This is a genomic window from Mesorhizobium sp. M0136 (assembly GCF_040322515.1).
Taxonomy (GTDB): domain Bacteria; phylum Pseudomonadota; class Alphaproteobacteria; order Rhizobiales; family Rhizobiaceae; genus Mesorhizobium.
In genome coordinates, this window is record NZ_JAMYTP010000006.1 from 112,880 (window position 1) to 221,762 (window position 108,883).

Consider the following 108,883-nt stretch of genomic DNA (forward strand, 5'->3'; position numbering starts at 1 on the left):
CCGACTTAGAGCACCGCACGCTTGATTCAACGCGCAAGCACGTCCTTACATTTCAGTCTTCTGGAGGCTTCGATCTAAACGCGCCCAGCTCTGCCCGACGATACGCCAAACCCTTCGATCAGCGCTTCCGTTGCCTGCACATCACGAAATTGCGCCTGGATTTCGACCAGGTGCCGGTAATTTTCGTCCGTGGGATCGCTGGCGAGCGCTGCTTCCGCCTGCTTCAGCTCCTTATGTAAGGTGCGCGCGCTGCGCTGCAAGTGGAGAGCTTGGCTGAACGCATCACGAGCATCGTCGAGTGCTGCCGTTTCCAGCGCCGGCCATTGCCGCGCACGTTTGATCAGCGCCACCGCGCGCCGCCAGATCTCACCGCAGCCGGCCCGCTCGATCGTCGCGATTACAGCCTCGCGGTTGTTGGCCATATCGTGCGCCATGGCGTCGAGGATGGCCGCATGCAGCCGCTTCAGATCGGAATTGGCGAGATCGAGGAACTCGACATGGGCGAAATTCTCGTCGATCAGCACGGGATGGTTGACGAGGGCCGCAATGATCGTCGCCTCGCGCACCGACATGCCCTCGCCGCCGCGTTTGACCAGCGCCGAGCGGCCGAGGCTTTCGGTGATCGCGGTGCGCCCACCGGCACCGCCGCCACGTGCAAACTGTCCGCCGGGTGCTGAGACCCTGCCCGGGAAGCGCTCACCGGGCCGTCCGTCCTGACGTCCCTGGCGTCCGCGCTGGGCACCGAAGAAGCTCTGCACGCGCTCGCGCATTTCCTGTTGGTAGTGATAGCGAAGGCTCTCGTCGCGGATGCGGCTGGTCAGTTCGCGGAGCGTCTTTTCGAGCTCCGCCCGCCGTTCCGGCGTATCGAAGATGCCGCCGGCGGTCTCGCGCATCCACAAGAGGTCGGCCAGCGGCCGCGCCTCGGAAAGCACGGCGCGGAACGCATCCGGTCCGTCACCCTTGACCAGATCGTCGGGATCCTTGCCCTCCGGCAGCAGGGCGAACCGCACGGAGCGGCCCGCCTGGACCGCCGGCAGCGCCATGTCGGCGGCGCGCCATGCTGCCTTCAGCCCGGCCTGGTCGCCGTCGAAGCACAGCACCGGCTCGCCGGCCATGCGCCACAGAAGTTCGAGCTGGTTTTCAGTCAATGCGGTGCCGAGCGGCGCCACCACGTTCTCGAAGCCGGCCTGCGCCAGCGCGATCACATCCATGTAGCCCTCTACGGCAATGACCGTGCCGCCCTTGGCCAGCGCTCCCTTTCCGAGCGCTTGGCGCGCACGGGCGAAATTGTAGAGCACGTTGCCCTTGTGGAAGAGCTCCGTGTCGGGCGAGTTCATGTATTTGGCCAGCGCATCCGGCGCCAGTGCCCGCCCGCCGAAGGCGATGATCTTGCCCCTGGAATCCGGGATCGGGAACATGATGCGGTCGCGAAACCAATCATAGGAGACCGGCACGTCGTCGCCATGTCGCACCAGCCCGCACGCCTCTATGTCGGCCTTGGGGACGCCCTTGGCGGCAAGGTGCTCCTTCAGCGCGTTGCGGCTGTCAGGGGCATAGCCGAGGCGGAAAGACTGCTGCGTCGCCGGTGTCAGCCCCCGGTCGCGCAGGTAGGCGCGGGCCTTTGCCCCTTCCGGTCCCTGCAGCCGTTCCTGGAAGAACACCGTCGCCATCTCCATGACATCGGTCAGGCTGGCGCGTTCCTTTTCGCGCCGTTCCTCATCGGCATCGCGAACCGGCATCGGCACGCCGGCCATGTCGGCGATCTTCTCGACGGCCTCGGGAAAGCTCATCCCATCGAGTTCGGTCAAAAACTTGAAATGGTCGCCCGAAACCGAGCAGCCGAAACAGTGATAACGGCCCTTCTTGTCCTCGCAATGGAAGGACGGGCTCTTCTCGCCATGGAACGGACAGCACGCCCAATAATCGCCACGCGGCGCGTTGGTCTTCTTCCTGTCCCACGCGACGCGCTGGCCGATCACCGAAGAAATCGGTACGCGGTCGCGTATCTCGTCGAGGAAAGCAGGCGGAAAGCGCATGGGGACAGCTCGTTTGGCCTTCATATAATCACACGGGCGAAGCCCGACGACTCCTAATGGCGACCATACCCGGTTTTCACAGGTCAAAAAGAGAAGGCGGCCCGCGGACCGCCTTCGTGGTCTAAACCGGCGCAGCGCCGATCAGCCGTTCCGCGCTCACTGCGCGGCGATGGCACCGAAGATCAGGCCGGAGAGAACGCTGACCAGCAGATAGTCGTTACCGACCCGGATCCACTCCTGGCCGGGACCCGGACGGCGCAGGCCATAGTGGCGATAATCGCGAATCGGCTGATGACGCTTCCAGCTCGAATATCTCTGGCCGTTGCGCCAATGGCTGCGCCTCACCACGATCTTCGTCTTCTTCACTACAACGCGCTTGGTCACGTCGACATGCTTGTTCACATGCCTGCCGGGCTTCTGCCAGTCGACCTGGCTGTAGTTCGACTGCGGCGCGTTTGGTGTGTTCAGGGGTGCAGCCTGGCCCTGCAAGGCGGTTGCAGCCAGCATCGAGAAGGCAATGGCGGAAAGAATGATACGTTTCATGGCGGGTAGTCCTTGGTTGTCGATGCCTCCGGAATAGAGCCGGAAGGATGAACCGAAACTGAATGCATAGATTACGTTTTTGTAATGATTTCTTACATTTAGAACGACTAATTCAGCGATACCTTTAAAGTGACCGTTCGAGAATGGACGCATGACCCTCCGCAACCCCGCAGGCTATGCAACCATTTTGTCAGCCATCCATTTCCGACACGCCCCGTCGTGTGGCAACACGCGTCCGAACCGGGCAAAATTTATTATTCGGCTAAAATAAGTCGGAGTAGTATCAACCCCTGCAATGTCCACGATTCGCGCCCACTTTTGCCCCTTTGACTTCACCGCGCCCGCGTCGCTGGCACTTGTCGCGTTGCGGGGCCTGGCATGAGTGGCTCGGTCGTCTTGCTGCACCTTGCCGGTGCGGTGGCACTGATGCTGTTTGCCACCCGTCTGGTGAAAACCGGCGTCGAGCGCGCCTACGGCGATGTGCTGCGCCACAAACTGCGCGCCACCATGCGCAATCCGTTCATGGCGGTTCTGGCCGGCTGCGGCCTGGCGGTCGCACTGCAAAGCTCGACCGCCGTCACCTTGCTGGTCGGCTCATTCGCCGGCTCCGGCATCGTCAGCGGCATGTCGGGCCAGCTTGCGGTGCGCGGCGCCGAGATCGGCTCGGCGCTGGTGGTCAAGCTGCTTACCTTTGATCTGTCGCTGCTGGTGCCGGTCTGCCTGGTCGCCGGCACCGTCATGTTCATGGCCACCGAGCGGCGCGACTGGCGCCAGTTCGGCCGCATCCTGGTCGGCATCGGCCTGCTGCTTCTGTCGCTGGAGATGATCGGCCAGGCGTCGGAGCCGCTCCGCCAGAGCACGCTGATGCCGCTCATCGTCGATTACTTCTCCGGCGATCCGGTCACCGCCTATCTTCTGGCAGCGTTGGTCACCTGGCTGTTCCATTCCTCGATTGCCGCGGTGCTGCTGATGGTGACGCTCGCCGGCCGCGGTTTCATCCCGCCCGAACTCGGCATCGTGCTGGTGCTCGGCGTCAATCTCGGCTCTTCGATCATCGCGCCGCTTCTAACCCGCAACGCAGAGCCCGGCGTTCGCATCGTGCCGATCGGGAATCTCCTGATGCGCGGCATGGGTTCGCTGATCATGCTGATCCTGTTCCTGACGTTCAAGCCGCCGGTCGCCTTCTTGGGCAGCACCGTGCCCGAGCAGATCGTCAATGCCCACATCGCCTTCAACATCTTGATCCTGATCGCCGGCGTGCCGCTGGCGCGCCTGGTCTATCGCGCCTCGGAAAAGATCGTGGCGCTGGGCACCAAGCCGCAGCCCGCCAACGCGCTCGACGTCGTTGAGCTTTCCGCGCTCAACGAAAGTGCGCTCGACGTGCCGAGCCAGGCATTAGCCAACGCCACCCGCGAGGTGGTGCGGGTCTGCGAGACGGTCGAGATCATGCTGAAACGGATCATTGAGCTCTATGAGAGCGCCGATGCCGACAAGATTGGCGCGCTGGCCGCACTCGACGACCGTGTCGACAGAAAGCACGCGGCAATCAAGCTCTATCTGGCCAGGGTCACCAAGAACCCGCTGAGCGAGGACGAGGCCCTGCGTTGCCAGGAGCTGATCGGCGCCTGCGTCAAGCTGGAGCAGGTCGGCGACATCATTGTGCGCAACATGCTGGTCCACGTGAAGAAGAAATTCGAGCGCGGGCTGGAGTTCACGCCGGAAGGATGGCGTGAGCTTTGCGCCTTCCATGCCTTGGTGCTTGCCAACGCCAGGCTTGCCTTCAACGTGCTGGTGTCCCGCGATCCGGAGACCGCTCGCCAGTTGGTGCTGGAAAAGGACCGGCTGCGCGACCGCGAGAAGGAAACCAGCCAGAGCCATTTCGTGCGGCTGCGCGACGGCACCGCCAAGAGCGTCGAGACCAGTTCCATCCATCTCGACACCATTCGCGACCTCAAGCAGATCAACTCGCTGCTCGCCTCGATGGCCTATCCCGTGCTTGAGGAGCGCGGTCTGCTCACCGGTTCGCGGCTGAAGGCTGGATAGATTGCGTCCACAGGCCAGGTAGCTTCAGAACATCGCCTATAAAAATTGCTGTGGGCTAATGCGCAAAAATTATCTTTGCGCGTTTTCCCGTCTGTCGGCTAAAGGATCGTCCCATATCTACCGGGAGGAAAGTCGATGGACACCCATTCTCGCAGCTTCGCCAAGGCGCTTTCCTGGCGCGTCACCGGCACCATCGACACGATGATCATCTCGCTCGTCGTGACCGGAAGCATCAAGCTCGCCGCGGCCATCGGCCTGACCGAGGTCGTCACCAAGTCGCTGCTCTATTATCTTCACGAACGGGCGTGGCTGAAAATTCCTTACGGGAGGAAGGCAGCCGCCTAGCTCTTGCCTCCGTGGCGGGCGCCAGACCGGCGATCAAGAAAAGCTAAAGCGGCGTCGCCAATTTCTGGATTGCCCGCTGCCCGCATCCGTGGTTTGAGGCCAGCTTGTCCGAGGATCTCCTTCGCGCCATGCTGCCCCTCATTGCCCTGTTCATAGCTGCCTTCGCCTTCGGCACCACCGAATTCGTCATCGCCGGCGTGCTGCCGCAGGTGGCGGATGGCCTTGCCGTCGCGATTCCGACCGCCGGCTATCTCGTTTCCGGCTATGCCGGCGGCATTGCAGTCGGCGGCCCGCTGCTGGCGCTCGCCACCAAAAGGTTCTCCCGCAAGGCCCTGCTGCTTGGACTGACTGCAGCCTTCACCATCGGCCAGGCCGCCTGCGCGCTGGCGCCCGACTTCGCCTCTATGCTGCTGTTGCGGATAGCGGTGGCCGTGGCGCATGGCGCCTATTTCGGCGTTGCCATGGTGGTGGCCGTCGGCCTCGTGCGCGAAGACCAGCGCGGCATGGCGGTGGCGCTGATCCTGTCCGGCCTCACCGTATCGAACGTCATCGGCGTTCCGGCCGGCACGGCAATCGGCAACATCTGGGGATGGCGTGCAACATTCTGGGTGATGTGCGCGCTCGGTGTGGTGGCCTTCGCGGCAATCGGCGCCCTGCTGCCGCGCAAGACGGGATCGTCGAGCCCGTCAGTGAGCCTTGGAAGCGAGGTCCGCGTGCTCGCACGTCAGCAGGTCTGGACCTCGCTCATTATCATGCTGATGCTGATGATCGGCCAGTTCGGCCTGTTCACCTATATCACGCCGACGCTGCTTGAGGTCACAGGCCTCGACGAGAAATGGATACCTTGGGTGCTCTTGCTGAACGGGGTCGGCGCAACGATCGGCGTCTTCGTCGGCGGGCGGCTCGCCGACTGGAAGCTGATGCCGTCGCTCATCGCCATGCTTTTCCTGCAGGCGGTGATGCTCGCCTTGATCTATGCCGTCAGTTCTTACCCACTGCCGATGGTGATAGCGATCTTCGTCTGGGGCGGCCTCAACTTCGCCATCGGCACGCCGATCCAGACCCGGATACTGACCTGGACCGCGGATGCCTCCAATCTTGCCTCGTCGCTCATTCCGTCGGGCTTCAATGTCGGCATCGCGCTCGCCGCATCGCTCGGCGCGGCCATGCTCAATGCCGGCTATGGCTATCGCAGCCTGCCGGTGGTTGGCGCGGTCGCCATGCTGGTCGCGGTCGCGGTTGCGCTTGCCTCGCATGTCTGGGAATGGCGAAGCCGGCTGCGCCGCCGCTGCCGGCTGCCGCCGAATAGGGCTACAGATCGATCCGGTAGCGCAGGCTTTCCGCGCCGCCATAGGCGGCGTCCTCGAAGAAACGCCCGACGAGCCGGCCGCCATTGGCCAGAACGACCTTCTGCGAGGGCACATTGTGAGGCTTGCAGGTGATTTCGACGAAGGGCAGGCCAACAGCCCTCGCCTCCACCAGCATCAGCCGCAGCGCCTCGGTCGCATAGCCGCGTCCCCGTTTCCGCGGCACCACCGCATAGCCGATGTGGCCGAGCACATGCGACGGCAGCGCCGCGGTGCCGTGTTGCCAGCGCAAGCCGATTGAGCCTGCGACTTCCCCGTCCCAGATCCAGCGCCGGAATCCGGGCAGCCGCGGCACCGTCGAACCGTCGGGCAAGGTGATCGGCGGTCCCTTGCCATCGGAATCGTCGAGATCGCCAAGGAAAGTCGCTGGATCCTTTTCGATAGCCGCAAGCTGCTCGCGCGTCGCGTCGAGCAGCCGCACATTGTCCGGCGACCAGCCGCGCTCGAGAGCCGCCTTGTAGGACGGCAGGTGTTCAAGCGCCGGTTTGACGAGTTCGATCACGGGCGCGAGCTTTTGGCTGCCGGATTGCGGGCGCGACGGCAAGGGCCTTCGGCAGCTTACTGAAGCAGACTCTTGACGATGCCGCTCGCCTTGGAGAAATCCATCTGACCGGCGTATCTCTCCTTGAGCGCCGCCATCACCTTGCCCATGTCCTTGACGCCGCTGGCGCCGGTCTCGGCAATCGCGGAACGGACGGCGCTTTCCGTCTCAACCTGGCCCAGTTGCGTCGGCAGGAAGTCGCGGATGATGGCCATCTCGTCGCGCTCCTGCGCCGCAAGCTCCGGCCGCTTGCCGTCATCGAACGCCTTGGCCGATTCCTCGCGCTGCTTCACCATCTTGGCCAGGATCTGCAGGATCTCGTCGTCGCTGGCCGGCTCCTTGCCGGCGCCGCGATTGGCGATGTCGCGGTCGTGAATGGCCGCCTGGATCAGCCGCAATGTCGGCAGCCGGCGCTTGTCCTGCGCCTTCATCGCGCTCTTCAGGGATTCGGCGATTTTGCCTCGCATAGTGCTTTCTCCTTCGAATGCGGCGGACAATAGCCGTGCCGAAAGCCCAACGCAAATGCGACACTACCGGCAAATCCCTGATATTGTTCGACGAAATAAATCCGGGCTCGCACTTCCTGGCCTCATTGACCGCCTTGGCGCCTTCCCCTATGTACTGGGCCTTGCATGAACTGAATTCTAGTGCACGTCGCCCAAAAGTGCGTAGCTGTTTTGGGGCAACGACATGCACACGTGAAAACTTGGCGCGCCGAGGCTGTGAGATCGCCGCTTCGCGCTTTTTGTTGCGCCGACTGAGGGCGCACCTTTAGGAGTGCCGCCGTGGCAACGATGACCGCCGCATCGCCCCCCCCTTGGGCCACCGACAAGCCGACTGCTCTGCTGGTGCTGGCCGACGGCACCGTCATCGAGGGTCGCGGTCTGGGCGCCGCCGGCTCCGCCGTCGCCGAGGTCTGCTTCAACACTGCGCTGACCGGCTATCAGGAGATCCTCACCGACCCATCCTATGCCGGCCAGATCGTCACTTTCACCTTTCCGCATATCGGCAATATCGGCACAAACGACGAAGATATCGAGGACCTCAACCCGCTGGCCCGCGCCGGTGCCGTCGGCGCCGTGTTCAAGGCCGACGTCACCAACCCGTCGAATTATCGCGCCGGAACCGGTCTCGACCAGTGGCTGAAGAAGCGCGGCATCGTCGCACTTTCAGGCATCGACACGCGGGCGCTGACCGCGTTGATCCGCGAAAAGGGCATGCCAAATGCCGTCATCGCGCACGCGCCCGACGGTATCTTCGACGTCGATGATCTCAAGCGCCGCGCCGCCGCATGGTCGGGGCTTATCGGGCTTGATCTGGCCAAGGAGGTCACCTCCGGTCAATCCTCGGTCTGGCGCGAGACGCCCTGGGCCTGGAACGAGGGCTTTGGCGAACAGGCTGACCCGTCGATGCACGTCGTTGCCGTCGACTACGGGGTCAAGCGCAACATATTGCGCCTGCTGGCCGGCCTCGGCGCCAAGGTAACTGTGGTGCCGGCAAAAACCGGCGCCGAGGAGATCCTGGCGATGCGGCCCGACGGCATTTTTCTATCCAACGGCCCTGGCGATCCGGAAGCAACCGGCGACTACGCCGTGCCGGTCATTCAGGATCTTTTGAAGACCGATATCCCACTGTTCGGCATCTGCCTCGGCCACCAGATGCTGGCGCTGGCGCTGGGCGGCAAGACTGCAAAAATGCATCAGGGCCACCACGGCGCAAATCATCCGGTCAAGGACCACACCACCGGCAAGGTCGAGATCGTCTCGATGAACCATGGCTTTGCCGTCGACGCCGACTCGTTGCCGAGCGGCGTCGAGGAAACCCATGTCTCGCTGTTCGACGGTTCGAATTGCGGCATTGCGCTCACCGGCAGACCGGTCTTCTCGGTCCAGCATCATCCCGAAGCCTCGCCCGGGCCGCAAGATTCGCACTATCTGTTTCGCCGCTTCGTCAACCTGATCCGCGAAAAGCGCGGCGAGCCGGCACTGGCCGAGCGTGTTTAGCGCATTGCGTAAAAACGGATTTGACTAACGGCGCCGGCCGGGCTCCCGGCGCCGATCAAGCCCCGTCCGTCACCGCTTCCTGCGCGTGCATGCGTTTGACTTCCTTCGGCGTCGGCTTGACCACCCTGGTGACGAAGACGACGAGCGCCAGCGTGAGGAAAATCGCGCCGAGCAGATACGGGGCACCGCCGAAAGCTACGGGCGCGTTCGGGCCCGTGAACCAGGAAAAGATCGCCGTATAAAGCAGCGGTGTGATGATCGAGGTGATCGAGAAGATCGAGGTCATTGCGCCCTGGAGTTCGCCCTGGGCGGAAGGTGGCACTTTGGCGGCCGCAAGGCTTCTGAGCGGCGGGTCGGCCAACGCCTCGAGACATCCAACGACGATCACTGCATAGATCATCCAGCCTTGTGACGCGAAGGCGTAGCCGAAGGCGCTGAGTGCGGTAAATGCCAGACCGATTACCGCCGTCTTCCACTCGCCAAGCTTGGGGATCACGCGCGGCAGGACTGTCGCCATGACGATCGCTCCGCACAGGCCGAAAGCGCCGAGCGAGAAGCCGATCTGTTGTTCGCTCCAGCCATAGCGATAACTGGAGACGAACGACCAGACCGCAGGATACATCATGTGCCCCAGCGTCATCAGAAAGAAGACAAGTCCGATCCAGCCGATACCTTCGTAGTTGCGCATCTGGACGAGCGTGCCGACCGGGTTGGCGCGTTTCCACTCGAAGCGGCGACGGTGCTTGTTATCAAGTGTTTCCGGCAACAGAAACAGCGCGATCAGAAAGTTTGCGAACGCAAGCCCGGCAGCGAAATAGAACGGCACACGCGGCCCGAACGTGCCGAGCAACCCGCCCAGAACCGGCCCGATGACGAAGCCGACGCCGAAAGCAATGCCGAGCAGCCCAAAATTCTTCGCACGATTTTCGTCGGTCGAGATATCGGCGATGAATGCCGATGTCGTGGAATAACTGGCGCCGGAAATGCCGGCCAGCACGCGGCCGATGAACAGCATCGGATAGGACCAGGCGATAGCGCAGATCAGATTGTCGATAGCGAACGTCAGCACCGAGGCGAGCAGGATAGGCCGCCGTCCGAACCGGTCGCTCAACCCGCCCATCACCGGTGCGAAAACGAACTGCATCGCCGCATAGACGAAGAACAGCCAGCCGCCCTCGATAGCCGCCTCGCTGATGCCGACGCCGGTCAATTCCCTGAGATAGGCCGGCAGCACCGGCATAATGATGCCGAAGCCGATGACGTCGAGCAGCAGGGTGGTGAAAACAAGCGCAAGGCCCCGCCTGGCGGTTTTGGGGTCTATCATGATGGTATCTCCTCGGGCCGCCCGAGCGAACGGGGACACACTTTATAGGCGAGCACATCGCTGGGAACAATGAGGGAACGGGCAGAGTGCTTTCATCCTGACATCCCCTGACTGCGATCCAGTCTCTCGGATTACGAGAAAACCGTCGGCTCAGATCGGGTTGTTGAACGTGTCACAGTCTGAAAGCTTGCCGTTCTGGAAACCTCGCGCCAGCCAGGTCTGCCGCTGCTGCGACGTGCCGTGGTTGAAGCTTTCCGGCACGACGTAGCCCTGCATCTTCTTCTGCAGCGTGTCGTCGCCGATCTGTTTGGCGGCGTTCAGTGCCTCCGCCATGTCGCCCTGTTCCAAGATGCCCTTCTGACCGGTGAAATGCGCCCAGATGCCGGCAAAGCAGTCGGCCTGCAACTCGACCTGCACCGACATGTGGTTGGCGTCGGCTTCGCTCATATTCTGCCGCATCTGGTTGAATTTGGGCAGGATGCCGACGAGGTTCTGCACGTGATGGCCGACCTCATGCGCGATCACATAGGCCTGTGCGAAATCGCCGGAGGCACCGAACTGCTGATCGAGTTGCTGGAAGAAGGTGGTGTCGAGATAGACCTTGCGGTCGTTGGGACAGTAGAATGGTCCGGCCGCTGACGAGGCAGAGCCGCAGGCGGAGCGAATCCGGCCGCTGAACAGGACCAGCTTTGGATCCTGATAGGTCAGGCCCTCGGACTGGAAAATACCGGTCCAGGTATCCTCAGTCTCGGCCAGCACGGTCGACACGAACTGCTTCATCTCGTCGGACGCGGGCGCACCGGTGCCGCCGCCCTGGCTGCCACTATTGTCGGTGATCTGGCCGCCGCCACCGGGCTGCAAGCCGCTGTCATCGAGGATCTGGCTCGGGTCGAAGCCGAAATACCACCCTGCCAGGAAAATCAACCCTACGATAATGATGCCCGACATGCCGCCGCCGCCGGCGCGACCGCCGATCGGGATGCGAAACTGGCCCGGCCCACCGCCAAGCCCGCCGCTCTGGCCGCGCTCGTCCTCGACATTGTCACTCTGACGACGGCCCTTCCAGAGCATGGCAACCCCCGTGACGCAATTTCTTCCGGCCGATCGGGCCGTGTCCCGGTTCGATCGGACACGACCACAATTATCTCAACGGTTACGCCAAGTCACAGTATTTTTCGTGCGAACAAGCAATGCTTGCTGACGCTTGTTTGCTCTGGCCGAAACATCGCAAGGTCTGTGGCGTTCGCCCTGCTCATGGGAGCGAGTCGCGCCACGTGCTTTTCAGCGGGCGGCGATTATTGCCTTGCGAAAGGCTTCGAGCGTCTCGGCGCTGACATGATGCTCGATGCCTTCGGCGTCGATGCGCGCCGTCTCGGCACTGACGCCGAGCGAGCGCAGGAAGGCCTCGACCGTCTGGTGGCGAATGCGGCTCTCTTCCGCAACCTTGCGGCCGGCCTCGGTCAGGAACACGCCGCGATAAGGCTTCCGGGAGACCAGCCCGTCGGCGCACAGCCGCGTCAGCATTTTCGCCACCGTCGGCTGAGCAACGCCGAGCCGTGCCGCGATATCGACCTGGCGCGCCTCGTTGCCATCCTCGATCAGGTCGGCGATGAGCTCGACATAATCCTCGACCAGCGCGCTGCGGCGCGCTTCACGCGTCTGCCTGAAGCCTTCCGAGTGGATTTCTGCATCAGGCAGCGGCTTTTCGCGAGGAACCGGTCTTTTCTTCAGCGCCAATACGCGCTCCTCCCGGCAGTTTGAATCGACATTGCAGTCATAACACGGAACCCTATTTGTTCTGGCCGTTTATTTCCATTCGGTGGCCGGCGCAACCGGCGGTCATTGCGGTCCGGTCGCACGGCCAAGCGGCTACACGAAAAAGCTCCGACAATGAAATATAGCATATTGCATAATGTTCAGCCGTGGCATAGATAAGGAGACAACATCGATCGTTCCAGTGGAAAGCCATTTCATGTCGGAAGCCGAAGCCACCTCAGCCCCCCGGTCCATGTGGCGATTTGCCCGCCCGGAGGACGACGAGCAGCTCAGCCTGCGCGAAGTCAACGCAACGATCGCGGTGCCGCACTCGGGGATCTGGCTTCGCCGGCTGTTCGCCTTCATGGGGCCGGGCTACATGGTTTCGGTCGGCTATATGGATCCGGGCAATTGGGCGACCGACCTCGCCGGCGGAGCCCAATTCGGCTACACGCTGCTTTTCATCATCATGTTGTCGAACCTGATGGCGATCCTGCTGCAGGCGCTCGCCGCCCGGCTCGGCATCGCCACCGGCCGCGACCTTGCGCAGGCGTGCCGCGCCTATTATCCGCGACCGGTCAATTTCATGCTGTGGGTCGCTTGCGAATTGGCCATCATCGCCTGCGACCTGGCCGAGGTCATTGGCACGGCAATCGCCTTGCAACTGCTGTTCGGGATTCCGCTGATCGGCGGCGCCATTATCACCGCGCTCGATGCCTTCCTGCTGCTGCTGCTGATGAACAAGGGCTTCCGTTTCCTCGAGGCCTTCATCATAGCACTTTTGATTGTCATCTTCGGCTGCTTCGCCATTCAGATCTTTGCCGCCGCGCCGCCGGTCGGCTCCATCCTGCACGCCATGTTCGTGCCGTCGTCCGAGATCGTCACCAATCCGGCGATGCTTTACATTGCCATCGGCATCATCGGCGCCACGGTGATGCCGCACAATCTCTATCTGCACTCCTCGATCGTGCAGACCCGCGCCTACGAGCGCACCGATCGCGGCAAGCGCGACGCCATCAAATGGGCGACGACCGACTCGACCATCGCGCTGATACTGGCGCTGTTCGTCAATGCCTCCATCCTGATCGTGTCGGCGGTGGCTTTCCACGGCACCGGCCATCATGACGTGGGTGAGATCGGCCAGGCGTTCGAGCTTCTGTCGCCGCTGCTTGGCCTCGGCATCGCTTCCATCCTGTTTGCGGTGGCGCTGCTTGCCTCCGGCCTGAACTCGACGGTGACGGCGACGCTGGCCGGCCAGATCGTGATGGAAGGCTTCTTGCGGCTGCGCATCCCGCAATGGGCGCGCCGCCTGCTGACGCGCGGCATCGCCATCATCCCGGTGGTGGTCGTCACCGCCCTCTATGGCGAGAAGGGCACCGGCCAGTTGCTGGTCTTCAGCCAGGTGATCCTGTCGATGCAGCTTCCCTTCGCGGTCGTCCCGCTGGTGCAGTTCGTCTCGGACAAGCGCAAAATGGGCAATTTCGCCATTTCCCGCGCCGTTGCCGTGCTGGCCTGGGTGGTTGCCGCCCTCATCCTGGTGCTCAACTTCAAGCTGCTCTACGACACGGTCGTCGGTTTAGGCTGAGCGTCTGCTCCAAACTGACCCAACAACGTCGGCAATCATCCGTCCTTCCAGCCCTGGAAATTTGCCGGCCGCTGTCGGACAAATGTCTGTCTGCCCGTCCTTGGCTCGAAGTCCGGCCATGACGGCACGGATCAGCGAAAGGGAGCTCCAATGAGGAAGATCATCGCCGCAACATTCGTCAGCCTCGACGGCGTCATGCAGGCGCCCGGCGGCCCGCAAGAGGACCCTGTCGGCGGCTTCAAATTTGGCGGCTGGACGTTCCACTACTGGGACGACGTGATGGGTGCCGCCATGGGCGAGACGTTTTCAAAACCGTTCGCGCTGCTTCTCGGCCGCAAGACCTACGACATCTTCGCCGCCCATTGGCCCTACCAGAAGAATGACCCGATCGCCGACAGCTTCAACGCCGTCACCAAATATGTGGCTACGCACAGGCCAGATACGCTGTCCTGGCAAAACAGCCAGCCGCTCGGCAGCGATGTCGTGGCGACGTTGCGCCGGATGAAGCAGGAGGACGGCCCCGACCTGCTCATTCAGGGATCGAGCGAGCTGATCCAGACCTTGCTCGCCAATGACCTGATCGACGAGATCAGCCTGCTGATTTTCCCGCTGGTGCTGGGCAAGGGCAAAAAACTGTTCGGCAGCGGCGCGATGCCTGCCGCCTTCAAGCTGACCCGTTCGCAGGCATCGACCACCGGCGTCCTCATGGCGAGCTATGAGCGCTCCGGCGAGATCAAGACCGGGTCCTTTGCCCCGGAACAGCCTTCCGAAGCCGAGATCGAGCGGCGCAAGAACTGGAAGTAGATGCCGCAGGGCGATCAAGGACGGCTGAACACTGGCCGTCCTTTTTGCTGTTTTAAGCCGCCTCTCGTCGCCGTGCCAATCCATCGCGGAGGTGGCCCGCGAATGCCAGTACGGCAGGCGCAACGCTGTGCTTCGGCAAATGCAGATTGATTGCAAAATTCGGCAATGACGGCAAATCCGGATCGTTGGCCAAAATATCGAGGTCCGCAGGTACGGTCGACGCCAACCAGGTGGTGACGGCCAAGTCCGAACGCACTGTCGCCGTCGTCGCGTCGATGCTGCCGTTTTCGAATACGGTGCGCCATGCCAGCCCGTGCTCGTTAAGCGCCTCCAGTACAACCGGACGGAACGCGCAGGTCTCGGCGACCATCGAAACCGGCAAGGGGCGTTTGCTGCGGGCGCCGCCGCCTTTGGCGCCGACCCAGACCAGCCGGTCGACAACAAGGCATTCGCCGGCCGACCGACCGACCGGCTCCTCGATCACCGCGAGCTCTATCGTGCCGGCCGCCAAGGCCGCAGCCAGCTCCGGCGACGAGGCGCAGACAAGCGAGATCTCGACCTGCGGATACGCCTCGGCATAGGCCTTGAGCACCGGCGCAAGCAAGGTGCCGACAAGGTCGTACGGCACGCCAAGCCGCACCTGACCGGCAACTGCATCGCCCGCCATCTCCGCCAGGATCTCGTCATTGAGCGAAAGCAGGCGCTTGCCCTTGCCGAACAGCCGCTCGCCGGAGCGGGTCAGCCGCAATCCGCTCCGATCGCGGTCGAACAGCCTACAGCCGAGAACCTCTTCCAAACGCTTGACCTGCTGGCTGACGGCACCTTGCGTCAAATGCAGCGCGTTGGCCGCCGCCGTCATGCTGGCCCTGTCGGCAACGGTGACAAAGGTTCGGATCAGGGCAGTGTCGAGGTTGCGGAGCATCAAGCCATTATATTTGCTAATGCATGTCATAGCAAACATTGCATTTACTGATGAGCAAAACAGCTTACCGTGCAGGCTTCAAAGGAAGCAGCATGTTTGAAACCGTCCTTCCCCTCGTCCTGTTCGCGCTGGTCTCTACCTCAACGCCCGGCATCGCCACGACCTTGTCGACGGCGTCCGGCGCGCAGTTCGGCTTCCGCCGCTCTATCCCGCTGGTGGCCGGAAGTGCGGCCGGCCTGGCCACAGTGGCTGCGGCAGGTGCTGCCGGGCTCGCTGGTCTGCTGGCCGCCGCTCCTTCGCTGCAACTGGCAATGAAAATGGCCGGTACCCTCTATCTGGTATGGCTTGCGCTCAAGATCGGCCGCAGCGGTCCGCCCAATCTGGACGTGGCCATGGCAAAGCCGAACAGCTTTTTGGGCGGCGCCGGCCTGCAATGGATGAACCCAAAGGGCTGGGCCATGGGGCTGGGAGCGGCGGCATCTTTTGCCGCGCTTGCCAAAGGGCCGCTGCAGCTCGCCTTGCTGCTCGGCACGGTCTTCGGCCTTGCAGCGGCTCTATCCCTGGCGGCATGGTGCGTGGCGGGCACGCTGCTCGCCCGGTTGCTGCGAACCGAGCGGCAGTGGCGCATGCTCAACGCCGTGCTTGGCCTGCTGCTGGCCGCCTCGATCATTCCGATGTGGCGGACAGCGTAAGGTTAGTCTTTAGCTATGTCAGGCAGTGTAACGCGCCGCCGGCTTGCCGGCCAGAAGACTGCCGAAAAAGCCTTGCCGAACGCCAAGAAAGGCATCCACCCCGGCAACGTCGGCAAGACCCGGTGCCGTGAACGCTTCACCCTTTGCCAGGCCAACCAGCGCTGCATCGACCAGATCGTCGGCCGTCATCACGATCTCTTGCGGCACATTGGCAATATCGCTTCCCGCAACTTCCCAGAATTCTGTCCGCGTGGCCCCCGGCAAGACCACCTGCACGGCGACCTTCGTGCCGGCGACTTCCCGCTGCAAGGCCTCGGTGAAGTTGACGACGTAGGCTTTGGTGCCGCTGTAGATGCCGCCGAACGAGGTATCGAAGGCAAGGACCGAGGCGATGTTGACGATGGCGCCGCGGTTGCGCGACAGCAGCCCCGGCAGCACCGCGCGCGTCAGCCGAGTCAGCGCCACGACATTGACCTTGATCATGCGCTCGGCGACATCGGCTTCAGCCGTTGCCACCACCTGCGCGCCGCCAAGGCCGGCATTGTTGACCAGCAGCGTCACGCTGTCGTCGGTTGATATCGCCTGCTCGACCCGTCGCAGATCGCCGTCGTCGGACAAGTCGGCGCCGATGACGCTGACCTTTATGCCATACGCGAAGCGGAGCCTCTCTGCCAATTCCTCCAACCGATCGGCGCGCCGCGCCACCAGCACCAGATCGTAACCTTGGCCGGCGAGCCGGTCGGCATAGATCGCACCGATGCCGGACGAGGCGCCGGTGACGACCGCTGTACCCTTATCCTGATTGCTCATTGTCTTGTTCCTTCTGGTTCGATTCCAAATGCCAGTGCCGTGGGGCAACGCCCTGCTTCGACTGGCAGACCAATTAAAGGCATATGCCACTATCGGTACGTAGGCATATGCCACCATCTTGTCAATCCGGGGAGCAAGGACTATTTCTGGTTAGCATCGAGGGCCTCCCAGTCCCCCTCATCGGAAATCCGCCAATGTCCCAAACCACCCTGCCCGGCCTGGCGCTTTGCAACAACGCCATGCTGCGCCGCGCGACGCGGAAACTGGGCCAGTTCTATGACGATGTGCTGGCCCCATCGGGTCTGAAGGCCACGCAGCAGGGCCTGCTCTACCAGATCCACATCGGCGACGAACCGACGATGGGTGCCATTGCCGCGGCTCTCGTCATGGACCTGTCGGCCCTCGGTCATACGCTGAAGCCGCTGATCAGGGATGGTTACATCGAGACCTTCGCCGACCCTGCCGACCGCCGCATCAGGCGCGTCAGGCTGACATCGCAGGGCCGGATCAAGCTCGAAGAAGCTCTGAAGCTGTGGCAAGTCGCTCAGCAGCGCTTCGAGGAGATGTTTGGAAAAGAACAGGCGGCAAGCCTGCGAGCGGCGCTGGACGAAATCGCCGCGCTTGATTTCGACGTACCGCCGGCCGCGAGTTGAATTATCGGCGGCCGGCAGCCAAGCTCCGCCAACAGCCCTATTCGGCCGGCATCGCCACCGGTCGCGCCGCCAGGTGGCCCGCCATCACTACGCCCAGACCGATGATCGGGAATGCCGCCGCGACCACGCCGAGGTCGGCCGGTGCGCCATAGCGCAGCACCGCGGCGCCGACCACGGCACCCAGTGCGACGCCGAGATAGAGTGCCGAAGCGTTCAGCGATAGCACGATGGGCGCGGCATCGGGCGCCAACTTGATGATACGGCTGGCCTGCGCCGGCGGGAACGCCCAGCCGACGATGCCCCACGGCACCATCATAGCCATGAGCGCCGGCCCGGCGATCTCGCGCGGCAGGAACATGGGGATCAGCGAAAACGTGACCAGCATGGCGGCACTCAGCGCCAGCGACCAGCAGACGGTGCGCGTCGCGCCGAAACGATCGGCGGCTTGACCGCCGCCGATATTGCCGATGACCGCGCCAACTCCGAAAGCAAGCAGCATTCCGGGAAGCGCGATCGGGTTCAGTCCGCCGCCTTCGATGGCGAGCGGCGCGACAAAGGCAAAGACGGTGAAGGCGCCGATCAGCGCCAGGATGGTCGTTACCAGGATAGGCATGACGCCGGGGCGAAGTGCCGCGGCCAACCGCATCCGGAGCGGCAGCCTAGTGCCGACGATGCCGCGCGGCAGCCGATACCACAAAATCGCGCCGGCGAGCGCGCCAAGGCCGGCAATGGCAAAGAAGGTGCCGCGCCAGCCGGCAACCGTCGCAACGAGCGCGCCGAGCGGTGCGCCGACCGCGACCGCAACCGTAGTGCCGCCGACGACCACGGCGATGGCGCGGGCGCGGTGATGATCGTCGACAAGCGCAACGGCCGTTCCCTGTGCGGTCGCCGCAAACAGGCCTGACGACAGCGCCATGACGATGCGCGCGATCAACAGCAATTCGAAGGAGGAGCTCAGCGCCGCGGCGACGTTGCCCAACACGAAGAACACCAGCGTCCACAGGATGACGCGGCGACGGTCCCATTCGCCGGTCAGCGTTGCCAGGATCGGCGTGCCGATCGCATAGGCGAGCGCAAACGCGGTGATCAGCGTGCCGGCGAGCGGGACGGAGATGGCGGCATCCTTTGCAATATCGGGCAAAAGGCTGGAGATAACGAAACCTTCGGTCGAAATCGTGAACGATCCGAGCGCAAGCCAGATGAGGCGCTTATCCATAGCAATTTCCTTAGTTCAAGCAATTTCCTTAGTTCAAAGGTTATTGAACAATTGGACATAATAGGGCATGATGTCAATAAAGCCGGTGCAAAATAGCCGAACCATCCTGACAGCCCGGTGTCAGGACGGGGCGGCGGGACGAAACTATGTGTCCATTGGCCACGAGAGGAGATGCGTTGAAATCGGCTCCAAATGTGCTTAATTCCTGGGCATGACCTTGCCCCATCCCACCGCCGACCAGATCAGCCTGGCGAACGTGCTTGCCGTGCTCGGCGACCCGACGCGACTGGCCATAGTGCGCTATCTCGCCAGCAAAGAGGGCGTGCCGCTGAATTGCAGCCGGTTCCTCGACTTCGCCTCGAAGACCAATCTGAGTTACCATTTGGCCAAGCTTCGTGAGGCCGGCGTCACCCGCACCGAGGCGGTTGGCACCAGCCGGCTGATCACGCTGCGCCGTGACGATCTCGACCGCCGCTTCCCGGGCCTGCTCGACAGCGTTATTGCCGCGGCCGGCGACGACGCATCGTTGCCGGCGGTCGGCGGCCACGAGATCGAAGTCCGCGCCTGACCGGCGCGAAGCTGGGTTCCGCTCTCGCCCGCTTCGCGAGACGAGCAAAGTAGCTTCACCTGCCCTCCAGCCATTCCAATTAACAGAGCCTGCCATGCGCATTGCCGTCGTCGCCGACATCCACGGCAATGTCCTCGCGCTCGACGCCGTGCTCGACGATCTGCGGCAGCGCGGCGGCGCCGACCTCATCGTCAATCTCGGCGATTGCGTTTCCGGCCCGCTGTGGCCGCGCGAGACCATGGAGCGGCTCGAGGCGCTCGACCTGCCGACGGTACGCGGCAATCACGACCGCCGCGTTGCCCGCGACACTGCCGACGAGACCATGTGGCCGTCCGACCGCTACGCTCAGGAACGGCTGACGGCAGGCCAGCGCGAGGCGCTGTTCGCGCTGCCCGTCACGCTGGAGGTGGCGCCAGGCGTGATCGCCTTCCATGCCCGGCCCGACCACGACGAAAAATACCTGACTGACGCGATCGTCGAGGGCCGGCTGGTGCGCGCGCCGCTGGCCGCAATCGAGCGGCGCCTCGGCGCGGTCGATCCCACCTGCCGCATCATGCTTTGCGGCCATAGCCATCGCAGCGATTTGATCCGCATTCCCGGCGGTCCGGTCATTTTCAATCCGGGCAGCATCGGCTGCCCGGCCTATGACGATTCGACCCCACCGGCGCATGTCTCCGAGCAAGGCTCACCGCACGCCCGCTATGGTATCGTCGACTTGCACCGCGATCGCTTCGAATCCATCGCCGTCGACTATGACCATGAGGCGGCGGCGCGTCAGGCCGAGCAGGCGGGGCGGCCCGAATGGGCTCACGCGCTGCGCACCGGATTTATGTCCAGCTGAACGCGGAACGCGTTCATGCCGCCGGACTGAGCTTGGTCATGCCGGGCTGAACCGATGACCGCCTTCGAGCGGCAGAAGCCGCAATCTTCAGTTGTCGGACGCGGATCGCTTCGATCGGTTGGCAGGACGTCGGGCGCCGGCCGCCGAAGTCTTGGCCGCCGAAGTCTTGGGCGTCGAAGTCTTGGTCTCCGAAGCCTTGGGCGGTGAAGCCTTTGGCCGTGACGTACTGGGCGTTAGATGCCTTGGGTTGAAAGTCTGTGCTGGAGCCGATTCGGAACCGGCCCGAATGTCGGCGTCGCGCACCTGCTGGCCAAAGTTCAGGCCGGTCAGCTCTTCGATCTCGGCCACCGTCGAAAGAAACTCCGATACCCTGGCAATTTCAAGCGGGTCATCGAATGCCTCGGCACGCTCGCCGAACGCTTCGGGCATCACTTCCAAAACCGGCTTCTGGTCCGCCAGCAGCGCGATGGCGCGCAGGCCAGCTTGATCGGACCACAGCGCGATCTTCCAGAACTTCAGCGGAACATGGCTGTCGAAGCGGTAGGGAGGATCGTCCTCGCGGAACGCTGGCCCGGCAAACACCGTGACCCGGCCTCGCGTCGTATAGGCGTTGCGCAGCACATAGGTTTCCACCGCGCGCCATCTCAGCTTCCCCTTGGAGCCGGGATGGTCAAGCGAGCTTCCCTGATTGAAGAAGCCGACTTGCGGCGCAGCATTGGTATAAAAGAACGTGTCGCGTTCTGCCGCGACCGCCTCCTGATCGACGCCCCATGCGGGGTCGCCGCGAAGTGTAATATGGCCCTTCTGGAACATTCGAGCGATTCGTTCCTTGGATTTTGCGACGGGAAATCCGGGCACATTCTGGCTCGAATAGAATTCCCGGGTCATCTGCTCGCCAAGGTCGATGCGGCGATCGGGCCGGAAAGCATCGCTGGCTTCCGACCCGGAAATCGACTCCACCCCCAAGTCGACAAGCGACGGGTTGTCGATGACCGTCTTGTCCTCACGATTGACCGCCTTGGTACGGGATCCATCGATATTGCAGGCGGTGACGAAGGCAAGCCTGCGATCGGCGTTCATCAAGATCGAAAAATGATGGTAGCGCAATTCGTGTGGGTCCTCGCCGGGTTTGGCAAGAAGGTTTTTGGCCAACCGGTAGGGTGAATTGGCGACCGTCGGCATTGGCAGGACAAAGCCCGGTATGAAGCCGGGCTCATACCCTCCACGATCGTCGAAATCCTCTGTTTTCCAACCCGCGGCCTCGGCGATGGCCACGACCTTGGCGGGTTCGCTTGCTGGACCGTCGTTTCGTCTCGCATCGCCTCCGTCGCGGTCGATCAACGGCGCCCGGACATTTATCTCGACGGGAAAAGTCCACGTGACCGAGCCATCGGCATTATGTCTCGTCGCCGGCGGGCCGCGATCCGGTTCAGGCCGCTGCACCGGCTTGTCCGGCACGTCTCCGCGAATGTCGGCGTTCAGCCGAACTGTCTCATCCATCATGCGCGGCGTGCCGGACCAAATCGCCAGAGCTTCCGAAACCGCCGATGCCGATGAGCCCGGCAGCCTGGACTTTCTAGCGCCCAGATCGTCAACGATGGCGCTGATCCGTATGCCTTCGTTGATCTCGCGCGCAAGCGCGTAGCCAGCTATGCCCGTCACCTCGTGGAACGGGCCGGCCCAATGGTGCAGGGCAATAGGCTCCCATTCGTTGTTGAAGACCGGTGAACCGGACGAACCCTGTTCGGTATCGGCAACATAGTGCAGCACTTGAACCGTCTCGTCGCGGGCCACCAGCCGGTTTTCACGCAGCACCAGTTCCTTGAAGCGGCCATCGGGATGCTGGACGATGTTGGCGATTTCGCCGAGCATATGCTTGTCGCGCGCGTCCGACAGCGCGATAAAACCGAACTCCCCCAGTTCCTTTGGGCCGGAACGCCGCTCGCCGACCCCGATCAGCGTGTAATCCAGACCTTCTATGCTATCGGTCACGAAACAGGATTCAGGATCGAACAGGAAAGTCGTCGGCGTGCGCACGGCATTTGCACCGTCCTGCTCATAATCGAACTGGACCTGGAAGCGCCGGGAATCCGCCGGCGACGAAATCACATGGTTGTTTGTGAGGAACAGCCTAGGCCCGACCAGAAAACCCGATCCTTGCGGATTGCCGTTGAGAAAGGCAACGCGGCCGACCGCATCGGCAGCACGGCGCCCACGCTCCAGAAATGCGACCCCGATGAAATCGAGCGTTGGGCCGAGAATTGCCTCCGGTCCTGGCTGTTTGGCGGCGGCCTTTCTCTCCCCGGCAGATCTCATGTCGATTGCTGCCGATATCATCTCCGCTTCGGTGCGGCTGAGCGACGCCTTTACCTGCAACCTGTCGAGGCGCCTGGAGAGGGTCTGTTCGGCGGCCAGCGGATTGCCGTTGGCGATGTGACCAAGTGAAGCCTCAATTTCGGCGCGCGTTTTCTTGATACGCTGGCGAACTATGTTTTCCACTTGCGCGAATATTTCAAGGTCGACCATATTGCCCTCCTCAACCTTACTTGAGAGAGTGCATATTTACATGAAATGTGCAATATTTTGCCGGCTGTTAGTTCACGGAAGTGGCCTGGTCGCGATTCAACACGCGGCACCTTTTCGGGCTTACACAGCGCCGCCTCGTCGCCTATAAAAACCGGCTGGCGTGCGATGGCGCTTTCGTGCCTGGCCACCCTTCGGCAATTGAACCTACCGCCCATGGCAGATGATTAGGCGCACAGTAACACTCCCGACGACGCTGCTTGCGGTGGTTGCCGCTCCGCTGATGCTGACGGAGTTGCCGGCCAACGGCCAGGAGCCGGAGCCCATCATCTCGATTGTGACGGGTCTCGCTCCCGATGACCTCCTGAACGTGCGCGCCACGGCGTCGGCCATGGGCAAGATCGAGGCACGGCTGCCGAGTGGTTCGAGCGTGAAAAATCTCGGCTGCGGCGACGTCAGCGGCTACAAGTGGTGCAAGGTCGAAGACATTGACGACCCGAAGCTGAGCGGATGGGCACCTGCACGCTACCTCGACCCCATCAATCCCCGGCAAGTGACACCCCAGGCAGCGGCCAATGCGGAGAGCCCTGCCTCTCAACCGCTGCCCGATCTGACAACGCGCCTCGGCGCAACCGCTCCCGAAACGTCGCTGAACACCGCTGACGCAATCGGCAGGGTGGCTATCGAGGACGCTTACCGCCTGGCCCTGGCCGCTGGCAATCCCTCGACTGGACAGGTTGATGGATCGGCGCCCGCGGCAGTGGGTCCCGTCCAGAATTTCGGCGCGACCAATGCGGCGCCTCCGGCCGACGCACAGACCGTTGCACGGCTGCAGCCGCCGGGGACACCATTCCCAGGTGCCGGCAACGTCATTCCTTGCGCGCGCTATCTCGGCCAGCCGATGACCAGCTGCAAGGCAGGCGTCGCGCGCACCGGCGACAAAACCGACGTGACCGTGACCTGGCCCGACGGCGGCATGCGCATCATCAGCTTCCAGGCCGGCAAGCCGGCCGGTTCGAATGGGCCGGGCGAATTCCGCTTCACGCGCGAAGGCAGCCTCAACATGATCCGCGTCGGCGTTGCCGAACGCTTCGAGATTACGGATCAACTGGCGCTGGGGGATAGTGGTAAGGGGAATAAGGCAGTAGGGCAGTAGGGCAATATGTTTAAAGGCCGCTCGAACCTCTGCCCTACTGCCCTCCTGCCTACTGCCTCATTTTCGGGGTTACATCCGGCAAAACTCTTCCCTATAAGGCCCTCCTAGCCTGATACCAGAATCGCGAGCACAACCGGCCGGGTCTTCCCGTCCGGTTTTTCGTGCAAGCCGCCTGCCGAACGGACCTTCGATATGCCAAGACGCACCGACATCAAGTCGATCCTGATCATCGGGGCCGGCCCCATCGTCATCGGCCAGGCCTGCGAGTTCGACTATTCCGGCACCCAGGCCTGCAAGGCGCTGAAGGAAGAGGGTTTTCGTGTCATCCTGGTCAACTCCAATCCGGCCACCATCATGACCGATCCGGAGCTGGCCGATGCCACCTATATTGAGCCGATCACGCCGGAAGTGGTTGCCAAGATCATCGCCAAGGAGCGGCCCGACGCGCTGCTGCCGACCATGGGCGGCCAGACCGCCCTCAACACCGCTCTGTCGCTGCGCCGCATGGGCGTGCTCGACCGCTACAATGTCGAGATGATCGGCGCCGACGCCACCGCAATAGACAAGGCCGAGGACCGTGCACTGTTTCGCGAGGCGATGAGCAAGATCGGCCTGGAAACGCCGAAGTCGATGCTGGCCAACGCCACCGACGTCAAGAATGCCGACCGCAAGAGGCACGAGGCCGAACGCGCCGCGCTGAAAGCCGAGAAGCCGGAAAACCTCGACGCCGCGCTCGACGCGCTGGAAACCCGCTGGAACCTCGGCGAAGGTGACCGCAAGCAGCGCTACATCAGCCATGCCATGGCGATTGCAGCACAAGCGCTCGACCATGTCGGCCTGCCCGCAATTATCCGCCCCTCCTTCACCATGGGCGGCACCGGCGGCGGCATTGCCTACAACCGCGCTGAATTCTTCGAGATCGTCCAGTCTGGTCTCGATGCCTCGCCGACCACCGAAGTGCTGATCGAGGAGAGTGTGCTCGGCTGGAAGGAATATGAGATGGAGGTCGTCCGCGACAAGGCGGACAATTGCATCATCGTCTGCTCGATCGAGAACATCGATCCGATGGGCGTGCATACGGGTGACTCGATCACCGTCGCCCCTGCCCTGACCTTGACCGACAAAGAATACCAGATGATGCGCAACGCCTCGATCGCGGTGCTGCGCGAAATCGGCGTCGAGACCGGCGGCTCCAACGTGCAGTTCGCCGTCAACCCGGCCGATGGCCGTCTGGTGGTCATCGAGATGAACCCGCGCGTCTCGCGTTCGTCCGCGCTGGCCTCCAAGGCGACCGGCTTCCCGATCGCCAAGATCGCCGCCAAGCTCGCCGTCGGCTACACGCTGGACGAGCTGGAGAACGACATCACCGGCGGCGCCACGCCGGCGTCGTTCGAGCCGAGCATCGATTATGTCGTCACCAAGATCCCGCGCTTTGCCTTCGAGAAATTCCCCGGCGCCGAGCCGGTGCTGACCACCTCGATGAAGTCGGTCGGCGAGGTTATGGCCATCGGCCGCACCTTCCAGGAATCGCTGCAGAAGGCGCTGCGCGGGCTCGAGACCGGCCTGACGGGTCTGGACGAGATCGAGATCCCCGGTATCGGCCACGGCAGCGCGCCGGCCAGCCATGTCGACGACCGCAACGCCATTCGCGCCGCGCTCGGCACGCCGACGCCGGACCGGCTGCGCATGGTGGCGCAGGCGATCCGCATGGGCACCTCGCTGGAAGACGTGCACGCAATGTGCAAGATCGATCCGTGGTTCCTTGAGCAGATCGCCGGCATCCTCGCCATGGAGGATCGCATCCGCGAGCACGGCATTCCTGAGGACGCCGCCAATCTGCGCATGCTGAAGGCGATGGGTTTCTCCGACGCCCGCCTCGCCTCCCTGGTCAGGAAAGACGTCGAAGAAATCGAGAAGATTAGGCGTACGCTCGACGTTCATCCGGTCTACAAGCGCATCGACACCTGCGCCGCCGAGTTCGCTTCGCCCACCGCCTACATGTATTCGACCTATGAGGTTCCCTTTGCCGGCGCATTGGCCAACGAGGCACAGGTCTCATCGCGGAAAAAGGTCGTCATCCTCGGCGGCGGCCCCAACCGCATAGGCCAGGGCATCGAGTTCGACTATTGCTGCTGCCATGCGGCGTTTGCGCTGCGCGACGCCGGCTTCGAGGCGATCATGGTCAACTGCAATCCGGAGACCGTCTCGACCGACTACGACACCTCCGACCGGCTCTATTTCGAGCCGCTGACGCCGGAGGACGTGCTGGAGATCCTGCGCACCGAACAGGCCTCGGGCGAGCTGGTCGGCGTCATCGTCCAGTTCGGCGGCCAGACGCCGCTGAAGCTCGCCGACGCGCTTGAGAAGGCCGGCATCCCGATCCTCGGCACTTCGCCCGACATGATCGATCTGGCCGAGGACCGCGACCGCTTCCAGAAGCTCTTGCACAAGCTCGGCCTCAGCCAGCCGAAGAACGGCATCGCCTATTCCGTCGAGCAGGCCCGCCTCGTCGCCGGCGAGCTCGGCTTCCCGCTGGTCGTGCGCCCGTCCTATGTGCTGGGTGGCCGCGCCATGCAGATCATCCACGATGAGAGCATGCTGCAATCCTACCTGCTCGACACCGTGCCCGGCCTGGTGCCGGAGGACATCAAGCAGAAATACCCCAACGACAAGACCGGCCAGATCAACACGCTTCTCGGCAAGAACCCGCTTCTGTTCGACACCTATCTCTCAGGCGCCATCGAGGTCGACGTCGATTGCCTTTGCGACGGCAAGTCGACCTACGTCTCCGGCATATTGGAGCACATAGAGGAAGCCGGCATCCATTCGGGCGACAGTGCCTGCTCGCTGCCGGTGCACTCGCTGCCCTCGGAGCTTGTCGACGAGCTGGAGCGCCAGACTGCAGCACTTGCCCGCGCGCTCAATGTCGGCGGTCTGATGAACGTGCAATATGCGATCAAGGACGGCACGGTTTATGTGCTCGAGGTCAACCCGCGCGCGTCGCGCACCGTGCCCTTCGTCGCCAAGACCATCGGCTGGCCTATCGCAAAGATTGCCGCCCGCATCATGGCCGGCGAAAGCCTGGAAGACGCCTTCGCCCATTACGGCGCCATGCCCGACCCACGCAATCCCGGCCACATCGCGGTCAAGGAAGCGGTGTTCCCGTTCGCCCGTTTCCCCGGCGTCGACATATTGCTCGGCCCGGAAATGCGCTCGACCGGCGAGGTCATGGGCCTCGACCGCGACTTCGCGCTCGCCTTCGCCAAGAGCCAGCTCGGGGCGGGTGTTGATCTCCCCCGCGCGGGCACGCTGTTCGTCTCGGTGCGCGACGAGGACAAGAAAGGCATCCTGCCGGCGGTCAAGCGCCTCGCCGGTCAGGGTTTCAAAGTGCTCGCCACCTCCGGCACCGCCCGCTTCCTCGCTGAGAACGGCGTCGCCGCGGAGAAGATAAACAAGGTACTGGAAGGCCGCCCCCACATCGAGGACGCCATCCGCAACCGCCAGGTGCAGATCGTCTTCAACACCACGGACGGCCAGAAGGCGGTCTCGGACTCGAAGTCGCTCCGCCGCGCCACGCTGATGCAGAAGGTGCCGTATTACACGACGCTATCAGGCGCGGCAGCTGTGGCGGAGGCGATCGCGGCGCTGAGGGCGGGGAGTTTGGAAGTGCGGCCGCTGCAGGAGTATTTTTCATAAGCCTTCACAGCACCAACGGCGAGCGGGACGCTACTATGGCGACAGGACGGCTCCGCACTAGCACCAACCTTGAGGTAATCTTATGTGGACTAATTTCTAGGTTTAATCGGTTGCCGAAATGGCCTCGGACGTACACTGATGTCTATACCCGCCATATCTCCCAATTCTGCGCCAAAATTGATCTCGAGGTGAATGCCATGACAAAGGACAACCGTGAGCTCGTGTTTAATTACACTAATTGGAGGGGAGACCAGTCGGTGCGCCGAATCGTACCGGTGAAAATTTGGTACGGGACAACTGATTGGCATCCTGAAGCGCAATGGTTTCTACAAGGAACAGACCTAGACAAGAGTGAATTGCGAGATTTTGCACTAAAAGATATAGTTTTTAGACAAAGCTGACGACATTCTACGATAGAAAGGCAGCTAATGAAAGTATTAGGCTTCCTATACTAGCGACTGACGTGCCCGCATCAGACACGCTTTCAAGCCCGTCCTTCACCTTTGTTAGCGTTCCAACAACCGCCTCAAGTCGCTCTTTTGAGGGATTTGCTTTTGCCTCATCAATCATTTTGCTAGCTGATTCAGTTAGCTCCTTCGAGATAGGCAACTTCGCGATTTCATCCGAAGCTTGCTTAAGTACATTGATCGCCTGTTGTCGTTGATCGTCATTCAACGTTAGATTAACGCTACCTTCATTAACAGCATTTCCACCAAACGAGGTCACTCCACTCTGAAATTTATCAATATTGTACGTTGTCATATGTCCACCTCCAAAAAGCGAGCCAAGTTCATCTTTATATGATTGCGTGCGGAAGTCTTTGTAGATTTCTCTCGTGACCGCCATGGCCTCCATTCTTTCCCGATTTCGCTCGTCGCTATTCGAGTAAATTTCGAGAGCCAAGCTCCTGTATCCTGGCACGTGAGCGGCTTGGCGTACAAAATGATCTACTATGAGTTGATGAACCTCTTCATCAGGTTCATTAGACCACCAATTCAGCGTAACACCATCCAGACCTTCATAGAAAGCATCTCTTAGGCCTTTTGCCAATCCAGCTCTAGCTTCCTGGCTTTGATCATCGACACCTTGAAGAATTATGTCATGCCGCAAGGTGGAATAGTTCGCTTCTGAGCCAAATAGACGGTAGATATAAGAACGCACATTGTCCGGGTGGGCATCGAGCGCTCTCACGTCGATTCCCAAGTCGGATGGTCCTAAATTGGCGTTCTCAGCGATGGCCCATACCGAATATTGGGATACAATGGGTTCGTCATGCCCCCCCTAGCACTCGAACGATCTCAGAGTTTGAATAGCGCGGATCGAGTATATTCTCTGGGGCTCTATCTATTCCGACCAATACTAGAGCAAGCTTCAAAATTGTTGGAGGCGCTGTCTCGATATCAATCTTGGCACTGCCCAACTGCAGTGATTTGGAATCAACAGATTGGAGCGCGGACAAGTGAATTAACTCCGGTGTAACAGCACCATTTTTTCGCAGATATTGATACGCGCCCCTCTTTGTCTAGCTTGAATATCGCAGAGATCGAGGATGCGACAACCTGCGGTTCATCCAAGAAAGTTTCAAGCGAACGTTTAACAGACTCTAAGCACGCCTCTTTTCTACCGAAGAGAGCGATCGCATTTAAAGCCCATCGCCGCACTTTCTCATCCGACGAACCGGAGTTTAGCGCGCCAAGGACGACGTTCTCAACAGAAGGCACATCTCGCAAGGGCAGAACCCTGCCACGCCGGTATTCTTGAGCAAGCATCTGAAGCGCGGCCTTGGCACGCGCATTCGATCCGGAGCCTATCTCGTTTTTGAGATAAGAAACCTCCGCACGTTGAAATATACGCGGGGCCATTCAGATATACTGCTCGAACCATCAGCTTATGAGTACAGTTCTAATATTTTTCGGGACCAGGGATCAAAATCTTCTATGTTATTTTGCGGTGCAGACAAGTCGATCCAATGAAGATGGTTTAGCGACAACTTCCTAGTAGTTGGCTCAAACCAATCAGGTGCGACTATCTCTACCACAGCCAGTAGAGAATCTCTTTCGACGACTCCGTCCGCCCAAACAAAAAATTTCAGGGAGTGCTGAAAATCTCCGTGTTCTGGCGAACACAGCATGGGAGAAATGTCCAAGTCAACAGCCACAGCTGTGAGTGCACTGTTTGCTATGCCAAGTCCACCGAGATCAAAAAGCGTTCGAGCATCCTCACTCACCAAAGTCGAAAAGAATATTGACCTCTTTGACGCGAATTGGTCGCGATCATCGCGGTATCTTCCTATTCGATAGCCGAGAACGTACTGGTCCCTTACGACTGTAGCAAGTGACCAGACCAGTACTTTATCATCAGAGTTGCGTTTAGGGTCCACATACTCAAATTGGCCCTTTTCGAACGCCCTTGTTAACACTCTTGGAGCAATTCTGCCTCCTCGACCAATTATCGACGCGAGGTTCTCTGATTGCATTGCCAATGCAGAGTGTCCGAGAAGCTCACGCGTTCGACGACGCGCCGCCATGGGCGTCCGGAAATCTATCGGAAGCGATGGGTCGGTCAAAAATTTTCTTAGGAAAAATTGCCCCGGCCTGGTTCTGAAAAATGCGCTTTGATCTCGCCGATGAAGTATGTCTTCACTTAGGCGCGCTTGCAGAGTTTTGTGCTGAGTCCTTCCGTAAAGATGTTGTGGCACAAGCCCTTGCAAATAGCCAAGGCGCAGAATGGCTCGCGCACTGAGGGGCCGCTTTGCGGCGTCCAGAATTTCCGCAGCTATCTGCAAATATGCGCTCAATTGACATCCTAAGTGCGCAGAGCTTTACAAGCGCGATCGGTGAACGACCTGCAATTATCTATCTTTTGGGGGCGAGGACTGAAAGCAGTTTTTTTCTTTTCCCCTTGATACGGCGCAACGCGCGCCAGTGAGGCGTCGCCGAGATAAACACGAAGCCGTTTGCCCTGCCCGCTGTCGAGCATGGCAGGCCGAGCGCCCGCATCTTGGCGGACATCTGGATGCATTTGCCGGGAGTCCCGCCTTGGGAGTGCCGTCGCTCGCCTCAGTTGAGAAACCCAATAAACCGTCCGGTGAACAGCACCGACGTCCACAGAGCCATCGACAGCACCGCCAGGATGGTGGCAGTCCCGTCGGCCGGCTCATCACCGCCTTTTGCCCGGCGCATAAAGATCAGGAAGTTGGCGCCGGCAAGCAGGATGAGCGCCATCTTGGCGAGGAAAACCGGCATCGCCACATATTCGCTCGCCCTGACTGAAAACAGCAGCGAGCCCGTGACCAGCGCACCGCCGAACGCGGCAAATGCAGTGCGGCGCAGCAACGCGATGAACGCCGCCTGCGGCAGCGAGCGAAAGGCGCCCAGGATCCTGAGGTCCATGAGCCAGACGCTGGTCAGCAGTGCACCGATCGACATGATGTGCAGCGCGTTGACGATGGGGTAGGCGAAAAAGGAGGCCTTCAGTCCCCGCACCAAAGCAAGTTGCTCGATGCCGGCGAAAAACCCGTCCATTCAGGCCAGCGGAACGCGGTCGGGATAGACGTCATAGGTCTTGCCGCCGACGATGATGCGGACTGCCTTCATGCGCTTTTCGGTCTCGTCGCGCGAGCGGTGGCCGATCGCGGTCACCTCGTCGCCGACCTTGGCAACCTCCTCGGTGAAGCCGGCGGCGATCGTGCGCGACGGCGGCGCCATCTCCACCCGCCAGGCCTCTCCCTCGGCATCGACGTCCAGCGTGGCGTGCGGATTGCCGATATAGATGGCTGTGATTCTGCCCTTGAGTTCGAAAAACCCGTCCTGCGTCCACGACCAGCCGTGATGGGCATAGGCTGCGGTGGCGGTGGCAAGGATCACCGCCGCTGCCAGCGCGACGCTCCGGTTGAAAGGTGACAGCATCGCTCGTCTCCTCGGTTCCGGCATTAGAGGGTAGGTCAGCGCGCCGCAGCGTCAAATCACATAGGGTCTGCGCCGCCCCTCATTGCCCTGCCGGGCATTTCTCCCCGTATAGTGACGGGGAGAAAGGTTGCCTTCGCCAAGGATTTCGCCAATCTCCAGAGTTGAAGAAAGGGAGCTGAGTTTGCCGCCAGCCCCCTTCTCCCGTCCCTCTGCGAGGAGAAGATGCCGGCAGGCAATAGGGGCGGCGCCGAGCTACGCTAGTGGCAGCAAGCCTCTCTGTACTGCAGTTGCTCCTGCCAGCTCCGCGCCCTGCCCTCCGGGGTAAAATCCATGAGGTTCCACAGGATCTCGCAGGTGCCTATGGCGCGCGGGTCCTGGCCGGGTTCGGGCGGCGCGAAGCCGAGTTCGGAGCTCCAGAAGTGGCGGATGCCGTCGCCGTCGCGGTGGAACACCGACAGCACGGGGAGCTGCGCGCCATCCTCGGCCTCGGCGTGATAGTCGCGCTTGAAGCTGTTGCCGGCCGAGGAGACCAGCCGCATATTTTTCCAGCCGCGATCGCGGCCGAGCGTCAGCAGGTTTTCCAGCGCGGTCTTGGCCACGACAGCGAAATTGTAGCCGGCGGCCTCGAGGTGGCCAATGGCGCCGTCGAACTGGTCGAGCAGCGCCGTGCAGGACGGGCAAGGCTGGTCCGGTCTGGGCAGCTTCGCCGTGCCGCCGCTCGTCGCCACGTCGCGCGTCTCCTGCGGATGGCGCGGAAACATCATCGAATAGACGATCAGCGTGTCCTTGCCCGGCGCAAACAGTTCCGAAAGCCTGATCCTGGCGGGCTTGCCGTCCGGCCCCAGCCCGTCGAAGGCATAGTCCTGCGGCACCAGCCCGCCCGGCGGCAGCGCGCGCCGCGCGACGGCGACATCCTCCATGGCGCGGCGCAGCTCGATTTCCTTCCGCAGCAGCTTTTCGCGGGCGGTGCGGTATTCCTGGGACTCGTTGGGAAAGGTGATCATCGTCATCTCCATCTGCCGTGCCTTTTGGCGGCGCGCCGTTCGTGGCAACGCGCCTTGCCTCCCAAGGACGCATCGCGCGAAACGGTTCCGACATTTTTGCACGGGCGCCGTGGCGACGAGAACCCGGGCTGCCGCCTTCAAAAAGGACGAACGGCGCTCCTCACCCCGCCCAATCCACCTCGATCATTCCCAGCCGCTGATAGAGCCTGACGGCGGCCGCGTTCTCGACGGTGCTGGTCTTGAGATCAACATACGCCGCGCCCCTTGCCTGAAACACCGCGAAGGCGTGGCGCATCAGCGCCTCGGCTATGCCCTTGCCGCGCGCCTCGGGATGAACGGCAAGATCCTTGACGAACCCCGTCGCCCAGCAGAGCGCCGCGCCCGCCAGCCGCCCCTTGCCGTCGATGACCAGGAAACACAAAGCGGGATCGAATTCCGCGTCGCCAGCAATGCGCGGCCACCATTCGTCGAACGGCCCATCGGCGCCGTCGTCGAACACCGCGGTCAAAAGTGCATGCAAAGCAAGCGCATCGGCGGCTTCGAAGCCGCGCATGAAAAAACCTTCTGGCCAGCGCGGCGTCAGAAGCGTGTCGTCAAGGATCTTGCGCAGTCTTATATCGTTTGGCGCCGGTGGGCGCGGCTCAGGCATCGGGCTGCATGCGGCGGCGCAGGCTGTCGCTGCCGAGGCCGGTTTCGCCCAGCATCCCCTTGCGCTTGGCGTCGTAATAATAGCCGCTCTGGTAGAGCCGGTCGGCGCGCTTGGGATTGCCGCCCGACACCAGCCAGGCGCCGCGCAGATATTTCACTGCATATTTCAAATTGGTCTCGGCGTCGAACAGGCCGCTCGCCGGTCCGTCATAGCCCATGCCGCGCGCCGTCGCGTGCTTGATCTGCATCAGCCCCCAATGCCCGTGATTGTAGGCTTTCGGGTTGAAGGTGCTCTCGCGGTTGACGACGCTGCGCACCAGATCGACCGGCACCTGATAAAGCGCGGAATATTTCTCGATCAGCCGCTCGATCTCGCTGCGGGCGCCGGCGTTCGACTGGCCCTCCGCCGGGTCGGTCGCGGCCAGAACGGCCGGGTTTTGCGGCACCGTGTAGGCAACCGGCTGAACGCCGGGCATGGCGGCAGTCTGGCCGGTGACCGGCATGGCGACGGCAGCCACCGCGGTGGCTGGCTGGGCACTGGTGGTCATGACGGCGGGAGCAGTTGCCGCCAGCGGTGTCGGCCCGGCAAAGGCGGCCGCCGGCGCGACCGTCAGTGCTGCTGTCTGGGCGAGGCCGGACGGTTCCGGCAGCACCGAAACAGTGTCGGGCAGCGCCAGCGTGAAGCCGGCATCGGTATTGGCAGAGTTTTCCGTGAAGGCGGGCGCCGGGGTCGCCGGCGAAGTCGAGGTGCAGCCACTGAGAGCGGCCACGGCCAACACCGCCGCTAGGACGGGAAAGAGGAATTTTGCTGGCAAGCGGCGCTCGGGTCCGGTTCGTCGGGTGTTAAGAAGTCCTTACACCAGCATCTTTCCTCGGGCAATCCGCGGTACCCGGTGGTTTTCGGGTGGCGAGCCGGGCCGGGAAATGCGATATTGTTCTGGATTTGTACTTCGAAGGATTCCGGAAAGGAGCACGCCATGGACGCCTCTCATGCCACCGCCGGCCACGCGGTCTTCGAAACCGTGCTCGGCTACATGGGTATCGCCTGGAGCGAAGCCGGGCTGACCCGGCTCTGCCTGCCGCAGCGCAACCGCGACGCGGTAGAGCGCCGGCTGCTGCGCCATGCCTCCGACGTCGAACAAGCCGTGAAGCCCGAGCCGCAATGGGTTGCCGAGCTGATCGCGTCGATCAAGGCCTATGCCGCTGGCGAGGATATCGATTTCTCCGGCGTGCCGGTCGATCTCAGCGGCGTCGACGAGTTCCGCCTGGCGATCTATGACGCGGCGCGAAAGCTCGCCTTCGGCGAAACCACCACCTATGGCGAACTGGCCAAACGCGCCGGCCACGCCGGGCTGGCGCGTGAGACGGGCGCGGCGCTCGGCGCCAACCCGGTGCCGCTGGTCATACCCTGTCACCGCATCCTTGCCGCCGGCGGCAAGATCGGCGGCTTTTCCGCCCCCGGCGGCTCGGCTACCAAGGAAAAGATGCTGGCAATGGAAGGCGTACGCGTCGGTCCGCCGCCGCCCGCGCAGGTGTCGTTCGGGTTTTAGGTGTGCTGATATTCAGGTGAGGCCGGCACCCCCGCGCACCATCTCGACCAGCCTAATCCGGAAGCAGGCGCCGGCGGAAGCGCCGGTCGATCTCCACCCGCTTGCACTTGTAGACGGTGCAGGAATTCGTATCGGCGCTCGGCACCGAGGCCCGCGCCCTGACCTCGCCGATGTCGCAGAATTGCTGGCTCCGCACATAGCGGTCGTAGAGCGCCAGGCCTGGCACGCGCGCTGATCTGTAGCGCAGGATGACCGCGCCCTCGCGCGCGATCGTCGCCTGCACCTTGTCGCAGCTCATGCGGGTAGGGTCATAGCGCGAGACCGCCTGCGCCTCGGCGGCCACTAGCGTCAGGCAAGCGGCAAGCAGAACGATTTTCATATCCCTCCCCCCAAAACCCGGTCGCGCCCGAAGCCGGCGCGATCCTCCCGCGTCAGGCGCGCAACGACGACGCTCTCACGCGATTGGGGCGGCCGTTGGGCAGCATTGCCGCCGAGCCATTTTCCGCCCCGTCTTGTTTTTTGCGCGAAGGCATACTATATCCGGTCCATTGATATTTCGGCCGATCGATCCGGGCCTCGCGATATTCGCGTTTGCTGACGTTCTATCTCCAAAATCTCGATACAAACCGGCTGGGTTTCGGTCCAGTCAAACTAAAGCAAACGTAAAGGACTATCGAAATGGCAACAGGTACGGTCAAGTGGTTTAATTCCACCAAGGGTTTCGGCTTCATTCAGCCTGACAGCGGCGGCGCGGACGTTTTCGTCCACATCTCCGCAGTCGAGCGTGCTGGACTGTCGACCCTGGTCGAAGGCCAGAAGATCAACTTCGAGATCGAGCAGGACCGCCGCACTGGCAAGTCGTCCGCTGGATCTCTGAGCAAGGCAGCCTGATTTTGCGAATGGCGTGCGCCGGGCGATAGCCCGGGGCGCGCGGCAAGTCACGGATGTACTGGCGGTCGCGCGAGAAGCGCGCCGGAGCGAAAGACCCCGACAAGCCGAAGCAGCAGATTGCTGCCGGCCCGGCCAAAACGCTCCCGATCAGGCTACCAAGCATGGGAAGGCGGGATTTTGTCCCGCCTTTTTGCTGACTGGATTCCAGTGAACCGCCGCCTTGGGCCTATAGTCCCACTTTGTGGTGTTTTGGCCCAATGTGGTACTATTAATTCATGAGCAAGCTTGAACAGATTGAGAAATCCGTTGCCGAACTAAGCCCCGAAGAGCTGAGAGCGTTTGCCGCATGGTTCGAGGCTGCAGGCCGACATGTGGGACCGGCAGATCGAAGCCGACGCCAAGGGCGGCAGGCTGGACAAGCTTGCCGCGCAGGCATTGGCTGATCATCGCGCCGGCCGGACCCGGCTTCTGTGAATCATTTTTGCCGCTCCCTCGTTTTGGGAGGCCTACGCAAAACTGCCCTCGTTGAGCAAAGGCGAACAGACGTTTCGCCAAACTGAGTTCCGACCCGTTCCACCCATCGCTGCATTTCAAACAGGTCGGCCGCTACTGGTGGTCGGCGCGGGTTGATCTGTTCGCGACCACGACGACGTGGTCTGGTTCTGGATCGGCCCCCATTCCGAATATGACCGCCTGCTGAAATAGTACTATCCGGATTTCACGCCACCGGCCGAAGGCCGCAAGCCCGACCGGGCGTCGCGCCTTTTGGCGCGCCCCGTCCGGAGCGAGCCGCGAAGCGACGGCAGCGTGAGGACAGAACTAAGGCAGCCACTCCAGCGGCACGTGCCCCGGATCGGCCTCGACCCTTTTCAGCCAGGCGGCAACCGCCGGATAGGCGTCGAGCTGAAACCCACCCGTCTCGGCGGTATGCGTATAGGCATAGAGCGCAATGTCGGCGACGCTGAGCGCATTGCCGGCGAAGAAGCTGCTCCCGGCCAGGTGCTTGTCCATGACGCCGAGCGCCTTGTTGCCGCGCTCCAGCGTCAGCGCCAGCCGCTCGGGCGTCGCATCCTTGGCTCTTTCAGGGAAGGTTAGCAGCGCCCTGCGCACGGCGATATAGGGCTCATGGCTGTATTGCTCGAAGAACAGCCACTGATAGGCCAGCGCGCGTTCGTATCTGTCCGCCGGCAAAAACCGCGTGCCTTCGGCGAGGTAAAGCAGGATGGCGTTGGATTCGGCCAGCCGCCGGCCGTCGTCGAGTTCGAGCAGCGGCACCATGGCGTTCGGGTTCTTGGCGACATAGTCGGGTTTGCGCGTGTCGCCGGTGTGCGAGCTGACCTCGACATTGGTGAAGGCGATGCCGAGCTTGGCCATCAACAGGCGCGGCTTGTAGCAATTGCCGCTGTCGATCATTCCATAGAGTATCATCGGCGCTCCCCTTGCTCGCAACCACCCGTCTCAAGGCTTGATCCAGCCTCTATCGCGGCAGCGGCGGTTTCATCCAGTGATTTGTTTTGGCGTAACCATCAGCGCCGCTGATGCATTTCAGGATATGTCGAGATTCAAGTCAGGCCGAGCCGAGAAGGGCGGGTTCCGAGAACCGGAGCGGAGCGTACTTTTTGGGTACGTGAGCACCGGAAGCGCAGGACCCCCCGTTCGCAGGCCGGCATCACTTGAATATCGGCATATCCTAGCCGAACAAGGGGATGACGTTGCTATCCCTGCCAAGCAGCCTGTCGATCGACAGCGGCTCCTCGTCGAACAGCGTACCGGCCAGCGCCGGCCGGGCAAGGTAAAAGCCCTGCAGCAGGTCGACGCCGCCATCCAGCGCGACGCGCAGATGCGTGGCGTTCTCGATGCCTTCGACCAGCACCTTGGCGCCGCGATCGTGCAGCGTCGAAACCAGTGGCCGGAAAAACCGCTCGGCGGCGGCATGGCGGCAGAATTCGGCGAACCAGGTGCCGTCGATCTTGACGATGTCGGGCTGCACGAGGGCGACCCTTTCTTCGGTAGAATGCCCGGTGCCGAAATCGTCGATGGCGATGCGGACGCCGTCGCGCCGCATCTCGCGCGCCAGGCTGACAAGCACCTTGTCGCCGGCAGCCTGCTCGGTGATCTCGCAGACCAGCATGCCGGGATGCAGGCCGAAATCCGCCAGATGCCTGGTCATCAGCCTGATTTCGGCCAGCGCCCGTGCGGGGTCATCGTTGATCAGCGGATTGTAGTTGAAGAACAGGTCGAGCCCGTCGACGCCGATGTTGCGGAAGTTGCGCAAATGCAGCACCCGGCACATGGTTTCGACAAACAGCCGATCCGCTGCCGGCACACCTTCGAAGAAGATTTGAGGCGCCACCGGCCTGCCTGCACGATGCGGCTCGATCAGTCCCTCGACCGCGACGGCGGCGAGAAACCTGCCGCGCGGCGCGAAGACCGGCTGGTAGGCGCTCCTCAGCCGGAATGCGCCGTAGACGCCATATTCGATGCCGACCTCGTCGGCAAAGATCGCCTCGCCGACCTTGCGCCGCATGTCGGCCCGCCCGGTCACGATGCCACCCTGCGGCCAAAGGCCCGCATCGGCCGCCGCGATGGCGAAACGGCCGCAGAAATCTTCTCCGTATCGGCCGGCACCGCGGCCGCCTGCCCGCTCTTGTCGAAGACGCGAAAGCTGGTCGGCGCAAGCTCGGGGCGCGCCAGCACATAGCCCTGCACCATCGAGGCGCCCGACTTTTCGGCAAGCTCGAGCTGCCAGCCCGTCTCGATGCCCTCGAATACCGTTCGGATGCCTTGCTCTTCGAAGCTTGTCACCATGGCGGTCAGCAAGGCGAAGCCGGCACCGGACTCCATCAGCGTCATGATCCAGTCGGCGTCGAACTTGACGATGTCTGGCCTGAGTTCCTTGATGCGATTGATGTCGGATTCGTCGGCGCCGTAATCGTCGACCGCAATGCGCAAACCATTACCCCTGAGCGCCTCGACGAAATTGTAGAGCGTTTCCTGCGACGCCGATTTCTGCTCGGTGACCTCGCAGACGACGCGGCGCGGATCGATGTCGGCCTCGTGCAGCACCAGCCGCATGTCGCGCAGCGCCTTGTCGGCGATGCCGCGATCGGTGAACACCGATGGATCGAAGTTGATGAAGATGGAGGCGTCTCGCGGCAGGCAGGCGCCGGCGTTCAGCAGGTGCAGCGTTCGTGTCAGCGCCTCGATATGCAGGCGGTCGACCGCCGGACAGCTGTTGAAGAAACTCATTGGCGGCTGCGGCTCGCCGTCGCGGAACGGCCGGATCAGCCCCTCGAACGCGACGACGGACAGCTTGCCCTTGTTGAAGGCGAAGATCGGCTGGAACGCGCTTTGCAGCGTATAAAGCCCCCAGACACCGCTGGCGGTGCCGTCATCATGGCGGATGATATGGGCAAGCTCGATGCTGCGCGTCACGGTTCCTCGCTATGCGAGACTGGCGGACCGGCTATGGTCCCTGCCGTTCAAGCTTTTACCGATCGTTGATGAATTTATTGTTGCCAGCATTGCGCGCTGGCTCATTCGACAATGCCTGCGCTGGGCTTGCGCTTGACCAGATGATGCGACATGAGAGGCGCCGCGGCGCCTTCGCCGCGCCGGTCCTTCCTGGAGATATCTGTCATGGCCTTTCTTGCCGACGCCCTTTCCCGCGTAAAGCCTTCCGCGACCATCGCGGTGACGCAGAAGGCGCGCGAGCTAAAAAACGCCGGCCGCGACGTGATCGGGCTGGGCGCCGGCGAGCCGGACTTCGACACCCCCGACAACATCAAGAGCGCCGCGATCGAGGCCATCCGCCGCGGCGAGACGAAATATCCGCCGGTCTCCGGCATCGTGCCGCTGCGCGAGGCGATCGCGAAAAAATTCAAGCGCGAGAACAATCTCGACTACCGGCCGGAGCAGACCATCGTCGGCACCGGCGGCAAACAGATCCTGTTCAACGCCTTCATGGCGACGCTGAATCCCGGCGACGAGGTGATCATCCCGCGGCCTTACTGGGTGAGCTATCCCGAAATGGTGGCGATCTGCGGCGGCACCTCGACCTTTGCCGACACCTTGATCGACAACGGCTTCAAGCTGACGGCGGCCGTGCTGGAAAAGGCGATCACGCCGCGCACCAAATGGCTGTTGATGAACTCGCCGTCGAACCCCTCGGGCGCCGCCTATACCGAAGCGGAGCTCAAGAGCCTGGCCGACGTACTGTTGAAGCATCCCCACGTCTGGGTGCTGACCGACGACATGTACGAGCACCTGACCTATGGCGACTTCGTCTTCAAGACCATCGCCGAGGTCGAGCCTAAGCTCTATGAGCGCACGCTGACCATGAACGGCGTGTCGAAAGCCTATGCCATGACCGGCTGGCGCATCGGCTATGCGGCAGGCCCGGTGCCGCTGATCAAGGCGATGGACATGATCCAGGGCCAGCAGACCTCAGGCGCCTGCACCATCGCCCAATGGGCGGCGGTTGAAGCGCTGAACGGGCCGCAGGATTTCATCCCGAAGAACAAGGCGATCTTCCAGGGCCGGCGCGATCTCGTCGTCTCGATGCTCAACCAGGCGCGCGGCATCACCTGCCCATCGCCGGAGGGTGCGTTCTACGTCTATCCCTCCTGTGCCCAGCTGATCGGCAAGACGACCAAGAGCGGCAAGGTGATCGACAGTGACGAAACCTTTTGCTCGGAACTGCTCGAGACCGAGGGCGTGGCGGTTGTTTTCGGCTCGGCCTTTGGCCTCGGCCCGAACTTCCGCATCTCCTACGCCACGTCGGAGGCTCTGCTCGAAGAAGCCTGCACGCGCATCCAGCGCTTCACCGCCGCGCTGGTCTGAGACGTTTCAGCCGCCATACTGCTCGTCGCTGACCTTCTCCAGCCAGTCGGCATGCACGCCCTCCAGCGCCTCCTGCATGGCGATGTGCGTCATCGCCGATTTCGGGCCGGCGCCGTGCCAGTGCTTTTCGCCGGCCGCAAAGGAGACGACGTCGCCGGCCCTGATCTCCTGGATCGGCCCGCCCCAGCTTTGCGCGAGACCGGCACCGGACGTGACGTAGAGCGTCTGGCCGAGCGGATGCATATGCCAGTGGGTCCGGGCGCCGGGCTCGAAACTGACCAGTGTGGCGCGTAGCCGCGCCGGTGCCTCCTTCTCGATGATCGGCGTCTGCAAAACCCGGCCAGTGAAGTATTTTTCCGGCGCAACAATCGTCGGCACGCTGCCACAGCCAATAATCTTCATCGTCGCAAATCCTCGATCCAATCCAGTGTCTTAGAGACTACCACTTTCGTCCGATGCCGGCTGCATCTCCTGCCGGCTGCGGGCAAAACGCGGCCAGAACAGGCCGGCACGTCCGCTATAGGCCTGGTAGGCACCGGCCAACCTTGTACGCGAAAATTTTCGCTCTTCGTCTAAGGCCGCGATCACATAGATCGCAACGATGCCGGCGACCGGCACGACCGCCCACACCGACCACGTCGCGATACCCCATCCGATCCAGAAGACGATGTAGGATGTGTAGAACGGATGACGGACATGGCTATAAGGGCCTTCGGTCACCAGGCTGTCGGGATTGTCCGGATCAAACGCGAAACGCAGCCGCGCCTTGCGCGAGACCGAGATCGCCCACCAGAACAGCGCCGAGCTTGCCAGTTCGACGGCAAACCCGCCGATCTTCGCTGCAACCGGTTGCCGCTCGATCCACAGCAGCGCCAGAAAGAACAGCGCCGTGCCGACCACGACGGCCGAAATGATCATGGCGCCTTGAGACATGCTCGGCGACTGGAAATGCCCGCGCATCGACCAGGCATATTGGCCGAGCGTCGCGATGCTGCTGATCGAGAGGAGAAGGTCGAGCGTGGATTCCATCATCAGGCTCCGAGGGTTAGCTGTGGTGGATTCGGTCATCATACCCGGCAGAAACCGAGAAATCATTTCTTAACCACCGTTCTAAACAACATGGTGACCTCGGCATGCGATGTTGACCTCGAGACAATTCGAAGGGTCCAACCGGATATGGCCGTTTCCCACCGCACGATCCGCACGCCGCAAGCGGATTTGCGCCTCAGCCAGTCGTCGGGACCCGGCATCCCGCTTGTCCTGATCCACGGCTCGGGCAGTTCGCGCGCCGTATTCGCCCGCCAGTTCGACAGCCCGTTGGCTGCCGCCCATCGGCTGATTGCCTTCGACCTGCCCGGCCATGGCGACTCGTCGGACGCCCGCGATCCGGCGACGGACTACACCATCGCCGGCCTTGCCCAATCGGCGGCTCAGCTCCTCGATGCCTTGGGCATCGGTCGCGCCATTGTCTTCGGCTGGTCGCTTGGCGGGCACGTGGCAATCGAGCTCGCGAGTTTTCACCGCGCCGTCGGCGGGCTGATGCTGACCGGCGCGCCGCCGGTATCGAAGGGCCCTTTCGGCATGCTGCGCGGCTTCCATGCGCATTGGGACATGCTGCTGGCGTCCAAAAAGACGTATTCCGAACGCGACGCCGAGCGCTTCGAAACGCTCTGCTTCGGCGACACCGCCGACCCGTCCTTTCGCAAAACCATCCTGCGCACCGACGGCCGGCTGCGCGCCGCGGTGACGCGCGGCATGCTCACCGGCAAGGGCGCCGACCAGAGACAGGTGATAGAGCAGGCGGCGTTTCCGGTCGCTATCGTCAATGGCGAGAACGACCCGTTCGTCCGGCTCGGCTATTTTGAAACGCTCGCCCACGGCTCGCTGTGGGAGCATTGCCACATCATTCCCGGTGCCGGGCATGCGCCTTTCTGGGAGCGTGCGGACCTGTTCAACCCGTTGCTCGCGCGCTTTGCCGAGACGGTGGCAGTGCAGCGCGTCGAGGCAACGCCACTGGCGTCGCGCCGAACCGGCACCGGCTGAACCGGCCGCAACTTCAAATCCCTTCAACCTCAAATCCCTTGCCCTCCCGGCCTGCCCGTGGGACGATGCCGTTTGGGTAGGTGGCAAATTGAAAAAAGCCTCGCCCGCGACGGCCGACAGGCCGGCCGCCGCTCACAGGGAAACGCCTGAGTGGAGGTCAGCCATGGGTACTCGCGCCGGAGGACGACGCACGGGACCGAAATGCATCGCCATAGTCGGTCCCTTCGCAAGCGGTAAGACGACACTTCTCGAAGCCATACTCGCCCGTACAGGCGCCATTCCCCGCCAGAATCCCGTTTCGTCCGGAAATACCGTTTCCGATCATTCGCCCGAAGCGCGCGCTCACGGCATGAGCGTCGAGGCGACCTTCGCCACAACCGATTTCATGGGCGAGCCGTTCACCTTCGTCGATTGTCCCGGCTCCATCGAATTCTCCTTCGAAGCCGAGCCGGTGCTGGCTGCCTGCGACGTCGCCGTGGTCGTCGCCGAGGCTGACGAGAAGAAGATCCCTGCCCTGCAGCTGATCATGCGCAAGCTCGACGATCTCGGCGTGCCGCGTATGCTGTTCCTGAACAAGGTCGACAAGGCGATATCAGGCGTGCGCGACACGCTGAAGATGCTGCAGCCGGCAAGCTCGGTGCCATTGCTGCTGCGCCAGATCCCGCTGCGCAAGGACGGCGTCGTCATCGGCTCGATCGACCTCGCTCTGGAGCGTGCCTACATCTATCGCGAATATGCCGAGAGCGAGGTCGCCCAGATCCCGAGCGACGACAAGGCGCGCGAGCTCGATGCGCGCTTTTCCATGCTGGAGACGCTCGCCGACCATGACGACCGCCTGATGGAGCAATTGCTGGACGAGATCGAACCGCCAAAGGACGCGATCTTCGATGACCTCGCCGCGGATCTGCGCGACGGCACGGTGACACCGGTGCTGATCGGCACCGCCGAGAAGGGCAACGGTGTGCTGCGCCTGTTGAAGGCGATCCGACACGACGCACCCGATATCGCGGCGACGCGCCAGCGTCTCGGCGCTCCCGACGGCAATGCCACCGTGGTCCAGGTGATGAAGACCATCCACACCGCGCATGGCGGCAAGCTGTCGGTCTCGCGCATCCTGTCCGGTCAGGTCGCCGACGCCGCCGAGCTGTTCCTTCCCAGCGGCGAGACGGCAAAGGTCTCCGGCATCTACAAGATGCTCGGCAAGGACCAGGTCAAGCTGACTTCGGCCAAGGCCGGCGACACGGTGGCGCTCGGTAAGCTGGACGCCGTCAGGACCGGCCAGACGCTGAGCTCGACCAAGGGCGGCATCAAGCCGCTGGTCACGCTGACCCCGCCGCAACCGGTCTTCGCTTTCGCGCTGCGACCGAAGGAGCGCAAGGACGAGGTCAAGATGTCGGCGGCCATTCAGCGCCTGGCCGAGGAAGATCCCTCGCTCAGTCTGCATCACAACCAGGATTCAGCCGAAACCGTACTGTCCGGTCATGGCGAGATGCATCTGCGCGTCGTGCGCGAGCGGCTGGAAGGCAAGAACCAGATCCCGGTCGAAGGCCATGTGCCGGCCGTGCCCTATCGCGAGACGATCCGCAAAGCGACGCAGCAGCGCGGCCGCCACAAGAAACAATCGGGCGGCCACGGCCAGTTCGGCGACGTAGTGCTGGAGATCAAGCCGCTGCCGCGCGGGTCAGGTTTCCAGTTCACCGATACGATCACCGGCGGCGTCGTGCCGAAGACCTACATCCAGTCGGTCGAGACCGGCGTGCGCGATTACCTGAAATCCGGCCCGCTCGGCTTTCCGGTCGTCGATGTTGCCGTCAACCTTTCCGACGGCTCCTACCATGCGGTGGATTCCTCCGACATGGCCTTCCAGATGGCGGCGAAGCTGGCGATGAAGGAAGGCATGGCCGCCTGCTCGCCGGTGCTGCTCGAACCGGTGATGAAGGTCGAGATCGTCACGCCGTCCGATGCGACGTCGAAGATCATCGCGCTGATCCCGCAGCGGCGCGGCCAGATCCTCGGCTACGACGCGCGGCCCGACTGGCCGGGATGGGACGTGGTTGAGGCGACCATGCCGCAGGCCGAGATCGGCGACCTCATCATCGAGCTGCGCTCGGCCACGGCTGGTGTCGCCAGCTATCGGGCCGTCTTCGACCACATGGCCGAACTCACCGGGCGGTTGGCCGACGAAGCGCTGAACGCCAACGGCAAGGCCGCCTGAACAGCAGCTTGCGGCGGCCAGAACACAAGGAAGCACACAAGGAAACGGCGCCCGGATCATTCGGGCGCCGTTTCGTTGCGGACCGTCTTCGTGGGAGGCGAAACGGCAGGTCCGCCGCATGCTTGCCGCCGGTATCTGGCGGCGGAGGATGGTTCGGACGCGGTAGCTGCCTGAGCCCGGGTCGTCCGAGTGATGCCCCCATCCCCCGGACGAGCCACACCGCGTCCTATGCTCTGCTTACCCGATTTGGCGTGCCAACGCATGTTACCCGAGGTTACATGTCACTGTTACGCGCCAGTTCCGGCCGATTTTCCGGCGATGTGTTGGTTTCGGGCAACAAAAAAGCCGGATCAATGAAGACCCGGCTGAGTTTGATTGGAAGTGCCTGTTAAGGCTAACCTCCAGAGGGGAACACTCGAGAGCGCTAATGGGAGGAGAACGCGCTCAGGAGATGATCTATATATGTGCTCTTCATGCCCAAGAAACAAGCATCTATTTTGCAACACTCACATGCAAAAAGGCGCCGGCTGTGGTCTAATCCGTCCCGAAGCGCAATAGGACCAGTTGAATCGCTGAAATACAGCCTGCGGCAAGGCAAAAATCGATCCGCAGCCGCGAATCAGCAGCGATTCCTGCTCGGAAAGTCGAAAAGCGCAGGATGACGTGGAATCGTGCAGCACGCGTTTGTTTTTTCGGCAGCCAGACCTTGCTGGTGCATGCCGCCCAAAAAGCCCGCCATCGAGCTTGACCTGAGGGTGTAGCGGTTTGGGTTACATGCCGGACAAGACCTGAAGCGCTTTGCAGGAGACCGTTCAAGGCCGCGCCCGTAAGGAGAGCTATATGCGAGCCACTTCGGCGATCGCCGGCAGCGTCATCTTCCTTGCGGCAGCGCCCGGCGTCGTCGCCGGACTGCTGCCTTGGCTGCTGACCGACCGCTATCGCCTGCCCTGGTCGAGACTGCCCGGTTTCGTTCCTGTGGGCTGGCTGCTGATTGTTGCCGGCACAGTCGTGCTGCTGCACGCCTTTGCTCGTTTTGCTCTGGAGGGCCTGGGTACGCCAGCCCCGGTAGCGCCGACCGAGAGGCTGGTCGTCGGCGGCATTTATCGCCATGTCCGCAACCCGATGTACGTCGCCGTGCTGTCGATCGTCCTCGGCCAGGCGCTGCTGTTTTCGAGCGGGACGGTCGCCGCCTATCTAGTCATCGCCGCGGCCGCCATGATCTCCTTCGTAAAACTATATGAGGAACCGACGCTTGCCCGCCGCTACGGCGCCGAATACGAAGCCTACCGCCGGGCCGTACCAGGCTGGCTGCCCCGGCTGACGCCTTGGCGCGGCTAATTTCTGGACGCCGACAATTGGCGAAACCGGTGAGACAGCTCCTTTCTCCCCGTCACCATACGGGGAGAAATGGCAGGGCGTGAGGGCGGCGCGACACATCAGGACCACCAACCGCGGAGCCCAAGTACGACATCCCAGACAAAAAGGCTGGTGCTGCCCATCTGGCTGCCGCTGTCTTCTCCGTTATAGTGACGGGGAGAGGACGCCTTTGCCGATCGCTGTTTGGGGTGTTGGGAGGTCGACATAAATGAGCTTTTCAGAATTTCAGCCACGCCATGTGCTCTGCATGCTGGGAAGGCAGGGTGGATATTCTGAGCTGTGTCGCTCAATTCAGTCGGCAATCGACAATTTCGCCCCGGGGTTTGAAATTGATACGCACTTATCGCAGGACGCGCCGGATGATCGCATGGTTGAGTCGTTCGATGTGTCTTGGGATCGGGTACATAAGGGGGTACGGACTAAAGAGGACGAAGCGGCCGTCCATGAGCACGGTTGCGTGATTTATGTACTTGGTCCGCATATGGATATCGAAAGTACCGTTGAGACGTCGGCAATCGCCCTTCGCTTAATCGTGCATGCACTGAACAGTGATGCTATTGCCGCAAAAGGCGAGAGTGCTGGCATTGCACGCGGTGCGGCTCGATGGAAACAACTTGGCCGTGATGCGGAAGACGCGGAGGACGGCCCGAGTTTGGCACGTACTTGCCGCCTTGCCTTCAGCAAGCGGCCGTTAAGTGACGGAAAGTTCCTCTGTAGCGTCGGTTTCCATCTCGTCGGTCTGCCAGAGGTCTTCGCGCCAAGGAGTCTTTCCGACGATGAGCTGGTGCTCAGCTCGATAATCGACCGTGTTGCCGATGAGATGTTTACCGAAGGCGTCGGGCTAAGTTTAGTCCGTAACAATGGGATACTGCTACCCATCGAAGCGTACGAAGAAGACGACTTCAAATTCAACCCGTATGGTGCCGTCTACTTGGGCGATCACGGCAAAAAGGGTACCTTGTCGACAGGATTTAGAAACTAAAACGACCAGCTGCGCGCCTTGGCGATGATGAAATCGCGGAAGACATGCAGCTTCGCCTGGTTCTTCATCGCGTCGGGATAGGCGAAATAGGTATCGAAGGACGGCACTTCGGTTTCGGGCAACAACTGCACCAGCCCGGAATCCTTGCTGACCACATAATCCGGCAGCATGGCGATGCCGGCGCCGCCCTGCACCGCCCGCTTGATCGACAGGATGTCGTTGATCTGCAGCGTCGGCACCCTTTGCCCGCCTTCGAAATCGCCGACCGTCTCCAGCCAGTTCAGTTCCGACAGATGCGCCGGCACCGGCACGCCGAAGGTGACGATGCGATGGGCCTTCAGCTCGGCGATCGAATTCGGCTTGCCGTATTTATTCACATAGGAGGGCGCCGCGTAGAGATGGAAATGCACGGTGAACAGGCGGCGCTGGATGAGGTCCGGCTGCTGCGGCTGGCGCAGCCTGATGGCGCAGTCGGCCTGGCGCATGGTGAGATCGAGCTCCTCATTGGCCAGGATGAGCTGCAGGCTGACCTCGGGATAGAGCTCGATGAATTCCTGCACGCGCTCGGTCAGCCAGCCGGCGCCGAGGCCGACCGTGGTCGTCACCCTGAGCACGCCGGAGGGCCGGTCCTTGGTTTCGGTCAGTCGCGATTTGATGGTTTCAAGCTTCATCAGCACGTCGTGTGCCGTGCGGAACAGCATCTCGCCCTGCTCGGTCAGCACCAGGCCGCGGGCGTGGCGATTGAACAGCGGCACGCCGACGTCATGCTCAAGCGCGCTGACCTGCCGCGAGATCGCCGATTGCGACAAATGCAGTGTTTCCGCGGCATGGGTGAACGACCCCGCTTCCGCTGCGGCGTGAAACACGCGTAGCTTGTCCCAATCCAACGCCATGATTTCCCCTCGTCCTGTTTTCTGGCGTCCGCCTGTTTTGGCGTCTGAATGAAAAATCAGGCTTTTGCACGGCTTGTCTCAGCCGCTTGTTCAACAATCACTCCGCCGCTTCGCGGTGAACCTCGATCCCCGCCAGATATTTTTCCGCCTCGAGCGCGGCCATGCAGCCGAGACCGGCCGCCGTCACCGCCTGGCGGTAGATGTCGTCGGTCACGTCGCCGGCGGCAAACACACCCGGCATATCCGTGCGGGTCGAATCCGGCGCCGTCCACAGATAGCCGTTCGGCTTCTGCTTCAGCTTGCCGGCAAACAGCTCGACCGCCGGCGCGTGGCCGATCGCCACGAACACGCCGTCGACCATCAGATGCATCTCCTGCCCGGTCACCACGTTGCGCAGCTTCAGCCCTTCGACCGACGGCGGCAGCGGCGCCTTGCCGGGCCTGCCGGTGATCTCGTCGACCACCGTGTCCCAGATGATGCGGACATTGTCTTTCTGCAGCAGCCGCTCGCGCAGGATGCGCTCGGCGCGGAAATCGCTGCGCCTGTGGATAACGGTGACGCTCTTGGCCAGGTTGGAGAGATAGAGCGCTTCCTCCACAGCCGAATTGCCGCCGCCGATCACCGCGACATCCTTGCCGCGATAGAAGAAGCCGTCGCAGGTGGCGCAGGCGGAGACGCCAAAACCCATGAAGGTCTGTTCGCTCGGGATGCCCAGCCATTTCGCCTGCGCGCCGGTGGCGATGATCAGCGCGTCGGCGGTATAGATCGTGCCGGAATCGCCCTTGGCGCGGAACGGCCGCACGTTGAGGTCGACCTCGGTGATGATGTCGTTGACGATGTCGGTGCCGACATGCTCGGCCTGCCTGAGCATTTCGCTCATCAGCCATGGACCCTGGATCGGTTCCGCGAAGCCCGGATAGTTTTCGACGTCGGTGGTGATCATCAGTTGCCCGCCCTGCTGCAGGCCGGCGACCAGCATTGGCTTGAGCATGGCGCGGGCGGCATAGATTGCCGCCGTATAGCCGGCGGGGCCGGAGCCGATGATGAGAACAGGCGCGTGCTTGGTGATCATGAAAAGCCTCTGCGGGGAGCAGCCATGGATTGTGGCATGAACTCTCGTCGATTGTTGCGCGTAATGTAAGTGTTGCCTGCGACGCCAGCAAGGCAAGTTGCCGTTCGTCCCCGGAAAGCTTGGGCGCCGGCGACGGCGACAAGCAACCGCAGCAAGATGATGCGAAAATCCTCGATCCAGCGGATGGAATAGACAGCAAAGTCGTTTAACTACAAAGTCGCGAAAGATTCTTTCGCGTCACCACGGAAGCCGCCATGCCGATCAAGGCCGATCTCGATGCCATCGACTGGAAGATCCTGCGCGAGCTTCAGCAGGACGGACGCATGACCAATGTCGAACTGTCGAGCCGCGTCGGCATTTCGGCGCCGCCGTGCCTGCGCCGCGTCCGGCGGCTGGAAGAGGCCGGCATCATCCGCGGCTACCGTGCCCTGCTCAACGCTCCGGCACTCGGCCTCGACGTCGTCGCCTTCTGCCTGATCGGCCTACATCACCAGGCCGACGCCGAGCTCAAGACCTTCGCCGAGCGCACCCGCGGCTGGCCGATCGTGCGCGATGCCTGGATGGTGTCGGGCGAATCCGATTTCCTGCTGCATTGCGTGGCGAGCGATCTCGGCACCTTCCAGACCTTCGTCATCGAGGAACTGGCCTCGGCCCCCAATGTCGATACGGTGCGAACCGCGCTGACCATCCGCCGGGTCAAGGACGAAGGGCTGGTGGCGTTTTCGGCTTGAGACCAGGCAAAGCGCCCGAGAAACAAAACCCGGAAACAAAAAACCCGCCTCGGCGGGCGGATCGTCGGTGGGAATCATCACCGTAGGTAAATTAGTAGCATAGCTGCCGGCACAAAGCAAGAACAAAATGTGGCTATGCGTCAAATAATACAGACTGGCGCTGCCCTCACCTTACCCTCCCCGTGAAGGACGGGGAGAGGGGTCGCCAGCGTTGCGGCTACCTCTCCCCGTTGACAGACGGCCTCTACCCGGCCTGGCGCAATCACCCTGCGTCGCAGAGGCGCGTTTCGACCATTTCGCAGAGATGGTGGTAAAGGCACAAATGCCCCTGCTGGATGATCGGCGTCGAGGTCGAGGGTACGTTGAGCAGGATGTCGGAGAGCGGCTTCAGCTTGCCGCCGGTGTCGCCGGTCAGGCTGACCACCGTCATGCCCATCATGCGCGCTTGCTGGGCGGCGGCGAGGATGCTTGGCGAATTGCCGCTGGTCGAGATGGCGAGCAGCACGGCGCCCGCCGAACCATGCGCCTCGACCTGGCGCGCAAACACCGTGTCGAAGCCGTAGTCATTGCCCCAGGCGGTCAGCACCGCCGCGTTGGCCGGCAGCGCGATGACGTTGTAGGCCTTGCGCTCCCTTAGGAAGCGGCCGACCAGCTCGCCGGCGATATGGATGGCGTCGCTGGCCGAACCACCATTGCCGGCTATCAGCAGCGCCTTGCCCTGCGAAAGCGCGGCGACGACGGCGCTGACCGCCCGCTCCATCTCGCTGGTCAGGTCGCGCTCGACCATCGCCGAAATCGCGGCCGCCGAGCGGGCCAGGTAATCGTTCAGTTCGGACATGAAACCCTCAGTTCCCGGCGCGCAATCTGCCGATGGTGCCGGTCGTGCTCTTGCCGGCGACGAGATCGACCAGCACGACGCGCCCGCCGGCCTTCTGCACGACATCGGCGCCAACCACCTGATCGACCGTATAGTCGGCGCCCTTGACCAGTATGTCCGGGCTCAGCGCCTCGATCAGTGAAAGCGGCGTATCCTCCTCGAAGATGACGACGGCGTCGACCGAGGCAAGTGCTGCAAGCACGCAGGCCCGGTCATGCTGGTCGTTGACCGGGCGTCCAGGGCCTTTCAGCCGGCGCACCGAGGCATCGCTGTTGAGGCCGAGCACCAGCCGGTCGCACTGGCTGCGCGCCGCATGCAACAGGCTGACATGGCCGGCATGCAGGATATCGAAACAGCCATTGGTGAAACCGACGCTCAAGCCCTCGTCCTTCCACGCAGCCACCAGCCGCGCCGCGGCCGCGGCATCGAGGATGGCATCCTTGTGGGCGACCGGACCATGCGAGCGAAACAGCGCACCGGTGAGTTCCTCGATCGTCAGCCGCGCGGTGCCGCGTTTGCCGACGACGACGCCGCCGGCGGCGTTGGCGATCGATCCGGCCATGACACGATCAGCCCCTGCTGCAAGAGCCAGCGCGAAGGTCGCGATTACCGTGTCGCCGGCGCCCGAAACGTCGAACACTTCGCGCGCCTGCGTGGCGATATGACGGGCGTCGTCCGCACCGACGACGCTCATGCCCTTTTCGCTGCGCGTCGCGACGACGAAATCGAAACCGTGCGCCGAAATCAGCTGGCGCGCCGCCGCCTCGATCTCGTCATCGGCAAACACTGCGCGGCCGACCGCCTCGCCGAGTTCCTTGCGGTTGGGCGTGATTGCCGTCGCGCCGGCATAACGCGCATAGTCGCTGCCCTTCGGATCGACCAGCACCGGCTTGCCCGCTTCCCGGCAGATCGAGATCAGCTCGCCGGCGACGCCGTCGAGCAGCACGCCCTTGCCATAGTCGGACAGGATGACGATATCGGCGCGCGCCAGCGCTTCGCGAAAATGCCCGACCAATGTCGCGCGCTCGGCATCGCCCAGCGGCTTGATTTCCTCTTCGTCGAAACGCAGCACCTGCTGGTTGAGCGCGCTGAAGCGGCTTTTGGACGACGTCATGCGATCGGCATCCTGCGCCAGCCCGCCGGTGTCGACGCCAAATTCGCCGAGCATGCGCATGAGGTTCTTGCCGGCCTCGTCAGCGCCGATCACCGAGACCGGTATGACGGAAGCGCCAAGCGAAACGATATTGGCGACGACATTGCCGGCGCCGCCCATCGCCAGCGTTTCGCCGCGCCCGTGCAGCACGGGGATCGGCGCTTCCGGCGAAATGCGCTCGATCACGCCGTTGACGAAACGGTCCAGGATGAAATCGCCGACCACCAGCACGGTGGCGCTGCCGAAGCGCGAAATGGCGCGGTGAAGAGGTTCGGGAGAGGGCAGCTTGATCATGTCAACGCGTGGGAGAGCCGATTTTCGGTGACGAGGAATTCGATTGGCAGGGCCGGCCGTTCATGGCGATGCCGATATACCGCAATTTCAGCCGACGCAACGGCAGGCCTTCGACCGATTGCGGCGGCGAGGCAATGCGTCAGCTTTTCTGCAACGCGACATGCACGCCCAGTCCGACAAGCACCGCACCGCCGGCCCGCCGCATCAGGCGCTGCGCCCGGCTCGACTGCCGCAGCCTGGCGATCACTGCGCCGGCCAGCACCACGCAAACAATGTCGGCTGACGAGAACATCAAATTAACGATCGTTCCAAGCACGACGAACTGCAGCCACACCGCAAACGCTGCCGAGGCATCGATGAACTGCGGCAGGAACGCCATGAAGAAAATCGCCGTCTTGGGGTTGAGCACCTCGACGGCAACGCTCTCGAAAAAGGCGCGGCGGGCGGATTTCGGCTGAATTCCCGGCAAGACAACGTCGCCTTGCGCCTTGGCGCGAAACAGCGAAACACCGAGCCAGATCAGATACAGCGCACCGACCAGCTTGACCGCCATGTAAAGCACCGGCACGGCATGGAAAAGCACCGACAGGCCGACAGCGGCGGCGAAGACATGAACGTAGCCGCCAAGATGGATGCCGAGAGCCGCCATCAGGCCGGACCAGCGGCCGCGCGCCATGGTTTGCGCAGCGGCATAGAGCATGGCGGGGCCGGGGATATAGGCGAAGATCGCCGTGGTGGCGAAAAAGGCGACAAGCAGTTCGGTTGACGGCATTACCTTGCTCCTGTCGCCGGTTGGCCGGCAGGCCGACTGAAACGTGACGTTTGCGGCGGCACTGTGGCGCTCATCCAACCGCCCCGCCACCTGCTTTATCGACAGGCCTGCCGGCCTCCCCTATAAGGGCCGGAATCGGCAAGCAACGGCGAGTCAGGGCGTACTAATATGATCATCGTCACGGGCGGCGCCGGCATGATCGGTTCCAACATCGTCGCTGCGCTCAACGCCGACGGTTTCAGCGACATCCTCGTCGTCGACGACCTCACCGACGGCCACAAAATCGCCAATCTCGCCGACCTCGAGATCGCCGACTATCTCGACAAGGACGACTTTCTGGCGCGGATGGAGGCCGGTGACCTCGGCCGCATTGAGGCGGTTTTCCACCAGGGTGCCTGCTCGACCACCACCGAATGGAACGGCAAGTTCATGATGGAGGTCAACTACAGCTATTCGAAGCACCTGCTGCACGCCTGCCTGGCCCTGCGTGTACCCTTCCTCTATGCCTCGTCCGCTTCGGTCTATGGCGGCGGCGCCGAGTTCCGCGAGGAGCCGGAATGCGAGCGGCCGCTGAACGTCTATGCCTATTCGAAAAAGCTGTTCGACGACTATGTCCGCCGCACCGTTTTCGATACCGACCATTCGCCGGTCGCGGGCCTGCGTTATTTCAACGTCTACGGACCGCGCGAGGCACATAAGGGCGCCATGGCCTCTGTCGCCTTCCATTTGTTCAACCAGGTCGAACGCGGCGAAAACCCCAAGCTGTTCGGCGCCTATGGCGGTTTCGGGCCCGGCGAGCAGAGCCGCGACTTCATCCATGTAGGCGATGTCGCCGACGTCAATCTGTGGCTGTGGAAACGCGGTTCCAGCGGCATCTTCAACTGCGGTACCGGCAAGGCCCAGCCGTTTCGCGCCATTGCCGAAACGGTGATCGATACGCTCGGCAAGGGCCAGATCGAATTCATCGAGTTTCCCGACCACCTCAAGGGCAGCTACCAGAGCTTTACGCAAGCTGATATGTCCCGCTTGCGCGCAGCCGGTTACAATGGCCAGTTCCGCACAGTGGAAACCGGCGTCAGAGACTATGTCGAATGGCTGAAAGCCCAACGATCCTCGTGATCGGCCCACGCTGGGTGGGCGACATGGTGATGGCGCAGTGCCTGTTCCAGGCGCTGAGGGAGCTTCATCCGAACGCCGCCATCGACGTGCTGGCACCGGCGTGGGCAGCACCGCTGGTCAAGCGCATGCCCGAAATCCGCCAGCAGATCGACCTGCCGCTGCAATCCGGCGCGTTCGAATTCCGCGTCCGAAGGCGCTTCGGCCGCCTGCTGCGCGGCCGCTACGACATGGCCTTTGTCCTGCCGGGAAGCTGGAAGTCGGCGCTGATCCCGTTCTTTGCCGGCATTCCGCGCCGTGTCGGCCATCTCAAGGAAATGCGCTACGGGCTGCTGACCGACATCGTGCCCTTGCCCGATCGCCTCAAACGGCGCACCGCGCAGGCCTATTTCAGCCTTGCCCGTGGTGGCGCCTTCCAGGCGCCGAAGCTCGCCGTCGATCAAGCCAGCCAGGCGGCACTGCTCAGCCGTTTCGGGCTGACAGCGGGAAAATTCGTGGCACTGATGCCCGGCGCAGAATTCGGCCCGGCCAAGCGCTGGCCAAGCGAACACTATGCCGGCCTTGCCCGCGAGATGATGGCGAAAGGGTTTGGCGTCGCGCTGTTCGGATCGAAGAACGACGCTGAGGTGACGGCTGAAATCGCGGCGCTGGCGCCGGGCGCCTCAGACCTTGCCGGCCAGACGCGGCTGGAGGATGCCATCGACCTGATCGCCGCCGCGAGGCTCGCCGTCTCCAACGACAGCGGGCTGATGCATGTCGCCGCCGCCGTCGGCACGCCGGTCGTCGCCGTCTACGGCTCGACCTCGCCCGACAACACGCCGCCGCTCGCCGAGCGCCGCGAACTGGTCTGGCTCGGCCTGTCCTGTTCGCCCTGCCACAAAAAAATCTGCCCGCTCGGTCATCTCAACTGCCTGAAGACGTTGGAGGTCGAACGCGTCGTGGCGGCGGCGGAGCGGCTGCTGGAAATGCCGGCCGCCGCATGAAGGTGCTGATCGTCAAGACGTCGTCGATGGGCGACGTCATCCACACCTTTCCGGCGGTCGAGGACGCGCACCGCGCCCGCCCAGATATTTCCTTCCACTGGTGCGTGGAAGAGGCCTTTGCCGGCATCGTAGCGCTGCATCCAGCCATCCAAACCATCCACAGCGTGGCGATCCGGCGCTGGCGCAGGAAGCTGCTCGAGCCCGGCACATGGCGGGAAGTGGTCGGCCTGCGCAGCGCCTTGCGCGCGTCCCGCTACAATCTCGTCCTCGATGCACAAGGCTTGCTGAAATCGGCGCTGGTGGCGCGGCTGGCGGCAGCACCGATCGCCGGCTTCGACCGCTCGAGCGCCCGCGAGCCTTCGGCGAGCCTGTTTTATGGCCATCGCTACGCCGTGCCGGTCGACCTGCATGCCATCGAGCGCACGAGACGCCTGTTCGGGCTGGCGCTCGGCTACGAGCCGGATTTTTCCCGGCTTGAATCGGGAATCGTGCCGCCAGCCGGAAAATCGACTTTTGTCGGCGAAAAGACAGCCTTCCTGCTGCACGGCACCAGCCGCGAGGACAAGAAATGGCCGGTCGCGGACTGGATCGAAATCGCCAGGCTTCTCGTGGCACGAGAGATGACCCCGGTCACCACCTGGTCGAACGACCGGGAACAGGCGGTTGCCGAAGCGATCGCCCGCGCCGTTTCGCAAACCGTGGTGGTTCCCAGATCGCCGCTTGCCGAGATCGCCGCCGTCATCGGCGGCTCGGCGCTGGTCATCGGCGCCGACACCGGCCTGACCCATCTCGCCAGCGCCTTCGGCGTACCGACGGTGGCGGTATTCCTGGCGACGGAGCCCGGCCTGACCGGCCCGCGCGGCCCATTCTCATCGACGCTGCTGGCCAAGCCCGGCCGCAGCGTCACGCCGCCGGCGGTGATGGCGGAAGCTGAGAGATTGCTGGCGCTTAAATTACAAGGCGCTGCATAGGACCTTTTCAGAATTCGCTCTGGCGAGTCGAATAGCGTGGTTTTCGAGAACCGGAGCGGAGCGTACTTAAAGTACGTGAGCACCGGAAGCGCAGAAAACCGCGCTAGTCGGCCGCCAGAGTGGAATTATCAAAAGGTTCTAAATGAATTGCACCTGGACGATCTCGTAGCCCCTGGCGCCGCCCGGTGCGTTGACCTCGATGGCATCGCCCACTTCCTTGCCGATCAGGGCGCGCGCGATCGGCGAGGAGATCGAGATGCGGCCGGACTTCACGTCCGCTTCCTGGTCACCGACGATCTGGTAGGTCTTTTTCTCCTCGGTATCCTCGTCGACCAGCACCACGGTGGCACCGAACTTGACCTTGTCGCCGCTGAGCTTGGTGACGTCGATCACCTCGGCCCGCGCGATCAGGTCCTCGAGTTCGTTGACCCGGCCCTCATTGAGGCTCTGTGCCTCTTTTGCCGCGTGATATTCGGCATTTTCGGAGAGGTCGCCATGCGAGCGCGCTTCGGAAATCGCCTCGATGATACGCGGCCGCTCCTGTTGCTGGCGCCAGCGCAGTTCTTCCTTCAATGACGCGAACCCCTCGCCTGTCATCGGGACCTTGTTCATAATGCCTGACCTTTCCTGCCGCCACCCCCGCAATCGGGAGCGACCTTGTCGATGGTACAAAAAGAAAACGGTCCGGCAGCCTCGCTAACGGAACCGTCTCACCACAATCTTTGCAAGATATAGCAATCTTCGCGGGTTTTTCACGTCCAAAAAGTCGGATTTTGAAAAATCATCCACCGATTGCGCGCCTGACCTTACGTCAAGGAGCGCATCACGTGTACCGTGATGCCAAATTCCAGTTCGGAGCAGCATGTGAGCACAGCAAAAAACCGGCTGCGATCGCCGCAGCCGGTATGAGCAGCGTCCGGGGGTCGGATCAGCTCCTCATGAAATGATCGATCTGCTCCGACAGCATGCCGTATTCGCGAGATCCCTTGCCCGTGCGCTTCTCGATTTCGCGGAGCTGTTCCTGGGCGCCGGCAAGATCGCCGATCTGCAGGTGCGCCTCGCCGAGATATTCGCGCACCAGCGTGTAGTTCGGGTCGATGCGCAGCGCTTCCTCGTAATAGCCGAGGCCGACGGTGACGCGGCCGGAATGGCGGTGCGAATAGCCGAGATAGTTGAGGATGCGCGGGTCCTGCTTGTTGGCGGCGAGGCTGAGGACGGCGATCGCCTCGTCATAGCGTCCATCCATCGCCAGCGCGCGACCGGCATCATAGATGCTGTCGTCATCCAGCATACCTTGCTTGGGCGAGACACATTTCTTCTGCTTCTTGTCCCAGGCCTCCCCCTTCTTGCACTGGCTCTGGCCGCCGCCGCCATTGCCGCCGCCGCCGCCACCACCTCCCCCGCCTTCACCAGCCGAAAACGCCGGAGCCGCAATCAGCGGCAGGGCGGCAATGGCCATGGCGTAAATCAGCAATCGTCTGCGCATTACACTCTCCTTTGAACCTGACAATGCAACACTAACGCCGGGCCAAAGCCGTTTCGTCCCGGAAAATGTCATCCTATCTCAAAACCGCGATCTCTCCCAGCAAGGCCATCTTATTCCGGGAAGAGAGGGCATCATAAATCATGGTTCACGATTAACGCCCACGCGCAAGAGAACGTGACGAGCGCTGCAAATCCGCTATCATCGGGCCGACCGAGCACGAAGCAGGGAGACGGCCGGTGCAGCAACGCGTTGAACGAGACTGGGAGCTTTCGATCGGTCCCGACACCGTGCGCCTGTTCATCCTGAAGGCGAAGGCGCTCAGCGCCGCCGTCAACGAAGACTATACCGACGGCGCCGAGCACGAGGTAGAGCTTGACGGCAACGCGCACGACAACCACCATCATGACGGCCTTGCCGAGGAAAGCTCCGAAGATCTCACCGAGGAAGAACTGCGCGAGCTGATCGACGATCTCAATGTCGACGAAGCGGCCGAACTGATTGCGTTGGCCTGGGTCGGCCGCGGCGACTATGACGCGACGGAATGGACGGACGCGCTGACCGCCGCCCGCGAGCGCGCCAACAAGCGCACGGCAAAATATCTGCTCGGCATGCCGCTGCTGGCGGACTGGCTCGAGGAAGGCCTGGAAGCGATCGGCGCGTAACAGTGCGGTTACCGATTGTGATCGCCAGCCCCCTCGCCCAAGGCAACTTCCCTGCATTCTGGCCGTTGCGATACAATGGCGGCGTTTGGCTTTTTCAGATTGGGCAGAGTGCTGCTGGCCGTTGCGGCTACGCCGCTGGCGGGACCCGTTTCAGCCAAGGCGCCCGAGCTGCCGCCAACCGCACCGGTTCCGCAACTCAACCAGCAAGTCACTCCGCCAGCACCAACCGAGATCCCGGTCCCCGAACCACGCCCCGCTCCGGAGGCTGAGCGGCCCAAAAACGGTCAGCCTCAAAACGATCAGCCCCAAAATGGCCAGTCCAGGACCGAGCAGCCGAAGCCGCCGGCGATCGCGCCACAGCCGCCTGAAAAGCCGGCGCAGGCCGAGCCGCCGGCAAACTCACCGGTCGCGCCACCAAACCCGGCCGAGGCAGACAAAAAGGCGGAGCAAGAAATCCTTCCCGATCCTCGATCGGTCGCCATTGCCGAGAAAGAAATGCCGGCCGAGGAATTGGCCTGCCGCAGGCGGCTGAAATCGATGGGCGTCGATTTCGAGGAGCGCAAGCCCGAGCATGATACGGCGGTCGGTTGCTCGATCCCCTACCCGATCGTGCTGAAGACGCTCGGCAAATCCATCGCCATCGGTCCGGAGCCCGAGCTCAATTGCCAGATGGCCGAGGCCGCCGCACGCTTTGCTGCTTCGGTCATCCAGCCTGCTGCAAAGGCCGAGTTCGGCACGGATATCAAATCGATCGGCCAGGCCTCCGCCTTTGTCTGCCGGTCGCGCAATGGTGGCGGCAAATTGTCGGAGCACGCCTTCGGCAACGCGCTCGACATCGCCAGCTTCACGCTTTCGGACGGGAAGGAGATCGATGTCGGCCCGGCGCCGCCGGAAAAGGACGCGAAATTCCTGGACGCAGTGCGCAAGGCAGCCTGCGGACCGTTCAAGACCGTGCTTGGCCCCGGCAGCGACGCCGATCATTCGCAGCATCTCCACTTCGACCTCGAACCGCGCCGCAATGGCAGCACGTTTTGCGAATGACGCCGGCCGCCGATAATGGGCGCCGCAATTTGGACGCAGGCGTGAACGGCGTCGCTGATTTTTCCTTTACTCTTCAGGTTTAGAGTCTGTGCCATCTGGGGACAGGAACCCTTCCGATGGCCGGGCTAATTCGCGCTGCGCTTGTCGCTGCGCGGCACACAGGACGCGCGCGCATGGCCGGCAGGCTTGCCGTCGTGATTGCCATTGCGGCGGTCTCCGCCTGCAACACCGGCAGCGTGCTGTCGCTGCAGCCGGCCGTCGACGTCGGCAGCCAGACCGCTGCCGTTCCGCCCTATTCCGGCCAGCAAGATTCCGGCCCAGAATATTCCGGCATGCAGCGCCTCGTCCCATCCAACCCCTATATGACGGCCGCCTATCCGCGCATGGACAATCCGATGTCGCCGGCCGAACAGATGCCGGCCGCAGAGATCGATTGCCGCAAGGAGCTGAAACGCCTCGGCGTCGTCTACACCGACGTCGCGCCGATCCATGAAGGCCAATGCGGCATCGATTATCCGGTCAGGGTCTCGGCCATCGGCAGCGTCGCGATGAAGCCGGCCGCGACGCTGACCTGCGACATGGCCGCCAGCTTTGCCGGCTGGACCAGGAATGAACTCGTCCCGTCGGCCCGCTGGCGCTATTTTTCAGGCGTCAAGACCATCCACCAGGGCTCGAGCTATTCCTGCCGCAGGATCGCCGGCGAAGGTGTTTTGTCGGAACACGGCAAGGGCAATGCGCTCGACGTGATGAGCATCGAGCTTAACAATGGCGACGACATCGACGTCCGCAAGCCCGGCCTGTTCGCCTTCCGCACGCGCGGCTTCCTCAACAATGTGCGGGCCGACGGCTGCCAGTATTTCACCACCGTGCTCGGCCCCGGCTACAACTACGACCACCGCAACCATTTCCATTTCGACATCAAGAACCGCAAGAACGGCTATCGCGCCTGCCGCTGACCATTCCGGTTTTCAGATGAAATGCGACAAGTCATTTCGTGCAAAAAGCGCCTGGATCAGCTGCGTTGTGTGCCGCCGGTGGAAGCCATGATGATGTGCTGCGCCACCAGATCCTGGACGTTTCTGTCGCGGATTCCGCTTTCCTCGAGCATGCTGACGGTGCGGAACAGATACTGCGCGGACGAACCCCAATGTCCGGCTGCCCGCGCCAGCGTCTTCGCCACCTGATCGAGCGGCAGCCGCCCGGCATAAGCCTTGCCGTCGGGCGCCGCGACGAAGGCCAGGGCGCGTAGCGGACCGTCGCTGGTCTTGACCCAGATCCAGCGCGGCACGTTGGTAGGCGGGTTGGCGTCGATCTCCCGTCGCATCAGCCGACCCAGTTGCCCGAAATGATCTTCTGCCGGAAGTCTGTAGACAACGCCTTTGCAGCTGCCGCCCCGGTCCAAAGCCAGCATCAAGGCCGGAAGATCACGCGTTCCGCGCTTCGGGCCGGTATTCCAGAAGCAGCTGCTCGACAAGATCATCGAACTCCGCGTCGCTATGCTCGGTCGTCCCCGGCTCGGGGCCGGGATCCGGCTCGACCCGTTCGACCAGCGCGATAAGGTCGGCGGTCAACGCCATGGCAGTGCCGTGCGCCGGTTTACCCTCCATCACTCCCTCATTCGTGCTAGCCGGTTCTACGCCATTTCATGCTAAAATATGAGGATAGACCGGCTGCGCGCCGCTTGCCAAGGATTTCGACGGCCTGACGGGCCTGCCAGTTCGAGCGCCAATGCATGAGCCAACGAAGCCTTCGACGACGTGCAACGACCTGGCTGGTGGCATGTTGTGCCGCTTATCTTTCGCTCGCCTATTTCGCCGCGCCTGAGTTCTGGACGTTACGCGACCGCAATTTTCGCAATCAGCAATTCGAGATGGTGACGCACACGCCGCAAGGCATTCCGGGCGATCCGATCAATGTCGGCCTTGTCGGCACCAAGAAGGAGCTTGTCCATGCTTTTGCCGTCGCCGGCTGGGATACGGCAGACGCGGTCTCGCTGAAGACGGCGATCGAGATCGGCGAAAGCGTGCTGTTTGACCGCCCCTATCCCGACGCGCCGGTCAGCCGGCTGCTGTTCGAAGGCCGCGCCCAGGACCTAGCCTTCGAAAAGCCGGTCGGCGACAGCGCTGACCGGCGCCACCACGTCCGCTTCTGGCAGACCGCTGCGACCGGAGACGACGGCCGGCCGCTTTGGCTTGGCTCGGCAAGCTTTGACCGCGGCGTCGGCCTCAGCCATGACACCGGCGCGATCACTCATCACATCGGCCCCGACATCGACGCCGAGCGCGATGGGCTGATGCACGACCTCTCCGCCGCCGGCATGCTGATCTCGACCAGCGAGATACCAGGCGTCGGCGCCACAAAGACCGGACGCAACGGCGAAGGCGATCCCTATTTCACCGACGGCAAGGCCATCATCGGCGTACTGCTGCAACTGCCGTAGGCGCGCAATCGGCCCGTCTGACAGCCATTTCGTCCCGATGGGCTCAGGGGACGGTGATCACGATCTTGCCGAACGGTCCGGTCTCCAGACGCTCGAATGCCTGCGGCACCTCGTCGAAGCCAAACACCCTGTCGATCACCGGCCTGATCGCGAGCGTCTCGATCGCCTGGTTCATTCGTTCGAAGGCGCGGCGGTGGCCGATCGATATGCCCTGCACGACGATCCGGTTGCGCAGGAACGGAATGATCGGGAAACTGAGCTCCATGCTGCCGAGAAGGCCGATGAGCGACAGCCTGCCGTCGGCGCCCAGCGCATTGAGCGAGCGCCGCGCATTGTCGCCGCCGACCATCTCCAGCACGTGCCTGACGCCGGCGCCGTCTGTCAGCTCGCGGGCGACCTCGTCCCATGCCGGATGGCTGCGATAATTGATCCCCTTCCAGGCGCCGAGCGCTTCTGCCCGCTCGAGCTTCTCGTCGCTGCTCGAGGTGACGATGGCGCGCAGGCCGAAAGCGGCGGCGAACTGCAGCGCAAACAGCGACACGCCGCCGGTGCCCTGGATGAGAACGGTCTCACCTGGGATAGGCTTGGCCGCCTCGACCAGCGCGAACCACGCCGTCAGCGCCGCGATCGGCAGCGTCGATGCCTCGACATCGCTGAGCGACGGCGGCGCCGCCACGGCGGCATCCTCGTGAAAGAGCACATGCTCGGACAGCATGCCGGGCAGTGACGAACCAAGCGTATGCTTGTGCAGCACCGGCGGGGCGTTGCCGTCCGGCCAGTCGGCGATCACCTGGCCGAGCACCCGCTGCCCGATTCCGAAGCGGCTGACTTCGCTGCCGGTGGCGACAACTTCGCCAACCGCGTCCGATGTCGGCACGAACGGCAAGCTGAGGTCCGGTATCAGCACGCCATCGACGATCATCCTGTCCTTGTAATTCAGCGATACCGCTGTGACGCGTACCAGAAGATCATGCGGCCCGGGTCGGGGCAGCTTTCCCTCGGCCGGCTTCAAACTGGACAGGCCGAAACCGGTCATCTGCCAGGATCTGTTTTGGGTGCTCATTGGTTCGCGCTCCGTGGTTGATGGTGCGCGAGACATTTATGCCGTTTCACTATGGAGAAAAGTGCTTCCATGTGGCATATTCTGCGACAGATTAAGGAGCAAAACTCTACAATAGGAGCGCTTCATTGGAATCGGCCAATTTGCAAGGCATCGTCGCATTCGTTCACGCGGTGGAGGCCGGCAGCTTCACCGGCGCCGGCGCGCGGCTGCATGTCACGAAATCGGCGGTCGGCAAGTCGATCGCGCAGCTGGAACAGCGATTGGGCGTTCGCCTGCTCAACCGCACCACCCGCAGCCTGAGCCCGACCAGTGAGGGCCTGAGCTATTACGAAGCCTGCGTCAGGGCACTGGCCGAGATCGAAGCCGCGCAGTCACTGCTGGCTTCGCGCAAGCAGGTGCCTTCCGGGCGGCTGCGTGTCGACCTGCCTTTGGCCTTCGGCCGGCGGTGCGTCGCCCCGGTTCTGTTCGACATTTCCAAAAAATTCCCGGATCTGACGATGGAAATCTCGTTCAACGACCGGCGCGTCGACCTGATCGAGGAAGGCATCGACCTGGCGGTGCGCATGGGCGACCTCGACGACAGCTTGTCGCTCGCCGCGCGCCGCATCTATGCCCAGCGTTCGGCCATCGTCGCCGCCCCCGCCTATCTCGACGCCCATGGCAGGCCGCACTCGATCGAGGACCTGCCCAGGCACAGCCTCATCGGCTACGGCCGCGACGGCACGGTCCATCCCTGGACCGTCAGGCATGCCGACGGCCGTCTCGAAAAATTCGCGCCCAAGGCGCGGCTGGTGCTCGGCCACGGCGAACCGATGCTCGATGCGGTACTGGCCGGCTGCGGTATCGTCTATCTGCCGACATGGCTGACGGCCGGCAGCATCAGGCGCGGCGAGCTCGAAATGGTTCTGTCGGACTGCCTTGTCGAAAACACCGTGGTGCATGCCATCTGGCCGGTAACACGCAATCTCGCACCAAAGGTGCGCGTCGTCGTCGACGCCCTGATCGAGCATTTTTCCGCGCCGCCCTGGGATGCGGCATGGGGTGCCGCCTGATTTGCCCCGCTCGCTAAATTTAAAAAGCGCGACCGTCCTATTTTCGAAAACCGCGCGGCAATGCTATGGACCCGGCATGCTTTATGCTGAAATTGCCATCGTGGTCGTCCTCATCTGCGTGAACGGCCTTCTGTCGATGTCCGAGCTCGCCATCGTCTCGTCGCGGCCGGCGCGCCTCAAGACGATGATCGACCGCAACGTCAAGGGTGCCGGCCGGGCTCTGGCGCTCGGCGCCAATCCGGGAAAGTTCCTGTCCTCGGTGCAGATCGGCATCACTTTGGTCGGCGTCTTGTCCGGCGCCTTTTCCGGCGCCACGCTCGGCGAGCGGCTGGCCACCTTCCTGGCATCGGCCGGCGTCCGCGAAAGCCTCGCCGACCCGCTCGGTGTCGGCATTGTCGTCGCCATCATCACCTATGGCTCGTTGATCATCGGCGAACTGGTGCCCAAGCAGATCGCATTACGCGACCCCGAACGGGTCGCCGTCAGGGTCGCTCCGGCAATGACCATCCTCGCCAGCGTTTCGGCGCCGCTGGTCTTCCTGCTCGATTTTTCCGGCCGCGCCCTGCTGTGGCTGCTTGGCCAGCACGGCCAGAGCGAGGAGAGGGTCACCGACGAGGAGATCAAGATGCTGGTCGCCGAAGCCGAGCACCACGGCACCATCGAATCCGACGAACGGCGCATGATCGCCGGCGTGATGCGGCTCGGCGACCGCGCCGTGCGCGCGGTGATGACGCCGCGCACCGAGGTCGACTGGATCAATCTGCAATCCGACGAGGCGGCCATCAGAAAGCTGCTGATGGACACCCAGCATTCGCGCCTGCCGGCCGGCGACGGCGGCGTCGACGCCATGATCGGCGTCGTCCAGACCCGCGACGTGCTGGCGGCGATGCTCGGCGGCCGCGCTCTCGACCCGCGCCGGCACGTGCGCACGGCCCCAATCGTGCATGACCAGGCCGATGCGCTGGACGTGCTTGCGACACTGAAGGAATCCGACGTGCCGATGGCGCTGGTACATGACGAATACGGCCATTTCGAAGGCATCGTCACCCCGGCCGACATACTGGAAGCGATTACCGGCGTCTTCCGTTCGGATCTCGATGCCGGCGAAGAGGAAAACGCCGTCAAGCGCGAGGACGGCTCATGGCTGCTTGCCGGCTACATGCAGGCCGACGAGATGGCGGAGGTCCTCGGCATCGACCTGCCCGAGAACCGCGACTACGAAACCGTCGCCGGCTATGTGCTGTCGCATTTGCATCATCTGCCGGCGACCGGCGAATGCGTCGACGCGCAAGGCTGGCGCTTCGAGGTCGTCGACCTCGACGGCCGCCGCATCGACAAGCTTATCGCCACCCGCCTGCCCGGCGGTCACCGCGAGGTCGTGCGGTAACGAGCGACGCGGTCGGTCTGACCTGTTGTGGACGTTGAACCGTATTTCGCGGCGACTGCCACCGACCGTAGGTCAGAGCCAGGCCCGGCAATTGCAGGACATATGCCTATTTAGCGATCAATCGATCGCCTCGATGCCTTGCGCCTTCAGCCGTTCGATATGGTCCTTCATCTCTTTCAGCCGCTCGGGCGAGTGGCCCTGCCACTCGGTGACCTCGCTCGTGATCCTGAGCGGCTGGCGGGAGCGATAGGACTGCGTCGGATTGCCGGGAAATTTCTTGTCCGTAAGGTTGGGGTCGTCGGTGATCGGGCCGGTTGGTTCCACGATGTAGATCCTTTCGCGTCCGTCACCGGCGGCCAGTTCTGCACCCCAGATAGCCGCATCCAGAGTGCCGGTCAGATAGACCCAGGCTGCCTGCTTTCGCGCGCCGTAATTGGAGCTGTAGCCGGCTTCGATCAGGTCTCCCGGTTTAAGGTCGGCCCGGGTGCCGTGGTAGAATTGGCGTGGGTTGTCGGAGGCTGTCATCGGCTCGCTACTTATCCTCGCTGTCTCAGGCATCATGGTTTCGTGGCGCGCACTATTTCATACACGTCATCGAATCAAGCGTCTGGCAGTGCGGTTATCGGACCTCCGCTCTCGGCAGTCCTGATATCTATGTCAGTCATCCCGCCCGATGCACGCTATCGGTCGGCCGCCGGCGTGGTTATTATAGACGCCCTGTACCGTCGCTATGGTGAACAAAATGGATCTGCAAGCCTTCAGGGATTCGATTGCCGAACCACAGCCGCCAGCCGGCTTGAGTCCTGCCCTGCAGGCGCTGTGGTGGGATGCAAAGGGCGATTGGGCTAAGGCGCACGAATGCGCGCAGCAGCGCGACGATACGGCCGGCATGCACGTACATGCCTATCTCCACCGCAAGGAAGGCGACCAGTCGAATGCGGAATATTGGTATCGCCGCAGCAATGCCACGCCGCCTACCTCAACGCTTGACGAGGAATGGGAGGAGTTGGCGCGTACATTTTTGCAGCAAAGCTGACATGCTCGGTCACGGCAAAATAGCCGGTCCTGCAAGCACTCGCCGGGGTGTCAGCTGGCGCCCTGTGGCTTGTCCCTGCCGTTCCATTCCGCGTTGCGCGCCCGCGCCTCTTCGGCGATCAGCTTGAACTCCCGCATCTTCGCAGCCTCGATGGCGAATGCGCGGCTTGGCAGGACGCCGGGGTCCTCCTGACTGTTCTGAAACTGAAAACGGTCCTCCAGTTCGGCCCATATTCGCTCGGGCGCCGTATCCTTGCTGGCAAGCAGCGCGACGACCAGCGCCAAAGTCTCGCGCTGGGCGTTCAGCCGCCCTTCGATCTCCTCAATCGGCAATTCGGACATGCGGGTCGCTTCCAGTTTCTCGCTCAACGGCAAAATCGCACCCTTGTTCCGACGCCGATGCACTGCTGACTTTATCAAGCTCGGACGGGCCCGACACCATTCACTTTCCGCTGGTGCCGAAACACAACAGAACACATCTCCATCTTGTGGGTTCGGTTAGCTGTCCCGCACCAGATCACAGGCCGTCATGTTCGAGAACGACCATAGGGTGTTACGAGCACTGGAACACTGGAGAAGCCCTGGTGCTGTTTGCAGCCGGCGTCTCGAGCGGACGCTGTGAAACCTTCTGATTTTTAAGCCGTTATCGCCGGATGCCCCAAGCTAAATTCAAGCTGAAATCGGTTGATGGCGCCCAATCGCGCGATGCCGAGAAGTCGCGCCAGACGACTGTTGATGTCGCGTCCGAGGTCGTCGGCAAGCCCGCGCCGCCGCCGGATGTCACCGAACCCGATCCTAAGCTGACACCTGAAGAGGCCGAGCGGGCGCGCAAGAGATATCTGCTTAAGCGCTTCTGGATCAGCGCCCGCGGTTACTGGAGCGGCAGTGGCGACAGGGTCGCCTGGCCGTTGACGATCGGGCTGTTGGTCCTGATCGTCGCCAATGTCGGCTTCCAGTATGGGATCAATGTCTGGAATCGCGCAATTTTCGACGCCATTGAGCAACGCAATGCCCACACCGTATATTGGCTGAGCGCCGTATTCCTGCCACTCGTGCTCGGAAGCGCCAGCCTTGTGGTGGCACAAGTCTTCTTTCGCATGAAGATACAGCGCCGCTGGCGTTCCTGGCTCACCACGGCGGTCATCGCGCGTTGGCTGGCAAGCGGCCGCTATTATCAGCTGAACCTCGTCGGCGGCGACCACAGCAACCCCGAAGCCCGCATCGCCGAGGATTTGCGGATTGCCACCGAATCGCCGGTCGATTTCATTGCCGGTGTCATCGTCGCATTTCTGTCGGCCTCGACCTTCATCGTGGTGCTGTGGACGATCGGCGGCGCCCTGACCCTGACGATTGCAGGTTCGACCGTCACCATTCCCGGCTTCCTGGTCATCACTGCAGTGCTCTATGCCGCGATCACGTCCACCTCGATGGCGGTCATCGGCCGCCATTTCGTCCACCTCTCCGGGGAAAAAAATCAGGCGGAAGCCGAGTTCCGCTACTCGCTGACGCGCGTGCGGGAAAACGGCGAGAGTATCGCATTGCTCGGCGGCGAGGAGGAGGAGCGCAGCGGCATGGACAAGACATTCGCCCATGTGCTCAGGCAATGGGCGCTCCTCGCAGGCCAGCACATGCGCACGGCATTGGTGTCCCAAGGGTCGAGCCTGTTTGCGCCTGTCGTGCCGGTCTTGCTTTGCGCTCCAAAGTTCCTCGAAGGCAGCATGACACTTGGGCAGGTCATGCAGGCTGCCTCGGCCTTTGCCATCGTGCAGGGCGCGTTCGGATGGCTGGTCGACAACTATCCCCGTCTCGCCGATTGGAATGCCTCTGCACGGCGCATCGCCTCGCTGATGATGTCGCTCGACGGGCTCGAGCGGGCGGAACAGAGCAACACGCTGGGACGCATAAAGCGCGGCGAGACCGGCAGCGATGCGATGCTCAGCCTGAACAATCTCTCCGTGTCGCTCGACGACGGCACCGCCGTGGTCAAGGAAACCGAGGTCGTGATCGAACCAGGCGAGCGGGTGCTCGTCGCCGGCGAATCCGGCTCGGGCAAGAGTACACTGGTGCGGGCCATCGCGGGTCTGTGGCCATGGGGTAGCGGCAGCGTCAACATCCGCGCCGACAGACGGTTGTTCATGTTGCCGCAACGGCCTTACATCCCGACCGGGACCCTTCGCCGCGCTGTCGCCTATCCAGGCGCCGCCGACAACTGGACGCTGGATAAGATCAAGGCTGCGCTCGACAAGGTGGGACTCGACTACCTCAACGACAGGATTGAGGAGGACGCCCCATGGGACCAGACCTTGTCGGGTGGCGAAAAGCAGCGCCTCGCCTTCGCGCGTCTTCTGCTGCACCGCCCCGATATCATCGTGCTGGACGAGGCAACGTCGGCACTCGATGAGAAGAGCCAGGACAACATGATGGAGATGATCATTCGCGAATTGCCGAAGGTCACCATCATAAGCGTAGCGCATCGCGCCGAGCTGGAAGCTTTCCACAGCCGCAAGATCACATTGGAGCGGCACAAGGGCGGCGCAAAACTCGTCAGCGATATCGAACTCGTCCCGCGCAAGGACAGACGGAACTTGCTCATGCGCCTTCTGAGGCAACGGCGCGCCAACGGAAAGCCAGCGCGACCTTGAGCAAAGCGGCGCTGCCCTGCGCAAAGAGTGAGGCCGCCGGTCGGACCAGGCGGATCTCCGGTTCGAGTCACTGCCCGCATCTGGTCCTGAAAGCACCAGCCGTGGTACCTTGGTTCCGGGCAGCTGCTGCTGTCGGAACGTCGATGGCACGAGCCCATTTCCATGTCCGGTGCAACGCCGAGGCCAGCTGTGAAAAGCCCGGGTTGATTTCAAAAGCCCAGATTGATTTCGAAAGCAAAGGGACCAGCAATGACAATCGCCAAGAACACGATCTGCCTTTGGTACGACAAGGACGCCGAGGCTGCGGCCCGTTTCTATTCCGACACTTTTCCTGACAGCTCGGTGAAATCCGTCCACCGCGCTCCCAGCGACTACCCGTCCGGCAAGGCGGGCGACGTGCTGACGGTCGAGTTCACGGTCGCGGGCATCCCCTGTCTCGGCCTCAATGGCGGGCCCGCGTTCAAACACAACGAAGCCTTCTCCTTCCAGATCGCCACCGACGATCAGCAGGAGACCGACCGCTATTGGAACGCCATAGTCGGCAATGGCGGCCAGGAAAGTGCGTGCGGCTGGTGCAGGGACAAATGGGGCATCTCCTGGCAAATCACGCCGCGCGTGCTGACCGAAGCGATGGCCGCCGGCGGCGATGAAGCAAAGCGCGCATTCGAGGCGATGATGGAGATGAAGAAAATCGACGTTGCAGCGATCGAGGCGGCGCGGCGCGGCTGACAGTTCGGGGTCAGCCCGACGCGAAAAGATCAGGGCAGAGCGGCCGGAAATGCTGCCGGCCCACCTCCAGACAGGCGTGCGATGGTGTTGAACTGCGCTGAGTTTTACGACGCCGAACTGCGGCGGCACAACGAGGTATTCAGGGCTGCGGTCAAGGCGGGAACGCGCGATCGCGTGCTCGATATCGGCTGCGGTTCGGGACAATCCTCTCGTGATGCCGCCAGTGTCGCGGTGGAAGGCAGCGTGCTCGGCGTGGACGTATCGGCGCAGATGCTCGAGATCGCCCGGAGCCGTAGCGCCGAAGAAGGATTGCGAAACGTCGCCTTTGAGCGCGGCGATGCGCAATTGCTGGTATTTCCGCCTGCCGGCTTCGATCTGTGCATCAGTCGATTTGGCGTGATGTTCTTTGCCGATCCGGCGGCGGCGTTCGCCAATATCGGCCGGGCGATGCGACCAGGGGCACGTCTTGTGTGGATGGTATGGCAGGGCCAGGACCGCAACGAGTGGGCGACTGCCATTCAGCGGGCGATTGCGCCGGGGACCGCCATATCGCCGGGCGCCGCCACCCCGTTTTCGCTTGGCGACCCCGCCATCACCGCGGAGATCTTGCGTGCATCCGGCTTTGTTTCGGTCGACTTTGCCGAAGTGCGTGAGCCGGTCTTCTACGGCCAGGACGTCGATGCGGCCTATGACGCTTTGCTTGGCCTGCAACTGGTCAAGGATCCGCTCGCCCGCGCGGATGTGGATGTCGACGCGGCGCTACGGCGGTTGCGCGATCTGCTCGACGCGCACTTGACCGCGGACGGTGTGCTTTTCGACTCGCGCGCCTGGATCATCACCGCAGTTCGGGCGAGCCGACAGTCACCGGGCGATTGACCCGTCGACGATCCTGTTCTCTCGGCCTTCCCGTCAGTCCGTTTGCGGCGTGACTTCTGAAAGCAGCCAATCCCTGAAAGCCTTGACCTTGCGCTGACGGATCGCCTCCGGCGGGTAGACGAGATAGAAGCTGGAAGGGGATTTCAGGGCGTGGCCGAAGGGGCGGACAAGCCGCCCAGCGGCGAGGTCGGCCGCAACCAGCATGGTCCGACCCAGCACCACCCCCTCGCCCTGTGCGGCCGACTCCATGGCAAAGGTGGCAGAGTCGAAGGTAATCCCGCTCTGCGGGTCCACGCCCTCGGCCCCGGCGCTCGCCAGCCAGGTCGCCCAGTCGATCGGAAAGCTGTCACGGATCAGCGTGTGGTGTCTGAGGTCCTGAGGCGTGCGGAGCGGATGCGCACCCTCAAGAAGCTTTGGGCTGCACACTGGAAACACCTCCTCACCAGTGAGGAACTCCGACGTGAGCCCCGGATAGTTTCCGCTGCCATAACGGACGGCGACATCGATGCCGTCGCCGAGGAAGTTGGTCAGCTTCCCGCTCGTCGAAACCCGCACATCGATGTCGCCATGCGCACGGTGAAAGCGGTAGAGGCGTGGCACCAGCCATCTCCCCGCGAAGCCATCGGAGGTGCTTACGTTCAGTGTCGAGCTCGAATAGCGGGCCGTTGCCGCAGCAGTGGCGGCGGCCAACTGGTCGAGCACCTCGCGCACCGCCCGCGCATAGGGCTCGCCGACGGCGGTCAGGCTCACCGAACGCGTACCGCGCTCGAACAACTGCACACCGAGCTGATCCTCAAGGTTCTTGATCGCCCGGCTGATCGCGCCGTGGGTGACATGAAGTTCCTCTGCCGCCTTGGAGAAACTCAACAGGCGCGCCGCCGCTTCGAAGCTCGGCAAGGTGGTGAGGGGAGGCAGCTTCCGGGGCATGGATCGATACCTATGTGTGAGCGATGCTCACACATTGTCGCCGATAAGTCGTTTGTCGTCCAGGCCAGAAGACGGCATATTTGCTCGCGTATTCAGTCATTCACCGCCGCTTAAAAAGGCGACTTGATGTGACTGATACTCTCGCTGACGAAAGTCGCGGGGCAACTGCTGAAACCAAAACTGCCGCCACTCTGGGAGAGCACCATGAATGCCAAACGAGTTGAACCCATCGTCGACGTCCTGACAGGCATGGCCGGCCGCATCCTCGCATCGAGCAGCCGGCGCCGGACCGAGCGCCAGATTGCACGCTTCTCGACCCGCCGGCTCGAAGACCTCGGGTTTGCCCGCGACTGGGACGGCTCGGTCTATCGGCCGTCGGATCACCGCTAAGCCTGAATGAAAGCAACAGCGGACAGGCCCTTCGCCAAAGATCGCTGCCGCAAGGAATTAACGGAGAACGGACATGGCCACCATCCACCCATTCCTCTGGTTCAATACCGACGCCAAGGAGGCCCGCGATTTCTATCTCTCGGTCTTCAAGAACAGCAAAGCGCTCCAGACGCTCGAATACACCGACTGGGTGTCCGGAACCAACAAGACGGTCCCGCATGCCACCTTCGATTTCGAGCTCGAGGGTCTGCACCTTACAGCGCTCAATGCCGGGCCGCAGCCGCCTTTCAACGAGCGGCTCTCACTCTACATCGAGACCAGGGACCAGGCCGAGACCGACTACTACTATGAGGCGCTCACCGCCGGCGGCGGCAGGGAACAACCCTGCGGCTGGCTCACCGACAAGTTCGGCGTCTACTGGCAGGTCATCCCGGAAATCCTGCTGCGGCTCAGTGCCGACCCGGACCGCGAAAAGGCCAACCGCGTCCGGCAGGCGATGTACGGGATGCGCAAGATCATCATCGCCGACCTCGAAGCCGCCTACGACGGCAAAGCTTGACCCTCACCGAAATCGCAAACGAATGGAGACCTCCCATGACATCGCTCGTGGACAGGAAAGTCATCGTCATCGGCGGCAGCTCCGGCATCGGTCTCGGCGTCGCGGAAGCTGCTCTCAATTGCGGAGCGGAGGTCGTGATCGTCAGCCGGTCGCCCGCGAAACTGCAGGCGGCCGAACGGACGCTCAATACGGGGCACGTGACCAGCTTGGTTGCCGATATGACCGACGAAGCGGACGTCGCTCGCCTGTTCGAGGAGATCGGTCCCTTCGACCACCTGGTATCGACCGCCGGAACACTGCCGCCCGGCGATCCGATCGGCAGTACCGACATGGAGGCTGTGCGAGGCTTCGTCGAGAACAAGCTGATTGGGGCCGTCATGCTCTCCAAGCACGCTGTGCGCACCCTGAAGGCCGGTGGCTCCATGACCTTCACCTCAGGCATCAACAAGGACAAGCCGCCAGTGCCGGGAGGCTCGGTCGTCTCAGCGATTGCCGGCTCATTCAGCTACTTCGCCCGCGCCCTGGCGCTCGAACTGGCCCCGACGCGCGTCAATGTCGTGTCGCCCGGATGGGTCGACACACCGATGTGGGACATTGTTGGAGAAGCCAAATCCAGCTTCTTTGCCGACATGGCTGCCCGGTTGCCGTCGAGAAAAATTCCGACCGCTGCGGACGTCGCCGCCGCGTATGTCTACCTCATGGAAAGCGAGTTCACGACCGGCGAGACAATCCGCATCGATGGCGGCCATAACCTGATCTAGCCGCCGTTTGCACGCCGCCTGAATGGCTAGAGCCGGTACGACTGCTAGACCGGCGCACTCCTGCCGAAGGCGACGAACGCCGGCGGATCATGCCGGCGTAGCCCAATCGGGGTTTACATCGGCAGCCAGGTCCCTAGTTTTAGCGTTTCGCGCCGCGCACCCGAGTGCGTGGATGATCGAGGACGGGACCGTGAGCTCTGGCCGGCCCCTCGAAACTTTCAAAGGATGGCTATCATGACACAGGCCAAGAATGGCGACACCGTGCGCATCAATTACAATGGCCGCCTGGCTGACGGCACTCAGTTCGATTCTTCCGGCAACGAACCGCTGCAATTCACGTTGGGTGAAGGACAAGTGATCGCCGGTCTCGAAACCCATGTCGAGGGTATGGAGGTGGGCGCGAAAAGCACCGTCACCATTCCCGCCGACGCCGCCTATGGCCCCCACCGCCCCGAAGCGGTGATGACCGTCGACCGCGCCCGCGTGCCAGACAACATCAACGTCGATATCGGCACTCGATTGCAGGTCAGAACCTCAGAGGGGCGCCCGATGCCGGTAACAGTCGTCGGCGTGGACGACACCAGCGTCAAGCTCGACGGCAATCATCCTTTGGCGGGACGGGATCTGGTGTTCGACGTTGAACTGGTCGAGATCGTTCAGGCGGCGTAGGGCACGGCAAAGCGCGTAACGGCCATGATTTTCGGGTGACGCATTTCGACCGGCGGTTCCGGCGGTGCGTCACCTGTCGGAGGCAAAGACCGCGACGGCGGAAATCGTGTAGCGTGCAGCAACCCATAGAGACATTCGGCATCTGGAATGTCCAATTCAGCGTCGCAGTCTCGAGGACCTGTGGAAGACCTCGCTTGACAGCCGACTTCTCGTGACCGCAAAGTCTCGTGATGCGGGCGATTGGTTGGAATAGAATTGCGCGTGTCGGGGCAATCGTGCTGATGATCGGCACAAATGTTCCTGGGCCGGCGCGTTCCGACTCGCTCCTTCTCACAAGCCCGTCCCAGCCAGCCAATGTCGGCGATGCGATGCTGGCGGCTGCCAATTATCATGATTCCGGCGACTATGATCGCGACCTTGCCGCTGTGGCGAAGCAGGCAGGCGACTGGGTCGTCAAGCGCGCAATGGAGGTGTCTCGCCCCGCACTGGTGCTCGACATCGACGAGACGGCGTTGGCCAACTGGGAAGTGATCACACGTGACAATTTCGGCCGCCCGATCGGCGGCGCCTGCGACATCGCAATCGACGGTCCCTGTGGCTGGGCCGCCTGGGATCAGCTTGCGAAGGATCCGGCTATCGACCCCGTGCTGGAGGTCTTCCGGCAGGCGCGAACGGCGAAAGTCGCGGTGTTCTTCATCACCGGACGTCCGGAGGACCAGCGTCAGGCAACCGAACAGAACCTGCAGTCGGCCGGCTATGCCGGCTACGAGCACCTTTACATGGTTCAGCCTGGGGCCAAATACGGCTCCGCCGCAGATTTCAAGGCACCCATAAGGGCCGAAATCGAAAAGGCCGGCTACACGATAATTGCCAATGTCGGTGACCAGCCATCCGACCTGTTCGGCGGGCATGCCGAGAAGCTGTTCCTGCTGCCTAATCCATTCTACCGGGTTCGCTGACGGCCTGTACGGCACAAGCCCGAATCCTCGGCTCGTTGCCGAGCACCTACTAAGGTATCAAGACAACTTTGCCGGTCGCGCCACGCTCCTCCAGCAGGCGATGTGCGGGGCTGGCCTGGTCGAGCGGGAAGCGGCCACCTTTGGTCACCACAAGCTGACCACCAGCCGCCAGATCGAAAAGTTCCAAAAGGCCGTCACGGAGCCCGTCCGTAGACAGCAACGGCAGCAGGGCAAAACCCCTCAGCGACTGGTTGCGGCCGATCATCGCCTCCATCTGCGGGGCGGCGAGCGCGTATCTGCCAAGTGCGGCAAACACCAACTCTCCGCAAGGCGCCAGGGCCTCGAGCGCGGCCGCCGTCAGCGGGCCGCCGACGATGTCGTAGATGATGTCGACGCCAGCGCCACCTGTCGCTGCCCGGGCGTGCTCTGGCCAATCCGCGTTGCTGTAGTCGACGGCAGCATCGGCTCCCAGCGACAAAGCAAGGTCGAGCTTGGCCTTGCTGCCGGCTGCCGCGATGACACGGCTCGCGCCGGCGCGCTTGGCAAGCTGGACGAGCAACGAACCGACGCCACCCGCGGCAGCGGCGACCAGCACCGATTTGCCGGCCGGCCGGCTTTGCCGCGATAGATGCAGCGCCGTCAGCCCTTGCACCATCAATGCCGTCGCGTCTTCGAACGAGAGCGCATCCGGCAGCGGCACGGCCAGGCTTGCGTCGATCGTCACATACTCGGCATAGCCGCCAAACGGCTGGCTCGAGGCGAACAACGGCGCAGCGACGCGCATGCCGAGCAAGGAAGCCTCCACCCCATGCCCAAGCGCCTCCACGATCCCGGCGGCCTCGACACCAGGGACCATCGGCAACTGCGGCGTCACCGCATAGCGATCCGCGCGCATCAGCACTTCGAAGAAATTCACCCCGGCCGCATGAACGCGGACCAGGACCTCGTCGGCTTGCGGCTCGGGCTTCGGCACCGCGACTATGTCGAGGACGTCTGGCCCGCCGAAACGTTTCAGTTGAATGGCTCTCATCGCAGGCACCGATCGTTATTGGCATCGGCCGCTGTTTGCCACTATCTGCCTGGCTTCGACTACACACCGATTTGTCCGCTGCTGACCGGGAGGTGACCATGACCAAGCTGATCAAGAGGCTGCCGATGCTGCCGGCGGAGCGCGCGCTGAAAGTGATTTCGGGCCGCTGGAAGGCCGTCATCCTGTACCATCTCTTCGACAGGCCCCGGCGGCTGTCGGCGCTGCAGGCGCTGATGCCCGGCATTACCCAGAAAGTGCTGATCCAGCAGCTTCGCGAAATGGAAGAGCACGGCCTCGTCCGCCGCGAGATCTTTGCCGAGATCCCCTCGCGCGTCGAGTATTCGGCGACGCGGCTCGGCCTCAGCCTCGAGCCGATCCTGCTGGCACTTTGCAAGTGGGGCCAGCATCACGCCGACGAGCTGAATGAGATGGACCGCCTTGCCGATTGCATCATCAGGCCACGGCAAGCGCAGGACGCCCATGCCGTGTGAAACAAAAGGGGCGGCGCATGCGCCGCCCCAATGCTTGGGAGAATTAATCCTTGGGAGGACTGTTCGAACCTATGCTCAGGCCGCCTTGACTTCCTCGGCGACGGCATCGGCCTGACGCGCCGTCTTCAGCACCCTCGCCCACCATGCAATGTCGTTGACCAGCGCGGTTGCCGCCTGGTTGAGGTGCTCGAACTCGTCGAGCTTCTTGTCGCCTTGCTTGACCGCAAGGAAATCGGCCCAGGAGATGTGTACGGCGGACTTCACCGGCGCCATCTGCAACTCGACCGCATGCAGCCTCAGCTGCTCGACCGCGCGCGCGCCACCGACGCTGCCATACCCGACGAAGCCGGCCGGCTTCTTGTTCCACTCGTTGGCGGCGTAGTCGATGGCGTTCTTCAGAACGGCCGTCGGGCCATGATTGTATTCGGCGGCGGTGAAGATGAAGCCGTCGAATCCGGCGACCTTCTTTTGCCAGCGCTGCGCCACTTCGTTCTGCGACGGCGCCCAGGCGGAGGATGCGACCTCATCGAAGAACGGCAGCGGGAAATCGCGCAGGTCGACGACTTCGACGTCGATATCGGCATGCGACTTGGCGATCCTGGCAATCCATTGGGCCGGGACGTCGGCAAAGCGCGCGGCGCGGGTCGAACCAATGACGATGGCGATTTTGGGTTTTGACATAGAGGGGCTCTCCTTACAGCAATACTGGTATCGTTTAGATACCTGAGCTATATGAGTAACTGGCCGCTCAATGTGCAAGGAGGCACTTTTTTGTTACCAAGGCACCCGTACCGCACCGAGGACTGCCGCGCCGTCTCGGAAATCCTGCAGCGCGTCGGTGACAAATGGACTGTGCTCGTCGTTGGCAAACTCGGCAACGGGCCGCTGCGTTTCAACGAGCTGCGCGGCGCGGTCGGCGGCATTTCGCAAAAGATGCTGACCACCACCTTGCGCGGGCTCGAGCGCGACGGCTTCGTCACCCGCACCGTATTCCCGACCATCCCGCCGCGGGTCGACTACGAATTGACCGATCTTGGCTACGAGCTGCTGGTGCCGGTCGATGCGCTCGGCGAATGGGCACGCAAGAACACCGAGCGCGTCAAGGCCGCGCGAGAAAAATTCGACGCCATGCACAGCTGAACCCTTGCGCTGTAAGGGTTTGAACCTGTCGGGGAGCCTCCGGACGAGCCCTACTGCTGTAACTGCATCTTGCTCTTCGGCAGCTTCTCGATCCGGTTCCATTTCGGGTTGGGACTGACCACCTTGCCGCCAATCGTGCAGGTCGTGGTCGTCTCCTTGCGGCAATTGCTCACCGTCGTGCCGCTGGTGTCGCATTTCGTTGCCGAGCAGATCTCGCACTTGGCCGCCTGCCCGTTGATGGTGCGGTTTTCCGACGTGCAGGTGGCGCCTGGATCGCCTTTCTTGACCTCGGCAAAAGCGCTTGCGGAGGACAGGCAGAGCAAGGCTGCAAAGGCACCCGCCAGGGCAGCGTTCAGCAGGTATTGACGCATTGTCTTTCCTCCCAATATCCCGTGGGTCGCGCTACAGGCGCGCATGCGGGAACCCGTTAGCCAAAGACCACGCGGGATCGCTGTCCGCATCCCCCACGCGGGAGAGACTGCTGTCTAAATCCGTCTTCTGGAATCAGGCCGGGTCAGCCTTCGGCCGGAACCGCCTTCGGCTTGCCTTCGCCGTCCAGCGCCACCATGACGAAGTCGGCATGGGTGACCTTCTCCATCAGGTCGGAGAGATAGCGCTGCGCCCAGGCCTCGACCTTGAGGGTCATCGAGGTGCGGCCGACGCGCTCGACATGCGTATAGATGCACAGCGTGTCGCCGATCTTCATCGGTTTGGCGAAGGACATTTCCTTCACCGCCGCCGTCACCACGCGGCCCTTGGCGCGCTCGGCGGCGCGGATGCCGCAGGCGAGATCCATCTGCGCCATCACCCAGCCGCCAAAAATGTCGCCTGCCGCATTGGCGTCCGAAGGCATAGCCAGCGTCCTGAGCGTCAGATCGCCGATCGGCCGCCCGTCCGCGTAGTGCACCATTTGGCCAATCCTCTCGAACCGATCGCCCAGACCCCGTACCGTCGCGGCACGGACAGGTCAACGCCATTGAATGGTGTCGCGGCCTGAAGTTCGGGTATCGGTCGACAGTGTTGAAAGGATGCTGTGCGCAGCTAGACGAGCCCAACCAGTAGGATTGCATTCTATGGCCGAGGTGAGAAGGCTGGCGCGCCCGATGGCGCGACAGAACCAAGCCCTCGCCGATAGGCGTGCTTCACAAAGCGGGCCAGGGTGTCGGGACGTAGGCATAGGCGTTGCCGTCGCGGATGACATGACCGATGCCTGGAAAGGGCAGGTGCATACCCGCGACGAGCAGGCCATCCGCCGACACCATGTCGAGCACCTTCTTGCGTGTGGCGATTGCGGCCTCCTGGTCCACGTCGAAGGCGATTGCCCATTCCGGATGCGCAAATTGCAGTGCGGAGGCGTGGATGACGTCAGTCAGGAGCAGCAGGTTGGCATCACCAGAGCCAATTCGAAGCGCGAGATGCCCCGGCGTGTGTCCAGGCGCAGGCAACGCCCTGATCCCGGGCGCGATCTCGACTTCGCCTTCGATCTTCCGGACCTTGCCATGGTAAGGCACCAGCGATTTGCGCGCTATTTCGAAGTACGGCTTCATCTGGTCGGGCGCCTTGGACCGGATCCCGTCATCGTGCCAGAAAGCGAATTCCGGCGCGGCAACCACGACCTCTGCTGCCGGGAAAGCGGCCGTGCCGCCAATACCGACAAGGCCGTTGGCATGGTCGGGATGGAGGTGGGTGATGATTACCGTGTCGATTTCTTCCGGCCTGACGCCGGCGGCGGCGAGCGCCTCTGGTATATGTCCCAGTATGGGCCCCATCGCCGATGCCGTGCCGGTATCGATCAGCACCCGTCTGTCGCCTTTGGTGACAAGGTAAGCATTGACCGAGGTCGGAAGGAGTGTTTTTGGCAGGAATGCCTTTGCCAGCAGCGCTTCGGCGGCAGCGGTATCTGCGGAAGGGAAGAGTTCGAGGCCGAGATTGAGATAGCCGTCGCTCAGTGCTGTGATCTCGAGGTCGCCGAGCACGAACCTGTGGGCGCTCGCAAGCGAAGCCGGAGACGGGGCGGCGATAGCCGCAGCGTTGCTCCCAAAGAGGCTGATCGGGGGAAGTAGCAGGGCGCCGGCACTAAAGGTGCCGATGCCGAACGTTCGACGGTTGATATTCATGGTCTTGTCTTTCGAATTGCAGCTGAAAGCTGGGCGCAGGCTACGGGATCGCCGCCAGGGCGGATGCCGACCGCTCGGACCCCTCCATGGAAGTGGAAGAGCGGGTCGGCGCGGTTCAACGGCGAACTCCTGCGGCATCATTAATGCGCCTCATAAACAGCGGGAATAGCGATGGGATGCAGTTAACTGCTGCAGATTAGGCAGCAATCAATTTTCTGCGCCGGGCCGGAGAACGGCGGGGATGCTGAGCGAAATCCCCTTTTCGAACATCACCCGCATGGACTGCAATCTATGATGCGGTAGCGCGCAGCGCAGGCTAGACTGGGCAACATCGATAGCGGATGACGGCTGACATAAAGCTTACCTTTCGCCCACTGACGCCCGATCTGTGGCCGGCACTCGAGGACCTGTTCGGTGACAGCGCCGTCTGCAGTCGTTGTTGGTGTATGTACGGGCGGATCGGTCGTTCCTATCGAAAGCGATCCGGTGAGGAAAACAAGGCAGCGTTCCGGCAAGCCGTCCAGCATGGTCCGCTTCCGGGTTTGCTTGCTTTCGACGGCGACATGGCTGTCGGCTGGTGCCAGGTGACGCCGCGAGATGCTCTGCCCTGGCTCGATCGGCTATTTCGGCTCAGGCACGTGGATGACAGGCCGGTCTGGTCCCTGTCCTGCCTCTACGTGCGAAAACAATACCGCCGGCGGGGCGTAACATCCCAGCTGATTGCACAGGCCCTGGAAGTCGCAAGGCACGCAAATGCTCCGGCGCTCGAAGCCTATCCTTTCGATGCCGACGTATCGCCGAGCGCTTCCGGCAGCGGATATGCCTCCACCTTCGCGCGCGCCGGGTTCAGGGTCGTCGCCCGCAGGACCCCGGCCCGCCCGATCATGCGCTATGATTTCAGGCAGATTGCCGATCATCGCCTGTGATGCTCGGACGGGCTTGCCGACAAAGCACAGGCGAAGGCGTGACAAACGTCCTGAGCTCAGATGGCGGGGCTTGAATTCGAATTACGGTGACAGTGCACTAAATGATCGCAACCCGTTGCGCAGAGTTCGCGCTCCAATTAGTGGCACTGTCACTGTAACGCACTGTAATGCTTTGGGCAGGACACTGAATGCAAACGAACCGCCAGTCGCTTTTTTCACAAGCGATGCCGGAAGCTCCGGTGATGGCGGCGGCTTGCGGCGTCTAGGCTGAGCGAAAATTCGGAGCCAGCCGCAGCCACCATGCAGACCTATGACTTCATCATCGTCGGTTCCGGCTCGGCCGGCTCGGTCCTGGCCGAAAGGCTGTCGGCTTCCGGCCGCTTCTCGGTGCTGGTGCTTGAGGCCGGCGGCAGCGACCGCCGCTTCTACGTGCAGATGCCGCTCGGCTACGGCAAGACCTTCTTCGATCCGGCAGTCAACTGGAACTACAAGGCCGAGCCGGACCCGGGTCTCGCCGGCAATGTCGACCACTGGCCGCGCGGCAAGCTGCTCGGCGGTTCGAGCTCGATCAACGCCATGGTCTGGATCAGGGGCGCGCGTGAGGATTTCGACGCTTGGGCAGCGGCCGGCAACCCGGGCTGGGGCTTCGACGACCTTTTGCCCGCCTTCAAGGCGCTGGAGGACAACCAGGCCGGCGCCGACCAATGGCGCGGCGTCGGCGGGCCGCTGCATATCACCGACTGCTCGACCTCCGTCCATCCGCTCACCAAGCGCTATCTCGCCGCCGCCAATCAGGCCGGCCTGCCGCTCAACCCGGATTTCAACGGCGCCTCGCAGGAAGGTGTCGGCGTCTACCAGATCACCACCAGGAACGGCCGCCGCATGTCGGCGGCGCGCGCCTTCCTGCGCCCGGCGATGAAGCGCAAAAATGTCCGCGTCGAGATCAACGCGCTGGCGACAAAAATCCTGTTCGAGGGCAAGCGCGCCGTCGGGGTCGAGTATCTCCAGAATGGCGCCACGAAAACCGCCCGCGCCGGCCGCGAGGTCATCCTGTCGGGTGGTTCGGTCAATTCGCCCCAACTTCTCCAGCTCTCCGGCATCGGCCCGTCGGCGCTGCTTGGCGCGCTCGGCATTCCTGTCGTTCACGCCAACGAGAATGTCGGGGCAAACCTGCAGGACCATGTCGGCATCAACTACACCTTCAAGGGCAGGCTGCCGACGCTCAACCAGATCCTGCGCCCGTGGTGGGGCAAGCTGCTGGTCGGCATGCAATACGTGTTTTTGCGCTCAGGCCCGCTGTCGCTGTCGATGAACAATGCCGGCGGCTTCTTCCGCACCGATCCGGCGGCGACGAGGCCCAACATGCAGCTCTATTTCCAGGCGTTTTCGACCGTCATTCCGAAGAGCGGCGAACGGCCGATCCTGACGCCCGATCCGTGGCCCGGCTTTTCCATCGGGCTGTCCAACTGCCGTCCATCGAGCCGCGGTGAAATCATGATCCGTTCCGCCAATCCGCGCGATTATCCCAAAATCGTCGCCAACGCCTTTTCGACCGAGGCGGATGTCGCTGAAATGCTGTCGGCGGTGAAATTCGTCCGGAAGATCGCCTCGATGCCGGCAATGGCCGAGATCATAGAGGAAGAAGTTTTGCCCGGTCCCTCGATCACCTCCGACGCGGACCTCATCCAGGATTTCAGGAAGCGCTCGGGCACTGTCTATCATCCGGTCTCGACCTGCCGCATGGGGCCGGACGCGGCGCGCGCCGTCGTCGATCCGCGCCTCAAGGTACACGGCATCCAGGCGTTGCGCGTCATCGACGCCTCGATCTTTCCGGACAACATAACCGGCAACACCAACGCCGCCGCGATCATGACCGGATGGAAGGGCGCCGAACTGGTTCTGGAGGATCAGAAATGAAAATCACCGACGTCAAGACCTGGGTGGTCGGCAATCCGCCGCCGGGCATCGGCGGCAAGTATTTCATCTTCGTCAAGCTCACCACCGATGGCGGCGTCGTCGGCTATGGCGAAGCTTACAACGCTACCTTCTCGGGCCATGTCACCGCAAAAATGGTCGAGGACATGGCAGAGCGCTATCTGATCGGCCGCGATCCGCACGACGTCGAGAATTTCTTCCGCCGCGCCTATTCATCCGGTTTTACCCAGCGCCCCGACGTGTCGGGCATGGGCTGTTTCTCGGCGCTCGAAATCGCCTGCTGGGACATCATCGGCAAGGAGGCCGGCAAGCCGGTCTACAAGTTGCTCGGCGGCCAGGTGCACGAAACGCTGCGTTCCTATACCTACCTCTACCCGCACAGCGGCAGCGTCCACTCCGAGGACGTCCGCGGCAAGAACGTCTACAACGACCCCGATCTGGCCGCCGCCTGCGCGCTCGAATATGTCGAGCAGGGTTTTAACGCGGTCAAGCTCGACCCGGCCGGCCCCTACACCGCCTTCGACGGCCACCAGCCGCGCCTCGTTGACATCGACCTCTCCGCCCGGATGGTCAAGGCGATCCGCGAGGCGGTCGGCACCCGCGCCGATATCCTGTTCGGCACGCACGGCCAGTTCACAGCTTCGGGTGCGCTGCGCCTCGCGCGCGCCATCGAGCCTTATGACCCGCTGTGGTTCGAGGAGCCGGTGCCGCCCGACATGCCCGAGGTGATGGCGCAGGTCGCCCGCGCGACCTCGATCCCGATTGCCACCGGCGAGCGGCTGACGACCAAGTTCGAATTCGCGCGTGTGATCGAGAACCGCGCGGCGACCATTCTGCAGCCGGACCTTGGCCGTTCCGGCGGCATTCTCGAAACCAAGAAGATCGCCGCCATGGCCGAAGCCTATCACATCCAGATCGCGCCGCACTGCTATTGCGGACCGATCGTCGGCGCCGCCAACATCCAGCTCGCGGTGACCTTGCCCAACTTCCTCATTCTGGAATCGCTGAAGCAGTGGGGCGGATTTCACGAGAAGCTGCTCAAGAAGAAGATCGAATGGCAGGACGGCAATGTCATCCCGTCCAAGGAGCCCGGCCTCGGCGTCGAACTCGATGAAGCCGTTTGCGAAGCGCATCCCTGGACCGGCAAGGACCTGCATTTGCAGATGACGCAGACCCCGCTGATGCCGTGAGCGCCAGCCTGATCCGCAACGGCTTTGCCGTCACCGTCTACGACCGCGGCCCGGCGCCTGGTTCCTCGGCACAGAGGATTTGACGGGTCGCTTGCGTTGACGGACCGCATGCCTTGGCGATTAGCGCAAACGCCCATCGCTTCGTCATCCTGGGGCGGAGCAAGGAGCGAAGCGACGCGGCGCAGACCCCGGGATCCATGCCGCGACTTCAGAGCGCTGCTGCGGTGCAAAATTCTGCTCCGCTGCACTCTTTGATCAAGGTTACGGCATGATCCCAGGGTCTCCGCGACGGAGCTTCGCTCCTGCTTCGCCCTGGGATGACGAAGTTGGGGGGGATTCGGCCAATCTCCAGGGTTTGCGATTTACCACCGACAGGAACGACCGACGTTCGCTGCCGATGGGCCGCCACCTGCCAAAATCACTGTTTCAAGGAATTGGTCGACCATGATCGTCAGGCTTCTGGAAGATGCGATCGGAACCGATCTTCGCGCGCCTGGTTTCCCGGCCAAGCTCGAGGCCTGACATCAGGCAATTGTCACGCGATTTCAGCACATTGGCCGGATCGCTGGAATCACCGCCGAAAGAACTTGAATCAACCCCTCAATGCCTTGATTCAATATCTCAGCGTCAAGGCGCCGGGTAGGATCTCGAAGGTCGCCGGTATGCGACCCGGCGATTCGCCGTCTATGTCGATCAGCGCGGCGTTCTTTTGCACATCGCCGAGCGGCTCGACAACCACTTTCTTGCCGCGCAGGATGGTGATCGCCGGATGGTTGCGGTGCCGCCCGCCATAGAGCAGGCGGATGTCCCAGATCAGCTTCAGCTTGCCGGCGGCGCGCAGAATGACGATGTCGAACTCGCCGTCGTTAAGCTCGGCGTCGGGCGCGATCATCATGCCGCCGCCGAAGAATTTGCCGTTGGCCACCGCCACCAGTGCCATGCGCGCCTCGACCGGGGCACCGTCGTCGATGGTGATCGCAACGTCCTGGAAGCGGTAGCGAAGGAACTCCCAGACCGTGCGCCAATAGAACAACGCCTTGGCCGAAACCTTGCCCTTGCGCTTGTCGGCGTTGACGGCCCGGTCGGTGGCGCCGGAAAGCCCGAGGCTGGCGATGTTGATGAAATGGCGGCTGGCCAGCGCGCCATGGTCGTCGACATAGCTGATGCACCCGGCATCGACCTTGCGCCCTTTGGCCTCGGCAATCCGCTTCAGTGTCAGGTCGACATTGTTCGACAGGCCGAGCCCGCGCGCGAAGTCGATGCCGGCGCCGCACGGCAGCAGCCCAAGCTCGGCCGTCCGGCCGCTTTCTCGGAAAGCTTTCAGCAGCCCGTCGGCGACCTCGCTGGCGGTGCCATCGCCGCCGGCCGCGATCACCAGCTCGAAGCCGATGGCGGCAAGGTCGAGCGCCAGCCGTTCGGCATCGCCCTCGGCCTGCGTTTCACGCAGCTCGAAATCGCCGAAATGTCTTTTCAGCGACGCCGCAACCTCGGGCCAATGCCGCTTGAGCCTGCCGCCGCCGGCGATCGGATTGAGAACCACCGCGACCTTCAAGCCCGCCTCCCCAAGGCCATCGAACACGCCTTCCAATCATTTGCCGGCATTGAAGCCCGCGCCGGCCCGCGGGGCAAGATCGAATGTCCGACAATGCGGTTTCGGCTTCGAGGCGGCAAATTCCCGACCGGCGGCGGCAGAGATCGGAAAGTCGCTGTTTTGGCAGGGTCGGTCCCCGATAATCCCGCTATCCACAGGCATGCGGCAGTTCCGCCAAACACTTATCCGACATACATTAAACCCATCTCAGGCGGCTACCGATCGCGACGCCGAAAGGCAAAGCGGAACGGCGGATTTCCTGAGGCCCGTACGGCCCTGAACGAGAACAGGCTTGCCTGTTGGAGGGATGGAAGCCGAGACCTACGGGGCCGCGGAAAGCGTGCGAACGCTGACGGCGGACCGATGCAGCCATGAAGGACGGCAAAAACCTTCGATGGCGCGCTGGGCAAAGCTCGCAAGAGCGGAGACCGGCGTGGTCCGGAACGGACGCTGCCCTCGGGCGGCGACTGGCAGGACCGTCAAAATCAAGGCCGGCATGGCGCGACATCTTTCGAGAGTTGCTGCCGCGACCGTGTCCTGATCTGACAGGGAGGCGCTGGGAGAAATCCCGGCGCCGACTGTCTTTGTGGCCTCGCTTGACGATTTTGCCGGCGACGCTTCACCCTGCGCCAAAATCAGCTACTATCCATTTGCCGTCGGGGGCCGCTTAAAAGGGCTGACGGCAGGGGGACATTTCATGACGCTCATCCAGAAGCTTGCTGTTGCCTATGCTTTCCTGTTCTTCGGCGTTGTTACGATCGGCTATGTGCCGGCCTTCAACGATGCCGGCGGCAATCTGTTCGGCCTGTTCTCGCTGCAATGGTATGATGATTTGCTGCACGCCTTCTCCGGCGTCTGGGCGCTGGCCGCCGCCTTCATCTCGCACCGCCAGGCGGTGTTCTATTTCAAGCTGTTCGGCTCGGTCTATCTGTTCGACGGCGTGCTCGGCCTGGTCACCGGTTCCGGTTGCCTCGATGGCGGCATTTTCATCAACGGCTTCCGCTCCTTGAACGACATCGAATTCCCGGCCCGCTTCTTCGCCAACCTGCCGCACATCGTCATCGGCGGCTTTGCCGTCTATGTCGGGTTCTGGCTGTCGAAACGTGTGTACGACCATTTCGCCACGGCCTGACCGGCCATGTTCCTGTTCCGCTGGCTGAAGCGCATCATCAAGGCGATCCTCTGGCTCGTCGTCATTGTCGTGTTGATCCCGATCGCCGGGCTGGCCTACGGCTTTCTCACGACGCCGGCGCTGGACACAACGCCATTGTCGGGCGTCGCTGAGGGTGCCCCGCCGAAGGCGCTGGCCGTCAAGATCCGTGCCGAAATCCCCCGCTACCAGCGGCCGGAGGAATCGACCTTTCTCACCTATCCGGAATGGGCCATCGTCTACGCCGCCCGCGAATATGCCGGCTTCGTCGACAAGAACCAGCCGAGCGGTTTTCCCTATCTCTCCTATATCGGCCGTTTCTGGCAGGACTATGCGACGGTCATCCGCGCCAGCTCCGCCTACAAGTTCAACCTCGACAACAACCAGATGCTGGTGATCATCGGCACCAGCCACACGATCGAGCACGCCATCCAGTGGGCCTATGAAAATACGGTCGGCCGCGTCACCGAAGCGACCGCCGGCAAGCGCACCGCCGTCGACATCTACCAGGCCAAGGTGGCGGCGACTATGCCGGTTTTCTCGACCAGGTGCCGTGGTACCAGTTTCCCTATGCCGAAAAGCGTGCCGGCCTGTTCGCCGTCCAGCCGGCAGCGGACGACAGCGCCGTCCGCACCAGCGAACGCAAGCTCGCCTTCGGCCTCGCCGACACCATCAAGCAAGGCTACGCCGATCTGATCAAGTCGGCGCTCGCCACCACCACGGACCCGGCCTTGCTCGACATTCACGTCTGGGCCAAGGGTCCGGTCAGCGAGGTGACGCGCAACGAACCCGACACCTTGCTGGAGCGCGATCTCGGCGCCGATGGCACGGTCTTCGTCACCAGGCGCTATCAGGTGTTCACCGACATGATCCCGCGCCTGATCGGCAAGGGCATCTCCTTCGTCGAGATCGGCGGCAATGACGAGATCATGGTCACTATGCTTTCCGACGGCGAAATCAAGGTTCCCGAAGGTGCACGCACCTTGTTCAGCTACCCGCTTCCGGCGGAACCTTCGACGCGACGCACCGGCCTGACCGTCGCCGTGCGCAAGCTGCACATCGTGCTGCCGGCGTTGATGACGGCGGGCGCCAGGCTCGAGCACGTCTACGATTACTGAGGCCTTTCGGTCACAGCCGGCCTCGGCAAGACGTTGCGTGATGCTCCGCCACGCTCATTCCACAATCGCGGCCAAATCCCGCCTGGTTCCGCAACGATTGATGACCCCGCAGCAATTTGTCCTGCGCACATCGCCAGGCAACTTGGAGGGACAAGACCGTGATCAAGACGCCCTTGTCGCCATGACCATCGTCGGCTGCGATTGCGACGCCAGGCTTTGCGAATATATCGGCGAGACGCCCGCCAAATGGTCGACCATCGCCGAATGCGAAGCGGCGACGAAAAGCCAGATGCTGCACGAGCGCAATTTTGACTATCCGCTGGTCTCCGGCATCTGCCGGACACAGAACTCGTCATCTCAGCTCGCGGCGACCACTTCCGAGCCCGAATTGACGACGGCCAGCACCACCGCGACAGACCCGCTGCCACTGGAACTGAGCCATCGGCCCAGTGCTGCCGTCGGAACGCAGGCAACGGCGACGGCAACGGAAACCGTCCGGCCGGTCGCCTATGAAGCGGCGGTCGATGGCGGCCGCGCCGTGCTCTACCGCACGAAGGCGGGTTACGCCGTGGTCAAGACCGATCTCGGCCGCGCCGCAACGGCAACGATCGGCATCGCCAAGCGCTCGGCGAACTGGCTGGCGGCGAAACTGCCTGACGGTCTGTAACCGACGCTCAGGCCGTGCCGATCAATGCCCTGATGGCGCGATAAAAAGTCGACGAAAACAGCTCACCCGGATCGTATTGCCGCTTCTTCGCCAGGAAGGACGGCAGTTCCGGATAGGACGCAAGCAGTTCCTTGCCCGTGTAGTGGAGCTGGTAGGGCAGGAAGAAACGCCCGCCATGCTTGATCGTCACATCGATCAGCGCCCTTGTCAGCGCCCGCGTCCTGGCATTGCCGTCGGCGTCGGTCGGCTGATTGATGTAGAGCACCAGCGAATAGGCCGGCTCCGGCGCATAATTCAGCGCCACATCCTCCTTGTGGACGATGCGAACCGACGCGTTGAGCACCGGCAGGCTCTGGTTGCGCAGGATCTCGCGCGCTTCGGCGATAAACGGGTTATAAGCGGCGCGCGGGATGAAATACTCGTGCAGGATGTCGGTCTCATCGAGCAGATCGTTGAACAGATAGGGCACTGAATCGTGCATCGGATTGTTGCGGGTGACGAGGCAGGCCTCGCCTTCGGCCATTGCCGTCGTGCGCGCCACCGTGCAGCTCTCGAATTGCGGCTCCAGCGTCTTTTCGGTGAACCATTTCAGTTCCTGGAACAGGCTTCCCCATTTCGCCAGGTTGATGATCACCCGTTTGAGCCCGACTGAACCCGGTTCGCCGATTGCCGGCTGGTCGGCCGGCGGCTGGTTGGCCACCTTGTCATAGCGGTAGACGATCATATCCTCGAGGAAATTACCCGGCGATGTCGACAGGTGGCCATAAAACAGACCGATCGCCCTGTTTGGCTCCAGCACCTCGGCGAAAAACCTTGGAAAGTCGTCCGATTTGATGATCTCGCGCGAGGTCCGGTAGACATCGTTGTCGACAATGTCGAGTGTCGCCTCCAGCACCACGCCGAACAGGCCGTAGCCGCCGACGACGTGGCGGAACAGCTCGGTGTTTTCGGCTGGTGAGCAGGTTGTCACCGAACCGTCCGCCAGCATCACCCGCATCGATCGGATCGAGCCGGCGACCGAGCCGGCCTGGTGGTCCATGCCATGCGCGTTGACCGACAGCGAGCCGCCGACCGAAAAGATGTCGGTCGACTGCATAGCCTTTACCGCAAAGCGCGGGTGCAAAAGGTTCTGGATGTCGTGCCAGCGCGCGCCCGGCTGCAAGGTCATCGTCTTCGCAGCCGGGTCGACGCTGACCCTGTTGAATTTGCGCATGTCGAGGACCAGTGCGTTGTCGTCGAAAGCGTGTCCGCCCATCGAATGGCGCACCGCCGCGACCGAGACCTTCAGGCCATTGGTGCGGGCAAAGGCCAGCGCGCTCGCAATGTGGTCTTCCTCGCTGACTTCGACAACGCCGTAGACCGGCGTCATCGACAGGCCGCTGGCATCGTTGATGTCGCCGCCCTTGGTCAGCCATGGCAGCGACGGATCGTAGGCTGGCGGGCCCTCCAGCGGCTTCTGCGCCACATCGATGCCGTCAATGTCGGCGATGCGCCCGGAATTCTTCTGCCCCGACGGACCGCGCGCCAGCCGCGCCACTGTCGTCCCGCCCCAGACCATCGCGCCGCCGACCACCGTCGCACCAAGCAGCAGCCGCCGCGACAGGCGAAACCCCTTGCGTTCTTCGACCATGACACCCCTCGCTGCCTCAGGGATAGCGCGGGTTTCCGGCAAAAACCAGAGCCGGAGTGCGTAGCAGAACTAGCGGCAGTTGCGGCATCAGCATCAGGAGCATTTTCTTATGGTTGCAATTTAGGTATGATTCGCGCTATGATTGAAAATCCCGAACGGATCCATGATGATGCTGACCATTGTATGGGCGCCCATTCCATGAAGCTCGTGTCCCGCGCGATACTGTCCCTGATGCTAGAGCTTGCTCCGATATGCGCCGAGGCTCACGACTCCAGTCAGGGCGACGACAGCGTCGTCGCAGTCGCGCCTGACGATCCAGATATGGCGGCGGCGACTGCACAGGCACGTGCCACCCTGGATGCATTCCTGGCATTATCCCAGACACCGCCACCTGGAACGGACACATTCAAACTGAAGGTGATGATCAAGGACGGACATGTGACCGAACACTTCTGGGTCATCCCGTTCCAGCGGAACGAAACCGGATTCGTGGGGATATTGGCGAATGAGCCACATAGTGTCCACAACGTCGTGGCTGGCCAGTATGTCGAATTCAACCGAGACGATATTTCCGACTGGGGATATACCAAAAACGGTCACCAGGTTGGCAGTTTCACCGTCTGTGTGATGTTCAAGTCGATGCCGAAGGAAGAAGTCGACTACATGCGTAGCCAACGCGGCTTCGATTGCTGACCGCCCAGCCGGACTACCCCGCCTCCTCGTCCTTCGCCCCGATCCTGCGCACCAGTGCCGCCGTCGCCAGCATCGCGCCCATGTCGGCGATCATCGGCGCGACATGCTTGGTGTAGTCGAGGCGCGTGGAGACATCCGGCAGCTCGAAGAAATTCCGTTCCTGCGGCAGCAGGAGGAAGCCGTCGCTGCCGTTGAGCGCGACGCGTGCCGGATCGTTCGGCCGGGTCTCGCCGAGCCATTGCAGCGCCTGCGCCAGCCGGCCGGTCACCAGCGGCCGCGCCGCCTCGATATTGTCGGTGCGGAACTCATAGGCGGCGTCGAGTTCGGGTACGCCGCTGGATAGTTCCTGCATCTTGCTGCCGAAGATGCCGCGGAGAAAGCCGACGACCTTGTTGGTCCGGCGCGCGGCCACCAATGTGCCGGGGAACGGCACGATCGTCTCGAAGGCGACGATCACGCCCTTGAACACTGCCGTCGTGCTCTTGCCCGTCCCTTCCCGTAGATCTGCTTCGTACAGTTCGAATGGAAACCCTTCATAGCGGCCGGAGAAAACATCGTCGAAAGACTGTCGGTTGAACGAACCAACCGTCTCACGCGGCAGCCGGTCGAACGAATTCGGCTTGACGTTGTTCCGATACCGCATGTCCTCGATGAAACCGAAGATGATCGGCAACAGCGTGCTGCGAAACGACTGCTGCAATTTGCTCGCTGGCTTGATCGCCCGGAAATAGAGCAAGATCGCTGCCAGGAGTCCGCCGACATAGAGGAACACATGCGGGGTCGAGACCCACTGCTCGTTCGGGTCTGCAACCCCGTTGAAGAGCCAGGCCACAAACACCACGAACGCCAGCACCAGCCCGATGAACAGTGGGACCCGCCAGCGCGTCCGGCGATGGGCCGAAGCTCTTTCGGCCTCATAGGCCTCGATGTTCTTCCTGAGGCCGGCGATCACCGCTTCGCTCGGCATGAAATCCGCAGTTTCCATCACCCACCGCCGCCACAAGCCTGCCCGCGCTGGGCATGATAGCCGGTTTGGTGGACCGCGTCAGCGCAGCCGTCAGCGCCCGGCACTGAAGATCGCATCGAGGCGGGCCAGAACCCTTTGCCTTGGATTTCCCTTCAACATTTCAACCGGCACCAGCCGCTCGTGATCGCCGGCGCGCAGCCGCATGAAGGCATGCAGCCGGTAGGCGGCAATGGCGCCGCGCGTGCCGGGATCGGCGCTGATGTCGACGACGAGAATGGCACCGATGCGGCCAGGCCAAGGCTGGCGCGCGAAGGCGGTGCCGAAGAAATCGCCGAGTCCATAGGCGACGAGCGTCTCGCCGATCCGCTCGATCGGCTGCACGACATGGGCATGATGCCCGGCGATCAGGCAGACGCCATGTTCGGCCAGAAGCCGCGCCAGTGCCCGCGTCCTCGCACGTGGAAAATGCCGGAATTCCCAATCCCAATGCGGCACCGCGCAGAGGAGGTCGACACCCGAAGCGGCATCGCGCGGCCATTGCGCCGGATTGCTTTCCATCGAGACACGGCCCGCGAACTGAGCCGCGTCGGCATTGCGCCACAAGGTAAAGGCGGCAAGGCCTATGGTCAGCGAACCAACCGCAAACCGCTCGACCGGAGCCGCAGTGCCGATCATGCGGATGCCTAATTGCTCCAGCGCGGCGACCGTCTCGTCGAAGCCGGCGATGCGCTGGTCGAGCACATGGTTGTTGGCCAGCGACAGCACCAGTTTTTCGCGCGAAATGCCGGCAGCGGCCAGCGCCTCGGCAAGGAACCGCTCGCTCATCGCGTGGTGCGTGCCAAACCTCGTACCCAAAACAGCGCTCGGCCGTTCCACCACCGGGCTTTCGCAATTGCCGACCACCAGATCGGCCGAGGCAAGCAGTGCCGCAATCGCCGGGTCGCAGTCCGGCGGGCTGCGATTGGCCACCGCCGAGATATCGCCGACGAAAGCCAGCCGCACCGTGCGCGCCGGCGGCGGGTCGAGCAGGGTTGCGGCCGCCGGAGCAAAGCCGCGCGCGTCGCCATCGAGCGAAGGCCGGAGGAAGCGTGGCAGCCAGGACAGTTTGTAGGAAAGCGGATAATTCGACACGCGACGGCCCAATGGTTTGCCTTGTGTAGACCGCCGGCCGGACTGATTGAAGCGCTGACTGTTGTCGTTGAACCACAGGGCTACAGGCGCGCGAACCAAATGCGTGTATGATCCACTGCGGAGCGACAAAAGGGGTGATCACGATGACGCGTTTTTCCAGGCTGGTGGCGTGCGCCATCGTTCTTTTCCTGCCGCTGTCTTCGGCCGGCGCCGCAGTGCGGGATGCCGCGGCACTGTTCGAGGCAAAAACCGTGACTGAGCGTAACGGCGCTCTTGCCGCTCTTGAAACCGCCGCGCCAGGCGATCCGGCAGCCGCCTACGCCGCCGGCGCCGGCGAATTCTTCACCGCGCTGGAGATCCTGGCCGGCGGCCTGCATCGCCACGGTTTCGAAAGCCCGCAATCCTTCATGCTGCCGCTGATGCGGCTGCCGGTGCCGGACAACCCCGATCCCGAGCCGCTGACCTACGGACAATTCCGCGCCATTCTCATCGCCTTCCGCGACCGGCTGGAGAAATCCGCAGCCACGCTGGGTTCGGTACCCGCCGACGCGGACATCGGCATGGTCATCGACCTCACCCGCCTCGGCATCGATCTCAACGAGGATGGCCAGATCGCGCCGGACGAAAGTGCCGCCGCGATCATGGCGTCTCTGTCACGCGGCGGCGGTGTGCCAGACGCGGCCGCACCCGCCCTCACCTTCCGCTTCGACCGCGCCGACGGCTATTGGCTGCAGGGCTATGCCGAGTTCCTGATGGCGCAGGCCGACTTCTGGCTGGCGCATGATTTCAGGAACACGTTCGACGGCTCCTTCCACATGCTGTTCCCGCGCGCAAAACTGCCGCTGCAGGATACGCTCGTGCCGCTGGACGGTGGCATGAATGGTGGCATCCTAACGTCCGAATGGCGCCTCGCCGACTTCATCTCCCTGGTGCATCTCGTCAACTGGCAAGTGGTCGAGCCTGAGCGCCGGCAAGCGGCACGCCGCCATCTGATGGAAATGATCCGGCTGTCGCGCGAGGACTGGAAAGCCATCCGCGCCGAAACCGACAATGACCGCGAATGGCTGCCCGGGCCGCAGCAGAAAGGCGCCAGCCCGCTGACCGGTCTCGAAGTCGGCCAGCAGCAGGTACAGGCCTGGCTCGCCGCCCTTGATATGGCCGAGGATCTGCTGGAGGGACGCAGCTTGCTGCCGCATTTCCGCATCGCCGACAAAGGCATCAACATGAAGCGCTTCTTCGACGAGCCGAAGCCCTTCGACCTGGTGCTGTCGATCACCGGGCCGGCTATCGCGCCCTATCTCGAACACGGCAAGATTCTCACCAGCGAGGAGTTCAACCAGATCCAGCGCCAGTTCGGCGGCGCCGGGTTTCTGACGTTCGCGCTTTGGTTCAATTGAGGGAGCGCGTCGACGCTATTCCTGACAGCCTGCTGTCAGCAGCCAAATTGCCCCTCGCGCCACCCGCCACTCCGCTCTTTCCATTTTGGCCGATACCTCCCATATTCGGGCCATGGCCAGACTCTCCGACAAGAAAACGCCGCCGCCGGCGAATGACGAGCGCGCTTCGCCGCCCAAGCGGCGCAGTCCGCTGACCGATTTCCTCGATGCCTCGGAGCCCCTGTACAAGGGCGGCTTTGCCGAGGCGCCGCAGGCCGAGTTCACCGGCGCGGCGCTGACCGGCTCGATCGCCGACTGGGCCGAGCAGATCGAGCAGGAAGCCGAGAAGGAAGGGCGCGTTTCCGGCAAAGTCGGCGGCAAATCGCCGAAACCGGCGAAGAAAATCCCCGAGCGCTCCTCTTCCCCCGGCCGGACGGCACGCGGCACCTCGATGGGCGGCGCGGCTTCGGCGCGGGAGCGCACTGCGGCCGGTCTCAACCCTGTCGCGGGCCTCGACATTTCGCTGGAGGACGCCGAGACCATGGCCTCGGGCGGCGTCACCGCCACCGTCGCGGCGCTGTCGGCGCTGATCGAATCCGGCAATCCGCTGCACAAGGACGGCGTGCTGTGGACGCCGCACCGCCCTGCCCGGCCGGAGAAGTCCGAAGGCGGCATCGCCATCAAGATGGTCTCGGATTTCGAGCCGGCCGGCGACCAGCCGACCGCGATCAAGGATCTCGTCGAGGGCGTCAACAGCAACGACCGCACTCAGGTGCTGCTCGGCGTCACCGGCTCGGGCAAGACCTTTACCATGGCCAAGGTGATCGAGGAGACGCAACGCCCTGCTCTGATCCTGGCGCCCAACAAGACGCTGGCCGCGCAGCTCTATTCCGAGTTCAAGAAATTCTTCCCGGAAAACGCCGTCGAGTATTTCGTCTCCTACTACGACTACTACCAGCCCGAGGCCTATGTGCCCCGGACCGACACCTACATCGAGAAGGAATCCTCGATCAACGAGCAGATCGACCGCATGCGCCATTCGGCGACGCGCTCGCTGCTCGAGCGCGACGACGTCATCATCGTCGCCTCGGTGTCCTGCATCTACGGTATCGGCTCGGTCGAGACCTATACGGCGATGACCTTCCAGATGCAGATCGGCGACCGGCTCGACCAGCGCGCGCTGCTCGCCGACCTCGTCGCCCAGCAATACAAGCGCCAGGACATCAACTTCGTCCGCGGCTCGTTCCGGGTGCGCGGCGATACGATCGAGATCTTCCCGGCCCACTTGGAAGACCGCGCCTGGCGCATCTCGCTGTTCGGCGACGAGATCGAAGCGATCACCGAATTCGATCCGCTGACCGGCCAGAAAACCGGCGAGCTGAAGAGCGTCAAGATCTACGCCAATTCGCACTACGTCACGCCGCGCCCGACCTTGAATCAAGCCATCAAGTCTATCAAGGAAGAACTTAAATATCGGCTGCAAGAGCTTGAAAAGGCTGGCCGCCTGCTTGAGGCGCAGCGGCTTGAGCAGCGCACCCGCTTCGACCTGGAGATGCTGGAGGCGACCGGTTCCTGCGCCGGCATCGAGAATTACTCGCGTTATCTGACCGGCCGCAAGCCGGGCGATCCGCCGCCGACCTTGTTCGAATACATTCCCGACAATGCGCTGGTCTTCATCGACGAAAGCCATGTCACCATACCGCAGATCGGCGGCATGTATCGCGGCGACTTTCGCCGTAAGGCGACGCTGGCCGAGTATGGTTTCCGCCTGCCGTCCTGCATGGACAACCGGCCGCTGCGCTTCGAGGAATGGGACGCCATGCGCCCGCTCTCCGTCGCGGTTTCGGCTACTCCCGGCGCCTGGGAGATGGAGCAGTCCGGCGGCGTCTTCGCCGAGCAGGTCATCCGCCCGACCGGCCTGATCGACCCGCCGGTCGAAGTGCGCCCGGCCAAGACACAGGTCGACGACGTAGTCGGCGAAATCCGCGAAACCACGAGGGCCGGCTACCGCACGCTGGTCACCGTGCTGACCAAGCGCATGGCCGAGGATTTGACCGAATATCTGCATGAGCAAGGCATTCGCGTCCGCTACATGCACTCAGACATCGACACGCTGGAGCGCATCGAGATCCTGCGCGACCTGCGCCTTGGCGCCTTCGACGTGCTGGTCGGCATCAACCTATTGCGCGAAGGTCTCGACATTCCCGAATGCGGTTTCGTTGCCATTCTCGACGCCGACAAGGAGGGCTTCCTGCGCTCCGAGACATCGCTGATCCAGACCATCGGCCGCGCCGCCAGAAACGTCGACGGCAAGGTGATCCTCTATGCCGACCAGGTCACCGGCTCGATGGAGCGGGCGATGGCCGAGACCAACCGCCGTCGCGAAAAGCAGATGGAGTGGAACGCGGCCAACGGCATCACCCCGGAATCGGTCAAGTCGCGCATTTCGGACATTCTGGATTCGGTCTACGAGAAGGATCATGTCCGCGCCGACATTTCGCAGTTCACCGACAGCGCCGGCGCGATGATGGGCAACAATCTGAAGGCGCATCTCGACGCCCTGGAAAAGCAGATGCGCGACGCCGCCGCCAACCTCGATTTCGAAAAGGCGGCCCGCATCCGCGACGAGATCAAGCGGCTGCGCGAGATGGAACTGTCCATCTCGGACGACCCGCTGGCCAAATATGCCGACATGGAAAGCCCGGTTTCGGGCCGCGAAAAGGGCAAGCACAACAAGGGCGTGGCCAAACATCGTACAGCAGAGGAACAGGAGCGTTTCCGCAAGCTCGACGAGGCACATGCCGCCGAAGAGGCGGCCAAGGCTGCCCGGCCCAACCTCTTCCGCAAGCCGGAGCTCGACGAAATGGGCGCCGACGGCGCCGTACCGGTCAAGAAGCCGCTGTTCGCGAAACCTTCGCTGGACGATATGGGACCTGGGACCGACATGCCGACGCCGTCAGGCGCGGTCTCCCGTTCGCTGTTCAAGAAACAGTCGGCGCAGGAAGCGCACGGTTCGGATTTCGGTATACCGGGTGAACCGACCAAGCCGCTGTTCAGGAAGAACTCACTGGACGAGATGACGGTGCGGCGGACCGAGAAGCCGGTCCAGGGAAAAGCGCCGGCGAAACCACAGCCGATCTCCCCCCTCGTGGGGGAGATGCCAAGTGGTGGCAAAGAGGGCAGGGCAGAGGGGGGCGCGAAGGATCGCGACGATTCCGCGAAGCCAATCGTTCGTCAGCGCGCCGGCATCGGCCCCTACGAAGACCCCGCCGACGCCCGCCGCGAAAAGCGTCGGCCGGGAAAGACGGGTCGGCCGGGACGGTAGCGAGCTTCCCTTCTCCCCTTGTTGTGGGAGAAGGTGGATCGGCACGCAGCGCCGAGACGGTTGAGGGGTGCTGGACGGATCGCCGTCGATGCCAAGCTGGAACACCCCTCATCGACCGAGCTTCGCTCGGCCACCTTCTCCCACAAACAAGGGGAGAAGGGAGGCGCCCGTCTGCCGCACTGTTGCGAGCTTCCGGCGCTATCTCCTAGAATAGGCGATGTTAGTCACTCGCAGACTTGAGGAATACGAATTCAAGGCTTGTTTTGCAGAGCCTATGACGAACGTCACCGCGACGGCGGAGGCTGCTGCGAACATATGGCCGTATGTCGACGCACTAGATCTGGATGAGATCGGGCTGCCCTATTTGAACGACGTGCACTATGTCTACCGAGATGCCCAAAACCGGTTTGATCAAGTTTTGATTGGTACCGGCAGGTTCAACGCCCTTCTTGTGATCGTTGTTGATCTTCGCAGAAGTGCGGTGTTTGGACATTTCCTGCTGGATTTGAACAAAGAATACGGAGTAAGCGGAGGCCACTTGAGGTCAGTGTGACAGTCACCGCCGACTGTCACCGTCCTTGCCATTGGCCGACGTGGCGCCCCGCGAGCGCCGCATATAACTTCATCGCTTGGATGGCTGCGGATGATGACGCGTCGTTTCTTTGGACTTCTCGCAGCCGTCGCCGCAGCTTTCCTGCCGTCCCGCGCGGCGTCTCAAACAACGAACGCGCCGCGGCGCTTGCAGGATGACATTCCGATCGCTGCACAATGGATATCCAAGGCACTGCAAAGTTCGGGCTACCGCGCCGATTTCACTCCACAGAGCATATCGGAGGTGGAACGGTTCTTTCGCGAGCAGACGAAGGATGGTGAGCCCATCTCGGGCGGTTTGATGTCCGAGGATCTCGGGCTGCGCTTGTTTGCGTTGGGCAGCTATTGCGGCGAGGTGCTCCGCAGGGAACTTGGTGGGCACCCGAGATCGATAGCCCGGAAGCTTTCTTCCAGGAGATAGCCGAAGCGGGCGGTTAGAAAATTGCGGAAAAAAATCCGGCGCTCTGTCGGATGATGATCGCATGCCACGTCCTTGGGACGCCGACACGGTGATGCCGGCGCCAATCGAGGAGAAAGCATCATGTCTATTCTGATTCTGTCATCCATAGGTCACGCCGTGACGCGTTACTCGGCGGCTCGCGCCCGTTATCGCAGCGAACGCGCCATCCTTTCATTGCCGATCGAGTTGCGCAAAGATATCGGCTGGCCGGAAATCGTCGTCGACGCGCAAAACAGCCCGCGGATTCGCATCGGAGGTTGAAAGTGGCAGTTGGCCGTCGCGGCAGGCGCCATTTCGAATCCAAACCATCGGCCGTGTAGGATCTTCGCCGTTCCGTTCGTCCTGTGGTTCGCAAAGGCCAACCAGACGCAAAGAGGAGCATGACATGAATGATCAGCCGCAGACCCAGTCCGCCGCCAAAGTGCTTGGCGGATTGACGCCCTACCTTCAGCTGGACGGCGCTTTCAAAGCCGCAGAATTTTACCAAAAGGCCTTCGGTGCCGAGCAGGTCTTTGCCTATCCGCCGGATGAACAGGGCCGCACCATGCATATCCATCTGCACATCAACGGTTCGACCCTGATGCTTTCCGACTTCTATCCCGAGCATGGAATGGCCGCTGTGAAGCCGCAGGGCTACACCATGCAGCTCCATCTCGGCAGCGACGACATCGACGCCTGGTGGAAGCGGGCCATCGAGGCGGGTTGCGAGGCAGTCGTGCCGTTGCAGGTGATGTTCTGGGGCGACCGCTGGGGCAATATGCGTGATCCGTTCGGCGTCGAATGGGCAATGAACGCACCGGTGAAAGCAGCTTAACATCCACCACAGGCTGTGTCTGAAATCACCTCTCCCCGCTCTAAAGGGAGAGGAAAACGATCACATGGAGGAAGTCAGATGTCCTATGTCGACGGTTTCGTACTGGCCGTGCCCAAGGCAAATCTCGATGCCTACAAGAAAATGGCGCAGACGGCCGGCGCCGTCTGGAAGGAGCATGGCGCGTTGGCCTATGTCGAATGCATTGGCGACGACGTACCCTATGGCGAGCTCACCTCGTTCCCGCGCGCCGTGCAGGCCAAGGAAGACGAGGTCGTCGTCTTCTCCTGGGTCGTCTATGAATCCAGGCAGCATCGTGATGCGGTGATGGCCAAGGTGATGGCCGATCCGCGCCTCAAGCCGGACTGGGAGACCATGCCGTTCGACGGCAAGCGCATGATCTTTGGCGGTTTTCAGCCCTTCATCGAGCTGTAGGCGCCCCTCGATCAAGTTTATTGAGCAGCGGCTTCAGCCGGTCGCCATAGCGCTTCCACAGATCGACCGAGCCCTGATACATCGGCTGGCGCACTTGCGTGGCCGACGCCGTGCGCACCGGCCGGTCGGTCTGGTGAAACGACAGCACGGCGTCGTCCCATGGGAGGCCGAGATGGGCGATCAGCGCCCGCGACTGGCCTTCCTGGTCGGCGACGAAATCCTCGTAGCGAACGTCGTGCACGACATCAGGCAGCACGGCGTGCCAGTGCGCCATGATATCGGTGTAGAGGTTGTGGAAATCGGCGAGCTCGTCGAGATCGTAGCCGTAGCGATGGCTGTCGCCGCGAAAGTGCACCTTGTAGATCGACAGGCACGTCGCCGCCGCATCGCGCGCGCAATGGATGATCTTGGCCTTCGGCAGCATCATATGGATGAAACCGACCAAGAGGAAGTTGCCAGGCATCTTGTCTGTGACGTGCCGAAAACCTGGATAGCGGGCGTGCAGCATGTCGAGATAGGCCTGGCCGGCCTCGGCAAAGGCCTTGTCGGGCATGTCGGCGATGCCCCAGGGAAAGCCGCCCTTCATGCTGAGCGGAAACTGCTTGCCGACCGCCGTCTTCAATATGCTGAGCTCGCCGGCGCCATAGACCTGCGGATGGCTGGCGATGATCTGCTCGACCAGCGTGGTGCCGGATCGCGGCATGCCGACAACGAAGATCGGCGTGTCGTCGGCGATCCCGCCCGGCCTGTGTTTTTCAAAAAAGGCCTTGTCGAATACCGCCTCCATCGCCTCGAACTCGCCGCGCGTCTTGCCGGCGTCGTAGTCGATGCCCTGGCGGCGGATCGCGTTGCCTTCGGCGAAATAGTCGAAAGCGCGGCCATAATCCCTGAGGTCGTCGTTGGCCTTGCCGAGGCCGAAGGAAAGCTGCATGCGCGCCAGGCTGCCTTGCGGCGCCTTGGCGTGCTCCGCCTCCATGCGGGCAAGCTCGGCGTCGCGCTCCTTCTGGCGCTTGACCTGGGTGAGCATCAGCCAGGCCCTGGCCATGCCGGGGTCCACCGCCAGCGCCTGCCTGAAAAGATCCGCAGCCTCGTCGAGATTGCCCTTTTCCATTAGCCCGACGCCCAGGCCGTGCAAAAGATCGGCATCCTTCGGCCGGATCGTCAGCGCCTCGCGAAAAACGGCCAGTGCCTCATCCAGCCGGCCCGCTTCCTGCAGCGTTTCGGCAAGCCCGACGCGGGCGCGGACATGGAACGGGTTGCGGCCGATCGTGCCGCGATAAATATCTTCGGCGCCTTCGAATTGGCCGAGTTGCTTCAGCGACGAGCCGAGATTGTCGCGCGCCGCCAACTGGTCCGGCCGAATCGCCACCACCTTGCGGAAGAGATCGGCCGCGGCCGCTACCCGGCCGAGGTCGCGCAGCACGGTGCCGAGATTGTTGAGGAAATCCGGATTGTTCGGCTGCAGACGCACCGATTGTTCGATCAGCGCCAGCCCCTCGGCGCTGCGCCCGGTCTGGTGCAGCAGAAGCCCGAGGAAATGCGCAGCAGCCGGGTGGTTGGCCTTTTGCGCCAGCACCTGACGGTAAAGCGCCTCGGCTTCCTGCCGGCGCCCCGCCTGGTGCAGCTGCAGCGCCCGCTGCACGTGCTGGTCGAGCCCCAGCGGCGGCTGTCCGCCTGAGCCGTAACGTGTGCCTGCCGGTTGTCTCGGATCTCTGTTGATGGGAAACCTGCCGTGTTGTCCGCCTGCCGCGATCTAGGCCATCGCTGCGGCACGTGCAAGAGCAGACGGCGGTCGCTACGAAGCAAACCTCCGAACCCGGGGAACTTACCGAAAGTCGGCCGGCGTCAGCACATACATGTTCTTGCGGCCGTGCGAGTAGGCTTCGCGCGCAATATCGTGGATCGACGAACGCTTGGCGTCGAAGGCACTGAGGAATTCGGCTTCGGCTCCGCTTGCAGCCGGGTTTACCGTCGAAAGTGCCGTAACCTCGATAAAGAACGGGACTTCGAACATGCCGTCATGCCCGACGAAACGAACGCGCTTGGCTGCAGCGTCGTAGGAGCGGCTGGGATTGGGAAAATTGAGTGTCATGGCTTGCGCGTCAAATCAGGCGGTTGCTTTCGGCAAGCTGGCGCGCCCGCCGCACCGTGCCGTCGGTGTCGGCAATCCTTCGCCTTGCCGCCTCGTCGCTTCTTATCGTGAGGCGCGGCGATATGACCTTTGTCGGCTTGACGACAGGATCGACTGCAACTGTCGGGACATTCGGTGTTCTTACGGAACTCATGACTCTATTCCCTTCATACCTAAATAACCACAAATGCCGGAGGAACTCTTCCGGAACTTCTTCAAACAATTTTTGAGATGCCCGGCACCGTATCATCGTTTCGCAAATAACCATAGAAAAGTAATTTTACGTTGGTAGCGGCAAAAAGCCGGAATCTTCTTGAATAAGCCGCATTTTCAGAATATTGGTAGGGAACCGTTTTTGGGCCGTGCTTGGTCCCCTCGCGGCGTCAGGGGTTCTCGGCCCGCCAAAACCTCATACAAATCGCCGATACCCGATACCGCAATGCAGGCCCCGTTTTCAGGGCCAGGCCGGAAAGAAACTTCAAGGCACAAGAATGTCTGCCCGCACCACTCATTCCATCGCGCATTTCGCGGCACCTTTCGTGCTTGGCGGGCTAGATGGCGTGCAGCCGGCCGGCGACTATGACATCGACCACGACGAGGAACTGATCGACGGCATGTCGTGGCTTGCCTGGCGCCGCGTCGCCACTTTCATCCATCTGCCGTCAAGGACGGTGAAAAGCCCGACCAGCCAGCTTGTCGCCGTCGACCACGCCGAACTCGAAGCAGCGCTTCGGCACGATCAGGAGAACGTTACATGATCCGCTTCCAGCAGAGTGCGCGGCGCACGGATACGCCGTCGCATATCTTCACCGTCGGCCAGACCGTCCGCATGAAGAGCCGCATCGGCCTTGTCCAAAAGACCGCGGAGCTGTTCCAGATCAAGAGCCGGCTGCCGGTCAAGGACGGCTCGCCGCAATACCGCATCCGCAGCGAGCAGGAGACCTACGAGCGGGTCACCACGGAAGACAATCTCGAACCGGTCGACAACCCGGCCGGCTGAGCGATAGCACTCTCGACATTACCACCCACGCACGAGGGATCAGAAATGGCCAAGGGTCAACAGCGAAGCAACCGCGAGACACGCAAGCCCAAGAAGGACAAGGTGGCTGCAAAGCCGACCTCGCCGTTCGGCTCGGCGGTCAAGCAGGCGGAGACCGGTACGAAACCCAAGTCCAAAGGCTAGAGTCGATCGCAGACAATCTGCTGGAGGCGTGCTTGAACTTCGTCATTGAGTTCTACCGCTCGCGCGATGCCGACGAAGCGACACTCGACCGGGTGTCGCTGGAGGCGCCGAACCTGCGCGCCGCCCTGCAAGGCGCCGCCACGCTGCTTCACACGTTGATGATGCCGCAGATCCCCGATCGCCTGCGCATCTCCAACGAGGACGGCGCCGAGCTCTACGTCGGCCCCGCCGATGGTGCCTATCCGGACGAACAGTGAGGCCGGTGCGCTAGCACGGCCCATCATCGACGACCCGATAATCAGCCGCGCGGGCCTCGCATTCATTGGGGAACGTGCGCAGTTCGCCATGGCGACGGGCACAGACCGGGCGGAATTCGCGGGTACAGAATGTCTGCTCCCCGCCGCCACCACCGCCACGGCACTCGCCTTCACGGATGATGCGGTATCCGGCCCGTTCGGCAAGGCAGGCGTTGGCGAAGGTCTGGCGGTCGCCGCCGCGCCTGGCGCAGACCGGGTCATATTGCCTAGTGCAGAATTGCGGTCCCGGCCGTGGCGGGCGCGGCCCCGGCCCCTCATCGACCACGACGGTGCAGGCCGCGAGAATTGCCGACAGGAACAGGATGGAAAAACCCTGCCGCGAGAAGATTGCCGCAAGAAACCGCATGAATGTTCCCTCCCTCGAAGCTCGTGCCTGCACAAATGGTGCCTGCGTCCGGCCGATCCTCGTCATTCCGCCGCCAAATGCAACCCCTGTTTGCAACGGGCGGCATGGCCAACCAAGGCGGTATGCCGGCGCGAAGGCAAAACAGCACCGGCCCCGCTTGCTGGACCATGCCTGGGCTGCGTCTGGCCGATGGCCGGGCGGAGAACCGGGACTATCGGTGCGATGCGTCGGGATGCGCCTGTTGGGCCGCCCGCGGCTCTATCTTGCAAGCATCACGTTTCCGTGCGATAAATTTTGTGTTCGGGCATTTGCGACCCGGAGAGCGGAACGTTTTGGACGACCTTTCCCCGATACTGTGAATCTCTGACAGCCCCGTTTTCGGCGGGGGGTTTTACCATGCGCCAGTGCATGACTGCCGAAGCAACCACCGGGACTTGCCCACGGCGCCAGGCGGCGGGCGGAACCACCAAGACTGACACGGGTGAAGGAGTTTCCCCAATGGCCCAGACCGGCACCGTTAAATTCTTCAACGCTACCAAAGGCTTCGGCTTTATCACGCCCGATGGCGGCGCCAAGGATGTGTTCGTCCACATCTCGGCGATCGAGGCTTCCGGGCTGCGCACGCTCGTCGACGGTCAGAAGGTCACCTTCGATGTCGAGCCCGACCGTATGGGCAAGGGTCCGAAAGCGGTCAATCTCCGCGCCGCCTGAACGGCGGCGTGCCGCGCGTCCTTTCGGGTGTGAGGATGCTGCAAGGCTTTGGTGTGACGTGAATTTTATAAAGGCGCGGCGGTTTTCGTCGCGCCTTTTGTGTTCTGGGATGCTTGCCGGCACCCGCAAAACTTTCTCTTGCCGATGGCACTAAAATAAAGGACAAATTTCCGTCCGGGCATTTGCCGGCCCGAGACTGGACTTGTGGGATCAAAGGAGCTTCCCATGCCGCAGACCGGCACCGTCAAATTCTTCAATCACGCCAAGGGCTTCGGCTTCATCACGCCGGACGACGGGGCAAAGGATGTCTTCGTCCATATTTCGGCCGTGCAGGCGTCGGGTCTTCCCGGTCTTGAGGATGGGCAGAAAGTGACATTCGACACCGAGCCGGACAAGCGCGGCAAGGGTCCGAAAGCCGTCAACCTGTCGATCGGCTGAACCGGCCCTGGACAGAATGGACGCGGGCCGGTCTGGCCTGCGGTGTTTGCCGCACGCTTGAATCGCCCGGTTGGATGAACCCGCCTGGCCAAATTTCGTTCAGCCCCCGTTCAGCCACGGTCCCATATTAATCCTCCTTAAAGCCGGACCGCATCCCCCGACAACGACCCGGGCCGGCACGAAGGAGACCGACATGAACCGAATTTTCAAGACTGCCATCCTGTCCGCCGCGGTCGTTGCGACCACGCTTGCGACCTTGCCCGCGGCCAGTGCCGATGAATGGCGCCATCATCGCCGGCACCACGGCAACGGCGACGCCGTTGCGGCAGGCGTGCTCGGCCTTGCGGCCGGTGCCCTGATCGGCGGTGCGCTCGCCAGCCCGCAGCCCCGCTATTACGACCCGGCCTATGATGATGAATACTACCGGCCTGCCCCGGTGCGTCGTTATTACGTGCAGCCGCGAGTGGCCTATGCCGAAAGCTATGCGGAGCCCTGGACCCGCGGCTGGTACGAATACTGCTCGGACCGCTACCGGAGCTTCAACGCGCGTACCGGCACGTTCACAGGCTATGACGGCGAACAGCATTTCTGCACCGCCAATTAACGGAGGCAGTTTCCTGCCGGAAAAAAGCGCGGTCGCACAGGCCGCGCTTTTTTGTTTCCGGCAAGCGGTTCAGATCAGGAACGGATTGCTCCGCCGCTCCTCACCAAAACGGCCGCCGGGACCGTGGCCGCAGATGAAGCCGATGTCGTCGCCCAACGGCAAAAGCTTCTCCTTGATCGAGGCGATCAGCGCGGCGTGGTCGCCGCCCGGCAGGTCGGTGCGGCCGACCGAACCGCGGAACAGCACGTCGCCGACATGCGCGAACTTCGCCGCCCGGTTATAGTAGACGACGTGGCCGGGTGCGTGGCCCGGACAATGGAGCACCTCGAACACGTGTGAGCCGAACGAAACGGTCTCGCCTTCGGCAAGGAACCGGTCGGGGACACAGTTGCGCACGGGATCGGTGATGCCGTAGCGCTTCGCCTGGTTCTCGAGATTGGCGAGCAGCGGCCGGTCGGCGGCATGCGGGCCGATGATCTCGATACCAAGCGCCTCCTTCAGCTCCATGGCCCCGCCGGCATGGTCGATATGGCCATGCGTGATCCAGATCGCGCCGGCAGTGATCGCATTGTCCTCGAGCGCCGCCAGCACCTCGTCGATGTCGCCGCCCGGATCGATGACAACGCCTTGCCTGTCGTCCATGTCGAAGAGAATGGTGCAGTTCTGCTGGAACGGCGTGACCGGCACAATGCCGGCGTTGAGCTGACCCATATTCGTCCTTTCACGCTGTCGGAGCGCTGCGCGCCCCCCTCGAACGCGTCAGGAAAGCCCTAACCTTTACCCTGATGTAGAGACACACGCGAACGGCGTCCACCGCTCCACAAACGGAAAACGGAATGGGCGGCCGAAGCCGCCCATTTGAAAACTTGAAACGTCAAAGCTTATTTCTTCATCGCGTTCATGACCGCACCGATGATGCCGGTCAGGATGGCGCCGCCGCCGGCACCGCCAACGATATTTGAAATGTTCAACGCGCTGCCTGCCCCTGCCGCCGTGGCCGCGGCTGTCGGATCGACCGCGCCACCCAGCAGACTGTTGAGGATGGCCGCACCGCCGACGCCGCCAACAGCGCCGCCAAGGATTTTGGTAAGCTGCCCCATCGCCGCCGTCTTGATAGCCGCGCCAACCGCCTGACCACCGATGATACCCGTAATCACCTGAATAATGATCGGAAGAAGCGTGTTCATATCCATATTTCCAGTCCCTCCATAGCTGCCAGCCTCCCGGGCCGACCCCATCATGAGACGCCGAATTGTGTGAAAGTCAAATGCAGAAGCGCTTAAATAAAAGGGGCGGCTCGAAAACCGCCCTTACTAGTTAAAAAAGCTGTGACTTTCGTTATTCTGCAGCGATTGCGTGCTTGGGCTGAACGGCCGCAGAATAGTCATTCATCAGCGTCTTGGCGATTTCGCCGACCTCGAATCGGTATGGACCGATCTCCGAAACCGGCGTCACCTCGGCTGCCGTCCCGGTGAGGAAGCACTGCTGGAAGCCTTCAAGCTCTTCCGGCATGATGGCGCGCTCGATCACCTCCACACCGCGGTCCTTGGCAAGGCCGATGACCGTGCGGCGGGTGATGCCGTCGAGGAAGCAATCGGGCTTGGGCGTATGGATCTTGCCGTCCTTGACGAAGAAGATGTTGGCGCCTGTCGCTTCCGCCACCTGGCCCCGCCAGTCGAGCATCATGGCGTCGGCATAGCCCTTGGCCTCAGCGGCATGCTTGGACATGGTGCAGATCATATAGAGGCCGGCCGCCTTCGATTTCGACGGTGCGGTGCGCGGGTCGGGGCGGCGCCATTCGGCCATGTCGAGGCGGATGCCCTTGAGCTTCTGCGCCGGGTCGAAATAGCTCGGCCACTGCCAGATGGCGATGGCGCAGTTGATCCGACTGTTCTGTGCGGAAACGCCCATCTGTTCGCTGCCGCGCCACGCGATCGGCCGGACATAGGCGTCCTGGAAACCTTGCTTCTTCAACAGCGTGCGGCAGGCGTCGTCGATCTCGGCGACCGAGTAGGGTATCTTGAAGCCAAGCAGGCGCGCCGATTCATGCAGGCGTTCGGTGTGGTCGGTCAGCTTGAAAATTTCGCCCCCATAAGCGCGCTCGCCCTCAAATACCGCGCTGGCGTAGTGCAGCCCGTGGGTCAAGACGTGGATCTTGGCGTCGGCCCATTTGACGAATTGGCCGTTCATCCAGATAAAGCCGTCCAGTTGATCGAAGGGAACGGATGCCATGGTAACCTCCCGCGGGCGGCAGCCCGCACAGTGTCGTTGCGTGTTTCGCCTCGGCCGCTGCGGGCGGCCATTGTCTCAAAGCGTAGGCGGATATTTAAGGTCTGGCAAACTTAGGAAGTTCCGGAAAAAACGGCTTCGCTTGCCTTTTCGTTCGCAATCCGCCGAAAAGCTTGCCAAAAATTACCATCGCGTGGAAAATACGTCAATAGTGCTGACATAATTTCTGCTTCACACGGAGAAAAGATGACGAGCCACGCAGCCGCAGAGCCGATCAGGACGGCGATCACCGACGAGGACGGCATCGATTTCGCCATCATCGAGTTGTTCTTCTTCGCCTATCGCGACTTTACCTCCGATCCGGACCAGATCCTGGCCGATTACGGTTTTGGCCGCGCCCATCATCGGGTGTTGCATTTCGTCAATCGCCGGCCCGGCCTGACGGTCGCCGAGCTCCTCGACGTGCTCAAGATCACCAAGCAGAGCCTGGCGCGCGTGCTCAAGCAACTGATTGACACCGACCATATCGTGCAATTGCAGGGCCCCCGCGACCGCCGCCAGCGCGAGCTTTATCCGACGGCCAAGGGCCGTGCGCTGGCGCTGGCGCTGGCGCGGCCACAGTCGCGCCGCATCCATGCTGCATTGGAAGATTCCGGAGCCACCGAACGCGCCGTTATCGAACGGTTCCTTGAAGCGATGGTCAATCCGGAACTAAGGGCGCAGATCGACATTGTGCCCGCAAAGATGTCAGGGAAAAGCCATGGAGACCATTGAGAGGGTTGATCATCCGACAGCACCGGAAGACGACGCGCCGCATCTGCTGGTGGTCGACGACGACACCCGTATCCGCAATCTTCTGAAACAGTATCTCACCGAAAACGGCTTTCGCGTCACCGTCGCCGGAAATTCCGGCGAGGCGCGGCGCAAGCTGGCCGGCCTCGACTTCGATCTGATCGTGCTCGATGTCATGATGCCGGGTGAAAGCGGCGTCGATCTCACCAAGGCGCTGCGGGCGGAGAAAAACGTACCGATCCTGATGCTCACCGCACTGTCCGAAACCGACAGCCGGATCACCGGGCTCGAGGCCGGCGCCGACGACTATCTGCCTAAACCGTTCGACCCGCGTGAGCTGATCCTGCGTATCAACAATATCCTGCGCCGCGGCGGCCCCGCGACGACGCCCAAGGTCGAACAGCTGGTCTTCGGTCCCTATACGTTCCAGATCGCCAGGCGTGAGCTGAAGCGCGGCGGAGAGGCGCTCAAGCTGACCGACCGCGAGCAGGAAATCCTGGCGATCTTCGCTGCCCGTGCCGGCGAGACGATACCGCGGCATGAGCTTGTCGGCGACGAATCCGAGGTCGGCGAGCGCACGATCGACGTCCAGATCAACCGGCTGCGCCGCAAGATCGAACGCGATCCGTCCAATCCGGTCTGGCTGCAGACCGTGCGCGGTATTGGGTATCGGCTCAGCGTGGAATAGAATGCTGCCGACAGCGGCCCTTTGCCGGGTCCCGGTGAGCGAAAAGACGAATGGCGACCACGCAACTCGAACGGCCGGGAGATGGCGGCTTCAGCGCCCGCGCGACGCGGGCGCTGAAGGCCGTGCCGCGCGCCTGGAACCGTTTCTGGCGCCTGGTGTCGCTTTACATGCCGAAGCGGCTCTATGCCCGCTCGCTGATCATCGTCATAGCGCCAATGATCATGCTGCAGTCGGTCGTCGCCTTTGT

118 protein-coding genes and 2 pseudogenes (1 of these 120 only partly in view) are annotated in these 108,883 nt (G+C 62.6%); 67 read left to right on the top strand and 53 right to left on the bottom strand.

Annotated elements, in window-relative coordinates:
- Window positions 1-74: 74 nt before the first annotated feature.
- Both dnaG and NKJ35_RS09255 read right to left on the bottom strand, forming a co-directional pair.
- On the bottom strand, window positions 75-2,036 hold the full coding sequence (dnaG, locus tag NKJ35_RS09250) for a DNA primase (RefSeq protein ID WP_352506763.1): 1,962 nt from the start codon (window positions 2,034-2,036) through the stop codon (window positions 75-77).
- 156 nt (window positions 2,037-2,192) lie between these two features.
- On the bottom strand, window positions 2,193-2,579 hold the full coding sequence (locus NKJ35_RS09255; protein ID WP_254820349.1) for an RcnB family protein: 387 nt from the start codon (window positions 2,577-2,579) through the stop codon (window positions 2,193-2,195).
- A gap of 378 nt (window positions 2,580-2,957) precedes the next feature.
- Here NKJ35_RS09255 and NKJ35_RS09260 point away from each other — a divergent pair, with 378 nt between their 5' ends.
- The 3 genes and pseudogenes from NKJ35_RS09260 to NKJ35_RS09270 all read left to right on the top strand — a co-directional run bounded on the left by NKJ35_RS09260 (window position 2,958) and on the right by NKJ35_RS09270 (window position 6,276).
- On the top strand, window positions 2,958-4,622 hold the full coding sequence (locus NKJ35_RS09260) for a Na/Pi cotransporter family protein (RefSeq protein WP_254820348.1): 1,665 nt from the start codon (window positions 2,958-2,960) through the stop codon (window positions 4,620-4,622).
- Between the two features lie 135 nt (window positions 4,623-4,757).
- Entirely contained in the window at window positions 4,758-4,967 is a 210-nt protein-coding gene (locus NKJ35_RS09265) for a DUF2061 domain-containing protein (protein ID WP_023678301.1), read from the top strand.
- Window positions 4,968-5,095: 128 nt separating this feature from the next.
- Window positions 5,096-6,276 (top strand): annotated as a pseudogene (locus NKJ35_RS09270) (MFS transporter).
- 2 nt (window positions 6,277-6,278) lie between these two features.
- On the opposite strand, the gene NKJ35_RS09275 reads toward NKJ35_RS09270, so the two are convergent.
- Together NKJ35_RS09275 and NKJ35_RS09280 are read right to left on the bottom strand one after the other, a co-directional pair.
- Entirely contained in the window at window positions 6,279-6,836 is a 558-nt protein-coding gene (locus tag NKJ35_RS09275; RefSeq protein WP_352646447.1) for a GNAT family N-acetyltransferase, read from the bottom strand.
- Between the two features lie 56 nt (window positions 6,837-6,892).
- Window positions 6,893-7,342, bottom strand: coding sequence for a GatB/YqeY domain-containing protein (locus NKJ35_RS09280; protein ID WP_352477804.1), 450 nt, complete (start codon window positions 7,340-7,342; stop codon window positions 6,893-6,895).
- A 327-nt stretch (window positions 7,343-7,669) separates the two neighbouring features.
- Between NKJ35_RS09280 and carA the strand changes: the two genes are divergently transcribed.
- Entirely contained in the window at window positions 7,670-8,878 is a 1,209-nt protein-coding gene (gene carA, locus NKJ35_RS09285; protein WP_352646679.1) for a glutamine-hydrolyzing carbamoyl-phosphate synthase small subunit, read from the top strand.
- A gap of 55 nt (window positions 8,879-8,933) precedes the next feature.
- Here carA and NKJ35_RS09290 read toward each other — a convergent pair whose 3' ends face one another.
- The 3 genes from NKJ35_RS09290 to mntR all read right to left on the bottom strand — a co-directional run bounded on the left by NKJ35_RS09290 (window position 8,934) and on the right by mntR (window position 11,939).
- The gene (locus NKJ35_RS09290; protein ID WP_352646449.1) at window positions 8,934-10,202 is read right to left on the bottom strand and encodes a TCR/Tet family MFS transporter; all 1,269 of its coding nucleotides are present in this window, start codon (window positions 10,200-10,202) and stop codon (window positions 8,934-8,936) included.
- Window positions 10,203-10,352: 150 nt separating this feature from the next.
- Entirely contained in the window at window positions 10,353-11,273 is a 921-nt protein-coding gene (ypfJ, locus tag NKJ35_RS09295; RefSeq protein ID WP_254820345.1) for a KPN_02809 family neutral zinc metallopeptidase, read from the bottom strand.
- A gap of 210 nt (window positions 11,274-11,483) precedes the next feature.
- Window positions 11,484-11,939 (bottom strand): manganese-binding transcriptional regulator MntR, encoded by a 456-nt coding sequence (mntR, locus tag NKJ35_RS09300; protein ID WP_254820344.1) that lies wholly within the window; start codon window positions 11,937-11,939, stop codon window positions 11,484-11,486.
- Between the two features lie 235 nt (window positions 11,940-12,174).
- On the opposite strand from mntR, the gene NKJ35_RS09305 reads away from it, so the two are divergent.
- Both NKJ35_RS09305 and NKJ35_RS09310 read left to right on the top strand, forming a co-directional pair.
- Window positions 12,175-13,542 carry an Nramp family divalent metal transporter gene (locus NKJ35_RS09305; protein ID WP_352646452.1) on the top strand — a complete coding sequence of 456 codons (1,368 nt, stop codon included), beginning with the start codon at window positions 12,175-12,177 and terminating at the stop codon, window positions 13,540-13,542.
- A gap of 150 nt (window positions 13,543-13,692) precedes the next feature.
- Window positions 13,693-14,346 carry a dihydrofolate reductase family protein gene (locus tag NKJ35_RS09310; protein WP_352477810.1) on the top strand — a complete coding sequence of 218 codons (654 nt, stop codon included), beginning with the start codon at window positions 13,693-13,695 and terminating at the stop codon, window positions 14,344-14,346.
- A gap of 52 nt (window positions 14,347-14,398) precedes the next feature.
- On the opposite strand, the gene NKJ35_RS09315 is transcribed toward NKJ35_RS09310, so the two are convergent.
- On the bottom strand, window positions 14,399-15,268 hold the full coding sequence (locus NKJ35_RS09315) for a LysR family transcriptional regulator (protein ID WP_352646681.1): 870 nt from the start codon (window positions 15,266-15,268) through the stop codon (window positions 14,399-14,401).
- 92 nt (window positions 15,269-15,360) lie between these two features.
- Here NKJ35_RS09315 and NKJ35_RS09320 point away from each other — a divergent pair, with 92 nt between their 5' ends.
- The gene (locus NKJ35_RS09320) at window positions 15,361-15,960 is read left to right on the top strand and encodes a LysE family translocator (protein WP_352646454.1); all 600 of its coding nucleotides are present in this window, start codon (window positions 15,361-15,363) and stop codon (window positions 15,958-15,960) included.
- A gap of 18 nt (window positions 15,961-15,978) precedes the next feature.
- Here NKJ35_RS09320 and NKJ35_RS09325 read toward each other — a convergent pair whose 3' ends face one another.
- The gene (locus tag NKJ35_RS09325; protein ID WP_352646456.1) at window positions 15,979-16,770 is read right to left on the bottom strand and encodes an SDR family NAD(P)-dependent oxidoreductase; all 792 of its coding nucleotides are present in this window, start codon (window positions 16,768-16,770) and stop codon (window positions 15,979-15,981) included.
- A 194-nt stretch (window positions 16,771-16,964) separates the two neighbouring features.
- Between NKJ35_RS09325 and NKJ35_RS09330 the strand changes: the two genes are divergently transcribed.
- Window positions 16,965-17,423, top strand: coding sequence for a MarR family winged helix-turn-helix transcriptional regulator (locus tag NKJ35_RS09330; protein WP_352477816.1), 459 nt, complete (start codon window positions 16,965-16,967; stop codon window positions 17,421-17,423).
- Window positions 17,424-17,460: 37 nt separating this feature from the next.
- Here the strand turns inward: NKJ35_RS09330 and NKJ35_RS09335 are convergent, their stop codons facing one another.
- On the bottom strand, window positions 17,461-18,639 hold the full coding sequence (locus NKJ35_RS09335; RefSeq protein ID WP_352646458.1) for an MFS transporter: 1,179 nt from the start codon (window positions 18,637-18,639) through the stop codon (window positions 17,461-17,463).
- A gap of 211 nt (window positions 18,640-18,850) precedes the next feature.
- On the opposite strand from NKJ35_RS09335, the gene NKJ35_RS09340 reads away from it, so the two are divergent.
- Both NKJ35_RS09340 and NKJ35_RS09345 read left to right on the top strand, forming a co-directional pair.
- Window positions 18,851-19,207, top strand: a complete 357-nt coding sequence (locus tag NKJ35_RS09340; protein ID WP_254820338.1) for an ArsR/SmtB family transcription factor — start codon at window positions 18,851-18,853, stop codon at window positions 19,205-19,207.
- A 94-nt stretch (window positions 19,208-19,301) separates the two neighbouring features.
- The gene (locus tag NKJ35_RS09345; RefSeq protein ID WP_352477818.1) at window positions 19,302-20,048 is read left to right on the top strand and encodes a metallophosphoesterase family protein; all 747 of its coding nucleotides are present in this window, start codon (window positions 19,302-19,304) and stop codon (window positions 20,046-20,048) included.
- Window positions 20,049-20,135: 87 nt separating this feature from the next.
- Here NKJ35_RS09345 and NKJ35_RS09350 read toward each other — a convergent pair whose 3' ends face one another.
- Entirely contained in the window at window positions 20,136-22,574 is a 2,439-nt protein-coding gene (locus NKJ35_RS09350) for a DNA/RNA non-specific endonuclease (RefSeq protein WP_352646461.1), read from the bottom strand.
- 388 nt (window positions 22,575-22,962) lie between these two features.
- Here NKJ35_RS09350 and NKJ35_RS09355 point away from each other — a divergent pair, with 388 nt between their 5' ends.
- The 3 genes from NKJ35_RS09355 to NKJ35_RS09365 all read left to right on the top strand — a co-directional run bounded on the left by NKJ35_RS09355 (window position 22,963) and on the right by NKJ35_RS09365 (window position 27,824).
- Window positions 22,963-23,727: an SH3 domain-containing protein gene (locus tag NKJ35_RS09355; RefSeq protein WP_352646462.1), complete on the top strand. Its 765-nt coding sequence runs from the start codon at window positions 22,963-22,965 to the stop codon at window positions 23,725-23,727.
- A 192-nt stretch (window positions 23,728-23,919) separates the two neighbouring features.
- A complete protein-coding gene (carB, locus tag NKJ35_RS09360) occupies window positions 23,920-27,423 on the top strand; it encodes a carbamoyl-phosphate synthase large subunit (protein ID WP_352646464.1) in 3,504 nt (1,167 codons plus the stop codon).
- A gap of 197 nt (window positions 27,424-27,620) precedes the next feature.
- The gene (locus NKJ35_RS09365; RefSeq protein ID WP_352646466.1) at window positions 27,621-27,824 is read left to right on the top strand and encodes a WYL domain-containing protein; all 204 of its coding nucleotides are present in this window, start codon (window positions 27,621-27,623) and stop codon (window positions 27,822-27,824) included.
- Window positions 27,825-27,831: 7 nt separating this feature from the next.
- Here the strand turns inward: NKJ35_RS09365 and NKJ35_RS09370 are convergent, their stop codons facing one another.
- From NKJ35_RS09370 to NKJ35_RS09400, 7 genes are all read right to left on the bottom strand, one after another.
- The gene (locus NKJ35_RS09370) at window positions 27,832-28,626 is read right to left on the bottom strand and encodes a hypothetical protein (RefSeq protein WP_352646469.1); all 795 of its coding nucleotides are present in this window, start codon (window positions 28,624-28,626) and stop codon (window positions 27,832-27,834) included.
- Between the two features lie 685 nt (window positions 28,627-29,311).
- Window positions 29,312-30,220, bottom strand: a complete 909-nt coding sequence (locus tag NKJ35_RS09375; RefSeq protein ID WP_352646471.1) for a hypothetical protein — start codon at window positions 30,218-30,220, stop codon at window positions 29,312-29,314.
- Window positions 30,221-30,482: 262 nt separating this feature from the next.
- Window positions 30,483-30,947: a DUF6644 family protein gene (locus NKJ35_RS09380; protein WP_352646473.1), complete on the bottom strand. Its 465-nt coding sequence runs from the start codon at window positions 30,945-30,947 to the stop codon at window positions 30,483-30,485.
- On the bottom strand, window positions 30,948-31,331 hold the full coding sequence (locus NKJ35_RS09385) for a DUF6152 family protein (RefSeq protein ID WP_352646476.1): 384 nt from the start codon (window positions 31,329-31,331) through the stop codon (window positions 30,948-30,950).
- Window positions 31,332-31,588: 257 nt separating this feature from the next.
- Window positions 31,589-32,335, bottom strand: a complete 747-nt coding sequence (locus NKJ35_RS09390; RefSeq protein ID WP_352646478.1) for a DUF899 family protein — start codon at window positions 32,333-32,335, stop codon at window positions 31,589-31,591.
- Between the two features lie 160 nt (window positions 32,336-32,495).
- Window positions 32,496-32,984 carry a GNAT family N-acetyltransferase gene (locus NKJ35_RS09395; protein WP_352646480.1) on the bottom strand — a complete coding sequence of 163 codons (489 nt, stop codon included), beginning with the start codon at window positions 32,982-32,984 and terminating at the stop codon, window positions 32,496-32,498.
- Window positions 32,977-33,753: a transglycosylase SLT domain-containing protein gene (locus NKJ35_RS09400; RefSeq protein ID WP_352646482.1), complete on the bottom strand. Its 777-nt coding sequence runs from the start codon at window positions 33,751-33,753 to the stop codon at window positions 32,977-32,979. Before NKJ35_RS09400 ends, NKJ35_RS09395 begins: the two co-directional genes overlap by 8 nt.
- 207 nt (window positions 33,754-33,960) lie before the next feature.
- Here NKJ35_RS09400 and NKJ35_RS09405 point away from each other — a divergent pair, with 207 nt between their 5' ends.
- The gene (locus tag NKJ35_RS09405) at window positions 33,961-34,533 is read left to right on the top strand and encodes a methylated-DNA--[protein]-cysteine S-methyltransferase (RefSeq protein ID WP_254820326.1); all 573 of its coding nucleotides are present in this window, start codon (window positions 33,961-33,963) and stop codon (window positions 34,531-34,533) included.
- A gap of 52 nt (window positions 34,534-34,585) precedes the next feature.
- Here the strand turns inward: NKJ35_RS09405 and NKJ35_RS09410 are convergent, their stop codons facing one another.
- A complete protein-coding gene (locus NKJ35_RS09410; RefSeq protein WP_352646484.1) occupies window positions 34,586-34,912 on the bottom strand; it encodes a hypothetical protein in 327 nt (108 codons plus the stop codon).
- 299 nt (window positions 34,913-35,211) lie between these two features.
- Between NKJ35_RS09410 and NKJ35_RS09415 the strand changes: the two genes are divergently transcribed.
- A complete protein-coding gene (locus tag NKJ35_RS09415; protein ID WP_023678332.1) occupies window positions 35,212-35,424 on the top strand; it encodes a cold-shock protein in 213 nt (70 codons plus the stop codon).
- Between the two features lie 275 nt (window positions 35,425-35,699).
- Window positions 35,700-35,898, top strand: a pseudogene (locus NKJ35_RS09420) (hypothetical protein).
- Between the two features lie 345 nt (window positions 35,899-36,243).
- Here NKJ35_RS09420 and NKJ35_RS09425 read toward each other — a convergent pair.
- From NKJ35_RS09425 to NKJ35_RS09435, 3 genes are all read right to left on the bottom strand, one after another.
- Window positions 36,244-36,852: a glutathione S-transferase family protein gene (locus tag NKJ35_RS09425; RefSeq protein WP_352646486.1), complete on the bottom strand. Its 609-nt coding sequence runs from the start codon at window positions 36,850-36,852 to the stop codon at window positions 36,244-36,246.
- Window positions 36,853-37,114: 262 nt separating this feature from the next.
- Window positions 37,115-37,969 (bottom strand): EAL domain-containing protein, encoded by an 855-nt coding sequence (locus tag NKJ35_RS09430; RefSeq protein WP_352477841.1) that lies wholly within the window; start codon window positions 37,967-37,969, stop codon window positions 37,115-37,117.
- Entirely contained in the window at window positions 37,966-38,859 is an 894-nt protein-coding gene (locus NKJ35_RS09435; protein ID WP_352646488.1) for an EAL domain-containing protein, read from the bottom strand. The genes NKJ35_RS09430 and NKJ35_RS09435 overlap by 4 nt, the downstream gene beginning before the upstream one ends.
- 204 nt (window positions 38,860-39,063) lie before the next feature.
- Here NKJ35_RS09435 and NKJ35_RS09440 point away from each other — a divergent pair, with 204 nt between their 5' ends.
- Complete coding sequence (locus tag NKJ35_RS09440; protein ID WP_352646490.1) at window positions 39,064-40,266, top strand: pyridoxal phosphate-dependent aminotransferase; 1,203 nt, start codon at window positions 39,064-39,066, stop codon at window positions 40,264-40,266.
- A 6-nt stretch (window positions 40,267-40,272) separates the two neighbouring features.
- Here NKJ35_RS09440 and NKJ35_RS09445 read toward each other — a convergent pair whose 3' ends face one another.
- Window positions 40,273-40,668 (bottom strand): (R)-mandelonitrile lyase, encoded by a 396-nt coding sequence (locus NKJ35_RS09445; RefSeq protein ID WP_352477847.1) that lies wholly within the window; start codon window positions 40,666-40,668, stop codon window positions 40,273-40,275.
- A gap of 30 nt (window positions 40,669-40,698) precedes the next feature.
- Entirely contained in the window at window positions 40,699-41,298 is a 600-nt protein-coding gene (locus NKJ35_RS09450) for a methyltransferase family protein (RefSeq protein ID WP_352477849.1), read from the bottom strand.
- Window positions 41,299-41,442: 144 nt separating this feature from the next.
- Between NKJ35_RS09450 and NKJ35_RS09455 the strand changes: the two genes are divergently transcribed.
- From NKJ35_RS09455 to NKJ35_RS09470, 4 genes are all read left to right on the top strand, one after another.
- Window positions 41,443-42,309 carry an alpha/beta fold hydrolase gene (locus NKJ35_RS09455; protein ID WP_352646492.1) on the top strand — a complete coding sequence of 289 codons (867 nt, stop codon included), beginning with the start codon at window positions 41,443-41,445 and terminating at the stop codon, window positions 42,307-42,309.
- 163 nt (window positions 42,310-42,472) lie between these two features.
- Window positions 42,473-44,524: an elongation factor G gene (locus NKJ35_RS09460; protein WP_352646494.1), complete on the top strand. Its 2,052-nt coding sequence runs from the start codon at window positions 42,473-42,475 to the stop codon at window positions 44,522-44,524.
- An 840-nt stretch (window positions 44,525-45,364) separates the two neighbouring features.
- A complete protein-coding gene (locus NKJ35_RS09465) occupies window positions 45,365-45,862 on the top strand; it encodes a methyltransferase family protein (RefSeq protein WP_352646495.1) in 498 nt (165 codons plus the stop codon).
- Window positions 45,863-46,109: 247 nt separating this feature from the next.
- A complete protein-coding gene (locus NKJ35_RS09470; RefSeq protein WP_352646497.1) occupies window positions 46,110-46,883 on the top strand; it encodes a hypothetical protein in 774 nt (257 codons plus the stop codon).
- On the opposite strand, the gene NKJ35_RS09475 is transcribed toward NKJ35_RS09470, so the two are convergent.
- Complete coding sequence (locus NKJ35_RS09475) at window positions 46,880-47,776, bottom strand: LysR family transcriptional regulator (protein ID WP_023719100.1); 897 nt, start codon at window positions 47,774-47,776, stop codon at window positions 46,880-46,882. The two genes, NKJ35_RS09470 and NKJ35_RS09475, sit on opposite strands and share 4 nt — an antisense overlap.
- A 97-nt stretch (window positions 47,777-47,873) precedes the next feature.
- Complete coding sequence (trxB, locus tag NKJ35_RS09480) at window positions 47,874-48,848, bottom strand: thioredoxin-disulfide reductase (RefSeq protein ID WP_352646499.1); 975 nt, start codon at window positions 48,846-48,848, stop codon at window positions 47,874-47,876.
- Between the two features lie 254 nt (window positions 48,849-49,102).
- On the opposite strand from trxB, the gene NKJ35_RS09485 reads away from it, so the two are divergent.
- Window positions 49,103-49,579, top strand: coding sequence for an Lrp/AsnC family transcriptional regulator (locus tag NKJ35_RS09485; protein WP_023678347.1), 477 nt, complete (start codon window positions 49,103-49,105; stop codon window positions 49,577-49,579).
- Window positions 49,580-49,841: 262 nt separating this feature from the next.
- On the opposite strand, the gene NKJ35_RS09490 is transcribed toward NKJ35_RS09485, so the two are convergent.
- The 3 genes from NKJ35_RS09490 to NKJ35_RS09500 all read right to left on the bottom strand — a co-directional run bounded on the left by NKJ35_RS09490 (window position 49,842) and on the right by NKJ35_RS09500 (window position 52,675).
- Window positions 49,842-50,417, bottom strand: coding sequence for a D-sedoheptulose-7-phosphate isomerase (locus NKJ35_RS09490; RefSeq protein ID WP_352586848.1), 576 nt, complete (start codon window positions 50,415-50,417; stop codon window positions 49,842-49,844).
- 7 nt (window positions 50,418-50,424) lie between these two features.
- Window positions 50,425-51,903, bottom strand: a complete 1,479-nt coding sequence (rfaE1, locus tag NKJ35_RS09495) for a D-glycero-beta-D-manno-heptose-7-phosphate kinase (protein WP_352646501.1) — start codon at window positions 51,901-51,903, stop codon at window positions 50,425-50,427.
- Between the two features lie 139 nt (window positions 51,904-52,042).
- Window positions 52,043-52,675 carry a LysE family translocator gene (locus tag NKJ35_RS09500; protein WP_352646503.1) on the bottom strand — a complete coding sequence of 211 codons (633 nt, stop codon included), beginning with the start codon at window positions 52,673-52,675 and terminating at the stop codon, window positions 52,043-52,045.
- A 168-nt stretch (window positions 52,676-52,843) separates the two neighbouring features.
- On the opposite strand from NKJ35_RS09500, the gene rfaD reads away from it, so the two are divergent.
- Genes rfaD through waaC form a run of 3 tightly spaced genes read left to right on the top strand, consistent with a single transcriptional unit; the run spans window position 52,844 to window position 55,745 of the window.
- A complete protein-coding gene (gene rfaD, locus NKJ35_RS09505) occupies window positions 52,844-53,794 on the top strand; it encodes an ADP-glyceromanno-heptose 6-epimerase (protein WP_352646504.1) in 951 nt (316 codons plus the stop codon).
- Complete coding sequence (waaF, locus tag NKJ35_RS09510; protein WP_352646506.1) at window positions 53,767-54,774, top strand: lipopolysaccharide heptosyltransferase II; 1,008 nt, start codon at window positions 53,767-53,769, stop codon at window positions 54,772-54,774. Before rfaD ends, waaF begins: the two co-directional genes overlap by 28 nt.
- Window positions 54,771-55,745, top strand: coding sequence for a lipopolysaccharide heptosyltransferase I (gene waaC / locus NKJ35_RS09515; protein WP_352646508.1), 975 nt, complete (start codon window positions 54,771-54,773; stop codon window positions 55,743-55,745). Before waaF ends, waaC begins: the two co-directional genes overlap by 4 nt.
- 138 nt (window positions 55,746-55,883) lie before the next feature.
- On the opposite strand, the gene greA is transcribed toward waaC, so the two are convergent.
- Together greA and NKJ35_RS09525 are read right to left on the bottom strand one after the other, a co-directional pair.
- On the bottom strand, window positions 55,884-56,357 hold the full coding sequence (greA, locus tag NKJ35_RS09520) for a transcription elongation factor GreA (RefSeq protein ID WP_023719113.1): 474 nt from the start codon (window positions 56,355-56,357) through the stop codon (window positions 55,884-55,886).
- Between the two features lie 316 nt (window positions 56,358-56,673).
- The gene (locus NKJ35_RS09525) at window positions 56,674-57,231 is read right to left on the bottom strand and encodes a tetratricopeptide repeat protein (RefSeq protein ID WP_254819249.1); all 558 of its coding nucleotides are present in this window, start codon (window positions 57,229-57,231) and stop codon (window positions 56,674-56,676) included.
- Window positions 57,232-57,467: 236 nt separating this feature from the next.
- Here NKJ35_RS09525 and NKJ35_RS09530 point away from each other — a divergent pair, with 236 nt between their 5' ends.
- From NKJ35_RS09530 to NKJ35_RS09540, 3 genes are all read left to right on the top strand, one after another.
- Complete coding sequence (locus NKJ35_RS09530; RefSeq protein ID WP_352477868.1) at window positions 57,468-57,893, top strand: DUF3775 domain-containing protein; 426 nt, start codon at window positions 57,468-57,470, stop codon at window positions 57,891-57,893.
- Window positions 57,894-57,968: 75 nt separating this feature from the next.
- Entirely contained in the window at window positions 57,969-58,934 is a 966-nt protein-coding gene (locus NKJ35_RS09535) for an extensin family protein (protein WP_352646510.1), read from the top strand.
- A gap of 116 nt (window positions 58,935-59,050) precedes the next feature.
- Window positions 59,051-59,890: an extensin-like domain-containing protein gene (locus NKJ35_RS09540; protein ID WP_352506723.1), complete on the top strand. Its 840-nt coding sequence runs from the start codon at window positions 59,051-59,053 to the stop codon at window positions 59,888-59,890.
- A gap of 56 nt (window positions 59,891-59,946) precedes the next feature.
- Here NKJ35_RS09540 and NKJ35_RS09545 read toward each other — a convergent pair whose 3' ends face one another.
- The gene (locus NKJ35_RS09545) at window positions 59,947-60,414 is read right to left on the bottom strand and encodes a gamma-glutamylcyclotransferase (RefSeq protein ID WP_352646512.1); all 468 of its coding nucleotides are present in this window, start codon (window positions 60,412-60,414) and stop codon (window positions 59,947-59,949) included.
- Window positions 60,359-60,541, bottom strand: a complete 183-nt coding sequence (locus tag NKJ35_RS09550) for a hypothetical protein (RefSeq protein ID WP_352646514.1) — start codon at window positions 60,539-60,541, stop codon at window positions 60,359-60,361. Before NKJ35_RS09550 ends, NKJ35_RS09545 begins: the two co-directional genes overlap by 56 nt.
- Before the next feature lie 125 nt (window positions 60,542-60,666).
- On the opposite strand from NKJ35_RS09550, the gene NKJ35_RS09555 reads away from it, so the two are divergent.
- Complete coding sequence (locus tag NKJ35_RS09555; protein WP_352646516.1) at window positions 60,667-61,374, top strand: LssY C-terminal domain-containing protein; 708 nt, start codon at window positions 60,667-60,669, stop codon at window positions 61,372-61,374.
- 43 nt (window positions 61,375-61,417) lie between these two features.
- On the opposite strand, the gene NKJ35_RS09560 is transcribed toward NKJ35_RS09555, so the two are convergent.
- Complete coding sequence (locus tag NKJ35_RS09560) at window positions 61,418-62,437, bottom strand: zinc-dependent alcohol dehydrogenase family protein (protein ID WP_352506720.1); 1,020 nt, start codon at window positions 62,435-62,437, stop codon at window positions 61,418-61,420.
- 125 nt (window positions 62,438-62,562) lie between these two features.
- On the opposite strand from NKJ35_RS09560, the gene NKJ35_RS09565 reads away from it, so the two are divergent.
- The gene (locus tag NKJ35_RS09565) at window positions 62,563-63,489 is read left to right on the top strand and encodes a LysR family transcriptional regulator (RefSeq protein WP_254819243.1); all 927 of its coding nucleotides are present in this window, start codon (window positions 62,563-62,565) and stop codon (window positions 63,487-63,489) included.
- A gap of 76 nt (window positions 63,490-63,565) precedes the next feature.
- The gene (locus NKJ35_RS09570) at window positions 63,566-64,876 is read left to right on the top strand and encodes a hemolysin family protein (protein ID WP_352506718.1); all 1,311 of its coding nucleotides are present in this window, start codon (window positions 63,566-63,568) and stop codon (window positions 64,874-64,876) included.
- Between the two features lie 117 nt (window positions 64,877-64,993).
- Here NKJ35_RS09570 and arr read toward each other — a convergent pair whose 3' ends face one another.
- Entirely contained in the window at window positions 64,994-65,401 is a 408-nt protein-coding gene (gene arr, locus NKJ35_RS09575) for an NAD(+)--rifampin ADP-ribosyltransferase (protein WP_254819241.1), read from the bottom strand.
- 217 nt (window positions 65,402-65,618) lie between these two features.
- Here arr and NKJ35_RS09580 point away from each other — a divergent pair, with 217 nt between their 5' ends.
- Window positions 65,619-65,912, top strand: a complete 294-nt coding sequence (locus tag NKJ35_RS09580; protein ID WP_254819240.1) for a hypothetical protein — start codon at window positions 65,619-65,621, stop codon at window positions 65,910-65,912.
- 50 nt (window positions 65,913-65,962) lie between these two features.
- Here NKJ35_RS09580 and NKJ35_RS09585 read toward each other — a convergent pair whose 3' ends face one another.
- Window positions 65,963-66,253: a hypothetical protein gene (locus tag NKJ35_RS09585; RefSeq protein ID WP_254819239.1), complete on the bottom strand. Its 291-nt coding sequence runs from the start codon at window positions 66,251-66,253 to the stop codon at window positions 65,963-65,965.
- A 311-nt stretch (window positions 66,254-66,564) separates the two neighbouring features.
- Between NKJ35_RS09585 and NKJ35_RS09590 the strand changes: the two genes are divergently transcribed.
- The 3 genes from NKJ35_RS09590 (at window position 66,565) to NKJ35_RS09600 (ending at window position 70,158) form a co-directional block, all read left to right on the top strand.
- Window positions 66,565-68,553, top strand: a complete 1,989-nt coding sequence (locus NKJ35_RS09590; RefSeq protein ID WP_352646519.1) for an ABC transporter ATP-binding protein/permease — start codon at window positions 66,565-66,567, stop codon at window positions 68,551-68,553.
- A 255-nt stretch (window positions 68,554-68,808) separates the two neighbouring features.
- The gene (locus NKJ35_RS09595) at window positions 68,809-69,282 is read left to right on the top strand and encodes a VOC family protein (RefSeq protein ID WP_352478097.1); all 474 of its coding nucleotides are present in this window, start codon (window positions 68,809-68,811) and stop codon (window positions 69,280-69,282) included.
- Window positions 69,283-69,363: 81 nt separating this feature from the next.
- Entirely contained in the window at window positions 69,364-70,158 is a 795-nt protein-coding gene (locus NKJ35_RS09600; RefSeq protein ID WP_352477888.1) for a class I SAM-dependent methyltransferase, read from the top strand.
- 33 nt (window positions 70,159-70,191) lie between these two features.
- On the opposite strand, the gene NKJ35_RS09605 is transcribed toward NKJ35_RS09600, so the two are convergent.
- Complete coding sequence (locus tag NKJ35_RS09605) at window positions 70,192-71,085, bottom strand: transcriptional regulator GcvA (protein WP_254819236.1); 894 nt, start codon at window positions 71,083-71,085, stop codon at window positions 70,192-70,194.
- A gap of 204 nt (window positions 71,086-71,289) precedes the next feature.
- Here NKJ35_RS09605 and NKJ35_RS09610 point away from each other — a divergent pair, with 204 nt between their 5' ends.
- The 5 genes from NKJ35_RS09610 to NKJ35_RS09630 all read left to right on the top strand — a co-directional run bounded on the left by NKJ35_RS09610 (window position 71,290) and on the right by NKJ35_RS09630 (window position 74,423).
- Window positions 71,290-71,475, top strand: a complete 186-nt coding sequence (locus tag NKJ35_RS09610; protein WP_254819235.1) for a DUF1127 domain-containing protein — start codon at window positions 71,290-71,292, stop codon at window positions 71,473-71,475.
- 73 nt (window positions 71,476-71,548) lie between these two features.
- Window positions 71,549-72,034, top strand: coding sequence for a VOC family protein (locus NKJ35_RS09615; protein ID WP_352646522.1), 486 nt, complete (start codon window positions 71,549-71,551; stop codon window positions 72,032-72,034).
- Complete coding sequence (locus tag NKJ35_RS09620; RefSeq protein ID WP_352646524.1) at window positions 72,031-72,795, top strand: SDR family oxidoreductase; 765 nt, start codon at window positions 72,031-72,033, stop codon at window positions 72,793-72,795. The genes NKJ35_RS09615 and NKJ35_RS09620 overlap by 4 nt, the downstream gene beginning before the upstream one ends.
- Window positions 72,796-73,029: 234 nt before the next feature.
- Entirely contained in the window at window positions 73,030-73,464 is a 435-nt protein-coding gene (locus tag NKJ35_RS09625) for an FKBP-type peptidyl-prolyl cis-trans isomerase (protein ID WP_352646526.1), read from the top strand.
- Between the two features lie 281 nt (window positions 73,465-73,745).
- A complete protein-coding gene (locus tag NKJ35_RS09630; protein WP_352646528.1) occupies window positions 73,746-74,423 on the top strand; it encodes an HAD family acid phosphatase in 678 nt (225 codons plus the stop codon).
- Window positions 74,424-74,472: 49 nt separating this feature from the next.
- On the opposite strand, the gene NKJ35_RS09635 is transcribed toward NKJ35_RS09630, so the two are convergent.
- The gene (locus NKJ35_RS09635) at window positions 74,473-75,453 is read right to left on the bottom strand and encodes a quinone oxidoreductase family protein (RefSeq protein ID WP_352646530.1); all 981 of its coding nucleotides are present in this window, start codon (window positions 75,451-75,453) and stop codon (window positions 74,473-74,475) included.
- Between the two features lie 98 nt (window positions 75,454-75,551).
- On the opposite strand from NKJ35_RS09635, the gene NKJ35_RS09640 reads away from it, so the two are divergent.
- On the top strand, window positions 75,552-75,944 hold the full coding sequence (locus NKJ35_RS09640) for a winged helix-turn-helix transcriptional regulator (protein ID WP_352646532.1): 393 nt from the start codon (window positions 75,552-75,554) through the stop codon (window positions 75,942-75,944).
- 75 nt (window positions 75,945-76,019) lie between these two features.
- Here NKJ35_RS09640 and NKJ35_RS09645 read toward each other — a convergent pair whose 3' ends face one another.
- Window positions 76,020-76,625, bottom strand: coding sequence for an NADPH-dependent FMN reductase (locus NKJ35_RS09645; protein WP_352477902.1), 606 nt, complete (start codon window positions 76,623-76,625; stop codon window positions 76,020-76,022).
- A gap of 90 nt (window positions 76,626-76,715) precedes the next feature.
- Here NKJ35_RS09645 and NKJ35_RS09650 point away from each other — a divergent pair, with 90 nt between their 5' ends.
- Window positions 76,716-77,084, top strand: a complete 369-nt coding sequence (locus NKJ35_RS09650; RefSeq protein ID WP_352646534.1) for a winged helix-turn-helix transcriptional regulator — start codon at window positions 76,716-76,718, stop codon at window positions 77,082-77,084.
- Window positions 77,085-77,134: 50 nt separating this feature from the next.
- Here NKJ35_RS09650 and NKJ35_RS09655 read toward each other — a convergent pair whose 3' ends face one another.
- From NKJ35_RS09655 to NKJ35_RS09665, 3 genes are all read right to left on the bottom strand, one after another.
- Complete coding sequence (locus tag NKJ35_RS09655; protein WP_352646535.1) at window positions 77,135-77,455, bottom strand: hypothetical protein; 321 nt, start codon at window positions 77,453-77,455, stop codon at window positions 77,135-77,137.
- A 143-nt stretch (window positions 77,456-77,598) separates the two neighbouring features.
- Window positions 77,599-77,994 (bottom strand): acyl-CoA thioesterase, encoded by a 396-nt coding sequence (locus tag NKJ35_RS09660; protein WP_023678380.1) that lies wholly within the window; start codon window positions 77,992-77,994, stop codon window positions 77,599-77,601.
- A gap of 232 nt (window positions 77,995-78,226) precedes the next feature.
- The gene (locus NKJ35_RS09665; RefSeq protein ID WP_352646537.1) at window positions 78,227-79,342 is read right to left on the bottom strand and encodes an MBL fold metallo-hydrolase; all 1,116 of its coding nucleotides are present in this window, start codon (window positions 79,340-79,342) and stop codon (window positions 78,227-78,229) included.
- Window positions 79,343-79,542: 200 nt separating this feature from the next.
- On the opposite strand from NKJ35_RS09665, the gene NKJ35_RS09670 reads away from it, so the two are divergent.
- The 3 genes from NKJ35_RS09670 to NKJ35_RS09680 all read left to right on the top strand — a co-directional run bounded on the left by NKJ35_RS09670 (window position 79,543) and on the right by NKJ35_RS09680 (window position 83,252).
- Window positions 79,543-80,127, top strand: a complete 585-nt coding sequence (locus tag NKJ35_RS09670) for a GNAT family N-acetyltransferase (RefSeq protein ID WP_352646538.1) — start codon at window positions 79,543-79,545, stop codon at window positions 80,125-80,127.
- A gap of 300 nt (window positions 80,128-80,427) precedes the next feature.
- Complete coding sequence (locus NKJ35_RS09675; RefSeq protein WP_352646541.1) at window positions 80,428-82,044, top strand: GMC family oxidoreductase; 1,617 nt, start codon at window positions 80,428-80,430, stop codon at window positions 82,042-82,044.
- Window positions 82,041-83,252 (top strand): mandelate racemase/muconate lactonizing enzyme family protein, encoded by a 1,212-nt coding sequence (locus tag NKJ35_RS09680; protein WP_352646543.1) that lies wholly within the window; start codon window positions 82,041-82,043, stop codon window positions 83,250-83,252. The genes NKJ35_RS09675 and NKJ35_RS09680 overlap by 4 nt, the downstream gene beginning before the upstream one ends.
- A 613-nt stretch (window positions 83,253-83,865) precedes the next feature.
- On the opposite strand, the gene NKJ35_RS09685 is transcribed toward NKJ35_RS09680, so the two are convergent.
- Window positions 83,866-84,804 carry a diacylglycerol/lipid kinase family protein gene (locus NKJ35_RS09685; RefSeq protein WP_254819224.1) on the bottom strand — a complete coding sequence of 313 codons (939 nt, stop codon included), beginning with the start codon at window positions 84,802-84,804 and terminating at the stop codon, window positions 83,866-83,868.
- 736 nt (window positions 84,805-85,540) lie between these two features.
- Here NKJ35_RS09685 and NKJ35_RS09690 point away from each other — a divergent pair.
- The 4 genes from NKJ35_RS09690 to NKJ35_RS09705 all read left to right on the top strand — a co-directional run bounded on the left by NKJ35_RS09690 (window position 85,541) and on the right by NKJ35_RS09705 (window position 87,778).
- The gene (locus tag NKJ35_RS09690) at window positions 85,541-85,975 is read left to right on the top strand and encodes a DUF4383 domain-containing protein (protein ID WP_352646545.1); all 435 of its coding nucleotides are present in this window, start codon (window positions 85,541-85,543) and stop codon (window positions 85,973-85,975) included.
- Between the two features lie 6 nt (window positions 85,976-85,981).
- Entirely contained in the window at window positions 85,982-86,689 is a 708-nt protein-coding gene (locus tag NKJ35_RS09695) for a hypothetical protein (RefSeq protein WP_352646546.1), read from the top strand.
- A 35-nt stretch (window positions 86,690-86,724) separates the two neighbouring features.
- Complete coding sequence (locus NKJ35_RS09700) at window positions 86,725-87,111, top strand: hypothetical protein (RefSeq protein WP_352646547.1); 387 nt, start codon at window positions 86,725-86,727, stop codon at window positions 87,109-87,111.
- Window positions 87,112-87,292: 181 nt separating this feature from the next.
- Complete coding sequence (locus NKJ35_RS09705; protein ID WP_352646549.1) at window positions 87,293-87,778, top strand: hypothetical protein; 486 nt, start codon at window positions 87,293-87,295, stop codon at window positions 87,776-87,778.
- Window positions 87,779-87,785: 7 nt separating this feature from the next.
- Here NKJ35_RS09705 and NKJ35_RS09710 read toward each other — a convergent pair whose 3' ends face one another.
- A complete protein-coding gene (locus NKJ35_RS09710; protein WP_352646551.1) occupies window positions 87,786-89,408 on the bottom strand; it encodes an FAD-binding protein in 1,623 nt (540 codons plus the stop codon).
- Between the two features lie 138 nt (window positions 89,409-89,546).
- Between NKJ35_RS09710 and NKJ35_RS09715 the strand changes: the two genes are divergently transcribed.
- A complete protein-coding gene (locus NKJ35_RS09715) occupies window positions 89,547-90,101 on the top strand; it encodes a YegJ family protein (protein WP_352646553.1) in 555 nt (184 codons plus the stop codon).
- Window positions 90,102-90,114: 13 nt separating this feature from the next.
- Here NKJ35_RS09715 and NKJ35_RS09720 read toward each other — a convergent pair whose 3' ends face one another.
- Both NKJ35_RS09720 and NKJ35_RS09725 read right to left on the bottom strand, forming a co-directional pair.
- Complete coding sequence (locus NKJ35_RS09720; protein WP_352646555.1) at window positions 90,115-91,086, bottom strand: hypothetical protein; 972 nt, start codon at window positions 91,084-91,086, stop codon at window positions 90,115-90,117.
- 72 nt (window positions 91,087-91,158) lie between these two features.
- Window positions 91,159-92,199 carry a CapA family protein gene (locus NKJ35_RS09725; RefSeq protein ID WP_352646557.1) on the bottom strand — a complete coding sequence of 347 codons (1,041 nt, stop codon included), beginning with the start codon at window positions 92,197-92,199 and terminating at the stop codon, window positions 91,159-91,161.
- A 143-nt stretch (window positions 92,200-92,342) separates the two neighbouring features.
- On the opposite strand from NKJ35_RS09725, the gene NKJ35_RS09730 reads away from it, so the two are divergent.
- From NKJ35_RS09730 to NKJ35_RS09760, 7 genes are all read left to right on the top strand, one after another.
- Window positions 92,343-93,596, top strand: coding sequence for a hypothetical protein (locus NKJ35_RS09730; RefSeq protein WP_352646559.1), 1,254 nt, complete (start codon window positions 92,343-92,345; stop codon window positions 93,594-93,596).
- A 112-nt stretch (window positions 93,597-93,708) separates the two neighbouring features.
- Window positions 93,709-96,900, top strand: a complete 3,192-nt coding sequence (gene uvrB / locus NKJ35_RS09735; RefSeq protein WP_352646561.1) for an excinuclease ABC subunit UvrB — start codon at window positions 93,709-93,711, stop codon at window positions 96,898-96,900.
- Window positions 96,901-97,174: 274 nt separating this feature from the next.
- Window positions 97,175-97,453 carry a hypothetical protein gene (locus tag NKJ35_RS09740; RefSeq protein WP_352477927.1) on the top strand — a complete coding sequence of 93 codons (279 nt, stop codon included), beginning with the start codon at window positions 97,175-97,177 and terminating at the stop codon, window positions 97,451-97,453.
- A 90-nt stretch (window positions 97,454-97,543) separates the two neighbouring features.
- Window positions 97,544-97,912 carry a hypothetical protein gene (locus tag NKJ35_RS09745; protein ID WP_352646562.1) on the top strand — a complete coding sequence of 123 codons (369 nt, stop codon included), beginning with the start codon at window positions 97,544-97,546 and terminating at the stop codon, window positions 97,910-97,912.
- Window positions 97,913-98,032: 120 nt separating this feature from the next.
- Window positions 98,033-98,212 (top strand): hypothetical protein, encoded by a 180-nt coding sequence (locus NKJ35_RS09750; protein ID WP_352646685.1) that lies wholly within the window; start codon window positions 98,033-98,035, stop codon window positions 98,210-98,212.
- Between the two features lie 124 nt (window positions 98,213-98,336).
- Window positions 98,337-98,765 (top strand): VOC family protein, encoded by a 429-nt coding sequence (locus NKJ35_RS09755; protein ID WP_352646563.1) that lies wholly within the window; start codon window positions 98,337-98,339, stop codon window positions 98,763-98,765.
- 78 nt (window positions 98,766-98,843) lie between these two features.
- Window positions 98,844-99,197, top strand: a complete 354-nt coding sequence (locus NKJ35_RS09760; RefSeq protein WP_254819213.1) for a DUF1428 domain-containing protein — start codon at window positions 98,844-98,846, stop codon at window positions 99,195-99,197.
- On the opposite strand, the gene NKJ35_RS09765 is transcribed toward NKJ35_RS09760, so the two are convergent.
- The 3 genes from NKJ35_RS09765 to NKJ35_RS09775 all read right to left on the bottom strand — a co-directional run bounded on the left by NKJ35_RS09765 (window position 99,184) and on the right by NKJ35_RS09775 (window position 101,482).
- Window positions 99,184-100,839 carry a tetratricopeptide repeat-containing sulfotransferase family protein gene (locus NKJ35_RS09765; protein ID WP_352646566.1) on the bottom strand — a complete coding sequence of 552 codons (1,656 nt, stop codon included), beginning with the start codon at window positions 100,837-100,839 and terminating at the stop codon, window positions 99,184-99,186. The genes NKJ35_RS09760 and NKJ35_RS09765 overlap by 14 nt on opposite strands.
- Window positions 100,840-101,022: 183 nt before the next feature.
- Window positions 101,023-101,289, bottom strand: a complete 267-nt coding sequence (locus NKJ35_RS09770; RefSeq protein WP_254819211.1) for a DUF1488 family protein — start codon at window positions 101,287-101,289, stop codon at window positions 101,023-101,025.
- 10 nt (window positions 101,290-101,299) lie between these two features.
- On the bottom strand, window positions 101,300-101,482 hold the full coding sequence (locus NKJ35_RS09775) for a hypothetical protein (protein ID WP_254819210.1): 183 nt from the start codon (window positions 101,480-101,482) through the stop codon (window positions 101,300-101,302).
- A gap of 337 nt (window positions 101,483-101,819) precedes the next feature.
- Here NKJ35_RS09775 and NKJ35_RS09780 point away from each other — a divergent pair, with 337 nt between their 5' ends.
- The 4 genes from NKJ35_RS09780 to NKJ35_RS09795 are packed head-to-tail and all read left to right on the top strand — an operon-like array spanning window position 101,820 to window position 102,768.
- Window positions 101,820-102,086 carry a hypothetical protein gene (locus NKJ35_RS09780; protein ID WP_352477936.1) on the top strand — a complete coding sequence of 89 codons (267 nt, stop codon included), beginning with the start codon at window positions 101,820-101,822 and terminating at the stop codon, window positions 102,084-102,086.
- Complete coding sequence (locus NKJ35_RS09785; protein ID WP_254819208.1) at window positions 102,083-102,328, top strand: hypothetical protein; 246 nt, start codon at window positions 102,083-102,085, stop codon at window positions 102,326-102,328. The genes NKJ35_RS09780 and NKJ35_RS09785 overlap by 4 nt, the downstream gene beginning before the upstream one ends.
- A 45-nt stretch (window positions 102,329-102,373) precedes the next feature.
- Window positions 102,374-102,511: a hypothetical protein gene (locus tag NKJ35_RS09790; protein ID WP_352646569.1), complete on the top strand. Its 138-nt coding sequence runs from the start codon at window positions 102,374-102,376 to the stop codon at window positions 102,509-102,511.
- 32 nt (window positions 102,512-102,543) lie between these two features.
- Entirely contained in the window at window positions 102,544-102,768 is a 225-nt protein-coding gene (locus NKJ35_RS09795) for a hypothetical protein (RefSeq protein ID WP_254819206.1), read from the top strand.
- A 10-nt stretch (window positions 102,769-102,778) separates the two neighbouring features.
- Here NKJ35_RS09795 and NKJ35_RS09800 read toward each other — a convergent pair whose 3' ends face one another.
- Window positions 102,779-103,174 (bottom strand): Kazal-type serine protease inhibitor domain-containing protein, encoded by a 396-nt coding sequence (locus NKJ35_RS09800; RefSeq protein WP_352646571.1) that lies wholly within the window; start codon window positions 103,172-103,174, stop codon window positions 102,779-102,781.
- Window positions 103,175-103,672: 498 nt separating this feature from the next.
- Here NKJ35_RS09800 and NKJ35_RS09805 point away from each other — a divergent pair, with 498 nt between their 5' ends.
- From NKJ35_RS09805 to NKJ35_RS09815, 3 genes are all read left to right on the top strand, one after another.
- A complete protein-coding gene (locus tag NKJ35_RS09805) occupies window positions 103,673-103,885 on the top strand; it encodes a cold-shock protein (protein ID WP_006202520.1) in 213 nt (70 codons plus the stop codon).
- 225 nt (window positions 103,886-104,110) lie between these two features.
- Entirely contained in the window at window positions 104,111-104,323 is a 213-nt protein-coding gene (locus tag NKJ35_RS09810) for a cold-shock protein (protein WP_006202521.1), read from the top strand.
- A 193-nt stretch (window positions 104,324-104,516) separates the two neighbouring features.
- Complete coding sequence (locus NKJ35_RS09815; protein WP_254819204.1) at window positions 104,517-104,927, top strand: BA14K family protein; 411 nt, start codon at window positions 104,517-104,519, stop codon at window positions 104,925-104,927.
- A gap of 69 nt (window positions 104,928-104,996) precedes the next feature.
- Here the strand turns inward: NKJ35_RS09815 and NKJ35_RS09820 are convergent, their stop codons facing one another.
- The 3 genes from NKJ35_RS09820 to NKJ35_RS09830 form a co-directional block, all read right to left on the bottom strand.
- Entirely contained in the window at window positions 104,997-105,638 is a 642-nt protein-coding gene (locus NKJ35_RS09820; RefSeq protein WP_352646574.1) for an MBL fold metallo-hydrolase, read from the bottom strand.
- A 170-nt stretch (window positions 105,639-105,808) separates the two neighbouring features.
- Entirely contained in the window at window positions 105,809-106,120 is a 312-nt protein-coding gene (locus tag NKJ35_RS09825) for a hypothetical protein (RefSeq protein ID WP_254819202.1), read from the bottom strand.
- A gap of 145 nt (window positions 106,121-106,265) precedes the next feature.
- Complete coding sequence (locus NKJ35_RS09830; RefSeq protein WP_352508120.1) at window positions 106,266-107,159, bottom strand: branched-chain amino acid aminotransferase; 894 nt, start codon at window positions 107,157-107,159, stop codon at window positions 106,266-106,268.
- 243 nt (window positions 107,160-107,402) lie between these two features.
- Here NKJ35_RS09830 and NKJ35_RS09835 point away from each other — a divergent pair, with 243 nt between their 5' ends.
- The 3 genes in view from NKJ35_RS09835 to NKJ35_RS09845 are tightly spaced (at most 50 nt apart) and all read left to right on the top strand, a layout consistent with a single transcriptional unit that may run on beyond the window.
- On the top strand, window positions 107,403-107,930 hold the full coding sequence (locus NKJ35_RS09835) for a MarR family winged helix-turn-helix transcriptional regulator (RefSeq protein WP_023719182.1): 528 nt from the start codon (window positions 107,403-107,405) through the stop codon (window positions 107,928-107,930).
- Window positions 107,917-108,636: a response regulator gene (locus NKJ35_RS09840; protein ID WP_023678415.1), complete on the top strand. Its 720-nt coding sequence runs from the start codon at window positions 107,917-107,919 to the stop codon at window positions 108,634-108,636. Before NKJ35_RS09835 ends, NKJ35_RS09840 begins: the two co-directional genes overlap by 14 nt.
- Before the next feature lie 50 nt (window positions 108,637-108,686).
- Window positions 108,687-108,883 carry the 5' portion of an ATP-binding protein gene (locus NKJ35_RS09845; RefSeq protein WP_352646575.1) on the top strand. It continues 1,219 nt past the right edge of the window, so only the first 197 of its 1,416 coding nucleotides appear in the window; the start codon lies at window positions 108,687-108,689; the stop codon falls past the right edge of the window.

Excerpts from the sequence above, each read along its gene's own strand:
- NKJ35_RS09315 (WP_352646681.1), bottom strand. The coding sequence starts at position 15,268 with ATGCTCCGCAACCTCGACACTGCCCTGATCCGAACCTTTGTCACCGTT.
- NKJ35_RS09775 (WP_254819210.1), bottom strand. The coding sequence starts at position 101,482 with ATGAGTTCCGTAAGAACACCGAATGTCCCGACAGTTGCAGTCGATCCT.
- NKJ35_RS09580 (WP_254819240.1), top strand. The coding sequence starts at position 65,619 with ATGGATCTGCAAGCCTTCAGGGATTCGATTGCCGAACCACAGCCGCCA.
- NKJ35_RS09585 (WP_254819239.1), bottom strand. The coding sequence starts at position 66,253 with ATGTCCGAATTGCCGATTGAGGAGATCGAAGGGCGGCTGAACGCCCAG.
- NKJ35_RS09655 (WP_352646535.1), bottom strand. The coding sequence starts at position 77,455 with ATGCGTCAATACCTGCTGAACGCTGCCCTGGCGGGTGCCTTTGCAGCC.
- NKJ35_RS09485 (WP_023678347.1), top strand. The coding sequence starts at position 49,103 with ATGCCGATCAAGGCCGATCTCGATGCCATCGACTGGAAGATCCTGCGC.
- NKJ35_RS09590 (WP_352646519.1), top strand. The coding sequence starts at position 66,565 with ATGCCCCAAGCTAAATTCAAGCTGAAATCGGTTGATGGCGCCCAATCG.
- NKJ35_RS09490 (WP_352586848.1), bottom strand. The coding sequence starts at position 50,417 with ATGTCCGAACTGAACGATTACCTGGCCCGCTCGGCGGCCGCGATTTCG.
- NKJ35_RS09780 (WP_352477936.1), top strand. The coding sequence starts at position 101,820 with ATGTCTGCCCGCACCACTCATTCCATCGCGCATTTCGCGGCACCTTTC.
- NKJ35_RS09405 (WP_254820326.1), top strand. The coding sequence starts at position 33,961 with ATGGACGCCTCTCATGCCACCGCCGGCCACGCGGTCTTCGAAACCGTG.
- NKJ35_RS09660 (WP_023678380.1), bottom strand. The coding sequence starts at position 77,994 with ATGGTGCACTACGCGGACGGGCGGCCGATCGGCGATCTGACGCTCAGG.
- NKJ35_RS09635 (WP_352646530.1), bottom strand. The coding sequence starts at position 75,453 with ATGAGAGCCATTCAACTGAAACGTTTCGGCGGGCCAGACGTCCTCGAC.
- NKJ35_RS09470 (WP_352646497.1), top strand. The coding sequence starts at position 46,110 with ATGAGCTTTTCAGAATTTCAGCCACGCCATGTGCTCTGCATGCTGGGA.
- greA (WP_023719113.1), bottom strand. The coding sequence starts at position 56,357 with ATGAACAAGGTCCCGATGACAGGCGAGGGGTTCGCGTCATTGAAGGAA.
- NKJ35_RS09790 (WP_352646569.1), top strand. The coding sequence starts at position 102,374 with ATGGCCAAGGGTCAACAGCGAAGCAACCGCGAGACACGCAAGCCCAAG.
- NKJ35_RS09265 (WP_023678301.1), top strand. The coding sequence starts at position 4,758 with ATGGACACCCATTCTCGCAGCTTCGCCAAGGCGCTTTCCTGGCGCGTC.
- NKJ35_RS09460 (WP_352646494.1), top strand. The coding sequence starts at position 42,473 with ATGGGTACTCGCGCCGGAGGACGACGCACGGGACCGAAATGCATCGCC.
- NKJ35_RS09720 (WP_352646555.1), bottom strand. The coding sequence starts at position 91,086 with ATGGAAACTGCGGATTTCATGCCGAGCGAAGCGGTGATCGCCGGCCTC.
- NKJ35_RS09545 (WP_352646512.1), bottom strand. The coding sequence starts at position 60,414 with ATGATCTTGTCGAGCAGCTGCTTCTGGAATACCGGCCCGAAGCGCGGA.
- NKJ35_RS09805 (WP_006202520.1), top strand. The coding sequence starts at position 103,673 with ATGGCCCAGACCGGCACCGTTAAATTCTTCAACGCTACCAAAGGCTTC.
- NKJ35_RS09355 (WP_352646462.1), top strand. The coding sequence starts at position 22,963 with ATGGGCAAGATCGAGGCACGGCTGCCGAGTGGTTCGAGCGTGAAAAAT.
- NKJ35_RS09455 (WP_352646492.1), top strand. The coding sequence starts at position 41,443 with ATGGCCGTTTCCCACCGCACGATCCGCACGCCGCAAGCGGATTTGCGC.
- NKJ35_RS09785 (WP_254819208.1), top strand. The coding sequence starts at position 102,083 with ATGATCCGCTTCCAGCAGAGTGCGCGGCGCACGGATACGCCGTCGCAT.
- NKJ35_RS09280 (WP_352477804.1), bottom strand. The coding sequence starts at position 7,342 with ATGCGAGGCAAAATCGCCGAATCCCTGAAGAGCGCGATGAAGGCGCAG.
- NKJ35_RS09605 (WP_254819236.1), bottom strand. The coding sequence starts at position 71,085 with ATGCCCCGGAAGCTGCCTCCCCTCACCACCTTGCCGAGCTTCGAAGCG.
- trxB (WP_352646499.1), bottom strand. The coding sequence starts at position 48,848 with ATGATCACCAAGCACGCGCCTGTTCTCATCATCGGCTCCGGCCCCGCC.
- NKJ35_RS09425 (WP_352646486.1), bottom strand. The coding sequence starts at position 36,852 with ATGATACTCTATGGAATGATCGACAGCGGCAATTGCTACAAGCCGCGC.
- NKJ35_RS09320 (WP_352646454.1), top strand. The coding sequence starts at position 15,361 with ATGTTTGAAACCGTCCTTCCCCTCGTCCTGTTCGCGCTGGTCTCTACC.
- NKJ35_RS09755 (WP_352646563.1), top strand. The coding sequence starts at position 98,337 with ATGAATGATCAGCCGCAGACCCAGTCCGCCGCCAAAGTGCTTGGCGGA.
- NKJ35_RS09550 (WP_352646514.1), bottom strand. The coding sequence starts at position 60,541 with ATGGAGGGTAAACCGGCGCACGGCACTGCCATGGCGTTGACCGCCGAC.
- NKJ35_RS09380 (WP_352646473.1), bottom strand. The coding sequence starts at position 30,947 with ATGGACGGGTTTTTCGCCGGCATCGAGCAACTTGCTTTGGTGCGGGGA.
- NKJ35_RS09600 (WP_352477888.1), top strand. The coding sequence starts at position 69,364 with ATGGTGTTGAACTGCGCTGAGTTTTACGACGCCGAACTGCGGCGGCAC.
- NKJ35_RS09825 (WP_254819202.1), bottom strand. The coding sequence starts at position 106,120 with ATGGATATGAACACGCTTCTTCCGATCATTATTCAGGTGATTACGGGT.
- rfaD (WP_352646504.1), top strand. The coding sequence starts at position 52,844 with ATGATCATCGTCACGGGCGGCGCCGGCATGATCGGTTCCAACATCGTC.
- NKJ35_RS09500 (WP_352646503.1), bottom strand. The coding sequence starts at position 52,675 with ATGCCGTCAACCGAACTGCTTGTCGCCTTTTTCGCCACCACGGCGATC.
- NKJ35_RS09390 (WP_352646478.1), bottom strand. The coding sequence starts at position 32,335 with ATGATCACCTTTCCCAACGAGTCCCAGGAATACCGCACCGCCCGCGAA.
- NKJ35_RS09325 (WP_352646456.1), bottom strand. The coding sequence starts at position 16,770 with ATGAGCAATCAGGATAAGGGTACAGCGGTCGTCACCGGCGCCTCGTCC.
- waaF (WP_352646506.1), top strand. The coding sequence starts at position 53,767 with ATGGCTGAAAGCCCAACGATCCTCGTGATCGGCCCACGCTGGGTGGGC.
- NKJ35_RS09675 (WP_352646541.1), top strand. The coding sequence starts at position 80,428 with ATGCAGACCTATGACTTCATCATCGTCGGTTCCGGCTCGGCCGGCTCG.
- NKJ35_RS09350 (WP_352646461.1), bottom strand. The coding sequence starts at position 22,574 with ATGGTCGACCTTGAAATATTCGCGCAAGTGGAAAACATAGTTCGCCAG.
- NKJ35_RS09610 (WP_254819235.1), top strand. The coding sequence starts at position 71,290 with ATGAATGCCAAACGAGTTGAACCCATCGTCGACGTCCTGACAGGCATG.
- NKJ35_RS09440 (WP_352646490.1), top strand. The coding sequence starts at position 39,064 with ATGGCCTTTCTTGCCGACGCCCTTTCCCGCGTAAAGCCTTCCGCGACC.
- NKJ35_RS09800 (WP_352646571.1), bottom strand. The coding sequence starts at position 103,174 with ATGCGGTTTCTTGCGGCAATCTTCTCGCGGCAGGGTTTTTCCATCCTG.
- NKJ35_RS09770 (WP_254819211.1), bottom strand. The coding sequence starts at position 101,289 with ATGACACTCAATTTTCCCAATCCCAGCCGCTCCTACGACGCTGCAGCC.
- NKJ35_RS09710 (WP_352646551.1), bottom strand. The coding sequence starts at position 89,408 with ATGGTCGAAGAACGCAAGGGGTTTCGCCTGTCGCGGCGGCTGCTGCTT.
- NKJ35_RS09305 (WP_352646452.1), top strand. The coding sequence starts at position 12,175 with ATGTCGGAAGCCGAAGCCACCTCAGCCCCCCGGTCCATGTGGCGATTT.
- NKJ35_RS09625 (WP_352646526.1), top strand. The coding sequence starts at position 73,030 with ATGACACAGGCCAAGAATGGCGACACCGTGCGCATCAATTACAATGGC.
- rfaE1 (WP_352646501.1), bottom strand. The coding sequence starts at position 51,903 with ATGATCAAGCTGCCCTCTCCCGAACCTCTTCACCGCGCCATTTCGCGC.
- NKJ35_RS09640 (WP_352646532.1), top strand. The coding sequence starts at position 75,552 with ATGACCAAGCTGATCAAGAGGCTGCCGATGCTGCCGGCGGAGCGCGCG.
- uvrB (WP_352646561.1), top strand. The coding sequence starts at position 93,709 with ATGGCCAGACTCTCCGACAAGAAAACGCCGCCGCCGGCGAATGACGAG.
- NKJ35_RS09385 (WP_352646476.1), bottom strand. The coding sequence starts at position 31,331 with ATGCTGTCACCTTTCAACCGGAGCGTCGCGCTGGCAGCGGCGGTGATC.
- NKJ35_RS09395 (WP_352646480.1), bottom strand. The coding sequence starts at position 32,984 with ATGCCTGAGCCGCGCCCACCGGCGCCAAACGATATAAGACTGCGCAAG.
- NKJ35_RS09815 (WP_254819204.1), top strand. The coding sequence starts at position 104,517 with ATGAACCGAATTTTCAAGACTGCCATCCTGTCCGCCGCGGTCGTTGCG.
- NKJ35_RS09310 (WP_352477810.1), top strand. The coding sequence starts at position 13,693 with ATGAGGAAGATCATCGCCGCAACATTCGTCAGCCTCGACGGCGTCATG.
- NKJ35_RS09465 (WP_352646495.1), top strand. The coding sequence starts at position 45,365 with ATGCGAGCCACTTCGGCGATCGCCGGCAGCGTCATCTTCCTTGCGGCA.
- NKJ35_RS09450 (WP_352477849.1), bottom strand. The coding sequence starts at position 41,298 with ATGATGGAATCCACGCTCGACCTTCTCCTCTCGATCAGCAGCATCGCG.
- NKJ35_RS09415 (WP_023678332.1), top strand. The coding sequence starts at position 35,212 with ATGGCAACAGGTACGGTCAAGTGGTTTAATTCCACCAAGGGTTTCGGC.
- NKJ35_RS09570 (WP_352506718.1), top strand. The coding sequence starts at position 63,566 with ATGCTTTATGCTGAAATTGCCATCGTGGTCGTCCTCATCTGCGTGAAC.
- NKJ35_RS09745 (WP_352646562.1), top strand. The coding sequence starts at position 97,544 with ATGATGACGCGTCGTTTCTTTGGACTTCTCGCAGCCGTCGCCGCAGCT.
- NKJ35_RS09695 (WP_352646546.1), top strand. The coding sequence starts at position 85,982 with ATGTTCCTGTTCCGCTGGCTGAAGCGCATCATCAAGGCGATCCTCTGG.
- NKJ35_RS09730 (WP_352646559.1), top strand. The coding sequence starts at position 92,343 with ATGACGCGTTTTTCCAGGCTGGTGGCGTGCGCCATCGTTCTTTTCCTG.
- ypfJ (WP_254820345.1), bottom strand. The coding sequence starts at position 11,273 with ATGCTCTGGAAGGGCCGTCGTCAGAGTGACAATGTCGAGGACGAGCGC.
- dnaG (WP_352506763.1), bottom strand. The coding sequence starts at position 2,036 with ATGCGCTTTCCGCCTGCTTTCCTCGACGAGATACGCGACCGCGTACCG.
- NKJ35_RS09630 (WP_352646528.1), top strand. The coding sequence starts at position 73,746 with ATGATCGGCACAAATGTTCCTGGGCCGGCGCGTTCCGACTCGCTCCTT.
- NKJ35_RS09690 (WP_352646545.1), top strand. The coding sequence starts at position 85,541 with ATGACGCTCATCCAGAAGCTTGCTGTTGCCTATGCTTTCCTGTTCTTC.
- carA (WP_352646679.1), top strand. The coding sequence starts at position 7,670 with ATGACCGCCGCATCGCCCCCCCCTTGGGCCACCGACAAGCCGACTGCT.
- NKJ35_RS09615 (WP_352646522.1), top strand. The coding sequence starts at position 71,549 with ATGGCCACCATCCACCCATTCCTCTGGTTCAATACCGACGCCAAGGAG.
- NKJ35_RS09365 (WP_352646466.1), top strand. The coding sequence starts at position 27,621 with ATGACAAAGGACAACCGTGAGCTCGTGTTTAATTACACTAATTGGAGG.
- NKJ35_RS09555 (WP_352646516.1), top strand. The coding sequence starts at position 60,667 with ATGAGCCAACGAAGCCTTCGACGACGTGCAACGACCTGGCTGGTGGCA.
- NKJ35_RS09410 (WP_352646484.1), bottom strand. The coding sequence starts at position 34,912 with ATGAAAATCGTTCTGCTTGCCGCTTGCCTGACGCTAGTGGCCGCCGAG.
- NKJ35_RS09335 (WP_352646458.1), bottom strand. The coding sequence starts at position 18,639 with ATGGATAAGCGCCTCATCTGGCTTGCGCTCGGATCGTTCACGATTTCG.
- NKJ35_RS09835 (WP_023719182.1), top strand. The coding sequence starts at position 107,403 with ATGACGAGCCACGCAGCCGCAGAGCCGATCAGGACGGCGATCACCGAC.
- NKJ35_RS09670 (WP_352646538.1), top strand. The coding sequence starts at position 79,543 with ATGACGGCTGACATAAAGCTTACCTTTCGCCCACTGACGCCCGATCTG.
- NKJ35_RS09740 (WP_352477927.1), top strand. The coding sequence starts at position 97,175 with ATGACGAACGTCACCGCGACGGCGGAGGCTGCTGCGAACATATGGCCG.
- NKJ35_RS09255 (WP_254820349.1), bottom strand. The coding sequence starts at position 2,579 with ATGAAACGTATCATTCTTTCCGCCATTGCCTTCTCGATGCTGGCTGCA.
- NKJ35_RS09535 (WP_352646510.1), top strand. The coding sequence starts at position 57,969 with ATGGCGGCGTTTGGCTTTTTCAGATTGGGCAGAGTGCTGCTGGCCGTT.
- arr (WP_254819241.1), bottom strand. The coding sequence starts at position 65,401 with ATGACAGCCTCCGACAACCCACGCCAATTCTACCACGGCACCCGGGCC.
- NKJ35_RS09645 (WP_352477902.1), bottom strand. The coding sequence starts at position 76,625 with ATGTCAAAACCCAAAATCGCCATCGTCATTGGTTCGACCCGCGCCGCG.
- NKJ35_RS09820 (WP_352646574.1), bottom strand. The coding sequence starts at position 105,638 with ATGGGTCAGCTCAACGCCGGCATTGTGCCGGTCACGCCGTTCCAGCAG.
- NKJ35_RS09445 (WP_352477847.1), bottom strand. The coding sequence starts at position 40,668 with ATGAAGATTATTGGCTGTGGCAGCGTGCCGACGATTGTTGCGCCGGAA.
- NKJ35_RS09330 (WP_352477816.1), top strand. The coding sequence starts at position 16,965 with ATGTCCCAAACCACCCTGCCCGGCCTGGCGCTTTGCAACAACGCCATG.
- NKJ35_RS09760 (WP_254819213.1), top strand. The coding sequence starts at position 98,844 with ATGTCCTATGTCGACGGTTTCGTACTGGCCGTGCCCAAGGCAAATCTC.
- NKJ35_RS09345 (WP_352477818.1), top strand. The coding sequence starts at position 19,302 with ATGCGCATTGCCGTCGTCGCCGACATCCACGGCAATGTCCTCGCGCTC.
- NKJ35_RS09705 (WP_352646549.1), top strand. The coding sequence starts at position 87,293 with ATGACCATCGTCGGCTGCGATTGCGACGCCAGGCTTTGCGAATATATC.
- NKJ35_RS09260 (WP_254820348.1), top strand. The coding sequence starts at position 2,958 with ATGAGTGGCTCGGTCGTCTTGCTGCACCTTGCCGGTGCGGTGGCACTG.
- NKJ35_RS09840 (WP_023678415.1), top strand. The coding sequence starts at position 107,917 with ATGGAGACCATTGAGAGGGTTGATCATCCGACAGCACCGGAAGACGAC.
- carB (WP_352646464.1), top strand. The coding sequence starts at position 23,920 with ATGCCAAGACGCACCGACATCAAGTCGATCCTGATCATCGGGGCCGGC.
- NKJ35_RS09750 (WP_352646685.1), top strand. The coding sequence starts at position 98,033 with ATGTCTATTCTGATTCTGTCATCCATAGGTCACGCCGTGACGCGTTAC.
- NKJ35_RS09810 (WP_006202521.1), top strand. The coding sequence starts at position 104,111 with ATGCCGCAGACCGGCACCGTCAAATTCTTCAATCACGCCAAGGGCTTC.
- NKJ35_RS09290 (WP_352646449.1), bottom strand. The coding sequence starts at position 10,202 with ATGATAGACCCCAAAACCGCCAGGCGGGGCCTTGCGCTTGTTTTCACC.
- NKJ35_RS09680 (WP_352646543.1), top strand. The coding sequence starts at position 82,041 with ATGAAAATCACCGACGTCAAGACCTGGGTGGTCGGCAATCCGCCGCCG.
- NKJ35_RS09340 (WP_254820338.1), top strand. The coding sequence starts at position 18,851 with ATGACCTTGCCCCATCCCACCGCCGACCAGATCAGCCTGGCGAACGTG.
- NKJ35_RS09540 (WP_352506723.1), top strand. The coding sequence starts at position 59,051 with ATGGCCGGGCTAATTCGCGCTGCGCTTGTCGCTGCGCGGCACACAGGA.
- NKJ35_RS09560 (WP_352506720.1), bottom strand. The coding sequence starts at position 62,437 with ATGAGCACCCAAAACAGATCCTGGCAGATGACCGGTTTCGGCCTGTCC.
- waaC (WP_352646508.1), top strand. The coding sequence starts at position 54,771 with ATGAAGGTGCTGATCGTCAAGACGTCGTCGATGGGCGACGTCATCCAC.
- NKJ35_RS09830 (WP_352508120.1), bottom strand. The coding sequence starts at position 107,159 with ATGGCATCCGTTCCCTTCGATCAACTGGACGGCTTTATCTGGATGAAC.
- NKJ35_RS09665 (WP_352646537.1), bottom strand. The coding sequence starts at position 79,342 with ATGATGCCGCAGGAGTTCGCCGTTGAACCGCGCCGACCCGCTCTTCCA.
- NKJ35_RS09715 (WP_352646553.1), top strand. The coding sequence starts at position 89,547 with ATGATTGAAAATCCCGAACGGATCCATGATGATGCTGACCATTGTATG.
- NKJ35_RS09475 (WP_023719100.1), bottom strand. The coding sequence starts at position 47,776 with ATGGCGTTGGATTGGGACAAGCTACGCGTGTTTCACGCCGCAGCGGAA.
- NKJ35_RS09525 (WP_254819249.1), bottom strand. The coding sequence starts at position 57,231 with ATGCGCAGACGATTGCTGATTTACGCCATGGCCATTGCCGCCCTGCCG.